This is a genomic window from Streptomyces solicavernae (genome assembly GCF_029968095.1).
Lineage (GTDB): Bacteria > Actinomycetota > Actinomycetes > Streptomycetales > Streptomycetaceae > Streptomyces > Streptomyces solicavernae.
On record NZ_JASCIR010000007.1, the window covers coordinates 56240 to 169214 of the forward strand.

Annotated in this window: 103 protein-coding genes, 7 tRNA genes and 4 pseudogenes (2 of these 114 cut by a window edge); 26 read left to right on the top strand and 88 right to left on the bottom strand. The window is 71.6% G+C overall.

The features are described from left to right. A protein-coding gene (locus QIS99_RS10960; protein ID WP_282512886.1) for a type I glutamate--ammonia ligase crosses the window boundary here: on the top strand, nucleotides 1-39 show its end. 1317 nt of this gene lie to the left of the window's left edge; only the last 39 of its 1356 coding nucleotides appear in the window; the start codon falls outside the window, past its left edge; its stop codon occupies nucleotides 37-39. Then, complete coding sequence (locus QIS99_RS10965) at nucleotides 39-1178, top strand: amidohydrolase family protein (RefSeq protein WP_282512888.1); 1140 nt, start codon at nucleotides 39-41, stop codon at nucleotides 1176-1178. Before QIS99_RS10960 ends, QIS99_RS10965 begins: the two co-directional genes overlap by 1 nt. A 95-nt stretch (nucleotides 1179-1273) precedes the next feature. Here QIS99_RS10965 and QIS99_RS10970 read toward each other — a convergent pair whose 3' ends face one another. Both QIS99_RS10970 and rpe read right to left on the bottom strand, forming a co-directional pair. Continuing rightward, nucleotides 1274-2320 carry a sugar-binding transcriptional regulator gene (locus QIS99_RS10970; RefSeq protein WP_282512890.1) on the bottom strand — a complete coding sequence of 349 codons (1047 nt, stop codon included), beginning with the start codon at nucleotides 2318-2320 and terminating at the stop codon, nucleotides 1274-1276. A 357-nt stretch (nucleotides 2321-2677) separates the two neighbouring features. After that, nucleotides 2678-3364, bottom strand: coding sequence for a ribulose-phosphate 3-epimerase (gene rpe, locus QIS99_RS10975; RefSeq protein WP_282512892.1), 687 nt, complete (start codon nucleotides 3362-3364; stop codon nucleotides 2678-2680). Between the two features lie 136 nt (nucleotides 3365-3500). Between rpe and QIS99_RS10980 the strand changes: the two genes are divergently transcribed. Next, the gene (locus QIS99_RS10980) at nucleotides 3501-3836 is read left to right on the top strand and encodes a hypothetical protein (RefSeq protein WP_282512894.1); all 336 of its coding nucleotides are present in this window, start codon (nucleotides 3501-3503) and stop codon (nucleotides 3834-3836) included. Nucleotides 3837-3865: 29 nt separating this feature from the next. On the opposite strand, the gene QIS99_RS10985 is transcribed toward QIS99_RS10980, so the two are convergent. Beyond that, nucleotides 3866-5305, bottom strand: coding sequence for an RsmB/NOP family class I SAM-dependent RNA methyltransferase (locus tag QIS99_RS10985; RefSeq protein ID WP_282512896.1), 1440 nt, complete (start codon nucleotides 5303-5305; stop codon nucleotides 3866-3868). A gap of 321 nt (nucleotides 5306-5626) precedes the next feature. Next, entirely contained in the window at nucleotides 5627-6559 is a 933-nt protein-coding gene (gene fmt, locus QIS99_RS10990; protein WP_282512898.1) for a methionyl-tRNA formyltransferase, read from the bottom strand. Nucleotides 6560-6893: 334 nt separating this feature from the next. On the opposite strand from fmt, the gene QIS99_RS10995 reads away from it, so the two are divergent. Further along, entirely contained in the window at nucleotides 6894-7457 is a 564-nt protein-coding gene (locus tag QIS99_RS10995) for a hypothetical protein (RefSeq protein ID WP_282512900.1), read from the top strand. Nucleotides 7458-7699: 242 nt separating this feature from the next. Here QIS99_RS10995 and QIS99_RS11000 read toward each other — a convergent pair whose 3' ends face one another. From QIS99_RS11000 to pyrR, 14 genes are all read right to left on the bottom strand, one after another. Continuing rightward, nucleotides 7700-9859 carry a primosomal protein N' gene (locus QIS99_RS11000; protein ID WP_282512901.1) on the bottom strand — a complete coding sequence of 720 codons (2160 nt, stop codon included), beginning with the start codon at nucleotides 9857-9859 and terminating at the stop codon, nucleotides 7700-7702. Between the two features lie 212 nt (nucleotides 9860-10071). Beyond that, a complete protein-coding gene (gene metK, locus QIS99_RS11005) occupies nucleotides 10072-11280 on the bottom strand; it encodes a methionine adenosyltransferase (protein ID WP_282512902.1) in 1209 nt (402 codons plus the stop codon). 234 nt (nucleotides 11281-11514) lie between these two features. Then, nucleotides 11515-12750 carry a bifunctional phosphopantothenoylcysteine decarboxylase/phosphopantothenate--cysteine ligase CoaBC gene (gene coaBC, locus QIS99_RS11010; RefSeq protein WP_282512903.1) on the bottom strand — a complete coding sequence of 412 codons (1236 nt, stop codon included), beginning with the start codon at nucleotides 12748-12750 and terminating at the stop codon, nucleotides 11515-11517. Between the two features lie 92 nt (nucleotides 12751-12842). Next, the gene (gene rpoZ / locus QIS99_RS11015; RefSeq protein WP_005319902.1) at nucleotides 12843-13115 is read right to left on the bottom strand and encodes a DNA-directed RNA polymerase subunit omega; all 273 of its coding nucleotides are present in this window, start codon (nucleotides 13113-13115) and stop codon (nucleotides 12843-12845) included. A 42-nt stretch (nucleotides 13116-13157) separates the two neighbouring features. Beyond that, entirely contained in the window at nucleotides 13158-13751 is a 594-nt protein-coding gene (gmk, locus tag QIS99_RS11020; protein ID WP_282512905.1) for a guanylate kinase, read from the bottom strand. A gap of 38 nt (nucleotides 13752-13789) precedes the next feature. Beyond that, the gene (locus tag QIS99_RS11025) at nucleotides 13790-14113 is read right to left on the bottom strand and encodes an integration host factor (protein ID WP_282512907.1); all 324 of its coding nucleotides are present in this window, start codon (nucleotides 14111-14113) and stop codon (nucleotides 13790-13792) included. Between the two features lie 305 nt (nucleotides 14114-14418). Continuing rightward, entirely contained in the window at nucleotides 14419-15258 is an 840-nt protein-coding gene (gene pyrF, locus QIS99_RS11030) for an orotidine-5'-phosphate decarboxylase (protein ID WP_282512909.1), read from the bottom strand. Beyond that, complete coding sequence (locus tag QIS99_RS11035) at nucleotides 15255-16358, bottom strand: quinone-dependent dihydroorotate dehydrogenase (protein WP_282512911.1); 1104 nt, start codon at nucleotides 16356-16358, stop codon at nucleotides 15255-15257. The genes pyrF and QIS99_RS11035 overlap by 4 nt, the downstream gene beginning before the upstream one ends. 83 nt (nucleotides 16359-16441) lie before the next feature. Continuing rightward, entirely contained in the window at nucleotides 16442-19750 is a 3309-nt protein-coding gene (gene carB, locus QIS99_RS11040) for a carbamoyl-phosphate synthase large subunit (RefSeq protein ID WP_282512913.1), read from the bottom strand. Beyond that, entirely contained in the window at nucleotides 19743-20927 is a 1185-nt protein-coding gene (carA, locus tag QIS99_RS11045; protein WP_282512915.1) for a glutamine-hydrolyzing carbamoyl-phosphate synthase small subunit, read from the bottom strand. Before carA ends, carB begins: the two co-directional genes overlap by 8 nt. Further along, nucleotides 20924-21553, bottom strand: coding sequence for a PH-like domain-containing protein (locus QIS99_RS11050; protein ID WP_282512917.1), 630 nt, complete (start codon nucleotides 21551-21553; stop codon nucleotides 20924-20926). Before QIS99_RS11050 ends, carA begins: the two co-directional genes overlap by 4 nt. Then, the gene (locus tag QIS99_RS11055; protein ID WP_282512918.1) at nucleotides 21550-22836 is read right to left on the bottom strand and encodes a dihydroorotase; all 1287 of its coding nucleotides are present in this window, start codon (nucleotides 22834-22836) and stop codon (nucleotides 21550-21552) included. Before QIS99_RS11055 ends, QIS99_RS11050 begins: the two co-directional genes overlap by 4 nt. Nucleotides 22837-22838: 2 nt before the next feature. Beyond that, complete coding sequence (locus tag QIS99_RS11060; RefSeq protein WP_282512920.1) at nucleotides 22839-23822, bottom strand: aspartate carbamoyltransferase catalytic subunit; 984 nt, start codon at nucleotides 23820-23822, stop codon at nucleotides 22839-22841. A 109-nt stretch (nucleotides 23823-23931) separates the two neighbouring features. Then, nucleotides 23932-24522 (bottom strand): bifunctional pyr operon transcriptional regulator/uracil phosphoribosyltransferase PyrR, encoded by a 591-nt coding sequence (gene pyrR, locus QIS99_RS11065; protein ID WP_282512922.1) that lies wholly within the window; start codon nucleotides 24520-24522, stop codon nucleotides 23932-23934. Between the two features lie 217 nt (nucleotides 24523-24739). On the opposite strand from pyrR, the gene bldD reads away from it, so the two are divergent. Next, on the top strand, nucleotides 24740-25240 hold the full coding sequence (gene bldD, locus QIS99_RS11070; RefSeq protein WP_282512924.1) for a transcriptional regulator BldD: 501 nt from the start codon (nucleotides 24740-24742) through the stop codon (nucleotides 25238-25240). A 180-nt stretch (nucleotides 25241-25420) separates the two neighbouring features. On the opposite strand, the gene nusB is transcribed toward bldD, so the two are convergent. The 14 genes from nusB to rpsD all read right to left on the bottom strand — a co-directional run bounded on the left by nusB (nucleotide 25421) and on the right by rpsD (nucleotide 39502). Further along, on the bottom strand, nucleotides 25421-25855 hold the full coding sequence (gene nusB, locus QIS99_RS11075) for a transcription antitermination factor NusB (protein ID WP_282512926.1): 435 nt from the start codon (nucleotides 25853-25855) through the stop codon (nucleotides 25421-25423). 2 nt (nucleotides 25856-25857) lie between these two features. Beyond that, nucleotides 25858-26424 carry an elongation factor P gene (gene efp / locus QIS99_RS11080; RefSeq protein ID WP_282512928.1) on the bottom strand — a complete coding sequence of 189 codons (567 nt, stop codon included), beginning with the start codon at nucleotides 26422-26424 and terminating at the stop codon, nucleotides 25858-25860. Nucleotides 26425-26473: 49 nt separating this feature from the next. Beyond that, nucleotides 26474-27580 carry an aminopeptidase P family protein gene (locus QIS99_RS11085; RefSeq protein ID WP_282512930.1) on the bottom strand — a complete coding sequence of 369 codons (1107 nt, stop codon included), beginning with the start codon at nucleotides 27578-27580 and terminating at the stop codon, nucleotides 26474-26476. Nucleotides 27581-27670: 90 nt separating this feature from the next. Next, the gene (locus tag QIS99_RS11090; RefSeq protein WP_282512932.1) at nucleotides 27671-28756 is read right to left on the bottom strand and encodes an AAA family ATPase; all 1086 of its coding nucleotides are present in this window, start codon (nucleotides 28754-28756) and stop codon (nucleotides 27671-27673) included. A gap of 233 nt (nucleotides 28757-28989) precedes the next feature. After that, nucleotides 28990-30075, bottom strand: coding sequence for a 3-dehydroquinate synthase (gene aroB / locus QIS99_RS11095; protein ID WP_282512934.1), 1086 nt, complete (start codon nucleotides 30073-30075; stop codon nucleotides 28990-28992). Next, nucleotides 30072-30587 (bottom strand): shikimate kinase, encoded by a 516-nt coding sequence (locus QIS99_RS11100; RefSeq protein WP_282512937.1) that lies wholly within the window; start codon nucleotides 30585-30587, stop codon nucleotides 30072-30074. Before QIS99_RS11100 ends, aroB begins: the two co-directional genes overlap by 4 nt. Then, complete coding sequence (aroC, locus tag QIS99_RS11105; RefSeq protein WP_282512939.1) at nucleotides 30584-31768, bottom strand: chorismate synthase; 1185 nt, start codon at nucleotides 31766-31768, stop codon at nucleotides 30584-30586. The genes QIS99_RS11100 and aroC overlap by 4 nt, the downstream gene beginning before the upstream one ends. Before the next feature lie 137 nt (nucleotides 31769-31905). Then, nucleotides 31906-32748: a shikimate dehydrogenase gene (locus QIS99_RS11110; protein WP_282512941.1), complete on the bottom strand. Its 843-nt coding sequence runs from the start codon at nucleotides 32746-32748 to the stop codon at nucleotides 31906-31908. Beyond that, nucleotides 32729-34534, bottom strand: a complete 1806-nt coding sequence (gene mltG / locus QIS99_RS11115) for an endolytic transglycosylase MltG (protein ID WP_282512943.1) — start codon at nucleotides 34532-34534, stop codon at nucleotides 32729-32731. The genes QIS99_RS11110 and mltG overlap by 20 nt, the downstream gene beginning before the upstream one ends. A gap of 125 nt (nucleotides 34535-34659) precedes the next feature. Then, the gene (ruvX, locus tag QIS99_RS11120) at nucleotides 34660-35136 is read right to left on the bottom strand and encodes a Holliday junction resolvase RuvX (protein ID WP_282512945.1); all 477 of its coding nucleotides are present in this window, start codon (nucleotides 35134-35136) and stop codon (nucleotides 34660-34662) included. After that, entirely contained in the window at nucleotides 35136-37820 is a 2685-nt protein-coding gene (alaS, locus tag QIS99_RS11125; protein WP_282512948.1) for an alanine--tRNA ligase, read from the bottom strand. Before alaS ends, ruvX begins: the two co-directional genes overlap by 1 nt. After that, a complete protein-coding gene (locus tag QIS99_RS11130) occupies nucleotides 37820-38176 on the bottom strand; it encodes a DUF6167 family protein (protein ID WP_282512950.1) in 357 nt (118 codons plus the stop codon). The genes alaS and QIS99_RS11130 overlap by 1 nt, the downstream gene beginning before the upstream one ends. A gap of 8 nt (nucleotides 38177-38184) precedes the next feature. Beyond that, a complete protein-coding gene (locus QIS99_RS11135) occupies nucleotides 38185-38649 on the bottom strand; it encodes a DUF948 domain-containing protein (protein WP_282512952.1) in 465 nt (154 codons plus the stop codon). A 238-nt stretch (nucleotides 38650-38887) separates the two neighbouring features. Beyond that, entirely contained in the window at nucleotides 38888-39502 is a 615-nt protein-coding gene (rpsD, locus tag QIS99_RS11140; protein ID WP_282512954.1) for a 30S ribosomal protein S4, read from the bottom strand. Between the two features lie 191 nt (nucleotides 39503-39693). On the opposite strand from rpsD, the gene QIS99_RS11145 reads away from it, so the two are divergent. After that, nucleotides 39694-40404 (top strand): DUF2470 domain-containing protein, encoded by a 711-nt coding sequence (locus QIS99_RS11145; RefSeq protein ID WP_282512956.1) that lies wholly within the window; start codon nucleotides 39694-39696, stop codon nucleotides 40402-40404. Nucleotides 40405-40655: 251 nt separating this feature from the next. Here the strand turns inward: QIS99_RS11145 and QIS99_RS11150 are convergent. The 4 genes and pseudogenes from QIS99_RS11150 to QIS99_RS11165 all read right to left on the bottom strand — a co-directional run. Next, nucleotides 40656-42002: pseudogene (locus tag QIS99_RS11150) on the bottom strand (replication-associated recombination protein A); the annotation flags it as partial. A 68-nt stretch (nucleotides 42003-42070) separates the two neighbouring features. Continuing rightward, nucleotides 42071-42700, bottom strand: a complete 630-nt coding sequence (locus QIS99_RS11155; protein WP_282512961.1) for a vitamin K epoxide reductase family protein — start codon at nucleotides 42698-42700, stop codon at nucleotides 42071-42073. A gap of 368 nt (nucleotides 42701-43068) precedes the next feature. After that, a complete protein-coding gene (gene hisS, locus QIS99_RS11160; protein WP_282512963.1) occupies nucleotides 43069-44331 on the bottom strand; it encodes a histidine--tRNA ligase in 1263 nt (420 codons plus the stop codon). Nucleotides 44332-44344: 13 nt separating this feature from the next. After that, complete coding sequence (locus tag QIS99_RS11165; protein ID WP_282512965.1) at nucleotides 44345-45058, bottom strand: MBL fold metallo-hydrolase; 714 nt, start codon at nucleotides 45056-45058, stop codon at nucleotides 44345-44347. A 225-nt stretch (nucleotides 45059-45283) separates the two neighbouring features. On the opposite strand from QIS99_RS11165, the gene QIS99_RS11170 reads away from it, so the two are divergent. Together QIS99_RS11170 and QIS99_RS11175 are read left to right on the top strand one after the other, a co-directional pair. Next, nucleotides 45284-46126, top strand: coding sequence for a peptidylprolyl isomerase (locus QIS99_RS11170; protein WP_282512968.1), 843 nt, complete (start codon nucleotides 45284-45286; stop codon nucleotides 46124-46126). Nucleotides 46127-46280: 154 nt separating this feature from the next. Then, nucleotides 46281-47513, top strand: a complete 1233-nt coding sequence (locus QIS99_RS11175; RefSeq protein WP_282512971.1) for a DUF349 domain-containing protein — start codon at nucleotides 46281-46283, stop codon at nucleotides 47511-47513. A 121-nt stretch (nucleotides 47514-47634) separates the two neighbouring features. Here QIS99_RS11175 and QIS99_RS11180 read toward each other — a convergent pair whose 3' ends face one another. The 15 genes and pseudogenes from QIS99_RS11180 to pgsA form a co-directional block, all read right to left on the bottom strand. Beyond that, the gene (locus QIS99_RS11180; RefSeq protein ID WP_282512973.1) at nucleotides 47635-50190 is read right to left on the bottom strand and encodes a RelA/SpoT family protein; all 2556 of its coding nucleotides are present in this window, start codon (nucleotides 50188-50190) and stop codon (nucleotides 47635-47637) included. A gap of 221 nt (nucleotides 50191-50411) precedes the next feature. After that, complete coding sequence (locus QIS99_RS11185) at nucleotides 50412-50951, bottom strand: adenine phosphoribosyltransferase (RefSeq protein ID WP_282512975.1); 540 nt, start codon at nucleotides 50949-50951, stop codon at nucleotides 50412-50414. Then, the gene (secF, locus tag QIS99_RS11190; protein ID WP_282512978.1) at nucleotides 50948-52090 is read right to left on the bottom strand and encodes a protein translocase subunit SecF; all 1143 of its coding nucleotides are present in this window, start codon (nucleotides 52088-52090) and stop codon (nucleotides 50948-50950) included. The genes QIS99_RS11185 and secF overlap by 4 nt, the downstream gene beginning before the upstream one ends. A 1-nt stretch (nucleotide 52091) precedes the next feature. Next, nucleotides 52092-53885, bottom strand: coding sequence for a protein translocase subunit SecD (gene secD / locus QIS99_RS11195; RefSeq protein WP_282512980.1), 1794 nt, complete (start codon nucleotides 53883-53885; stop codon nucleotides 52092-52094). 144 nt (nucleotides 53886-54029) lie between these two features. Continuing rightward, a complete protein-coding gene (gene yajC, locus QIS99_RS11200; protein ID WP_282512982.1) occupies nucleotides 54030-54578 on the bottom strand; it encodes a preprotein translocase subunit YajC in 549 nt (182 codons plus the stop codon). A 165-nt stretch (nucleotides 54579-54743) separates the two neighbouring features. Continuing rightward, nucleotides 54744-55826, bottom strand: coding sequence for a Holliday junction branch migration DNA helicase RuvB (gene ruvB / locus QIS99_RS11205; protein ID WP_282512984.1), 1083 nt, complete (start codon nucleotides 55824-55826; stop codon nucleotides 54744-54746). Between the two features lie 144 nt (nucleotides 55827-55970). Further along, nucleotides 55971-56582, bottom strand: a complete 612-nt coding sequence (gene ruvA, locus QIS99_RS11210) for a Holliday junction branch migration protein RuvA (RefSeq protein WP_282512986.1) — start codon at nucleotides 56580-56582, stop codon at nucleotides 55971-55973. Next, nucleotides 56579-57133: a crossover junction endodeoxyribonuclease RuvC gene (ruvC, locus tag QIS99_RS11215; RefSeq protein WP_282512988.1), complete on the bottom strand. Its 555-nt coding sequence runs from the start codon at nucleotides 57131-57133 to the stop codon at nucleotides 56579-56581. The genes ruvA and ruvC overlap by 4 nt, the downstream gene beginning before the upstream one ends. A 139-nt stretch (nucleotides 57134-57272) precedes the next feature. Then, nucleotides 57273-58025, bottom strand: coding sequence for a YebC/PmpR family DNA-binding transcriptional regulator (locus QIS99_RS11220; protein WP_282512990.1), 753 nt, complete (start codon nucleotides 58023-58025; stop codon nucleotides 57273-57275). A 48-nt stretch (nucleotides 58026-58073) separates the two neighbouring features. Then, the gene (gene pdxT, locus QIS99_RS11225; protein ID WP_282512992.1) at nucleotides 58074-58673 is read right to left on the bottom strand and encodes a pyridoxal 5'-phosphate synthase glutaminase subunit PdxT; all 600 of its coding nucleotides are present in this window, start codon (nucleotides 58671-58673) and stop codon (nucleotides 58074-58076) included. 5 nt (nucleotides 58674-58678) lie between these two features. Beyond that, nucleotides 58679-59602, bottom strand: coding sequence for a pyridoxal 5'-phosphate synthase lyase subunit PdxS (pdxS, locus tag QIS99_RS11230; RefSeq protein ID WP_282512995.1), 924 nt, complete (start codon nucleotides 59600-59602; stop codon nucleotides 58679-58681). Nucleotides 59603-59744: 142 nt separating this feature from the next. Then, complete coding sequence (locus QIS99_RS11235; RefSeq protein ID WP_282512997.1) at nucleotides 59745-60290, bottom strand: LemA family protein; 546 nt, start codon at nucleotides 60288-60290, stop codon at nucleotides 59745-59747. 388 nt (nucleotides 60291-60678) lie between these two features. Beyond that, nucleotides 60679-61839 carry a glycosyltransferase family 4 protein gene (locus QIS99_RS11240; RefSeq protein WP_282512999.1) on the bottom strand — a complete coding sequence of 387 codons (1161 nt, stop codon included), beginning with the start codon at nucleotides 61837-61839 and terminating at the stop codon, nucleotides 60679-60681. Further along, on the bottom strand, nucleotides 61836-62771 hold the full coding sequence (locus QIS99_RS11245; protein ID WP_282513001.1) for a phosphatidylinositol mannoside acyltransferase: 936 nt from the start codon (nucleotides 62769-62771) through the stop codon (nucleotides 61836-61838). The genes QIS99_RS11240 and QIS99_RS11245 overlap by 4 nt, the downstream gene beginning before the upstream one ends. 230 nt (nucleotides 62772-63001) lie before the next feature. Beyond that, a pseudogene (gene pgsA, locus QIS99_RS11250) lies at nucleotides 63002-63646 on the bottom strand (phosphatidylinositol phosphate synthase); the annotation flags it as partial. A 372-nt stretch (nucleotides 63647-64018) separates the two neighbouring features. On the opposite strand from pgsA, the gene QIS99_RS11255 reads away from it, so the two are divergent. Together QIS99_RS11255 and QIS99_RS11260 are read left to right on the top strand one after the other, a co-directional pair. Beyond that, the gene (locus QIS99_RS11255; RefSeq protein ID WP_282513003.1) at nucleotides 64019-66223 is read left to right on the top strand and encodes an elongation factor G-like protein EF-G2; all 2205 of its coding nucleotides are present in this window, start codon (nucleotides 64019-64021) and stop codon (nucleotides 66221-66223) included. 254 nt (nucleotides 66224-66477) lie between these two features. Beyond that, the gene (locus QIS99_RS11260) at nucleotides 66478-68142 is read left to right on the top strand and encodes a hypothetical protein (RefSeq protein ID WP_282513005.1); all 1665 of its coding nucleotides are present in this window, start codon (nucleotides 66478-66480) and stop codon (nucleotides 68140-68142) included. A gap of 181 nt (nucleotides 68143-68323) precedes the next feature. Here QIS99_RS11260 and QIS99_RS11265 read toward each other — a convergent pair whose 3' ends face one another. The 4 genes from QIS99_RS11265 to QIS99_RS11280 form a co-directional block, all read right to left on the bottom strand. Then, nucleotides 68324-68884, bottom strand: a complete 561-nt coding sequence (locus QIS99_RS11265) for an HIT family protein (protein WP_282513007.1) — start codon at nucleotides 68882-68884, stop codon at nucleotides 68324-68326. Nucleotides 68885-69052: 168 nt separating this feature from the next. Beyond that, nucleotides 69053-71029: a threonine--tRNA ligase gene (thrS, locus tag QIS99_RS11270; protein ID WP_282513009.1), complete on the bottom strand. Its 1977-nt coding sequence runs from the start codon at nucleotides 71027-71029 to the stop codon at nucleotides 69053-69055. A gap of 370 nt (nucleotides 71030-71399) precedes the next feature. Beyond that, on the bottom strand, nucleotides 71400-72563 hold the full coding sequence (locus tag QIS99_RS11275; protein ID WP_408909532.1) for a hypothetical protein: 1164 nt from the start codon (nucleotides 72561-72563) through the stop codon (nucleotides 71400-71402). Beyond that, on the bottom strand, nucleotides 72560-73126 hold the full coding sequence (locus tag QIS99_RS11280; RefSeq protein ID WP_282513013.1) for a DUF4365 domain-containing protein: 567 nt from the start codon (nucleotides 73124-73126) through the stop codon (nucleotides 72560-72562). Before QIS99_RS11280 ends, QIS99_RS11275 begins: the two co-directional genes overlap by 4 nt. Before the next feature lie 279 nt (nucleotides 73127-73405). Here QIS99_RS11280 and QIS99_RS11285 point away from each other — a divergent pair, with 279 nt between their 5' ends. Beyond that, entirely contained in the window at nucleotides 73406-74131 is a 726-nt protein-coding gene (locus QIS99_RS11285) for a 3'-5' exonuclease (RefSeq protein ID WP_282513015.1), read from the top strand. A gap of 112 nt (nucleotides 74132-74243) precedes the next feature. Here the strand turns inward: QIS99_RS11285 and QIS99_RS11290 are convergent. Both QIS99_RS11290 and QIS99_RS11295 read right to left on the bottom strand, forming a co-directional pair. Further along, nucleotides 74244-74315, bottom strand: a tRNA-Val gene (locus QIS99_RS11290). 86 nt (nucleotides 74316-74401) lie between these two features. Further along, nucleotides 74402-74848 carry an SRPBCC family protein gene (locus QIS99_RS11295; protein ID WP_282513017.1) on the bottom strand — a complete coding sequence of 149 codons (447 nt, stop codon included), beginning with the start codon at nucleotides 74846-74848 and terminating at the stop codon, nucleotides 74402-74404. A 92-nt stretch (nucleotides 74849-74940) separates the two neighbouring features. On the opposite strand from QIS99_RS11295, the gene QIS99_RS11300 reads away from it, so the two are divergent. Further along, nucleotides 74941-77415: an SCO7613 C-terminal domain-containing membrane protein gene (locus QIS99_RS11300; protein WP_282513019.1), complete on the top strand. Its 2475-nt coding sequence runs from the start codon at nucleotides 74941-74943 to the stop codon at nucleotides 77413-77415. A gap of 69 nt (nucleotides 77416-77484) precedes the next feature. Here QIS99_RS11300 and QIS99_RS11305 read toward each other — a convergent pair. Continuing rightward, nucleotides 77485-77556: transfer RNA gene (locus QIS99_RS11305), tRNA-Val, on the bottom strand. Nucleotides 77557-77653: 97 nt separating this feature from the next. After that, complete coding sequence (locus tag QIS99_RS11310; RefSeq protein ID WP_282513021.1) at nucleotides 77654-78112, bottom strand: TIGR02611 family protein; 459 nt, start codon at nucleotides 78110-78112, stop codon at nucleotides 77654-77656. A 190-nt stretch (nucleotides 78113-78302) separates the two neighbouring features. Between QIS99_RS11310 and QIS99_RS11315 the strand changes: the two genes are divergently transcribed. Together QIS99_RS11315 and QIS99_RS11320 are read left to right on the top strand one after the other, a co-directional pair. Next, nucleotides 78303-78716, top strand: coding sequence for an SsgA family sporulation/cell division regulator (locus QIS99_RS11315; protein ID WP_003959770.1), 414 nt, complete (start codon nucleotides 78303-78305; stop codon nucleotides 78714-78716). Nucleotides 78717-78954: 238 nt separating this feature from the next. Beyond that, a complete protein-coding gene (locus QIS99_RS11320) occupies nucleotides 78955-79515 on the top strand; it encodes a CGNR zinc finger domain-containing protein (protein ID WP_282513025.1) in 561 nt (186 codons plus the stop codon). Between the two features lie 52 nt (nucleotides 79516-79567). Here QIS99_RS11320 and QIS99_RS11325 read toward each other — a convergent pair whose 3' ends face one another. Further along, on the bottom strand, nucleotides 79568-79720 hold the full coding sequence (locus QIS99_RS11325; RefSeq protein ID WP_282513026.1) for a hypothetical protein: 153 nt from the start codon (nucleotides 79718-79720) through the stop codon (nucleotides 79568-79570). 98 nt (nucleotides 79721-79818) lie between these two features. Continuing rightward, nucleotides 79819-80247 carry a hypothetical protein gene (locus QIS99_RS11330; protein WP_282513180.1) on the bottom strand — a complete coding sequence of 143 codons (429 nt, stop codon included), beginning with the start codon at nucleotides 80245-80247 and terminating at the stop codon, nucleotides 79819-79821. Between the two features lie 205 nt (nucleotides 80248-80452). Here QIS99_RS11330 and QIS99_RS11335 point away from each other — a divergent pair, with 205 nt between their 5' ends. Then, nucleotides 80453-81007 carry a DsbA family protein gene (locus QIS99_RS11335; RefSeq protein WP_282513027.1) on the top strand — a complete coding sequence of 185 codons (555 nt, stop codon included), beginning with the start codon at nucleotides 80453-80455 and terminating at the stop codon, nucleotides 81005-81007. A gap of 24 nt (nucleotides 81008-81031) precedes the next feature. On the opposite strand, the gene QIS99_RS11340 is transcribed toward QIS99_RS11335, so the two are convergent. The 3 genes from QIS99_RS11340 to QIS99_RS11350 form a co-directional block, all read right to left on the bottom strand. Next, nucleotides 81032-81859: a GNAT family N-acetyltransferase gene (locus QIS99_RS11340; protein WP_282513028.1), complete on the bottom strand. Its 828-nt coding sequence runs from the start codon at nucleotides 81857-81859 to the stop codon at nucleotides 81032-81034. A gap of 61 nt (nucleotides 81860-81920) precedes the next feature. Continuing rightward, nucleotides 81921-82742: an aminotransferase class IV gene (locus tag QIS99_RS11345; RefSeq protein ID WP_282513029.1), complete on the bottom strand. Its 822-nt coding sequence runs from the start codon at nucleotides 82740-82742 to the stop codon at nucleotides 81921-81923. Continuing rightward, nucleotides 82739-83764: a chorismate-binding protein gene (locus tag QIS99_RS11350; RefSeq protein WP_282513181.1), complete on the bottom strand. Its 1026-nt coding sequence runs from the start codon at nucleotides 83762-83764 to the stop codon at nucleotides 82739-82741. The genes QIS99_RS11345 and QIS99_RS11350 overlap by 4 nt, the downstream gene beginning before the upstream one ends. Nucleotides 83765-83939: 175 nt before the next feature. Here QIS99_RS11350 and QIS99_RS11355 point away from each other — a divergent pair. The 5 genes from QIS99_RS11355 to QIS99_RS11375 all read left to right on the top strand — a co-directional run bounded on the left by QIS99_RS11355 (nucleotide 83940) and on the right by QIS99_RS11375 (nucleotide 84409). Then, nucleotides 83940-84012: transfer RNA gene (locus QIS99_RS11355), tRNA-Gly, on the top strand. Between the two features lie 37 nt (nucleotides 84013-84049). Further along, nucleotides 84050-84123 (top strand) — tRNA-Cys (locus tag QIS99_RS11360). 1 nt (nucleotide 84124) lies between these two features. Beyond that, a tRNA-Val gene (locus QIS99_RS11365) sits at nucleotides 84125-84196 on the top strand. A gap of 34 nt (nucleotides 84197-84230) precedes the next feature. Continuing rightward, a tRNA-Val gene (locus QIS99_RS11370) sits at nucleotides 84231-84302 on the top strand. A gap of 35 nt (nucleotides 84303-84337) precedes the next feature. Beyond that, nucleotides 84338-84409, top strand: a tRNA-Val gene (locus QIS99_RS11375). A 130-nt stretch (nucleotides 84410-84539) separates the two neighbouring features. Here the strand turns inward: QIS99_RS11375 and QIS99_RS11380 are convergent. The 4 genes from QIS99_RS11380 to QIS99_RS11395 form a co-directional block, all read right to left on the bottom strand. Beyond that, entirely contained in the window at nucleotides 84540-84845 is a 306-nt protein-coding gene (locus tag QIS99_RS11380; protein WP_282513030.1) for a TFIIB-type zinc ribbon-containing protein, read from the bottom strand. Nucleotides 84846-84915: 70 nt separating this feature from the next. Continuing rightward, nucleotides 84916-85872: a phosphotransferase family protein gene (locus QIS99_RS11385; protein ID WP_282513032.1), complete on the bottom strand. Its 957-nt coding sequence runs from the start codon at nucleotides 85870-85872 to the stop codon at nucleotides 84916-84918. Nucleotides 85873-86159: 287 nt separating this feature from the next. After that, nucleotides 86160-86366: a hypothetical protein gene (locus QIS99_RS11390; protein ID WP_282513034.1), complete on the bottom strand. Its 207-nt coding sequence runs from the start codon at nucleotides 86364-86366 to the stop codon at nucleotides 86160-86162. Nucleotides 86367-86601: 235 nt separating this feature from the next. Next, nucleotides 86602-86841 (bottom strand): hypothetical protein, encoded by a 240-nt coding sequence (locus tag QIS99_RS11395; protein ID WP_282513036.1) that lies wholly within the window; start codon nucleotides 86839-86841, stop codon nucleotides 86602-86604. A 217-nt stretch (nucleotides 86842-87058) separates the two neighbouring features. Here QIS99_RS11395 and QIS99_RS11400 point away from each other — a divergent pair, with 217 nt between their 5' ends. Beyond that, nucleotides 87059-88405: a serine/threonine-protein kinase gene (locus QIS99_RS11400; RefSeq protein ID WP_282513038.1), complete on the top strand. Its 1347-nt coding sequence runs from the start codon at nucleotides 87059-87061 to the stop codon at nucleotides 88403-88405. Here QIS99_RS11400 and QIS99_RS32420 read toward each other — a convergent pair. The 11 genes and pseudogenes from QIS99_RS32420 to QIS99_RS11460 form a co-directional block, all read right to left on the bottom strand. Continuing rightward, nucleotides 88402-88906, bottom strand: a pseudogene (locus QIS99_RS32420) (YxiG-like protein). The gene QIS99_RS11400 and the pseudogene QIS99_RS32420 sit on opposite strands and share 4 nt — an antisense overlap. Before the next feature lie 24 nt (nucleotides 88907-88930). Continuing rightward, nucleotides 88931-89749, bottom strand: coding sequence for a TrmH family RNA methyltransferase (locus tag QIS99_RS11415; RefSeq protein ID WP_282513044.1), 819 nt, complete (start codon nucleotides 89747-89749; stop codon nucleotides 88931-88933). Between the two features lie 63 nt (nucleotides 89750-89812). Then, complete coding sequence (gene cobA / locus QIS99_RS11420) at nucleotides 89813-91054, bottom strand: uroporphyrinogen-III C-methyltransferase (RefSeq protein ID WP_282513046.1); 1242 nt, start codon at nucleotides 91052-91054, stop codon at nucleotides 89813-89815. 181 nt (nucleotides 91055-91235) lie between these two features. Continuing rightward, a complete protein-coding gene (cobT, locus tag QIS99_RS11425; protein ID WP_282513048.1) occupies nucleotides 91236-95090 on the bottom strand; it encodes a nicotinate-nucleotide--dimethylbenzimidazole phosphoribosyltransferase in 3855 nt (1284 codons plus the stop codon). Between the two features lie 376 nt (nucleotides 95091-95466). Next, nucleotides 95467-96684: a precorrin-6y C5,15-methyltransferase (decarboxylating) subunit CbiE gene (gene cbiE, locus QIS99_RS11430; RefSeq protein WP_282513050.1), complete on the bottom strand. Its 1218-nt coding sequence runs from the start codon at nucleotides 96682-96684 to the stop codon at nucleotides 95467-95469. 133 nt (nucleotides 96685-96817) lie between these two features. Then, a complete protein-coding gene (locus QIS99_RS11435; RefSeq protein ID WP_282513052.1) occupies nucleotides 96818-97465 on the bottom strand; it encodes a GNAT family N-acetyltransferase in 648 nt (215 codons plus the stop codon). A gap of 166 nt (nucleotides 97466-97631) precedes the next feature. Beyond that, nucleotides 97632-98474, bottom strand: coding sequence for a MetQ/NlpA family ABC transporter substrate-binding protein (locus QIS99_RS11440; RefSeq protein ID WP_282513054.1), 843 nt, complete (start codon nucleotides 98472-98474; stop codon nucleotides 97632-97634). Between the two features lie 38 nt (nucleotides 98475-98512). Continuing rightward, nucleotides 98513-99340: a MetQ/NlpA family ABC transporter substrate-binding protein gene (locus tag QIS99_RS11445; RefSeq protein WP_282513056.1), complete on the bottom strand. Its 828-nt coding sequence runs from the start codon at nucleotides 99338-99340 to the stop codon at nucleotides 98513-98515. Nucleotides 99341-99439: 99 nt separating this feature from the next. Continuing rightward, on the bottom strand, nucleotides 99440-100201 hold the full coding sequence (locus QIS99_RS11450) for a methionine ABC transporter permease (protein WP_282513058.1): 762 nt from the start codon (nucleotides 100199-100201) through the stop codon (nucleotides 99440-99442). After that, a complete protein-coding gene (locus tag QIS99_RS11455; protein WP_282513060.1) occupies nucleotides 100198-101262 on the bottom strand; it encodes a methionine ABC transporter ATP-binding protein in 1065 nt (354 codons plus the stop codon). The genes QIS99_RS11450 and QIS99_RS11455 overlap by 4 nt, the downstream gene beginning before the upstream one ends. Before the next feature lie 403 nt (nucleotides 101263-101665). Beyond that, complete coding sequence (locus tag QIS99_RS11460) at nucleotides 101666-102313, bottom strand: HAD-IA family hydrolase (RefSeq protein ID WP_282513062.1); 648 nt, start codon at nucleotides 102311-102313, stop codon at nucleotides 101666-101668. A 130-nt stretch (nucleotides 102314-102443) separates the two neighbouring features. Here QIS99_RS11460 and QIS99_RS11465 point away from each other — a divergent pair, with 130 nt between their 5' ends. Together QIS99_RS11465 and QIS99_RS11470 are read left to right on the top strand one after the other, a co-directional pair. Beyond that, the gene (locus QIS99_RS11465; protein WP_282513064.1) at nucleotides 102444-102803 is read left to right on the top strand and encodes a hypothetical protein; all 360 of its coding nucleotides are present in this window, start codon (nucleotides 102444-102446) and stop codon (nucleotides 102801-102803) included. A 1-nt stretch (nucleotide 102804) separates the two neighbouring features. Further along, nucleotides 102805-103221, top strand: coding sequence for a hypothetical protein (locus QIS99_RS11470; RefSeq protein ID WP_282513182.1), 417 nt, complete (start codon nucleotides 102805-102807; stop codon nucleotides 103219-103221). A 48-nt stretch (nucleotides 103222-103269) separates the two neighbouring features. Here the strand turns inward: QIS99_RS11470 and QIS99_RS11475 are convergent, their stop codons facing one another. The 4 genes and pseudogenes from QIS99_RS11475 to QIS99_RS11485 all read right to left on the bottom strand — a co-directional run bounded on the left by QIS99_RS11475 (nucleotide 103270) and on the right by QIS99_RS11485 (nucleotide 105759). Then, the gene (locus tag QIS99_RS11475) at nucleotides 103270-103776 is read right to left on the bottom strand and encodes a GNAT family N-acetyltransferase (RefSeq protein WP_282513066.1); all 507 of its coding nucleotides are present in this window, start codon (nucleotides 103774-103776) and stop codon (nucleotides 103270-103272) included. Nucleotides 103777-103825: 49 nt separating this feature from the next. Continuing rightward, nucleotides 103826-103963: pseudogene (locus QIS99_RS32425) on the bottom strand (sigma-70 family RNA polymerase sigma factor); the annotation flags it as partial. Between the two features lie 6 nt (nucleotides 103964-103969). Further along, the gene (locus tag QIS99_RS11480) at nucleotides 103970-104452 is read right to left on the bottom strand and encodes an RNA polymerase sigma factor (protein WP_282513183.1); all 483 of its coding nucleotides are present in this window, start codon (nucleotides 104450-104452) and stop codon (nucleotides 103970-103972) included. A 101-nt stretch (nucleotides 104453-104553) separates the two neighbouring features. Further along, nucleotides 104554-105759: a glycerophosphodiester phosphodiesterase gene (locus tag QIS99_RS11485; RefSeq protein ID WP_282513068.1), complete on the bottom strand. Its 1206-nt coding sequence runs from the start codon at nucleotides 105757-105759 to the stop codon at nucleotides 104554-104556. Nucleotides 105760-105903: 144 nt separating this feature from the next. Between QIS99_RS11485 and QIS99_RS11490 the strand changes: the two genes are divergently transcribed. Further along, entirely contained in the window at nucleotides 105904-106665 is a 762-nt protein-coding gene (locus tag QIS99_RS11490) for a lysophospholipid acyltransferase family protein (protein ID WP_408909527.1), read from the top strand. Nucleotides 106666-106729: 64 nt separating this feature from the next. On the opposite strand, the gene QIS99_RS11495 is transcribed toward QIS99_RS11490, so the two are convergent. The 3 genes from QIS99_RS11495 to argH all read right to left on the bottom strand — a co-directional run bounded on the left by QIS99_RS11495 (nucleotide 106730) and on the right by argH (nucleotide 110426). Further along, nucleotides 106730-108274, bottom strand: coding sequence for an MFS transporter (locus QIS99_RS11495; RefSeq protein ID WP_282513070.1), 1545 nt, complete (start codon nucleotides 108272-108274; stop codon nucleotides 106730-106732). Continuing rightward, entirely contained in the window at nucleotides 108271-108822 is a 552-nt protein-coding gene (locus tag QIS99_RS11500) for a TetR/AcrR family transcriptional regulator (RefSeq protein ID WP_282513072.1), read from the bottom strand. Before QIS99_RS11500 ends, QIS99_RS11495 begins: the two co-directional genes overlap by 4 nt. A gap of 173 nt (nucleotides 108823-108995) precedes the next feature. Then, complete coding sequence (argH, locus tag QIS99_RS11505) at nucleotides 108996-110426, bottom strand: argininosuccinate lyase (protein ID WP_282513074.1); 1431 nt, start codon at nucleotides 110424-110426, stop codon at nucleotides 108996-108998. 189 nt (nucleotides 110427-110615) lie between these two features. Here argH and QIS99_RS11510 point away from each other — a divergent pair, with 189 nt between their 5' ends. Next, a complete protein-coding gene (locus tag QIS99_RS11510; RefSeq protein ID WP_282513076.1) occupies nucleotides 110616-111200 on the top strand; it encodes a pyridoxamine 5'-phosphate oxidase family protein in 585 nt (194 codons plus the stop codon). Nucleotides 111201-111281: 81 nt separating this feature from the next. Further along, nucleotides 111282-112244 (top strand): bile acid:sodium symporter family protein, encoded by a 963-nt coding sequence (locus QIS99_RS11515; protein ID WP_282513078.1) that lies wholly within the window; start codon nucleotides 111282-111284, stop codon nucleotides 112242-112244. Between the two features lie 94 nt (nucleotides 112245-112338). Here the strand turns inward: QIS99_RS11515 and QIS99_RS11520 are convergent, their stop codons facing one another. Together QIS99_RS11520 and QIS99_RS11525 are read right to left on the bottom strand one after the other, a co-directional pair. After that, a complete protein-coding gene (locus QIS99_RS11520; RefSeq protein WP_282513080.1) occupies nucleotides 112339-112884 on the bottom strand; it encodes an arginine repressor in 546 nt (181 codons plus the stop codon). A gap of 7 nt (nucleotides 112885-112891) precedes the next feature. Further along, nucleotides 112892-112975, bottom strand: partial view of an acetylornithine transaminase gene (locus QIS99_RS11525; protein ID WP_282513082.1) — the 3' end only. It continues 1134 nt past the right edge of the window; only the last 84 of its 1218 coding nucleotides appear in the window; its start codon lies off the right edge, out of view — the gene reads right to left on this strand; the stop codon is at nucleotides 112892-112894.

Sequence of the window (112975 nt, forward strand, 5' to 3'; positions counted from 1 at the left end):
CCGGAGGAGCTGGTGGCCGAGACGAGGGAGCGCTACTGATGGCTGCGCCCGGGCCCGGCCCGCTGCTCGTCGACCACCACTGTCACGGCGTGCTGCGCTCCCCCGCCGGCCGGGGAGTCTTCGAGTCCCTGCTGACCGAGTCCGACGTCCCCGCCGCGCCGGGCACGACGTTCTTCGACACCCAACTCGGTTTCGCCGTACGGCGGTTGTGCCCGCCGCTGCTCGGGCTTGCGAAGCACTGCTCACCGCGGGACTACCTCGCCCGGCGTCAGGAGCTCGGCGTGCGGGAGGTCGGCGGGCGGCTGTTGCGGGCCGCGGGGATCGGGGAGTTCCTGGTCGACACGGGCCTGCCGGGCGACCTCACGGAACCGGCGGAGCTGGCGGAGCTCGGCGGCGGCACGGCCCGCGAGATCGTCCGCCTGGAGACGCTGGCCGAGCGGGTGGCGGACACCGCCGACGAACCCGAGGCCTTTCTCGCCGCCCTGGACACGGCGATCCGTACGGCGTCGGCCACGGCCGCGGGCTTCAAGTCGATCGCCGCGTACCGGCACGGCCTGCGCCTGGACCCCGCGGAGCCCGCCCGCGAGGAGGCGCTGCGGGCTGCCGCGGCCTGGCTCGACGGGCGCCGCCCCGGCACCCGCCTCGCCGACCCGACGCTGCACCGCCTGCTGATCTGGTCCGCCGCCCGCACCGGGCTGCCGCTCCAGCTGCACACCGGCTTCGGCGACCCCGACCTGCGCCTCCAGGACGCCGACCCGCTGCTCCTGAGCGACCTGCTGCACGCCCTGCGCCCCACCGGCTGCGCGGTCGTCCTGCTGCACGGCTACCCGTACCACCGCTTGGCCGGCTACCTCGCGCACGTCCACCCGCACGTCCACGCGGACGTCGGCCTCTCCCTCACGCACACCGGCACGCGCGCGTCCGCCGTGCTCGCCGAGCTGCTTGAGCTCACCCCGTTCGGCAAGCTGCTGTTCTCGACGGACGCCTACGGCCTGCCCGAGCTGTACGTGGTCGGCGCCCACCTCTTCCGCACGGCCCTCGCCGAGCTGACCTCGGGCTGGGTGGCGGCGGGGGCCTGGTCGCGCCCGGACGCGGACCGGGTGGCGCGGCTGATCGGCGCGGACAACGCCCGGCGCGTGTACGGCTCGCACGGTGCGGGTGCCGTGCGAGCCGGTTGAGCGGTCGTACGGGGCCGCCGGAGCCCTCGTACGTACGGGAACCGGAGCCCTCGTACGTACGGGAAAAGGTTCCTGCTGCCGACCTCGCCCCGGCCTCAGGCGCCGTCGGGGTCGGCCCGGTCCAGGGCGGGGCGCGGGGCCGGGCCCGCCTCCAGGAGCTGGTCGGCGGCCGCGGTGTCGGTGACCAGGCTGGTCACCAGGCCGGAGCGGAGCACCGCGTCGATCGCCGCGGCCTTGCGCTGCCCGCCCGCGATCGCCACGACCTCGGGGATACGGCGCAGCCGGTCGGCCTCGACGGTGATGCAGCGCTCGCCCAGGTCACGCCCGACGCGGCGGCCCTCGGCGTCGAAGAGGTGCGCGGACATCTCGGCGGCGACGCCGAGCGAGGCGTAGTGCGCGCGCTCCTCGTCGCTGAGCATGTCGTGCACCGTCGAGATGCCCGGCTCCCAGGAGCCGATGGACACCGCGGCGACGGTGACCTTGTCGAAGTACTCGAAGGCGCGGGCGATCCCCGTCTGGTTGCGCAGCGCGGCGGCGGTCGCCGAGTCGGGCAGCAGCATCGGCGCGTAGATCGGGTGCGCCTCGCCGCCGGAGACCTGCGCGGCCCGCCGGACGGCCTCGACGCTGCCTCGCTCGGCGGTGCCGGCGTCGTACACACCGGTCAGCTGCACGACGGTGCACGGCGGCAGCTGGTGGAGCGCGGCCGCCATGTGGATGGTGGACCTGCCCCAGGCGAGGCCGAGCACATCGCCCTCGGTGACCAGCTCGCCGAGCAGGTCGGCGGCGACCTCGCCGAGGTTCTCCGGGTCGGGCGACTCCTCGACGGCCTGCGCCGGGGACTCCACGACGACCGCGTGGCGCAGGCCGTACCGGGCCCGCAGCCGGTCGGAGCGCTCGGCGTCCAACTCGGCGGGTACGCGGATCTCGATCCGTACGAGATCCCGCTCAAGGGCGGTCTCCAGGACCCTCGCGACCTTGAAGCGGCTGACGCCGAACTCCTCCGCGATCTGGATCTTGGACTTGCCCTCAAGGTAGAAGCGGCGGGCCATGGCCGCCGCCTGCACCAGCTCAGCGGGTCCCATCCGCAGGGCCGGCCTCCCCGCTGACATGCCAGTCACGGCGCTCTCCTCACTGCTGTTCACCAGCTCTGCCGCGTGCGGTCCCGTCGGTCACGGGCCGCCGCACTCGGACTTCTGCTCACATGCTGTCGTTCCACACGGCTGCGTTCGACACGGCTACGTGCTGCACTGCTGTGTTGCTCTGCGTTGCTGTGTTGCTCTGCATTGCTGCGTTGCTCTGCGTTGCTGTGTTGCTCTGCGTTGCTGCGTTCACAAGTTCACTCATCGGCTTCCGCTCATCCTTGCAGATGCGGCGACACTTGATCAGTCCCGCGGGTTCCCGTTCATCTGCCGGTGGCACACAGGTCGCCGAGTCGGTCACTCGTGGTGGGTCGGTGGCGGTCGGTGGCGGTCGGTGGTGGGTCAGGGGTCAGGGGTCGGTCAGTGGGCGCAGGCCCAGGCCGCGGACGCGGTCACGTCCTCCGCCCTGGCCCGCAGGGCACGCACGGCGGCGGCCGGGTCGTCCTTGCCGTAGACGGCGGAGCCGGCCACGAACACGTCGGCGCCCGCCTCCGCGCACCGCTCGATCGTCGACTCCGCGACGCCGCCGTCGACCTGCAGCCACAGTTCGAGGCCGTGCTTGGAGATCAGCTCACGGGTACGACGGATCTTCGGCAGCATGATGTCGAGGAAGGCCTGGCCGCCGAAGCCGGGCTCCACGGTCATGATCAGCAGCATGTCGAGCTCGGGCAGCAGATCCTCGTACGGCTCGATCGGCGTCGCCGGCTTCAGGGCCATGGAGGCGCGGGCGCCCTTGGCCCGGATCTCCCGCGCCAGCCGCACGGGCGCGGCGGCGGCCTCGGCGTGGAAGGTCACCGACCCGGCCCCGGCCTCCACGTACTGCGGGGCCCACCGGTCCGGGTCCTCGATCATCAGGTGGCAGTCCAGCGGCGTGCTCGCGGCCTTGCTCAGGGACTCCACGATGGGAACACCCAGCGTCAGATTCGGCACGAAGTGGTTGTCCATCACGTCGACGTGGAGCCAGTCGGCGCCGCGGACGGCCTCGGCCTCGTCGGCGAGACGCGCGAAATCGGCGGACAGGATGCTGGGATTGATCTGAACTGCCATGCCCCAAGCCTGCCATGCCCAGCGCGGATTGCTGTCGGTGTACCGCTCACGTACCCGCCTCGGGGCACCGGCGCGGGCTCCGGGCAGCCTCGCTTGTAGGCTCGGCGGTCCCCCTGTTCGTGAGGTGAGTTGACTGATGCTGTTCGAATTCCTGCTGGTTGCGGTGGTAGCCCTGCTGATTCTCGTGGCGGGAGGTGTGGTCCTGGCCGTCGTCCTCGGCAAGCGCAAGAGGCAGCAGCCGTACGCAGCCCCCGGCCAGGCCGCCCCGTATCCCCCCCAAGGGCAGGCGCCGTACCCGGCGCAGGGGCAGGCTCCATACCAGGCGCAGGGGCAGGCTCCGTACCCGGCGCAGCCCGGCCAGGCTCCCGGTCCGCACCCGCCGCAGGCCCCGAACCCGTACCCGCCCCAGGCCCCGAACCCGCCCCAGGCCCCGAACCCTTACGGTCAACAGCCGCCACAGCCGGGCCAGTAGACCCGGGCAAGGCGTTCAGGAAGCGTCCCTCAAGCCGTACGCCGCAGCAGCGCCAGGTACATCGCGTCCGTGCCGTGCAGGTGCGGCCAGAGCTGGATGTCGGGGCCGTCACCGAGGGCCGGTACGCCGGGCAACAGCGGGCGGGCGTCGATGAGTTCGGCGCCGCCCTGCCGCTTCAGGACGTCGTCGACCACGGCGCGGGTCTCCGCCAGGTGCGGCGAGCAGGTCGCGTAGCCGACGACACCGCCGATGCGTACCGCCTTCAACGCCTCCTGGAGCAGGGCGCGTTGGAGCGGGGCGAAGCCGTCCAGGTCCTCGGGGCGGCGGCGCCAGCGGGCCTCCGGGCGGCGGCGGAGCGCGCCGAGTCCGGTGCAGGGCACGTCCATGAGCACGCGGTCGAAGGAACCGGGCAGCCACGGCGGCCGGGTGCCGTCGGCGGCCATCACCTGGTACGGGCCGGGGTTGCCCGCAAGCGCCCGCTCGACCAGCTTCGCCCGGTGCGGCTGCTTCTCTGAGGCGAGCAGCGTCGCGCCCCGCTGGGAGGCCAGCCCCGCCAGCATCGCGGCCTTGCCGCCGGGTCCGGCGCAGCCGTCCAGCCAGCGCTCATCGGCGCCTTCGAGGGGCGCGTTGGCGAGCGCGAGCGCCACCAGCTGGCTGCCCTCGTCCTGCACACCGGCCCGCCCCTCCCGCACCGGGTCGAGCGCACCGGGCTCCCCGCCCTCGGTGAGCCGCACCGCGTACGGCGACCAGCGGCCGGGCAGCGCGGACTCCTCGCCGAGCCCGTCGAGCAGTTCGTCGGCGCCGATCCGGCCGGGCCGCGCGACCAGCGTGACCTCGGGCCGCTCGTTGTCGGCGTCGAGCAGGTCCTCGATCCCGGCGCGGCCGCCGCCCAGCGAGTCCCACAGTGCGGAGACGACCCAGCGCGGGTGCGAGTGCACAACCGCCAGGTGGTCCTCGGGGTCCTCGTCGTAGGGCGGCGCGACTCGCTCAAGCCAGCCGTCCAGGTCGTCGGCGGCGATCTTCCGCAGGACGGCGTTCACGAACTTCGCCCGCCCGTCGCCGAGCACGACCCGGGCCAGCTCGACGCTCGCGGACACGGCGGCGTGGGTGGGGATCCGGGTGCCGAGCAGCTGGTGCGCGCCCAGGCTCAGGACGTCCAGAACGGGCGGGTCGACCTCGCGCAGCGGCCGGTCGACGCAGGCCGCGATGATCGCGTCGTACGTGCCCTGGCGGCGCAGCGTCCCGTACACCAGCTCGGTCGCGAGTGCCGCGTCCCGCCCGTCGAAGTTCTCCGGCCCTTCCTTCTCCCGCGCCTTGCGCAGCAGCGGCGGCAGCACGAGATTCGCGTAGGCATCCCGCTCGTCCACCGCCCGCAGCGCCTCGAAGGCGAGGATCCGCACGGGGTCCTTCTGGGGACGCCGGTACGGCTTGGCGGGCTTGCGGGGACGACGACGGTGCTGCTCGTTCACGAAAAGGTGCTCCGGATCCTGGAATGGGTGCGGTTCCAGCGTAAGTGACGCGCTCGGATCACCCCGGGGCACCTGTACGAGGTCAGCGCATCAGCCCGTCCGGCGTCTGAGGACGAGGCCGCAGGCCGACGAATCAGCCCGTCCGGCGCTTGAGGACGAGGCCGCAGGCCGACGAATCAGCCCATCCGGCGCTTGAGGACGAGGCCGCAGGCCGATTCGACGCCGGCCCACTCGACTCCGACGTCAGGAAGAGGTGCAGGGACCTGCGGGGCAATCCCCGCGGCGAGCCCCGTACGACGGTGCGGATCCGTGGCCCGCGACCTACTCCCCCAGCCCCTCGCCGGAGGCGATCCGTACACCGCGAGCCCAGTCCGCCGCCCGCATCGGCTTCTTCCCCTGCGGCTGGACCCACAGCAGCTCGACGGCGTGCGAACCCGTACCCACGTACACATGGTGCTTGCCCGCGTCCAGCGCGCCCGGCCCCAGATCCGTACGGTCCGCGGCGGGCTGCACCGACACCAGCTTCAGGCGCTCCCCGCGGAACGTCGTCCACGCACCCGGCGCGGGCGTGCAGCCGCGCACCACCCGGTCGACCCGCATCGCGGGCGCGGACCAGTCGATCTCCGCGTCCTCGACCGTGATCTTCGGCGCGAGGGTGATCCCGTCGGCGGGCTGCGGCACGGCCTTGAGGGTGCCGTCCTCGATGCCGTCCATGGTCGCCGCGAGCAGCCCCGCCCCCGCGAACGCGAGCCGAGTCAGCAGGTCGCCGCTGGTGTCGGTGGCCCGTACCTGCTCGGTGACCGTGCCGTAGACCGGACCGGCGTCGAGCCCCTCCTCGATCAGGAAGGTGGAAGCACCGGTGATCTCGTCCCCCGCGAGCACCGAGTGCTGCACGGGCGCCGCGCCCCGCCAGGCGGGCAGCAGCGAGAAGTGCAGGTTGACCCAGCCCTGCGCGGGCACGTCGAGCGCGACCCGCGGCAGCAGCGCCCCGTACGCGACGACCGGGCAGCAGTCGGGGCCGATCTCCCGCAGCCGCGCGAGGAAGTCCTCGTCGCGCGGCTTGCGCGGCTTCAGCACCTCGATCCCGGCCTCCTCGGCGCGCTGCGCGACCGGGCTGGCGATCAGCCGCCGCCCGCGCCCTGCAGGCGCATCGGGGCGGGTGACGACCGCGGCGACCTCGTGCCGGCCGGAGGCGATCAGGGCGTCCAGGGCGGGAACGGCGACCTCGGGGGTGCCTGCGAAGACCAGCTTCATCGGTGGGCGACTGCCTCTCGGGCGGGGTACATGACGAGCGCACCAGTCTATGGGCTGCTCAAGTCCTGCCGCCCGGCGGCGACCTGGGACCTCGCGCGAAGCGGCTCCCGGCGAGGACTCAGGGGACTCAGGGGACTTAGGGAACTCAGGGGACTCAGGGGACTCAGGGGCGTACGCCCGGCCGCGCGCCCCGCGCATATGCGCATACGCCCCCACACCGTGACCACATCGACGGGTGGCGCGTTGGTCAAGAAAGAGTTGACCACTTCGCGTCGATCACCCGGGCCGCACATGCGGCCCGATCCTTTTCAACGCCGGTTCGAGAGGCTTGTTCATGGCCGACCACGCAACCCACGACGCCCAGGCACGGGCCAGCCTGCACCTGCTGGTGCGGGACATCGAGCGGGTCCGCAGGCAGGTGGACGCGCTGCGCACCCTCACCGCCCAGCTGGGGAACGTCTACCGTCCGCGCCGGTCCGGACCCTCCACGGGCTTTGTCGTGTACGGGCGGGCGCCCGCGCCCACCGTCCGTCTCGCCCAGGAACTGCGGGACAGCGTCGAGACCCTGGTCACGGCGGCCGTGGACTTCGACCGTTCCCTCGGCTTCTCCTGGGACGCGGTGGGTTCGGCGCTCGGCGTCACCAAGCAGGCGGTGCACCGCAGGTACGGCGCGCGGCGCGCCACCGCCCAGGCCGCGGCCGAGGCGGAGCGCGCGACGGACCCGGCGTCCCCAGCGGCCTCGGCGTCCGGCCGTACGGTGACGGCGCCGCCGTCGGGCCCGCTGCCGCAGGTGCCCGCGGCCCGTTCGATGCCGACGCAGCCGACCGCCGGGAGCCCGAGCCTGCGCGACCGCGACGAGGCCCGGCCGGGAGCGTTCCCCGGCCCGCGCAACGGCTGACGCCACGGCCGAAGCGACGCCGAAAGGCCGTACAACCGCTGACGCCACGGCCGAAGCGACGCCGAAAGGCCGTACAACCGCTGACGCCACGGCCGCCTCCGCGCGAGCCCCCGTGCAGCAGTCACGCCGACGCTGCTGCAAGGGGCTCGCGCCCCCTCCGTGCCCCCGCCGCCCTGCACGCGGCGGGGGCATCTGCCTGCGTCAGCCGTACGAGCCGACAGCGACGCGCAGCCGTGCGCCCCTCACCCGATGTCCGGCGGATCCACCCGGATCCACACCGTCTCCCCCTCCCCGCGCCCCGACTTCGCGAGCCGGGCCGCCTGGGCCGACTTGAGGGCGGCGGCGAGAGCCGCGCCGGATCCGGGCGGTACGCGGATCAGGGCCCGCTCCCACTGCTCGCCGGGCGGCGGACCACCGGGACGCCGGGGTCGGCCCGCGTCCGTCACGGGCAGCGGCACCGGCCCCAACACCTCGGCGTCCGGCGGGAGTTGAGCCGTTCGCAGGAACTCCTCGACCGCCCCGAACCGCCCCGACACCGCAGCCATCCGCGACACCGGCGGAAAGCCCAACTCGGCCCGCTCGGCCAGCTCGCGCACCGCGTGCCCGGTCGGGTCCCAGCGCACCAGGGCCTGCACGGGCCGCAGCGTCGGCTCGGCCACCACGACGACCGTGCCGCCCGCCGCCTGCGGCCGTACGAGCGCGGACGCGCCGACCCAGCGCCGCAGCGCCTCCTCGCCCGCACGCAGGTCGGGCCGGCCGAGCATGGCCCAGCCGTCGAGCAGCAGCGCCGCCGCGTAACCGCCTTCGGCGACCGGTTCGGCGCCCGGCGTCGACACGACGAGCGCGGGTGCGGCGGGCACGGTGTCGAGCACCTGGTCCCGCCCCGAGGTACGCACCGGCACCGCGGGGAAGGCCCGCCCCAGCTCCTCGGCCGTGCGCCGCGCGCCCACGATCTGCGCGCGCAGCCGGAAGCCGCCGCAGGCCGCGCAGTGCCAGTCGTTCTCGTCCCGGCCGCACCAGCCGCAGTGCAGCGGCCCGGCGTCCCGCGCCTCAAGCGGCCCCGCACAGTGCCGGCAGCGGGCCGGTTCGCGGCAGCGCTCACAGGCGAGCCGCGGTACGTACCCCCGTCTCGGCACCTGTACGAGCACCGGCCCGTGCTTGAGCCCTTCCCGCACGGCCTGCCAGGCGAGCGTGGGCAGGCGGGCGGCGCGCGCGGCCTCGTCCCGCGCCAGGTCCCCGTCCCCGACCGTACGCACCAGGGGCGCCGTGGTCCGTACCTGCTCGCGGTCCGCGGCGAGCGGCAGCGCCCAGCCGCTCTCGACCAGCTGGGCGGCCTCGACCGTGCAGCTCCAACTGCCGAGCAGGAAGCCGCACTTCTCGTGGGCGGCGCGCAGCAGCAGGACGTCCCGGGTGTGCGGCTGCGGGGCGTGCTGCTCGCTGTGGCTGCCGTCCCCGTCGTCCCAGATGGCGACCAGGCCCAGGTCCTGCACGGGCGCGAACATGGCGGCCCGGGTGCCGACGACGGCCCGCACGGACCCGCGCCGCACGGCCAGCCACTCTCGGTACCGCTTCTGAGGCCCGGCGTCGGCGGTCAGCAGGGCATGCCGTCCGGCGCCGAGCAGGGCGGTGAGGGCGGCGTCGACGCGGGCGGCGACCCGCCCGTCGGGCACGACGACCAGGGCGCCGCGCCCGGACGACAGGGTGGCGGCGACGGCACGGGCCAGCTCCTCGGCCCACTCGGGCCCGGGCAGCGCGTTCCACACGGCACGGGGCGCGTCGCCGTCGGCCAGCGCGCTCAGGAAGGCGGGCCCTGTCCCGTACCGCACCCAGCTGCCCGGCTCCGGGCGGGGCGGCGGCGGCAGCGGCTCCGGCGAGGGCTTCTGCTCGGCCTTGCCGTTGCGCGGCGGGATGGCCAGCTGCAGGACGTCGGCGAGGCTGCCCGCGTACCGATCGGCCACCGCCCGTGCGAGGCCGAGCAGCTCGGGGCTCAGCACCCGCTCGGGAGACACCACTTGGGCGAGCGCGGCGAGCGGCCCGCCGTAGTCCGACCCGGCAAGCCGCTCGACGATGAACCCGCTGATCAGCCCGCCGCCCTCACGCCTGCCCCCGTGCACACTCCCCCGCCCGGCCCCGAACCGCACCCGCACCCGCACGCCCGGCTGCGCGTCCGCGTCCAGCTCCTCGGGCACGGCGTAGTCGAAGTACCGGTCGAGGTGCAGCACGCCCTTGTCCACCAGGACCCGCGCGACCGGCAGCTCCCCGGCGAGCGCGGCTCCCCGCCACGTCCGCGGCTTGGCCCGCGGCACCTTGGCCTTGCGCACACTCTCCCGAATGAGCGCAAGCTGCTCAGGCACCGCGTCCCCCGCGCCACCCTGCCCCGACGACTCATCCTGGCTGCTCACAGCCAAAGTCCTATCAGAACCCACTGACACCCGAACCGCCCGAGTTCTCCACGGCGACGGGATGTGACCCGCGAGAGGCACGAGAGAACGAGAAGCACTGGAGAACGAGAGGCACGGGAGAACGAGAGGCACGGGAGAACGAGAGGCACGGGAGAACACCGAGGCCCGGCTCCCCCGCAGGGGAACCGGGCCTCACAGGAGCAACCGGGGACCTACAGCCCCACAGCCTTGCGCAGCGCGTCCACGCGGTCCGTCTTCTCCCAGGTGAAGTCGGGCAGTGCGCGGCCGAAGTGGCCGTACGCCGCGGTCTGCGAGTAGATCGGGCGGAGCAGGTCGAGGTCGCGGATGATCGCGGCCGGGCGGAGGTCGAAGACCGCCTGGATGGCCTGCTCGATCTTCTCCACGTCGACCGTGGCGGTGCCGAAGGTCTCCACGAAGAGGCCGACGGGCTCGGCCTTGCCGATCGCGTACGCGACCTGGACCTCGCAGCGGGCGGCGAGGCCCGCGGCGACGACGTTCTTGGCGACCCAGCGCATCGCGTACGCGGCGGAGCGGTCGACCTTGGACGGGTCCTTGCCGGAGAAGGCGCCGCCGCCGTGGCGGGCCATGCCGCCGTACGTGTCGATGATGATCTTGCGGCCGGTCAGGCCGGCGTCGCCCATCGGGCCGCCGATCTCGAAGCGGCCGGTCGGGTTGACCAGCAGGCGGTAGTCGTCGGTGTCCAGCTTGATGCCGTCCTCGACGAGCGCCTTCAGCTCGGGCTCGACGACGAACTCGCGGATGTCGGGCGCGAGCAGCGAGTCCAGGTCGATGTCGCTGGCGTGCTGCGAGGAGACGACCACGGTGTCGAGGCGGACGGCCTTGTCGCCGTCGTACTCGATGGTGACCTGGGTCTTGCCGTCCGGGCGCAGGTACGGGATGGTGCCGTTCTTGCGGACCTCGGAGAGGCGCTTGGACAGGCGGTGCGCCAGGTGGACCGGGAGCGGCATCAGCTCGGGCGTCTCGTCCGAGGCGTACCCGAACATCAGGCCCTGGTCGCCCGCGCCCTGCTTGTCCAGCTCGTCCTCATCGCCTTCGACGCGCGTCTCGTAGGCGGTGTCGACGCCCTGCGCGATGTCGGGCGACTGGGCGCCGATGGAGACCGAGACGCCGCAGGAGGCGCCGTCGAAGCCCTTCTTGGACGAGTCGTAGCCGATCTCCAGGATCTTCTCGCGGACCAGCTGGGCGATCGGCGCGTACGCCTTGGTCGTGACCTCGCCGGCCACGTGCACCTGGCCGGTGGTGATCAACGTCTCCACGGCGACCCGGGACGTCGGGTCCTCGCGCAGAAGCGCGTCGAGAATGGTGTCGCTGATCTGGTCAGCGATCTTGTCGGGGTGACCCTCGGTCACGGACTCCGAGGTGAACAGACGACGGGACACAACGCTCCCTGGGGTTGCAGCGGCTGCTGGCTGATCATTGACGGACCTGCCGGGAGCTGCGCCCGGCGGTGGTCCGCCACCAGTTTATCGGTCACCTCCGGCCGCTGGACCACGCGTCTCGCTTTGTGGGAGTCCAGTGACCTGCGGCACTGCATTCTGCGGTACGACGATAGGTCTCCACCAGGGGGCCTGTGCCCGAATTCCCAGGGTTTGGTCCCTCTGGTAGAGCGAACGTCACAATTCTTTCGCGGCCCGGCCGAGCCGCGGGGCGACGAGATCCCAGACGGTGTCCGCGAGGGCTTCCTTGGGTCCGTGGGGTACGGGCGTCTCGCTGCCGTCGGCGCCGAGGACGACGGCTTCGTTCTCCTCGGCGCCGAAGGTCTTGCGTTCGCCGACCTCGTTGACGACGAGCAGGTCGCAGCCCTTGCGCTCCAGCTTGGCCCGGCCGTTGGCGAGGACGTCGTCGGTCTCGGCGGCGAAGCCCACGATCACCTGGTCCGCGCGCGCCCGGTCTCCGGCGATCTCGGCGAGGATGTCGGGGTTGCGGACGAGCGCGATCGGTTCGGGCTCCTGGCCGTCCTTCTTCTTGATCTTCCCGGCGGCGTACGTCGCGGGCCGGAAGTCGGCCACGGCCGCGGCCATGACCACGGCGTCGGCGTCCGGCGCGGCCTTGAGCACGGCCTCGCGCAGCTGTACGGCGGTGCCGACGTGCACGACGTCCACCCCGGCCGGGTCGGGCAGCGCCGCGTTGGCGGCGATCAGCGTGACCCGCGCACCCCTTGCGGCCGCGGTGCGGGCGAGGGCGTACCCCTGCTTGCCGGAGGAGCGGTTGCCCAAGTACCGCACGGGGTCGAGGGGTTCACGGGTGCCGCCGGCGCTGACGACGACGTGGCGGCCGGCGAGGTCGGCCTCGGCGGCACCCCGGGCGAGGCCGTGCCTTGTCAAGACGTGGCGGCAGACCTCGTAGATCTCGCCGGGGTCGGGCAGGCGGCCCTTGCCGGTGTCGACGCCGGTGAGGCGGCCGACGGCGGGCTCGATGACGACGGCGCCACGGCGGCGCAGCGTGGCGACGTTCTCCTGCGTGGCCGGGTGTTCCCACATCTCGGTGTGCATGGCGGGCGCGAAGACGACCGGGCAGCGGGCGGTGAGCAGGGTGTTGGTGAGCAGGTCGTCGGCGAGGCCGTGGGCGGCCTTGGCGAGCATGTCCGCGGTGGCGGGGGCGACGACGACGAGGTCGGCCTGCTGCCCGATGCGGACGTGCGGGACCTCGTGGACGTCGGACCAGACCTCGGTGGCGGCGGGGTGCCCGGAGAGCGCGGACCAGGTGGCGGCGCCGACGAAGTGCAGGGCGGACTCGGTCGGCACGACCCGTACGTCGTGGCCCGACTCGGTCAGCCGGCGCAGCAGCTCGCAGGCCTTGTACGCGGCGATGCCTCCGCTGACCCCCAGGACGACCTTCGGCTTGTCCACTGCCCACTCCCCATTCGCGATGCGGTTCGTACCCATGACACACCACAGGCCCGGCAGTCGCGCTGCCGGGCCTGTACTGGAACTTCTGCGCCTTACTGAGCCGGGCCCTCGATGGCCTCGGAGGTCAGCAGACCCGCGTTGATCTCACGCAGGGCGATCGAGAGCGGCTTCTCGTGGACGTGGGTGTCCACCAGCGGACCGACGTACTCAAGGAGGCCCTCGCCGAGCTGCGAGTAGTACGCGTTGATCTGGCGGGCGCGCTTGGCCGCGTAGATCACGAGGCTGTACTTCGAGTCGGTGGCCTCAAGGAGCTCGTCGATCGGCGGGTTGATGATGCCCTCGGGCGCGGTGATGGAAGAGGACACGCTCTACCTTCCGAAGAATCGAAAAGATCAGACAGTGTCTGATCAGACAACGTTCATCAAGGCTAGCAGCTCGCGGGCCACGTCCTTGACGGAGGTATTGACCAGGGTCGTATCGAACTCCGACTCGGCGGCGAGCTCGACGCGCGCGGCCGTCAGCCTGCGTTCGATGACCTCGGGTGCCTCCGTGCCCCGGCCGGTGAGCCGGCGGACCAGCTCTTCCCAGCTGGGCGGGGCGAGGAAGACGAGCTGGGCCTCGGGCATCGACTCGCGGACGAGTCGGGCGCCCTGCAGGTCGATCTCCAGGAGGACGGGTTCGCCGGCTTCGAGGCGTTCGAGGACGGCGGCGCGCGGGGTGCCGTAGCGGTTTCCCGCGAACTCGGCCCATTCGAGGAGTTCGCCGTTGGCGATCAGCTTGTCCATCTCTTCGTCGGTGACGAAGAAGTACTGCACGCCGTGCTTCTCCCCGGGGCGCGGCTTGCGGGTCGTGGCGGACACCGAGAGCCAGACCTCGGGGTGTTCCTTGCGCATATGAGCGACGACCGTGCTCTTGCCGACCCCCGAGGGGCCGGAGAGCACGGTCAGTCGCGGACGTGATTCCGGGGGTACGGGGGTCGCGCCCCGGGATGTTGCAGCCATGCAGCGATTATCCAGGTTCTCAGGACTGCCTGAGACCGTCAGGCAGCGGTGCTGCCGAACTCACGCTCCAGGGATGCGATCTGGTTGGTGCCGAGGCCGCGCACACGGCGGCTCTCGGAGATGCCGAGACGCTCCATGATCTGCTTGGCGCGGACCTTGCCCACGCCGGGGAGCGACTCCAGGAGGGCGGAGACCTTCATCTTGCCGATGACGTCGTTCTCCTGGCCCTGCTTGATGACCTCGTGGAGGGAGGCGCCGGAGTGCTTGAGTCGATTCTTCACCTCGGCCCGCTCCCGGCGAGCCGCGGCGGCCTTTTCGAGCGCGGCTGCGCGCTGTTCAGGGGTAAGGGGCGGAAGAGCCACGCCTACGTCACCTCGGTTGTCGAACTGTCGGATACGGACCGGTGAGGAACCTAGTCGCCCCACACCAGGGGAGCAACGAGCGTTGCTCGTGTGCTCTCGACGGAGACTAGCGGCCAGGACCGCCGGAGTCAGCGAGAACAGCGGAAAAGTCCTGGTCAGCCTCCGCTGAACTATACATTTCCGGCAATTTGCCCCGGATTTGAGGTCGGCGGCGGCCGGTACTCGCACCGAGGGCGGGCTCGTGGCGTACGAGCCCGCCCTGCGGTGAAGATCCGCAGCCTTGTGCGCACCCTTGTCCGCAGCCGTTATCCGACGGCCGCGCGCACCTCGTCGGCGAAGCGCTGGGCCGCATCGTGCAGGGCGCCCGCGTCCGGTCCGTGCTTCAGCACGCCGCGGCTGACGTTCGGCACGACGTTGCGCACGGCCGCGCCGAACACCGACGGCAGGTCCGCCGGGGTCGCGCCCTGCGCCCCGATGCCGGGGGCGAGCAGCGGGCCGTTGATGGCGAGGTCGTACGAGGACAGGTCGCCGAGGGTCGCGCCGACGACCGCGCCGAAGGAGCCGAGCGGTTCGGCGCCCGCGTTGTCCTCGGCGAGGTGGGCCAGCATGGTCGCGCCGACGTTGCGCCCGTCGGCCCGCATCGCGTGCTGGACCTCGGCGCCCTCCGGGTTGGAGGTGAGGGCGAGCACGAAGAGGCCGGCGCCGTTCTCCCGCGCGAGGTCCACGGCGGGCTTGAGGGAGCCGTAGCCGAGGTACGGGGAGACGGTCAGGGCGTCCGAGAACAGCGGGGAGTCCTTGCGCAGGAAGGTCTCCGCGTACGCCGCCATGGTGGAGCCGATGTCGCCGCGCTTGGCGTCCATGACGACCAGGCCGCCGGCCGCGCGGACGTCGGCCACGGTCCGCTCCAGGACGGCGATGCCGCGCGAGCCGAAGCGCTCGAAGAACGCCGACTGCGGCTTGAACACGGCGACGCTCCCGCCGAGCGCTTCGACGACGGTGCGGGAGAACCGCTCCAGGCCGTCGACCGAGTCGGGCAGGCCCCAGGAGTCGAGGAGCGCGGCGTGCGGGTCGATGCCGACGCAGAGCGGGCCGCGCTCGTCCATGGCGCGGCGGAGGCGGGCACCGAAGGGGTCGGGAACCGTCATGCGTGGGCCTTCCTCACGTCGGCGCCGACGGCGTCGGCGAGCGTGGCGTACGGGCTGGTGTTCAGGCGGGCCGCGAGCCCCTTGTGCATGGCGCGCATCCAGAACGGGCCCTCGTAGATGAAGGCGCTGTAGCCCTGGACGAGGGTGGCGCCGGCGAGGATGCGCTGCCAGGCGTCCTCGGCGTTCTCGATGCCGCCGACCCCGACGAGCGTGATGCGGTCGCCCACGCGCGCGTAGAGGCGGCGCAGGACTTCGAGGGAGCGCTCTTTCAGGGGCGCGCCCGACAGTCCGCCGGTCTCCTGGACCAGGGCGGGGTCGGAGGCCAGGCCCTCGCGCGCGATGGTGGTGTTGGTGGCGATGATCCCGTCGAGGCCGAGCTCCACGGCCAGATCGGCGACGGCGTCGACGTCCTCGTCCGCCAGGTCCGGGGCGATCTTGACGAGCAGCGGGACGCGGCGGCCGGTCACCGTGCGGTCTGCGGCCTCGCGTACGGCCGTCAGGAGCGGGCGCAGGGACTCGGTGGCCTGGAGGTTGCGCAGGCCGGGGGTGTTGGGCGAGGAGACGTTCACGACCAGGTAGTCCGCGTGCCGGGCCAGTCGCTCGGTGGACTGCACATAGTCGGCGGCGGCCTCCTCCTCGGGGACGACCTTGGTCTTGCCGATGTTCACGCCGACGACCGGCTTGAAGACCGGCACGCGCGCGTGGAGGCGTTCCGCGACGGCGGCCGAGCCGTCGTTGTTGAAGCCCATGCGGTTGATCAGGGCGCGGTCCGGGACCAGGCGGAAGAGGCGCTTCCTGGGGTTGCCGGGCTGCGGCTCACCGGTGACGGTGCCGATCTCGACGTGGTCGAAGCCGAGCATCGCCATGCCGTCGATCGCGACGGCGTTCTTGTCGAAGCCGGCGGCGAGGCCGAAGGGCCCGTGCATGCGCAGGCCGAGTGCCTCGGTGCGCAGCGCCTTGAAGCGCGGGGCCAGGGCGGCGGCCACGAACGTACGGAGCACCGGGACGCGGGCGGCGAGCCGGATCCAGCGGAAGGCCAGGTGGTGGGCCTGCTCCGGGTCCATCCGCTTGAAGACCAGGTTGAAGAAGAACTTGTACATGGAGGGTGTCCTCGGGGAACTCATGAAGCTCGTCCAGCTCACGAAGAGGGGGACACCGTTTCCGGTGTCCCCCTCCCCGTTCGCTAGTCGCGGGCCGCGGTCAGGTGTTCGGCGTGTTCCTGGAGTGAACGCACGCCCACGTCACCGTGGTTGAGCGCGTCGATGCCCTGGACGGCGGCGGCGAGCGCCTGCACCGTCGTCAGGCAGGGCACGCTGCGGGCCACGGCCGCCGTACGGATGTCGTAGCCGTCGAGGCGGCCGCCGGTGCCGTACGGGGTGTTGACGATGAGGTCGACCGCGCCGTCGTGGATGAGCTGGACGATGGTCTTCTCGCCGTTCGGGCCCTCGCCCTCGGACTGCTTGCGGACGACGGTGGCGTTGATGCCGTTGCGCTTCAGCACCTCGGCCGTGCCCGACGTGGCCATCAACTCGAAGCCGTGGGCGACGAGTTCACGCGCCGGGAAGATCATCGAGCGCTTGTCGCGGTTGGCGACCGAGATGAACGCGCGGCCCTTGGTGGGCAGCGGCCCGTACGCACCGGCCTGCGACTTGGCGTACGCCGTGCCGAAGACCGAGTCGATGCCCATGACCTCGCCGGTGGAGCGCATCTCCGGGCCGAGGACCGTGTCGACGCCGCGGCCGTGGATGTCGCGGAAGCGGGACCACGGCATGACGGCCTCCTTGACGGAGATCGGCGCGTCCATGGGGAGCGTGCCGCCGTCGCCCTCGGCCGGGAGCAGGCCCTCGGCGCGCAGCTCGGCGATGGTGGCGCCGAGCGAGATGCGCGCGGCGGCCTTCGCGAGCGGCACCGCGGTGGCCTTCGAGGTGAAGGGCACGGTGCGCGAGGCGCGCGGGTTGGCCTCCAGGACGTAGAGGATGTCCCCGGCCATCGCGAACTGGATGTTGATCAGTCCGCGTACGCCGACGCCCTTGGCGATGCCCTCGGTCGAGGCCCGCAGCCGCTTGATGTCGAAGCCGCCGAGGGTGATCGGGGGCAGCGCGCACGCCGAGTCGCCGGAGTGGATACCGGCCTCCTCGATGTGCTCCATGACGCCGCCGAGGTAGAGCTCGGTGCCGTCGTACAGCGCGTCCACGTCGATCTCGATGGCGTCGTCGAGGAACTTGTCGACGAGGACCGGCCGCGAGGGGCTGATCTCGGTCGACTCCTCGATGTACGCCGAGAGGCGGGCCTCGTCGTACACGATCTCCATGCCCCGGCCGCCGAGGACGTACGACGGGCGGACGAGGACCGGGTAGCCGATCTCGTCGGCGATCGTCTTCGCCTCCGCGAACGTGGTGGCGGTGCCGTGCTTCGGGGCCGGGAGGCCGGCCTCGGCGAGGACCTGGCCGAAGGCGCCGCGGTCCTCGGCGGCGTGGATGGCCTCGGGCGAGGTGCCGACCACCGGGACGCCGTTGTCCTTCAGGGCCTGCGAGAGGCCCAGCGGGGTCTGGCCGCCGAGCTGCACGACGACACCGGCGAGCGGGCCGGCCTGCTGCTCGGCGTGCACGATCTCCAGGACGTCTTCGAGGGTGAGCGGCTCGAAGTAGAGGCGGTCGGACGTGTCGTAGTCCGTCGAGACCGTCTCCGGGTTGCAGTTGACCATCACGGTCTCGTAGCCCGCGTCGCTGAGCGCGAAGGAGGCGTGGACGCAGGAGTAGTCGAACTCGATGCCCTGGCCGATGCGGTTCGGGCCGGAGCCCAGGATGATCACGGCGGGCTTCTCGCGCTGGGCGACCTCGGTCTCCTCGTCGTACGAGGAGTAGAAGTACGGGGTCTTCGCGGCGAACTCGGCGGCGCAGGTGTCGACCGTCTTGTAGACCGGGCGGACGCCGAGCGCGTGCCGGACCTCGCGGACGACGTCCTCGCGCAGGCCGCGGATCTCGGCGATCTGGTGGTCGGAGAAGCCGTGCCGCTTGGCCTCGGCGAGGAGGTCCGCGTCGAGGCGTTCCACGGAGGCCAGCTCGTCCGCGACCTCCTTGATCAGGAAGAGCTGGTCCACGAACCAGGGGTCGATCTTGGTGTACTCGAAGACCTCCTCCTGCGTGGCGCCGGCGCGGATGGCCTCCATCACGAGGTTGATGCGGCCGTCCGTCGGACGGACGGCCGCGCGCAGCAGCTCCGCCTTGTCGCCGGTGTCGCCGACGAAGGTGAACTGCGAGCCCTTCTTCTCCAGGGAGCGCAGCGCCTTCTGAAAGGCCTCGGTGAAGTTGCGGCCGATGGCCATGGCCTCGCCGACCGACTTCATGGTGGTGGTGAGGGTGGAGTCGGCCTGCGGGAACTTCTCGAACGCGAATCGCGGGGCCTTGACGACGACATAGTCGAGGGTCGGCTCGAAGGAGGCCGGGGTCTTCTCGGTGATGTCGTTGGGGATCTCGTCCAGCGTGTAGCCGACGGCCAGCTTCGCGGCGATCTTCGCGATCGGGAAGCCGGTGGCCTTGGACGCCAGGGCGCTCGACCGGGACACCCGCGGGTTCATCTCGATGACGATCACGCGACCGTCCTCGGGGTTGATCGCGAACTGGATGTTGCAGCCGCCGGTGTCGACGCCGACCTCGCGGATGATCGCGATACCGACGTCACGCAGGCGCTGGTACTCGCGGTCGGTGAGCGTCATGGCGGGCGCGACGGTGATCGAGTCGCCGGTGTGCACGCCCATCGGGTCGAAGTTCTCGATGGAGCAGACGACCACGACGTTGTCGTTCTTGTCGCGCATCAGCTCCAGCTCGTACTCCTTCCAGCCGAGGATGGACTCCTCCAGGAGGACCTCGGTGGTCGGGGAGAGCGTGAGGCCCTGGCCGGCGATGCGGCGCAGCTCCTCCTCGTCGTGCGCGAAGCCGGAGCCGGCGCCGCCCATGGTGAAGGAGGGGCGGACGACGACGGGGTAGCCGCCGAGCTCCTCGACGCCCTTCATGACGTCGTCCATGGAGTGGCAGATGTACGAGCGGGCGGACTCGCCGTGGCCGATCTTCTTGCGGACCTCCTCGACGACATCCTTGAAGAGGTCGCGGTCCTCGCCCTTGTTGATCGCCTCGACGTTGGCGCCGATCAGTTCGACGCCGTACTTCTCCAGGACGCCCTGCTCGTGCATGGAGATCGCGGTGTTGAGCGCGGTCTGGCCGCCGAGGGTGGGCAGCAGCGCGTCGGGGCGCTCCTTGGCGATGATCTTCTCGACGAACTCGGGGGTGATCGGCTCGACGTACGTGGCGTCGGCGATCTCCGGGTCGGTCATGATCGTCGCCGGGTTGGAGTTGACCAGGATCACCCGCAGGCCCTCGGCCTTGAGGATGCGGCAGGCCTGGGTGCCGGAGTAGTCGAACTCGGCGGCCTGGCCGATGACGATCGGGCCGGAGCCGATGACCAGGACGGACTGGATATCGGTGCGCTTAGGCACGCTCGGCCTCCATCAGCGATACGAAACGGTCGAACAGGTAGGCGGCGTCGTGCGGACCGGCCGCCGCCTCGGGGTGGTACTGGACGGAGAACGCCGGCTGGTCGAGGAGCTGCAGTCCTTCGACGACCTGGTCGTTCAGGCAGACGTGGGAGACCTCGGCGCGCCCGTAAGGCGTGTCGGAGACCTTGTCGAGGGGCGCGTCGACGGCGAAGCCGTGGTTGTGCGCGGTGACCTCGACCTTGCCGGTGGTGCGGTCCTGCACCGGCTGGTTGATGCCGCGGTGGCCGTACTTCAGCTTGTACGTGCCGAAGCCGAGCGCGCGGCCCAGGATCTGGTTGCCGAAGCAGATACCGAAGAGCGGCGTCTTGCGCTCAAGGACCGCCTGCATGACCGAGACGGGGTGCTCGGCGGTGGCCGGGTCGCCGGGGCCGTTGGAGAAGAACACGCCGTCGGGGTTGACGGCGTACACGTCCTCGGCCGTGGCCGTGGCGGGCAGCACGTGCACCTCGATGCCGCGCTCGGCCATGCGGTGCGGGGTCATGCCCTTGATGCCGAGGTCCACGGCGGCGACGGTGAACTTCGCCGTGCCGACCGGGACGGCTTCGCCGTCGGGGCCGATCGCGGGGACGACGTACGTCTCCTTGGTGGCGACCTCGGCGGAGAGGTCCGCGCCCTTCATCTCGGCGGCCTGGCGGACCTCGGCGAGCATGGTGCCCTCGTCCGGGAGCGCGTTGCCGGAGAAGATGCCGACGCGCATGGCGCCGCGCTCCCGCAGGTGCCGGGTGAGCGCGCGGGTGTCGACGCCGGAGATGCCGACGACGCCCTGCCCTCGCAGCTCCTCGTCGAGGGAGCGCTGCGCCCGCCAGTTGGAGTGCACGCGGGCGGGGTCGCGGACGACATAGCCCGACACCCAGATCCGCCCGGACTCGGGGTCCTCGTCGTTGACGCCGGTGTTGCCGACGTGCGGGGCGGTCATCACGACAACCTGGCGGTGGTACGACGGGTCGGTCAGGGTCTCCTGGTAGCCGGTCATGCCGGTGGAGAACACGGCCTCGCCGAAGGTCTCCCCCACGGCCCCGTAGGCGCGGCCGCGGAAGATGCGGCCGTCCTCCAGGACGAGTACGGCGGGAGGCGCCCCCATCCTCTTCGAGGAGATCCCCTGGTGCGAGGTCGTCATCGTGCGGCGCCTTCCGTCGTGTTGTCGGTGGTGGTGCTTGTGGTGGTGCTGGTGGTGGTGCTCGTGGTGGTGCTGCCGGGCTTGCCGGTCGTCATGGAGTTGATGGCCTCGACCCAGGCCGTGTGCTCGGCGGCGTGGTCGGAGCGGAAGCCGGAGTCGAGCAGCTTCTCGCCGTGCGCCCAGGTCACGACCAGCAGGCCGCCCTCGGCGAGGACCTTGCCCGCGATGCCCTTGTCGAGCCGGGCCTCGCGCAGCTGCTCCGCCGGGACGAAGAAGTCGGCGGCCCCGGGGCGTACGACACTCAGTCCCGCGTCCGTCAGGGTGAGCTCGACCCGGCTGCGGGTGCCGAGCCCGTGCGCCACGATCCGGTCGAGCCACTGCCCGGCGGTCGTGGAGCCGTGGTACCGGCCGCTCAGCTCAAGTCTGGCGGGACCGGGCCCGGTCGGCAGCGCGGGCAGCTCGGGCAGGTCGCCCTGGAGCGTGCCGCGCCACTTCCAGCCCTGGCGCATCAGCCAGTAGACGAGCGCCACGAAGAGCGCGAGTCCGACGAGCCAGCCGATGCGCGCGGCCCAGTCCGTCACTTCCGCCGACTTCTGTTCGGCGGCGAAAATCCAAGGTGTGCTCACGCCAGCTTCCCGTCGATGACCGTGGCCCGGCCCCGCAGGAAGGTGTGGGTGACACGACCCGGCAGCTCGCGGCCCTCGTAGGGGGTGTTGCGGCTGCGGGAGGCGAAGCCCGCGGGGTCCACCGCTCCACGGTATGCCGGATCGACCAGGGTGAGGTTGGCGGGCTCGCCAGCCGAGACGGGGCGGCCGTGCCCGTCGAGGCGGCCGATCTTCGCCGGGTTGGCGGACATCCGCTCGGCGACGCCCGCCCAGTCGAGCAGCCCGGTGTCGACCATCGTCTGCTGGACCACGGAGAGCGCGGTCTCCAGGCCGACCATGCCCATGGCGGCGGCGGCCCACTCGCAGTCCTTGTCCTCGCGCGGGTGCGGGGCGTGGTCGGTGGCGACGATGTCGATGGTGCCGTCGGCCAGCGCCTCGCGCAGCGCCATGACGTCCTTCTCCGTACGCAGCGGCGGGTTGACCTTGTAGACCGGGTTGTACGTACGCACCAGCTCGTCGGTGAGGAGCAGGTGGTGCGGGGTGACCTCGGCGGTGACGTCGATGCCGCGGGACTTGGCCCAGCGCACGATCTCGACGGAACCGGCGGTCGACAGGTGGCAGATGTGCACCCGGGAGCCGACGTGCTCGGCGAGCAGCACGTCCCGCGCGATGACCGACTCCTCGGCGACGGCCGGCCAGCCGCCGAGGCCCAGCTCGGCGGAGACGGTGCCCTCGTTCATCTGGGCGCCCTCGGTGAGCCGGGGCTCCTGGGCGTGCTGCGCGACGACGCCGTCGAAGGCCTTCACGTACTCCAGGGCGCGCCGCATCATCACGGCGTCGTCGACGCACTTGCCGTCGTCGGAGAAGACCATGACGCCCGCGGCCGAGTCGTGCATGGCGCCCAGCTCGGCGAGCTGCTTGCCCTCAAGTCCGACGGTGACGGCGCCGACCGGCTGCACGTCGCAGTAGCCGGACTCGCGGCCGAGCCGCCAGACCTGCTCGACGACGCCCGCGGTGTCGGCGACGGGGAAGGTGTTGGCCATGGCGTGCACGGCGGTCCAGCCACCGCGCGCGGCGGCCTTCGTGCCGGTCAGGACGGTCTCGGAGTCCTCGCGGCCGGGCTCGCGCAGATGCGTGTGCAGGTCGACGAGGCCCGGCAGGAGCACCTGGCCGTCGGCCTCGATCACCTGGGCTCCCTCGGCGGACAGACCGTTGCCGACCGCCTCGATCGTCTCGCCGTCGATGAGGACGTCCTGCGCCTCGCCACCGAGGACCTTGGCACCACGGATCAGGATCTTGCTCATGATTACTTGCTCTCCTCGGTACGGGCGGCGGGGCTGCCTGCGGGTTCGTTGCCGCCGAGCAGCAGATAGAGGACGGCCATACGGGTGTGCACGCCGTTGGCCACCTGCTCGATGGCCGTGCAGCGCTCGGAGTCCGCGACCTCGGCGGTGATCTCCATGCCGCGGACCATCGGGCCCGGGTGCATCACGATGGCGTGCTCCGGCATCTTCGCCATCCGGTCGCTGTCGAGCCCGTACCGCCGCGCGTATTCGCGCTCGGTCGGGAAGAACGCGGCGTTCATCCGCTCCCGCTGCACCCGCAGCATCATCACGGCGTCGGACTTGGCGAGCACCTGGTCGAGGCTGTACGACACCTCGCAGGGCCAGCTCTCCACGCCGACGGGCACCAGGGTGGGCGGTGCGACGAGGGTGACCTCGGCTCCGAGCGTGTGCAGCAGGTCGACGTTGGAGCGGGCGACCCGGCTGTGCAGGACGTCGCCGACGACGGTGATCCGCTTGCCGCCGAGGTCCTGGCCGAGCCCGGCGTCCGGCCCGATGAGGCGGCGCCGCATGGTGAACGCGTCGAGCAGCGCCTGCGTGGGGTGCTGGTGGGTGCCGTCACCGGCGTTGATCACGGCGGCGTCGATCCACCCGGATGTCGCCAGGTTGTACGGGGCACCGGAGGCGCCGTGCCGGATGACCACGGCGTCGACGCCCATGGCCTCCAGGGTCTGCGCGGTGTCCTTCAGGGACTCGCCCTTGGAGACCGACGACCCCTTGGCGGCGAAGTTGATGACGTCCGCGGAGAGCCGCTTCTCGGCGGCCTCGAAGGAGATCCGGGTGCGCGTCGAGTCCTCGAAGAAGAGGTTCACGACGGTACGTCCGCGCAGGGCGGGCAGTTTCTTGATCGGCCGGTCCGCGACGCGGGCCATCTCCTCGGCGGTGTCGAGGATCAGGACGGCGTCGTCGCGGGAGAGGTCGGCGGCCGAGATGAGGTGACGCATCATCGGGCAGGCTCCAGAGGGGAGTTCAGAACTTTCAGAGCTTTTCAGAACTTTTCAGACATGAGGGCGCGCAGTTGCGCACACCGGACGCACGCGGGTGGGTCCGGGGCGGCTACTGCTCGCCGACCGGGGCGGCCTGCTTCTCCCCGAGCAGCACGGTGTCGCGACCGTCCTCCTCGGCGAGCTGGACCTTGACCGTCTCCCGCAGCGACGTGGGGAGGTTCTTGCCGACGTAGTCGGCGCGGATGGGCAGCTCGCGATGGCCGCGGTCGACCAGGACGGCGAGCTGCACGGCACGCGGCCGCCCGATGTCGTTCAGGGCGTCGAGCGCGGCGCGGATGGTGCGGCCGGAGAACAGCACGTCGTCGACGAGGACGACGAGGCGGCCGTCGATGCCGTCGGCGGGGATCTCCGTACGGGCGAGCGCGCGCGGCGGGTGCATCCGCAGGTCGTCGCGGTACATGGTGATGTCGAGGGAGCCGACCGGGATCTCCCGGCCGGTGATCTCCGCGAGCTTGGCGGCGAGCCGCTGGCCGAGGAATACGCCGCGGGTCGGAATGCCGAGAAGCACCACGTCGTCGGCGCCCTTGGCGCGTTCGACGATTTCGTGGGCGATACGGGTCAGAACCCGCGCGATGTCGGGGCCTTCGAGAACCGGCCGCGCGACTTCGGAACCGCTGCCGGAACCGTTCTTGGTGTCCATACTGAAACGGACCTCCTTCTCCGCCTCACGGGACGGACCTTAAAGGACGTCTAGATTGCGCCAGTCAGCTTAGCAGCAGCGGCAACACCGCAGTTCACGGGCCCCCGAAGGCCGGTACGGACCGTTCAGCTTGACGCAGACAAGTAACGCTGCGTAATCTCACAGTGAGTCACAGGCACGCGGTCGAGGCCGCAGAATGCAGCGTCCGGGGAGCTATATGTCCAGCGAATACGCCAAACAGCTCGGGGCCAAGCTCCGGGCCATCCGCACCCAGCAGGGCCTTTCCCTCCACGGTGTCGAGGAGAAGTCCCAGGGACGCTGGAAGGCCGTCGTGGTCGGTTCGTACGAGCGCGGCGACCGTGCCGTGACCGTGCAGCGCCTCGCCGAGCTGGCGGACTTCTACGGCGTCCCCGTACAGGAGCTGCTCCCGGGCACGACCCCCGGCGGCGCCGCCGAGCCCCCGCCGAAGCTCGTCCTCGACCTGGAGCGTCTGGCCCACGTCCCGCAGGAGAAGGCCGGCCCGCTGCAGCGTTACGCGGCGACGATCCAGTCCCAGCGCGGCGACTACAACGGCAAGGTCCTCTCGATCCGTCAGGACGACCTGCGCACCCTCGCGGTGATCTACGACCAGTCCCCCTCGGTCCTCACCGAGCAGCTGATCAGCTGGGGCGTCCTGGACGCGGACGCGCGCCGCGCGGTCACCCACGAAGAGGCCTGAGCCGCTTCAGGCCTGAGCAGAAACGTACCGCCGGGCCGTCGGGAGAGCGATCTTCCCGACGGCCCGGCGGCTTTTTCGTACCCAGGGCGCACGACTCCCCGGTACCCAGGGCGCACGACGAGGGGCCCGCAGCGCGTAGGCGCCGCGGGCCCCTCGTCATGAGGACCGTCGGAGTCCCGCTCAGGCCTCGTCCCTGCGCAGGGAGGGCTTGAGGTCCTTCAGGCGGCCGAGCAGTCCGTTGACGAACGCCGGCGACTCATCGGTGGAGAACTCCTTGGCGAGCTGCACCGCCTCGTCGAGGACGACGGCGTCGGGCGTCCCGTCCTCCCAGATCAGCTCGTAGGCGCCGAGGCGCAGCAGGTTCCGGTCCACGACCGGCATGCGGTCGAGGGTCCAGTCCACCGCGTACTGCGCGATGAGCTCGTCGATCCGGGCGGCGTTCTCCGCGTACCCCTCGACCAGCTGCATGGTGAACTCGCTGACCGGCGGCTGGCGGGTGTCGCTGCGCGAGTGGCGCACCCAGTCCGCCAGCACGGTCAGAACGTCGGTGCCGCGCTGGTCTGCCTCGAAGAGGATCTGGAAGGCACGCTTGCGGGCCGTGTTACGGGCGGCCACGGTTAGCTGTTCACCCGGCCGAGGTAGCTGCTGTCGCGGGTGTCGACCTTGATCTTCTCGCCGGTGGTGATGAAGAGCGGCACGTTGATCTGGTGGCCGGTCTCCAGGGTGGCGGGCTTGGTGCCGCCGGTGGAGCGGTCGCCCTGGACGCCCGGCTCGGTCTCCTTGATGACGAGCTCGACGGCGGCCGGCAGCTCGACGTAGAGCACCTCGCCCTCGTGCTGCGCGACGGTGGCGGTGAAGCCCTCGATCAGGAAGTTGGCGGCGTCGCCGACGGCCTTCTTCTCGACGTGCAGCTGGTCGTACGTCTGCATGTCCATGAAGACGAAGTAGTCGCCGTCCATGTACGAGAACTGCATGTCACGCTTGTCGACGGTGGCCGTCTCGACCTTGGTGCCGGCGTTGAACGTCTTGTCGACGATCTTGCCGGAGAGCACGTTCTTGAGCTTGGTGCGCACAAATGCCGGGCCCTTGCCGGGCTTGACGTGCTGGAACTCGACGACGGACCAGAGCTGGCCCCCGTCGAGCTTGAGCACCATGCCGTTCTTGAGGTCGTTCGTGGAAGCCACGGTTGCGGAATCTCCTGGACTGGACTGGTGGGACCGAGGGCCGTGCGCGCTAGAGCGCGAGCAGCTCCTTGGTCGTGATGGTGAGTAGCTCGGGTCCGCCATCCGCCTCGGGGCGGACGACGAGCGTGTCATCGATCCGGACACCGCCCCGGCCCGGAAGGTGGACCCCCGGTTCGACGGTGACCGGCACACAAGCGTCCAGTTTACCCATGGCTCCGGGGGCCAACTGCGGGTCCTCGTCGATTTCGAGCCCCACCCCGTGGCCGATGACCGGCGGCAGCCCGTCCGTGTACCCGGCGGCGTCCAGTACGGAGCGGGCCGCATGGTCGACCTCGCGGTACTCCGCACCGGGCACCAGCGCCTCGCGGCCGGCCCGCTGCGCGGCGAAGACCAGGTCGTACAGCTCGATCTGCCAGTCGGCCGGGGTGGTGCCGATGACGAAGGTGCGGCCGATCTCGCTGCGGTAGCCACGGTAGGCGGCGCCGAGGCAGACGGAGAGGAAGTCGCCCTCCTCCACGCGCCGGTCGGTGGGCCGGTGCGTGCCGCGCCCCGAGTTGACGCCGGTGCCGACCGAGGTGGGGAAGGCCGGCCCGTCGGCGCCGTGGTCGACGAGCCGCCGCTCCAGTTCGAGGGCGAGATGACGCTCCGTACGCCCTACGAGGATGGATTCGAGGAGTTCACCGAGGGCCTGGTCGGCGATCTCGGCGGCGATGCGGAGGCAGGAGATCTCCTCCTCGTCCTTGATGAGCCGCAGCTGTTCGACGGCGCAGCCGAGGTCGGCGAGGCGCAGCCGGGGCGCGACGGAGTTCAGGGCGCGGTGCCGGACGACGGTCAGGTGGTGTTCCTCCACGGCGAGGGAGTCGGCGCCCTGTCCGGCGGCGAGGTCGGCGGCGGCGACGGCGGTGTCGCCGCCGGCCGTCGGCAACACGTGGACCTGCAGTGCGTCGTCGGGCCTGCCCTCGTCGGGCTCGCCGGTCGGGTGGCTGCGGCACAGCAGGAGATCGGCGCGCGGCCCGAGCAGCAGGGCTGCGCCGCGGGGTGCCGCCCCTGCCAGGTAGCGGACGTTGGCGGGGCGGGAGACGACGGCGGCCGCGCTGCCGCCTGCCGTGCACTGATCCCTCAGGCGCGCTCTGCGGGCGGCGTACACCTCGGACATAGGTCGAGCGTACGAGCGGACGGGCGATCCGTCCTGGTCAGCGCGTCCGACCGGGCGGCTCCTGCTGGCACCGGGTGTCTCGGTGCCCGGTCACCACTGGGGCGGGCTGGCGATGGCGCGGGCGAGGACGTCGTCCAGGACGCGGGCCGTGGTGGGGACGTCGTAGCCGGAGTTGTCGATGATCGGCAGGCCGGAGCCGTACCAGCCGGCCATGCGGCCGTGGATGCGGGCCACTTCCTCGTCGGTGAGGCGGCGGTTGCCGCTGCGCTGGGCGTTGCGCTCCAGGACGATCTCCAGGCCGGGCAACAGCACCACGGGGAGCAGACCGGGCCCTACGTGCCGTTTCCAGCCGCCGAGTCCTACGACGGGGCGGTCCGGGAAGACGGCGTCGTCGAGTATGCAGGAGATGCCGTTGGCCAGGAAGTTGCGGGCGGCGAAGCCGCAGGTGCGGCGGGCCAGGCGGTACTGCGCCTCGGAGTGGTCGTTCCAGCCGGTCTGGGGGTCGGCGAAGCCGGAGCGCACCCATTCGCGGACGTCGTCGAGGCTGATGTGGGCGGTGGGCACGCGGCGGTGCTCCGCCCAGTACTTGGCCACAGAGGTCTTGCCCGCGCCTGCCGGGCCGATGAGCAGGACGGCGAGGGTGGTCGCGCCGGTGTCGCCCTGCGTGGCGTCGGGCGGCGGGCTGGGCACGGCGACGGGGCCGCCGGGCGGGAGCTGGATGTGGCCGGTGGTGTTCTCCGCGCCGGGCTGCGGCTGCGCCTGTCCGGGCTGTCCGGACTGTCCCGGCTGTCCCGGCTGTCCCGGCTGAGGCTGCGGGGGCTGAGGCTGCGGGGGCTGGTAGCCGGGGCCGGGCTGCGGTGGCGGTGGCGGGGCCGCGGGTGCACCGGGTCCGGGGGCGCCGGGCGGGGGTGCGGCGGGTGCGGGTGCGGGCGGAGGCGGGGGCTGAGGCGGACCCGGTGCCGGCGGGGGGTGCGGGGCGCCCTGCTGCGGAGCCCCCTGCTGTTGGGTGCCCTGCTGCGGAGCCCCCTGCTGCGGGGCGGGCCCGGCTGGACCGGGGTGGCCCGCAGGGCCCGGATGACCCGCGGGTCCCGGGTGGTGTGCGGCCGGGGACCAGCCGGTGGCCGGTCCTTGCCCCGGCTGGTGGGGCGGCAGCGGATTCCCCACTGCGTGCTGCATCCGGTGCCACTCCGTCTCGTACAGGCAACTGGCGCTGGTCGGGCGGGCGTCGGGCGGACGTGTTGCGGCGCCCGGGCCTTACCGCACGGTACCTTCCCCGGCCGCCGTTGTGTGAACGGCCGGGGAGAGCCACAAGTGCCCGACGGGCCGGGCGATTTCGGACGGAACGCGGTCAGCCGGACACTTCGCCGTACGTCGAGACCGCGCCCGGTCGTACGAAGGGGCCTCCTCGGTCAGGCCGAGACTTCGCCGTACGCGGCGAGGAGGACCGACGGGTCGGGGCCTTCCAGGACGGTGGGCTTGCCGAGGGCGTCGAGGACGATGAAGCGCAGCAGGTCGCCGCGGGACTTCTTGTCGATCTTCATGTTCTCGACGAGCTTCGGCCACTGGTCGCCCCGGTACGTCAGGGGCAGGCCCACCGCTTCCAGGACCGTGCGGTGCCGGTCGGCCGTCGCGTCGTCCAACCGCCCGGCCAGGCGGCCGAGTTCGGCGGCGAACATCATGCCGACCGAGACGGCGGCACCGTGCCGCCACTTGTACCGCTCGTTCTTCTCGATGGCGTGCCCGAGCGTGTGCCCGTAGTTCAGGATCTCGCGGAGACCGGCCTCCTTGAGGTCGCTGGAGACCACCTCGGCCTTGACCTTGATGGACCGCACGATCAGCTCGGCGGTGTGCGGCCCCGCCGGGGTGCGCGCGCCCTCGGGGTCGGCCTCGATCAGGTCGAGGATCACCGGGTCGGAGATGAAGCCGGCCTTGATGACCTCGGCGAGCCCGGACACGTAGTCGTGCACGCCGAGCGAGTCGAGCGCCGCCAGATCGCAGAGCACACCGGCGGGCGGGTGGAAGGCGCCCACGAGGTTCTTGCCCTCGGCGGTGTTGATCCCGGTCTTGCCGCCGACCGCCGCGTCCACCATCGCCAGCACCGTCGTCGGCACGGCCACCCAGCGCACCCCGCGCAGCCAGGTCGCCGCGACGAACCCGGCCAGGTCGGTCGTGGCACCGCCGCCGACGCCGACGACGACGTCACTGCGCGTGAAACCGGACTGCCCGAGCGCCTTCCAGCAGTACGCGGCGACTTCGGCGGTCTTCGCCTCCTCCGCGTTGGGCACCTGGATGGCGATGGCCTCGTAGCCCTGCCCGGCCAGGTCCCCACGCAGCGCCTCACCGGTCTCGGCCAGCGCCTCGGGGTGGATGACGGCGACCCGCTTGGCCTGCGTACCGATCAACCCGCCCAGTTCCCCGAGGAGTTGACGGCCCACAAGGACCTCGTACGGGTCGGCTCCGCCGACGGGAATGCGCGTCACCTGCTGCTCGCTCATGCTTCCTTCCACTCCAGTGCGTCGAGGACCGCCGCGGCGACCTCTTCGGGGCTGCGGCCGTCGGTGGGTACGACGACGCGCGCGGCGTCGGTGTACAGGTGGCGGCGGGCCTCCATCAGCTCGCGCCACTGCTTGCGCGGGTTGACCGCGAGCAGCGGGCGGGCGGCGTTCAGGCCGGTGCGCTTGACCGCCTCCTCGACGTCCATCGACAGATAGACGACGGTGTGCCCGGCGAGCAGTTCGCGCGTACCGGCGTCGAGGATGGCGCCGCCGCCGAGGGCGAGCACGCCGGGGTGCTCGGTGACGGCGGTGCGCACGGCCCGGCGCTCAAGCTCCCGGAAGGCCGGCTCGCCGTCGTCGACGAAGATCTCGGCGATCTGGCGGCCCTCGGCCGCGACGATGTCGGCGTCGGTGTCCCGGAACGTGGTGCCGAGCCGCTCGGCGAGCAGCTCGCCCACGGTGGTCTTACCGACCCCCATCGGGCCGATGAGGACGATCCGCGGGCCGGTCACCGGATGTGCAGGTTGTCGAGGTACGACTGGACGTTGCGGCGGGTCTCGGCCACGCTGTCGCCGCCGAACTTCTCCGCGACCGCGTCCGCGAGGACCAGCGCCACCATGGCCTCGGCGACGATCCCGGCAGCCGGGACCGCGCACACGTCGGAGCGCTGGTGGTGCGCCTTGGCCGCCTCCCCGGTCGTCACGTCGATCGTGGCGAGCGCGCGCGGGACGGTAGCGATCGGCTTCATCGCCGCCCGTACGCGCAGGAGTTCACCCGTCGTCAGACCGCCCTCGGTACCCCCCGCACGGCCGGTGGAACGCTTCACTCCGTCCTCGGTCGCGACGATCTCGTCATGCGCCTTCGACCCCGGCACCCGCGCCAGATCGAAGCCGTCACCGACCTCCACACCCTTGATCGCCTGGATACCCATGAGCGCGGCCGCGAGCCGGGCGTCGAGCCGCCGGTCCCAGTGCACATGCGAGCCGAGCCCGACCGGCACCCCGTACGCGAGCACCTCGACCACACCGCCCAGGGTGTCGCCGTCCTTGTGGGCCTGGTCGATCTCGGCCACCATCGCCTTCGACGCGTCGGCGTCCAGGCAGCGCACCGGGTCGGCGTCCAGCTTCTCCACGTCGGAGGGCTTGGGGTAGACGCCGTACGGCGCCTTCGCGGCGGCGAGCTCGACGACATGGCTGACGATCTCGATGCCCGTCGTCTCCTTGAGGTACGACCGGGCGACCGTGCCCAGCGCGACGCGCGCCGCGGTCTCACGGGCGGAGGCGCGCTCCAGGACCGGCCGGGCCTCCTCGAAGCCGTACTTCTGCATGCCCGCCAGGTCCGCGTGACCGGGACGGGGGCGGGTCAGCGGGGCGTTGCGGGCGAGTTCGGCCAGCTCGTCGGGATCCACCGGATCCGCGGCCATGACCTTCTCCCACTTCGGCCACTCCGTGTTGCCGACCATCACGGCGACCGGCGAGCCCATCGTCAGGCCGTGCCGCACCCCGCCCAGGAACGTGACCTCGTCCCGCTCGAACTTCATGCGCGCACCACGGCCGTACCCGAGGCGCCGCCGGGCCAGCGCGTCCGCCACCATCTCCGTGGTGATCGGCACGCCGGCGGGCAGACCCTCCAGCGTCGCGACGAGTGCGGGGCCGTGGGACTCCCCCGCGGTCAGCCAACGCAACCTGCTCAACGGTGCTCCTCATGCTCGCGCCTGGTATCTGGCGACGGCGCGACCGGGTGCGCGGCCCTGGCCCGCCTGCCTAGATCCTCCCACGTCCGGGGAAGAGCCCCGGCCGCCGGTCCAGCAGGCGGACGCGGTGGCGGACATCAGTGCCCGGCGAGCGCCCGCTCCCCCGCCCGCCGCATCGCGTCGAGCGGCGCGGGCGAGCGGCCCGTCATCTGCTCGACCTGCAGCACGGCCTGGTGCACCAGCAGGTCGAGGCCGCTGACCACGGCGCCGCCGAACATCGACCAGCGCGCGGCCAGCTCGGTGGGCCACGGCTCGTACAGCACGTCGAACAGCGTGCCGGGCCGTTCCGGAACCGCCTTGGACAGCTCGTCCGTGGTGCCGGCCGGCGTCGTGGCGATCACCAGCGGCGCGTCGAACGCCGCCGCGGCGTCGTCCCACGCGGCCGTCCGCACCGTCACGCCCAGCCGCTCGCCCCACTCCTTCATTTCGACGGCACGCGCCTCGCTCCGTACGTACGCGACGATCTCGCCCGCGCAGATCCGCGACAGCGCAGCCACAGCCGACGACGCCGTCGCCCCCGCGCCCAGGATCGCGGCCGACTCGACCTCCTCGATGCCCCGCTCACGCAATGCGGCCACCATCCCGGGGACATCCGTGTTGTCCCCGGTCCGACGCCCGTCCGGGCCGAACACCACCGTGTTCACCGCCTCGACCGACGCGGCCGTCTCACTGATCCCGTCCAGCAGCGGAATCACCGCACGCTTCAACGGCATGGTCAGAGACAGCCCCGCCCACTCCGCGCCGAGCCCCGCGAGGAAACCGGGCAGCCCCGCCTCGTCCACCTCGAAACGCCCGTACTCCCAGCCGTCCAGGCCGAGTTCGTCGTACGCCGCGCCATGCAGCACCGGCGACAGGGAGTGGGCGATCGGCGAACCGAGAACCGCCGCCCGGCGTCGAACCTCAGCCGCTGGTGTTTGCATTGAACTTTTCCTTCAGCTTCAGGAACTCGTCGTGCGTCTTGGCGAACTCGGTCTTGCTCATGCCGTCGGTGGCCACGAAGTACAGCCAGCCGTCCGAGGTCGGCTTGAGTGCGGCACCGAGTGCTTCGTGTCCGGGGTTGCCGATGGGGCCGGGGGGCAGCCCCTTGCGCGTGTAGGTGTTGTACGGATCCTTGTTGCTCTTGATCTCGTCTTCACTGATGTGGATCTCGCTCTGGCCCATCAAGTAGTTGAAGGTCGAGTCGAACTGGAGCAGTTGGTAGGTCTCCGTGTTGCCCGGGTCGAGACGGTTGTAGACGACCTCGGCCATCTTCCGGAAGTCGGAGTGGGTCTTGCCTTCGGCCTGGGTCAGGCTCGCCACCGTGACCAGCTGCAGCGGGTTGTCGAGCTTGAATTCCTCGGCCTTGCCCTCGATGTTGTAGTTCTCGTACTCCCTGCTGGCCTTGGCGACCATCTTCTTCAGTACGTCGCCGGGCTTCTGCCCCTTGGCCACCGGGTAGCTCGCCGGGTAGAGGAAGCCCTCCAGGGGGTCCTTGACGTCGCTGGTGATGTTCTCGCTGGCCCAGGCGGGCAGTCCGAGCTTCTTCCAGTTCTTCTTCGCGTACTTCTCGGTGGTGCCCTTGTCGACTTCGAGGCGCTTGTCGATCTGCTCGTAGACCCAGGCGTTGCGGCGGCCCTCGGCGATGATGAGGTTGTTGCGGCTCTTCGGGTCGAGCATCGCCTCGACGGCGGCCTTCGCCGACATCTTCTTGTTCAGCGAGTAGACGCCGGCCTGGATGGTGAGGCCCTTGGGGTGCTGGCCCTGGGCGCTGACGAACGCCTCGGCGCTCTTGACGACTCCGGCCTGCTCCAGCTTGTTGCCGATGGCATAGCCGCCGGCGCCCTTGGGGATGTCGACGGTGACCTTTTCGCTGGTTCCGTTGCCGGAGTAGTCGCCGCCGCTGCCGTAAGTGTCCTGGTAGAACTGGTATCCGAAGTAGCCGACGCCGCTGATGCCGCTCGCGAAGATCAGGCTGAGCACGAGGCAGGCGCAGCCGCTGCGCTTCTTCTTGCCGCCTTTTCCGCGCCGCTCCTTGCGACCGCCGCGGCGCGAGGCTCGGGGGTGGTCCTCGTCGTTGTCGTCATCGTCATCGTCGTCGTCGCGGCCCGCGAAGAAGGCGTGCTCACGGTCGTTGGGGCCCGGGTCCCAGTCGGTGTGTTCCTCGACGGGCTCGTGCCGGTGCCCGGGCGGCTGCGGCGGCGGAAAGGCCTCGGGGCTGTCGTACGGGTCGGGGCGCTCGGCTCCGTACGCGGCGGTCTGGCCCGCGTACGGATCGGCGTACGGGTCGTAGCCCGTCTGCTGTCCGGTGTCCCAGCCGCCGTTGAAGTCGTGCTGCGGGTAACCGGGTTGGGGCGAGGCGTCCTGCGGATAGCCGGGCTGAGGGGGGCCGTCGTGCGCGTAGCCGGACTGTACGGAGTTGTCCTGCGGATAGCCGGACTGCGGAGCGTTGTCCTGCGGATAGCCGGACTGCGGAGCGTTGTCCTGCGGATAGCCGGACTGCGGAGCGTTGTCCTGCGGGTAGGCGGTCTGCTGTCCGCCGTAGTGCGCTTCGGGTGACTGCTGCGGGTAGTGCTGCGACTGGCCGCCGTACGGAAGACCCTGGCCGGCGGCGGCCTGCTGCCCTTCCCATCCCTGGTCCCCGTTGGGCCCCACATGCCCGAAGGGCAGAGAGGCAGGGTCATCGGGATGCCACGGTTGCGAGCCGGGGCCCCGGCCATACTCAGTCATCGATCCCCTACGAGCCGCGAGGCGGCGGCCGTCGGATCGTGTCCTCCGGCCGGCCGGTCTTCCTCTTTGCTGTGCGGCGGCTGTTCGAACGCCGCCGCATCGCGCGGAACGTTACCGTATCGCGATCAGATGACCACTTCGACGCCCTCACCCGGAGCTTCACCTGACGCCCGTTCGGACTCCAGTGCCTGCTGGAGGATGATCACGGCAGCCGCCTGATCGATGACGGACCTGCCCTTTTTGGACTTCACGCCCGAGGCACGCAGCCCCTGACTGGCCGTCACTGTGGTCATCCTCTCGTCCACCAGTCGCACCGGTACGGGTGCGATGCCGCGGGCGAGCTCCTGTGCGAAGCCGCGCACCTTGGCCGCGGCCGGGCCCTCGCCTCCACTGAGGGAGCGCGGGAGCCCGACGACTACCTCGATCGGCTCGTACTCGTCGACGATCGCCTTCAGTCGCCGGTGGGCGGCCGGGACGTCACGCCCCGGCACGGTCTCCACCGGGGTGGCGAGGATCCCGTCGGGGTCGCACGAGGCGACCCCGATCCGGGCGTCCCCGACGTCGATCGCGATACGGCGACCGCGACGGATCTCCGCGCTCATTACGCGGTCTCGGCCACGAGGCGCTCGACGGCCGCGATCGCGTCGCCGATGGCCTGCGGGTTCTGGCCGCCGCCCTGGGCGACGTCCGGCTTGCCGCCACCGCCGCCGCCGAGGGTCTTGGCCGCCGTACGGACCAGGTCGCCGGCCTTGAGGCCGCGCTCGCGGGCCGCCTCGTTGGTGGCGATGACCGTGAGCGGGCGGCCGTTGACGGTGGTGAACAGGGCGACGACCGCCGGGCGGTCGCCCGCCCCTGACAATTGATTCAGGCGGGCGCGTACGTCGAGGACCAGCTTGCGCAGGTCGTCGGCGCCGGTGCCGTCCGGCACCTGTCCGGTGGCGAGCGCGACACCGCGTACGTCCTTCGCGCCCTGGGCGAGACCGGCGGCAGCCTGCAGGACCTTCTCCGCGCGGAACTTCTCGATCTCCTTCTCGGCGTCCTTCAGCTTGCCGAGCATGGTGGAGATCTTCTCCGGCAGCTCCTCGGGACGGCCCTTGACCAGCTCCTGGAGCTGGGCGACGACCGTGTGCTCACGGGCGAGGAAGTTGTACGCGTCGACGCCGACGAGGGCCTCGATGCGGCGCACACCCGAGCCGATGGAGGACTCGCCGAGGAGCTTCACCAGGCCCAGCTGGGCGGTGTTGTGGACGTGCGTGCCGCCGCACAGCTCCTTGGAGAAGTCGCCGATGGTGACGACGCGGACCCGCTCGCCGTACTTCTCGCCGAACTCGGCGATGGCGCCCTGCTTCTTGGCCTCGTCGATGCCCATGACCTCGGCGTGCACATCGAGTTCGCGGGCCAGCACCTCGTTGATCTTCTGCTCGACGTCCGTGAGGACGGTGCCGGGCACGGCGTTGGGCGAGCCGAAGTCGAAGCGGAAGCGGCCGGGCGAGTTCTCCGAGCCCGCCTGGGCGGCGGTCGGGCCGAGCGCGTCGCGCAGCGCCTGGTGCGTGAGGTGGGTGGCGCTGTGCGCGCGGGCGATGGCGCGGCGCCGCTTCACGTCGATCGTGGCGTAACCGGAGGAGCCGACGGTGACCTCGCCGACCTGCACGGAGCCCTTGTGCACGGAGACTCCGGGCACCGGCTGCTGCACGTCCCGGATGTCGATGACGGCGCCGGTGTCGAGCTTGATGCGGCCGGTGTCGGCGAGCTGGCCACCGCCCTCGGCGTAGAACGGGGTGCGGTCGAGGACGACCTCGATCTCGTCCCCCTCCACGGCGGCCGGCGAGGACACACCGTCGACGAGCAGGCCGACGACCGTCGACTCGCCCTCGGTGGCCGAGTAGCCCGTGAAGTCGGTGGCGCCGGAGTTGTCGGCGATCTCGCGGTACGCGGACAGGTCGGCGTGGCCGGTCTTCTTGGCCTTGGCGTCGGCCTTGGCGCGCTCCCGCTGTTCCTTCATCAGGCGCCGGAAGCCCGACTCGTCCACGGTCAGGCCCTGTTCGGCGGCCATCTCCAGGGTGAGGTCGATCGGGAAGCCCCAGGTGTCGTGGAGCAGGAACGCCTTGTCGCCGGGGAGGACCGTGTGGCCGGCGGCCTTGGTCTCGGTGACGGCGGTGTCGAGGATGTTGGTGCCGCCCTTGAGGGCCTTGAGGAAGGCAGCCTCTTCGGCGAGGGCCACGGTCTCGATCCGCTGGGCCTCGGTGACGAGCTCGGGATACTGCTGGCCCATCGTGCCGACGACGGCGTCGACGAGGTCCTTGACGACCGGGCCGGTGGCGCCGAGCAGGCGCATGTTGCGGATGGCGCGGCGCATGATGCGGCGCAGCACGTACCCGCGGCCCTCGTTGCCGGGGGTGACGCCGTCGCCGATGAGCATCACGGACGTACGGATGTGGTCGGAGACGACACGGAGCGAGACGTCCGACTCGGCGGCGGCGCCGTAGGCCACGCCGGTCAGCTCGGTGGCCTTGTCGATGACGACACGGGAGGTGTCGATCTCGTACATGTTCTGCACGCCCTGCAGGATCATCGCGAGGCGCTCAAGGCCGAGGCCGGTGTCGATGTTCTTGCTGGGCAGCTCGCCGAGGATCTCGAAGTCCTCCTTCGAGGTGCCCGCGCCGCGCTCGTACTGCATGAAGACCAGGTTCCAGATCTCCACGTACCGCTCGTCGTTGACGGCCGGGCCGCCCTCGACGCCGAACTCGGGGCCGCGGTCGTAGTTGATCTCGGAGCAGGGGCCGCAGGGGCCGGGGACGCCCATGGACCAGTAGTTGTCCTTCTTGCCGAGGCGCTGGATGCGCTCGGCGGGGACGCCCACCTTCTCGCGCCAGATGGTCTCGGCCTCGTCGTCGTCGAGGTAGACCGTCACCCACAGGCGCTCGGGGTCGAGGCCGTAACCACCGTCCGCGACGGAGCTGGTGAGCAGCTCCCAGGCGAACTTGATGGCGCCTTCCTTGAAGTAGTCGCCGAAGGAGAAGTTGCCGCACATCTGGAAGAACGTGCCGTGCCGCGTGGTCTTGCCGACCTCTTCGATGTCGGGGGTGCGCACGCACTTCTGCACGCTGGTCGCGCGGTCGAAGGGCGGCTTGACCTCGCCGAGGAAGTACGGCTTGAAGGGCACCATGCCCGCGGGGACGAGGAGCAGCGTGGGGTCGTCGGCGATCAGCGACGCCGACGGCACGACGGTGTGCCCACGCTCTTCGAAGAAGCGCAGCCAGCGGCGGCGGATTTCAGCCGACTCCATCAGTGGTCCTCATTCCGGTTGTACGAGTACTTCGTGTGGTTCTGGTTGGGGTGCACGTGCTTCTGGTGCGCGGCGTTGTGGTTCTCGATCGCCACGATCCGTGCCTGCGGCGGGAGTTCGGGGAGGTCCGGGGCGTTCAGGCCCAGGGCGTCGTCCAGTTCGGCCTCGCGCTGGACCATGCCGTCGCGGACGTCGAGCGCGAAGTCCTTGAGGCGGTGACCGGCGTCGATCGCCTTGTTCGCGGCCTGCGCCGCGAGGCTTTCGGGGGTCAACTGCTTGAGTTTGCGGTTGACCTTGGTGGTGGCCCACACACCGGCGGCTGCGCCCGCGGTGAACCAGAACGTACGGCGGAACATCGGCGGCCTCAGTCCTTCTTGTTCCGGTTGCCCCAGTGGCTGCCCTTGCCGCGGCGGGACGAGGGCACCGTGCGGCCCACGATCACGGTACGTCTGGAGTTCTGGGCGGGCATGTCATTTACCTCGGCGTCCTTGCGGCCGAGGGCCCGGCGCACTCCGTACCCGAAGGCGGCGACCTTGACGAGGGGGCCGCCGAATGTCGAGGCGACGGTGGTCGACAGAGCCGAGGCGTTGGACGTGACTTCCTGGACGTCCGTCGCGATGGCGTCGACGCGGTCCAGCTGGGTCTGCGCGGAGCGGACCGTCGTGGACGCGTCGGCGAGCAGCGGGACGGCCTGTTCGGTCACGTCCGCGACGAGTTTGGTGGTCGCCTTGAGCGTCTGGGCCAGCCTCACCAGGGCGACGGCGAGGAAGGAGACCAGGATCGCCCAGAACACGGCCACGAGGATGCCGGCCACCTCTCCACCGGTCACTGCGCACCGCTCCCTTGCGTGGTCTTGCGTGGGGTTCAGAAAGTCTGCGTGGGGTACGAAAAGTCGTCGTCCGAAGTCGTCGTCCGACCTTATCGCGCCGGGCGGCGGGCTCCGTACGCCTGTGGATAACTCCCGGCGGCGCCGCTCGCGGGCCGTACACGCGAAGGCCCGCCGCCCCTCCGCCGGGAAGGGCGGGGATGCGGCGGGCCGTGCGCGCTGGGTCGCTACGCCTGCTGGATCAGCGGGCGTAGTACTCGACGACGAGCTGCTCGTCGCAGATGACCGGGATCTCCTTGCGGTTCGGGTCGCGGTCCAGGCGGAAGGCCAGGGCCTTCAGGTTCACCTGGAGGTAGCGCGGGGTCTCGCCCTCGGTGTCGTAGCCACCCTCGCGAGCAACCTGGAAGGGGTGCTTGGCGCGGGAGCGCTCGCGCACGGTCACGACGTCGTCGGGGCGGACGCGGAAGGACGGCTTGTCGACCTTCTTGCCGTTGACCTCGATGTGGCCGTGGACGACCATCTGGCGGGCCTGGTAGATGGTGCGGGCGATGCCCGAACGCAGGACCAGGGCGTCGAGGCGACGCTCAAGCTCGATGACCAGGGCCTCACCGGTCTTGCCCTGGGTCTTGGCGGCACGCTCGTAGGCGCGGACGAGCTGCCGCTCGGACACGTCGTACTGCGCGCGCAGACGCTGCTTCTCAAGCAGACGGACCTTGTAGTCCGAGTTCTGCTTGCGGCCACGGCCGTGCTCGCCCGGCGGGTACGGGCGGGCCTCGAAGTACTTGACGGCCTTCGGCGTCAGCGCGATACCGAGCGCACGGGACTTCTTGACCTTGGGACGCGACTGGTTAGGCACGTTCTCCAGACCTCCGAAATAGGTTAGGTTAGGCTCACCTTACTAAGGGAGATCGCATGTCTTGCCGTGGGAACACCAGTCACGTCACGGACAGCACAGAGAAAACCGACGCCGACTCAAGGGGCATCGATATGACGGAGGTCCGATCAGATCGTGGTCAGCCGCGTCCCAGCGGGCTTGAAACCATCCGGATGCCGTCAGCAGCCGAACGCACACGAACTCTCGTACAGAGTACATGCTCCGGAGTGCTGCTTTCCCCGGGGGTGCACGGGGCCCTGCCCGACCACCTGGTCGCGGACGAGCGCACGGTCGGCCCGGACGGCGAGGTCTACCTGGTCTTCCCCGCCGACTCCCCCGTCGTACGGGCCGCGACGCACGCCCAGGACGACGAGCTGCCCGCCGTCCTGGAGATCACGGACGTCGCCCCGGTCTCCGTCCCCCACCGTATCCGGGGCCGGGCCTGGATCTCCGGCTGGCTGACCCGGGCGCCGGGCCTGGCCGAGCCGGGTCGGATGGCGCTGCGTCTGGAGGTCGGCGAGACCTCGGTGGACGACCTGTGGGGCGCGGAGAGCGTGGAGCCGGAGGAGTTCGCGCGCGCGGTCGCCGACCCGCTGGCCCCGTACGAGGCGGAGTTGCTGCAGCATCTGCACGCCGCCCACGAGGACCAGGTCCAGCTGCTGACCGCGCTGCTCGGCCGGCGCTCGGCGGTGCCCGGGCGGGCGGTGCCGGTGGCGCTCGACCGGTACGGGCTGCGGGTGCGGTTCGTCGGTGAGCGGGACGGATATGCGGGTGAGCGGGGCGGCGCGACGTTCGACGCGCGCTTCGACTTTCCCGAGCCGGTGCGGGACGTGGTGGGGCTGCGGCGTGCGATGCACCGGCTGTTCGAGGCCGCGGCGCACTGAACTGCTTGTCTCCGGTGGCTGGTTGGGGCACATGGCGAGCTTGTCCGGCAGCGCTGTCTTCGTCGGCGCGGTGGCCGTGAGCCGCTGTTCCGCCTTGCTGCCGGTCCGGCGCCGCGCGTACTCGCGGGCTACTGCCTGTCGGACTGGGACGCGGTCCGGGGCTGTGGCTGGGGCTGTGGCTGGGGCTCGGGCTTGTCGGCTGTCGGCTGGGGCTCCGGGGCGGGTTTCGGGGCCGGTCTCTCGGGGCGGGTCTCGCCGCGCAGGCGTTCGCGGACCCGGTCGGCCACGTCCGCGTACCTCGCCTCGGCGCCGTACCGCGTCGGCTGGTAGTAGCGCTTGCCGTGGATGGCGTCCGGGGCGTACTGCTGGGGCGCGATGCCGCCCGGGACGTCGTGCGGATATACGTACCCCTGGGCGTGGCCGAGTTTGGCCGCTCCCTTGTAGTGGCCGTCGCGCAGGTGCGGGGGGACGGGGCCGGCCAGGCCCTTCCGTACGTCTTCGAGGGCGGCGCCGATCGCCGTCGTCGCGGCGTTGGACTTCGGGGCGAGGGCCAGGGCGATGGTGGCGTGGCTCAGGGTGAGGGCCGCCTCCGGGAAGCCGATCATGGCGACGGCCTGGGCCGCGGCGACGGCGGTGGGCAGGGCCGTGGGGTCGGCGAGGCCGATGTCCTCGGACGCGGAGATCATCAGGCGCCGGGCGATGAATCTGGGGTCCTCGCCCGCCTCGATCATGCGGGCCAGATAGTGCAGCGCGGCGTCCACGTCCGAGCCGCGGATGGACTTGATGAGGGCGCTCGCCACGTCGTAGTGCTGGTCGCCGTCCCGGTCGTACTTCACTGCCGCCCGGTCGACGGACTCCTCAAGGGTCTGGAGCGTGATCTCCTTCTCGCCCTTGGAGAGGGCGGAGCCGGCGCCGGCTTCCAGGGCGGTCAGGGCGCGGCGGGCGTCGCCACCGGCGATCCGCAGCACATGCGCCTCGGCGTCGGCGGGCAGCGTGACCGCGGAGCCGAGTCCGCGCTCCTCGTCTATGGCGCGGTGCAGGAGTCCGCGCAGGTCGTCGTCCGTGAGCGGTTCGAGCGTGAGGAGGAGGGAGCGGGACAGGAGCGGGGAGATCACCGAGAAGTACGGGTTCTCCGTCGTCGCGGCGATGAGTGTGACCCAGCGGTTCTCCACGGCGGGCAGCAGGGAGTCCTGCTGGGCCTTGCTGAAGCGGTGGATCTCGTCGAGGAAGAGGACGGTCTCCTTGCCGAAGCCGCCGGTGGCACGGCGGGCGCCGTCGATCACGGCCCGTACTTCCTTGACCCCTGCGGTGATCGCGGAGAGCTCCACGAAGCGCTTGTTGGTGGCCTTCGACACGACGTACGCGAGGGTCGTCTTGCCGGTGCCGGGCGGGCCCCAGAGGATCACCGACGAGGGTCCGGCCGGGCCGCCGCCGCCCTCGCCGACGAGCCGCCGAAGCGGCGAGCCGGGCTTCAACAGGTGCTGCTGGCCCACGACTTCGTCGAGCGTGCGCGGGCGCATGCGCACGGCCAGGGGGCTGCTCGCCGGGTCCTTCTCCTGGCGTTCTTCGGCTGCGGCGGTAAAGAGGTCTGGCTCCACGTCCACGACCCTATGTCACCCCACTGACAATGCTCCCCGCGCAGCCGTCGACCGCAGGAAACCCCAGGTCAGCTGGTCCAGAAGTCCCACCAGCGGGTCAGGATCAGCATGCCGATGACGCCGATGTGCAGCACCGGCAGGACCCAGGTGAACTCGTCGAAGAAGCTCCGCAGGGCGCGCGGGGCGGGCAGCATCCCGTGCCGCACGTTGTGCCCGGTCACGTACCAGAACATGAGGATCGTGGCGACCCAGGCGAGGCAGCACCACAGGCACAGGGCGTTGATGTTGTACAGCGACTGGTACATGAGCCAGGTGCAGAAGCCGACGCCGAACAGCATCCCGGCGTTCAGCGTCAGCCAGTACCAGCGCGGGAAGCGCGCCCGGGCCAGCAGGCTCATGCCGACGCACACGACGATCCCGTAGGTCACGAGCCCCAGGATCGGGTTCGGGAAGCCGAAGACCGCCGCCTGGTCGCTCTCCATGATCGAGCCGCAGGACACGACAGGGTTGAGGCTGCAGGCGGGCGTGAAGGTCGGGTCTTCCGCGAGCTTGATCTTGTCCAGCGTGATGATCCAGGCGGCCAGCAGGCCCGCAGCGCCCGTGATCACCAGCAACAGCGCCAACGCCCGGCTGCCGCCGACGGACCGTGGAGCCTCCGCCTGCTCCCGACCGTCCGGGCCGCCGTCCTTCGCAGACATGGTTTCGCTCATCACGCCGTTTCCGTCGCTAGTGGTGGGGGCTGTGCAGGGCCAGGCGCCGCAGCGGCCCACGGGCACGCACATTGTGCCGCACATAGCTGTGGGTCCACCGTTCGATGGACATAAGGACGACCGTACGGAAGGGCCGTGCGGAAGGGCCGTACGGAAGGGGCGTACGGAAGGGGCGTACGGAAGGGGCGTACGGAAGGGGCGTACGGAAGGGCCGTACAGAAGCCGGCCGCCACCGCGCGCGAGAGCGATTCGCCACCGCGCGGGACGCCGACGCCGCTCCAGCACAGGAGCCGCACGCCGACACGGCGAGGCCCCCGGGCGCGGTGCCGCGCCCGGGGGCCTCAACTCCCTGCGTACTAGCCGAGCCTGGCCTTCAGCGCCTCGGCGATCGCGTCCACCGCGACCGCCTCCTGCTCGCCCGACTCCATGTCCTTGAGCTGGACCAGGCCCTCGGCCAGGTCACGCTCGCCGGCCACCAGCGCGTACCGCGCGCCGCTGCGGTTGGCGTTCTTCATCGCGCCCTTGAGGCCCTTGCCGCCGTAGCTGAAGTCGGCCGCGACGCCCGCCTTGCGGAGCTCGGTGACGACGCCGAAGAGCACCCGGCGGGCCTCCTCGCCGAGCGGCACCGCGAACACGCTGGTGGCGGCGGGCAGTTCGAGTTCCACGCCCTCCGCCTCCAGGGCGAGGACCGTACGGTCGACGCCGAGCGCCCAGCCGACGGACGGCAGCGAGGGGCCGCCGATCATCTCGGAGAGGCCGTCGTAGCGGCCGCCGCCGCCCACCGCGGACTGCGAGCCGAGGCCGTCGTGGACGAACTCGAAGGTCGTACGCGTGTAGTAGTCCAGACCGCGGACCAGCTTCTCGTCGTCCTCGAAGGCGACGCCCGCCGCGGTGATCAGCGCGCGCACCTCCTCGTGGTACGTCTTGCACCCGTCGCAGAGGTAGTCACGCAGGACCGGCGCGCCCACCAGCTGCTTCTGCACGTCGGCCCGCTTGTCGTCGAGGACGCGCAGCGGGTTGATCTCGGCGCGGCGCAGCGTCTCCTCGTCGAGGTCGAGGCCGCGCAGGAAGTCCTGCAGGGCCGTGCGGTAGACGGGACGGCACTCCTTGTCGCCCAGGGAGTTGAGCAGGATGCGGAAGTTCCGCAGCCCGAGCGCGCGGTACGCCTGGTCGGCCAGGATGATCAACTCGGCGTCCAGGGCCGGGTCCTCGGAGCCGATCGCCTCGGCGCCGACCTGCGAGAAGTGCCTGTACCGGCCCTTCTGCGGGCGCTCGTAGCGGTAGTACGAGCCCGAGTACCAGAGCTTGACCGGGAGGTTGCCCGCCTTGTGCAGGTTGGCCTCCAGGGCCGCGCGCAGCACGGACGCGGTGCCCTCGGGGCGCAGCGCGAGCTGGTCGCCGCCCTTGGTCTCGAAGGCGTACATCTCCTTGGTGACGATGTCCGTGGACTCGCCGACGCCGCGCGCGAACAGCTCGACGTTCTCGAAGCCGGGCGTCTCGATGTAGCCGTAGCCGGAGTTCTTCAGCGGCGCGGAGATGGCCTCGCGCACGGCGAGGTACTTGGCGCTGTCCGGCGGGATCAGGTCGTACGTGCCCTTGGGGGCCTGAAAGGTGCTCACGGGAAAACTCTCGTCACATTCCTCGTCGCGGAGCCTGCTGCTGCGGGGCTCCCTGGCCTGCGGCCACCTGGCGCAGATACGGGTTGGTGGCGCGCTCCTGGCCGATGGTCGTCTGGGGACCGTGTCCGGACAGGACCACGGTCGAGTCGTCGAGCGGCAGGCAGACGCGGCCCAGCGACTCAAGCATGTCGTCCATGTCACCGCCGGGCAGGTCGGTGCGTCCGATGGAGCCGGCGAAGAGCAGATCGCCCGAGAAGAAGACGGACGGGATGTCCGCGCTCTCCGGCATCCGGAACGTCACCGACCCCTTCGTATGGCCGGGAGCATGGGCGACGGAGAAGTCGAGCCCGGCGAGCTGCAGCCGCGCGCCGTCGGTCAGGTCCTGCACGTCGTCCGGCTCCCCCACGGTCAGCTCGCCCATCAGCGGCATGCCGATGGAGCGGCCGATGCCCTTCTCGGGGTCGCTCATCATGTACCGGTCCTCGGGGTGGATCCAGGCGGGAACGTCGTGCGCTCCGCAGACCGGGACGACCGAGGCGACATGGTCGATGTGGCCATGGGTGAGGACGACCGCGACGGGCTTGAGCCGATGCTTCTTGAGCGCTTCCTCGACGCCTTCGGCGGCCTGGTGGCCGGGGTCGATGATCACGCACTCCTCGCCTGCGGCGGGGGCGACCAGGTAACAGTTGGTCCCCCAGGCCCCGGCGGGGAACCCGGCAATCAGCACGTTCGTCCTTAAGGATGGTCCGACGGGAAAGTGCGGCGGCTCACCGGCCGCGGCGGGCGGCGACACCGGATCGCAATACCCGCAGCCTACCGGCGCTGCTCGGCGCACAGCCAACCCATATACGGTACGGGGCAAGCTCAGGCGGTCAGGACCGATCAGAGACGTACTGAGCGACGCACTCAGAGACGTACGACGTACTTAAGAGACGTACAAGGAGAAGACCCGGTGGTCAGCAGCGATCAGCGGCGGCGTCAGCTCGCCCGGGAGAAGTTCGCCCGCCAGCAGGCACGGCGGGAGTCCGCGCGGCGCAAGGCGAAGCGCCGCAACGCGATCATCGCCACCTCACTCGTGGTGGTGCTCGCGGCGAGCGGCGGCGCGGTGGCTGCGGGCGCGTTCACGGGCGACGGCGGCAAGGAGAAGACCGACGCGGCGGCCGAGCCGTCGCCCAGCCCGTCGGTCAAGGACCCCTGCGACAAGCCGGCGCCGGGCAAGGTCAAGGAGATGAGCTTCGAGAAGGAGCCGAAACTCACCATCGACAAGTCCGCCGACTACACCATGAGTCTGGCCACGACCTGCGGTGACATCGACATCGACCTGAAGGCCGCGGCGGCCCCGCACACCGTGAACTCGTTCAACTTCCTGGTGAACAAGGGGTACTTGGACCACACCAAGTGCCACCGCCTCACCAACCAGGGCATCTACGTCCTGCAGTGCGGCGACCCGACCGGCACCGGAACGGGCACTCCCGGCTACAAGATCCCGGACGAGAACCTGAAGGACAAGAGCCTGAAGGACAACGTCTACCCGGCGGGCACGGTCGCGATGGCGAACCAGTACAACCCGCAGGACGGCAAGGGCCGGGACAGCGGCGGCAGCCAGTTCTTCCTCGTCTACCGGGACAGCCAGCTGCCGCCCGACTACACGCCGTTCGGCACGGTCTCGAAGTCCGGCATGAAGGTCCTGAAGAAGATCGCCGACGCGGGCGCCACGCAGCCCGACCCGACCACGGGCAACACGGCCCCGAACGCCACCGTGGTCATCGACAAGGCGACCGTCAGGAAGTCTTGACCGGCAGGGCAAGTTCGGTGCTGCTGGATGCGGACAGCCGCCCTGCTCGTCGCCTATGTTGGCGTTGTGCAGGGCGCCGTGTGCGGCTGCCCTGAAGAAACTGTGGACGATGCCCCGGGCAACCCCCGCGCAGGCATCATGTGGAGGAGGCGCTGTGAGCAGCGACCCGTGGGGCCGCGTCGACGAGGCGGGGACCGTGTACGTGCGTACGGCCGACGGAGGCGAGCGAGTCGTCGGTTCGTGGCAGGCAGGCTCTCCCGACGAGGCACTTGCCTACTTCAAGCGCAAGTACGACGGCCTGGTCGTGGAGATCGGCCTTCTCGAACGCCGGGTGCAGACCACGGACCTGTCGGCCAAGGACGCGACGACCGCCATCGAGCACCTGCGCGAGCAGATCACCGACGCGCACGCGGTGGGTGACCTGGACGCCCTGGCCAAGCGGCTCGACAAGCTGGTGGAGAGCGTCGAGGCCCGCCGCGAGGAGCGCAAGGTCGAGAAGGCCAAGCAGGCGGACGAGGCCAGGCACGCCAAGGAGTCCCTGGTCGTCGAGGCCGAGGAGCTGGCCCAGAGCGAGCAGTGGCGGGCGGCGGGCGAGCGGCTGCGCTCGCTCGTGGACACCTGGAAGGGCCTGCCGCGTCTCGACCGCAAGTCCGACGACGAACTCTGGCACCGCTTCTCGCACGCGCGCTCCGCCTTCTCCAAGCGCCGCAAGGCCCACTTCGCCGCGCTCGACGCGCAGCGCGAGGAGGCCCGCAAGGCGAAGGAGCGGCTGGTCTCGGAGGCCGAGGCGCTGTCGAACTCCAGGGAGTGGGGCCCGACGGCCGCGCGGTACCGCGATCTGATGGCCGAGTGGAAGGCCGTGGGCCGCGCCCAGCGCGAGCACGAGGACGACCTGTGGAACCGTTTCCGCGGCGCCCAGGACATCTTCTTCACGGCCCGCAGCGAGATCTTCGCCGAGCGGGACGCGGAGCAGGCGGAGAACCTGAAGCTCAAGGAGGCGCTGGCCGACGAGGCCGAGCAGCTGCTCCCGATCACCGACCTGAAGGCGGCCCGCGCCGCGTTCCGCGGGATCAACGAGCGCTGGGAGGCCATCGGCCACGTCCCGCGTGACGCCCGCCCGAAGGTCGAGGGCCGGATGCACACCGTGGAGCGGGCGCTGCAGGACTCCGAGGAAGCGGAGTGGCGGCGTACGAACCCGGAGGCACGCGCGCGTGCCGAGGGGCTCACGGGCCAGCTGCAGGCCGCGGTCGACAAGCTGACCGGCCAGATCGAGACCGCTCGCGCGCAGGGCAACAACGCTCGCGCCGACAAGCTCAAGAAGGAGCTCGACGGCCGTCAGGCGCTGCTCGACCAGGCCCTGAAGGGGCTGCACGAGTTCGGCGGCTGACGCCTTTCTCGTACGTACGTCAAGGGGCTCCCGTACTTCGTGTGCGGGAGCCCCTTCTTCGTGCACGGGAGCCCCTTTTTGCGTACGGCTGTGCGGTTCCGTCTTGCGTACGACTCCGTGGCTACGGTCTGCGCGCCGACGTCACGCGGTACACGTCGTAGACGCCCTCGACTCCCCTGACCGCCTTGAGCACGTGGCCCAGGTGCTTGGGGTCGCCCATCTCGAAGGTGAAGCGGGAGGTGGCGACGCGGTCGCGGGAGGTCTGGACGGCTGCCGACAGGATGTTGACGTGCTGGTCGGAGAGGACGCGGGTGACGTCCGAGAGCAGCCGGGAGCGGTCCAGCGCCTCGACCTGGATGGCGACCAGGAACACCGAGGACTGGGTGGGCGCCCACTCGACCTCCAGGATCCGCTCGGGCTGCTGCGACAGCGAGTCGACGTTGACGCAGTCCGCGCGGTGCACGGAGACGCCGCTGCCGCGGGTGACGAAGCCGATGATCGGGTCGCCCGGCACCGGGGTGCAGCAGCGGGCGAGCTTGACCCACACGTCCTCGACACCCTTGACCATGACGCCCGGGTCGGCGTTCGCACGGCGCTTGCTGCGGCCGCGCACCGGGGTGGCCGTCTCGGCGATGTCCTCGCCGGCCGCCTCCTCGCCGCCGAGGGCCTGGACCAGCTTCTGCACCACGTTCTGCGCGGAGACATGGCCCTCGCCGATCGCCGCGTACAGCGAGGAGATGTCGGGGTAGCGCATTTCGTGCGCCATCGTGACGAGGGAGTCGCCGGTGAGGATGCGCTGGATCGGCAGGTTCTGCTTGCGCATCGCGCGGACGATGGCGTCCTTGCCCTGTTCAATGGCCTCGTCGCGCCGCTCCTTGGAGAACCAGGCGCGGATCTTGTTGCGCGCCCGCGGGGACTTGACGAAGCCGAGCCAGTCACGGGACGGCCCTGCCCCGGCGGCCTTGGAGGTGAAGACCTCCACCAAGTCGCCGTTGTCCAGGGTGGATTCGAGCGGTACGAGACGGCCGTTGACCCGGGCTCCTATGGTGCGGTGGCCCACCTCGGTGTGCACCGCGTACGCGAAGTCGACGGGGGTCGCGCCCGCCGGGAGCGCTATGACGTCGCCCTTCGGCGTGAAGACGAACACCTCGTTGCGCGAGAGGTCGAAGCGCAGGGACTCCAGGAACTCGCCGGGGTCCTCGGTCTCCTTCTGCCAGTCGAGGAGTTGGCGCAGCCACGCCATGTCGTTGAGGTGGTCGTCCTTGCCGCCGCCCTTGGGGGCGTCCGAGCGGACCTTGGAGGCTCCGGCGACGGCCTCCTGCTTGTACTTCCAGTGCGCCGCGATGCCGTACTCGGCGCGGCGGTGCATGTCGAACGTGCGGATCTGCAGCTCGACGGGCTTGCCGTTGGGGCCGATGACCGTGGTGTGCAGCGACTGGTACATGTTGAACTTGGGCATCGCGATGTAGTCCTTGAACCGGCCGGGGACCGGGTTCCATCGCGCGTGCACCGTGCCGAGGGCGGCGTAGCAGTCCCGCACCGTGTCGACCAGGACACGGATCCCCACCAGGTCGTAGATCTCCGCGAAGTCACGGCCGCGGACGATCATCTTCTGGTAGACGCTGTAGTAGTGCTTCGGGCGGCCGGTCACGGTGGCCTTGATGCGGGCGGCGCGCAGGTCGGCCTGGACCTCGTCGGTCACTATGGCCAGGTACTCGTCGCGCTTGGGGGCCCGCTCGGCGACGAGGCGGACGATTTCGTCGTACATCTTGGGGTAGAGGATCGCGAACGCGAGGTCCTCCAGCTCCCACTTGATGGTGTTCATGCCCAGTCGGTGCGCCAACGGGGCGTAGATCTCCAGGGTTTCGCGGGCCTTCTTCTCCTGCTTCTCGCGCTTGAGATACCGCATCGTGCGCATGTTGTGCAGGCGGTCGGCGAGCTTGATGACCAGGACGCGCGGGTCCTTGGCCATGGCGACGACCATCTTGCGGACCGTCTCGGCCTGCGCGGCTTCGCCGAACTTGACCTTGTCCAGCTTGGTGACGCCGTCGACGAGCAGCGCGACCTGGTCGCCGAAGTCCCGGCGCAGGGTGTCCAGGCCGTACTCGGTGTCCTCCACGGTGTCGTGCAGCAGGCCCGCCATCAGCGTGGCCGGGTCCATGCCGAGCTCGGCGAGGATCGTCGTCACGGCGAGCGGATGCGTGATGTACGGGTCGCCGCTCTTGCGCTTCTGGCCGCGGTGCCAGCGCTCGGCGACCTGGTAGGCCCGCTCGATCTGGCGCAGCGTCGACGTCTCGATCTTCGGGTCGTTGCTCCGCACGATCCGAAGGAGCGGCTCAAGCACCGGGTTGTACGGGTTCGAGCGCTGCACGCCGAGGCGGGCGAGGCGGGCCCGCACGCGGTTGGAGGAGGCGGAGCGCGACTGGTTCGACCCTGCCGGGCGCATCGCCGGGGCCTGGCTCGCCGGGCCCTTGGCGGGCGGGTGCGCGGGCGCCTTCGCGGGCGGCGCGGGCTTGGGCGCCGGGCGGGGCTTTTCGGCCACCGGGTCGGACTTCGGCTTGGGTGCCTGCTTCTTCTCGCTCGCGGCGGGCATGGCAGCGGGCGCCGCGGCCGATTCGGCCGGCTGGTCGGGCTCGGGCTGCGCGGCGGCGAGTGGCTGACGGGCCTCGTCTGGCAAGAGTGCTCCTCATGCAGGGTCCGGCCCCCCGATCAGGTCCGGACTGCCATGGTATCGATCCTCGCGCTCCGGCTCGTGCCCACTGTGGATAACCTCCTGCGCGAGGGTGGCCTCCCCGAGGCCGCGGGCATGCGAAGGGCGGGCGACCGGACTGTTCCCGGTGCCCGCCCTTGGCTCGATCGTGCCGATCAGACGGCGATCAGCAGCTGATCCGCGCGTGCTCAGACGGTGAGCAGCGCCTCCAGCGGGGCGCCCTGGAGCGCGGGCTCCAGGCGGGCCCGGCCACCGAGGAAGCCGAGCTCCATCAGGACCGCCAGGCCGGCGACCTCGGCGCCCGCGCGGCGGATCAGCTGCAGCGAGGCCTCGGCGGTGCCGCCGGTGGCCAGGACGTCGTCGATGACCAGGACGCGGTCGCCCGTGGACAGGTCCTCGGCGTGCACCTCGATCTCGGCGCTGCCGTACTCCAGCTCGTACGACTGGGCCAGGGTCGCTCCGGGGAGCTTGCCCGCCTTGCGTACGGGGATGAAGCCCACGCCCGCGCGGACCGCGACCGGGGCCGCGAGGATGAATCCGCGCGCCTCCAGGCCGACGATCTTCGTCGCGCCCTGCTCGACGCAGAGGTCGGCGAGGGCGCCGGTGAGCGCCGAGAACGCCGTCGGGTCGGCGAGCAGCGGGGTGATGTCCTTGAACATCACGCCGGGTTTCGGGTAGTCCGGGACGTCCCGGATGCGGCTGAGCAGCAGTTCCTTGACGTCGGTCATCGGCGCTTCCCAGAGGGTCGGCCGCGTCCGCGGTTGCGGGACTGCGGCTGGGTGCGGCGCTGGCCGACCACGCCCGGGGCCGCGCCCGCGGTGGCGCCTGCGGTGGCGTCCACCGGGTCCGGCTCGCGGGGCTCCTCGTCCTGGCCCGCCGCCTCCGCTTCGCTCTTGGCGGCGGCCTGCGCGCGCTTGGCGAGCACCCGCTTCGTCAGCGCCTTCATCTGCGGCTCGCGCTCCTTGAGGTCGGCGACGAGCGGCGTGGCGATGAAGATCGAGGAGTACGCACCGGCGGCGAGGCCGACGAACAGCGACAGCGAGATGTCGTTCAGCATGCCGGCGCCGAGGACGCCGCCACCGATGAACAGCAGGCCCGCCACCGGCAGGAGCGCGACCACCGTGGTGTTGATGGAGCGCACCAGCGTGCTGTTGATGGAGAGGTTGGCGACCTCGCTGTAGGTCTGCTTCGTCTGCTTGGTGATCCCCTTCGACTGTTCCTTCAGGGAGTCGAAGACGACGACCGTGTCGTACAGCGAGTACCCGAGGATGGTCAGCAGACCGATCACCGTGCCCGGGGTGACCTCGAAGCCCACCAGGGCGTACACGCCGACGGTGATGGTGATGTCGTGGATCAGGGCGATCAGGGCGGCGACGGCCATCCGCCACTCGAAGGCGATCGCCAGGTAGATGACGCAGAGCACCATGAACACGCCGAGGCCCATCCAGGCCTTGTTGGCGATCTGCGCGCCCCAACTGGGCCCGACCAGTTCGGCGTTGATGTCGTTCGCCGGGACGCTCAGGTCCTCGGACAGCACTTCCTTGATCTGGTCGGACTTGGCGGTGTCCACGCCGCTGACCTGGATCCGGAGGCCGCCGTTGCCGAGCTTCTGGACGATGGACTGGTGGCCGGAGGCGTCTTCGGCCGCTTCCCGGGCCTGCGAGACGGAGGCCTCGGTCTTGGGCGTCGTGAAGACGGCGCCGCCCTTGAACTCGATGCCCAGGTTCAGTCCCTGCACCGCCAGGGCCACGATGGCCGTGATGGTGATCAGGATCGAGATGCCGTAGTAGACCTTCCGCTTGCCGATGAAGTCGTAGCCGACTTCGCCGCGGTAGAGCCGGGCGCCGAGGTTGCCGAGCTTCGACATCTCACGCCTCCTTCGGGTCGACGGAGCCGGGCACACGACGGGTGCGCGAGCGGCGCAGCGGGGGTTTGGCGCCGAGGCGCTTCGGGTCGAGTCCGGACCACGGGTGGCCGTTCGCGAAGAACTTGCGGCGGGCGAGCAGCGTCATCAGCGGCTTGGTGAAGAGGAACACCACGACGATGTCGAGCAGCGTGGTCAGGCCGAGCGTGAACGCGAAGCCCTGCACCTTGCCGACGGTGACGATGAACAGCACGGCGGCGGCCAGGAACGACACGAAGTCGGACACCAGGATGGTGCGCCGGGCACGCGGCCAGGCCCGCTCGACTGCGGGGCGCAGACTGCGGCCCTCACGGACCTCGTCCCGGGCCCGCTCGAAGTACACGATGAACGAGTCGGCGGTGATGCCGATGGCGACGATCGCACCGCAGACCGCCGGCAGGTTCAGCGCGAACCCGATGGCCGGCCCGAGCAGTGACATCAGCGTGTACGTGAGGATGCCGGAGGCGAGAAGGCTGAGCAGGGCGATCAGGGACAGGCCGCGGTAGTAGACCACGAGGTAGACGACGACCAGGGCGAGGCCGATGGCGCCGGCGATCAGTCCGGCCTGCAGCTGCTCACCGCCGAGGGCGGCGGTCACCGAGGTGACGCTCTGCTCCTCGAAGCTCAGCGGGAGCGCGCCGTACGACAGGATGTTCGCCAGGTCCTGCGCGGACTCCTGGGTGAAGCTGCCGGAGATCTCGGCGCTCTTGCTCAGGGTCTCGCTGACGCTGGGGGCGGAGACGACCTCGCCGTCGAGCACGATGCCGAACTGGTTCTGCGGCGACTGCTGCGTCTTCAGCTGGGTCGTGATCTTCGAGAACTTGTCCGCGCCCTTGCTGTTGAACTTCATCGTGACGATCCACTGGCCGCGGTCGTTGATGACCGCCGCGGCCTCGTCGACGTCCTTGCCGTCGACTTCGGCCGGACCGAGGATGTACTTCTCCCACTGGCCGATGGCGTTCTTGCCGCAACCGACCATGGGCTCAGTGGGCGCGACGCCCTGTGCGGCCTGGACCCGCTCGTCCTTCTTGGTGCAGTCGAGCGCGGTGAACTGCTCCTGCAGCTTCTTCGTGGCCTCGTCCGGCTTGGGCGTCTCGGTGGCGGAGGGCTTGTCCGTGGCGGAGGGCTTCTCGTCGCCCTTGCCCTGGTCGCCCTTGTCGTTCGCCGAGGAGGACGGGGTGGGGTCGGCCTTCAGGCCGTCGGTGACGGCGCGGCCCTGCGTGGTGGGGCTCGCGGTGGGCGTGGCGCTCTCGTCGCCGTTGCCGGCCTTCGGCTTGTCCTTGCCGGAGTCAGAGGCGCCGGGGTCCGATGCGCCGGGGGACGGGCTGGACGAGGGGTCCGGGGTGGGCTTGCCCGCGCTCATCGTGAGGACCGGGCGGAAGTAGAGCTGAGCGGTCGTGCCGACCTGCTCGCGGGCCTGCTTCTCGTTGGTGCCCTTGGGGATGTTGACGATGATGTTGCGATCGCCCTGGGTCTGGACCTCCGCCTCGGAGACGCCCAGGCCGTTGACACGGCGCTCGATGATGCCGACCGCGGTGTTCATGTTGGTCTTGTTGATCGCGTTCGGCTTGCCGGGCTGGTTCTTGGCCGCGAGCGTGATGCTCGTACCGCCGGCGAGGTCGATGCCCAGGCGCGGAGTGGTGTGACCGGAGAAGAACATCCCCCCGGTCAGCGCCACCATGGCGATCAGGATCAGCGCGAGGGCCCTGCCCGGCTTGCCCTGGCCGCTCGGCCTCCGGCCCTTCTTCGGTGCTGCCACCTTGTCGTTTCTCCCTGTCCAACCGCCCGGAACCCGAACACACGCCGTGGGCGGCCATGAAGTGGTGGGGGGTGAAACCGGACGAAGCCGGCACGCCCGAAGGACCGCGGGGCGTTCGGGGCGCTCCGCGGTCCTCGGCCGTGACTACTTCGCGTCGGCCTCGCCGTCGGTCTTCTTCGGCGCGTCCTCGTCCTTCTTCGGCGCGTCCTCGTCCGTGTCGGCGGCCTTGTCGGCGTCGGCCTGGGCAGCCTTGCCGGCGTCGGCCTCGGCGGTCTTGTCGGCGTCGGTGTCCTTCTTGGCGAAGTCCACGGGCGAGTCGCCGGCGGCGGCGGGCGCGGCGTCCTCAGCGTTCTCGGTCAGGGAGGAGGCGTCGTCCGGCACGACGGGGGTGTCCGACTTCAGGTCCTGTTCGGCGCCGTGGACGATGCGGTTGTACTCCTCGTCGTCGAGGACGGCGCCGATCGCGTTCTTGGCGTAGATCGCGTGGACTCCGGGCGCCACCTCCAGGGTGGCGGTGTCGTCGGTGACCTCCTTGACGACGGCGTACATGCCACCGATCGTGCGGACGCCGGTGCCGGGCTGCATCTCATTGCGCATCGTCGCCGCCGCCTGCTGCTTCTTCTTGGCGGAGCGCGTCATCAGGAACATGGCCCCGATGAGCACGATGAACGGGAGGAAGGTCACGATATCCACGGGACGTAATTTTCCTTCGCGCGACCGCGCGTTGAGCGGCCTGTCTATTGGGGGTGGGCACGCCGCCCGGGAGGGGCGGCATCGGCGGAGTCTAAGCGAGCCCGCGCCTAAGGAACAACGCTCAGCATGGCACTGGGGTTCCTGGCCCCGCGACCATCCGCGCCGTCAGGTGCTGAACAGGTCCCCTTGCCCCGTTCCTCCCGTTCCGCCGCCCTGTGGGGGCGTGAGTCCGAGGTGGGCCCAGGCCGCGGGGGTGGCGACGCGGCCCCTGGGCGTACGGGCGAGAAGTCCCTCTCTTACGAGGAAGGGCTCGGCGACCTCTTCCACGGTCTCACGCTCCTCCCCCACCGCGACAGACAGGGTGGAGAGGCCGACGGGGCCGCCGCCGAACAGCTTGAGCAGGGCTTCGAGGACCGCGCGGTCCAGGCGGTCGAGTCCACGGCCGTCCACCTCGTACACCTTCAGGGCGGCGGCGGCGATCTCGCGGGTGACGGTGCCGTCCGCCTTGACCTGGGCGTAGTCCCGTACGCGGCGCAGCAGGCGGTTGGCGATGCGGGGCGTGCCACGGGAGCGGCCCGCGATCTCGCCCGCGCCGTCGGCCTCGATCGTGACGTCGAGGAGTTCGGCGGAGCGGCTGATGACGCGCTCCAGCTCGGCGGGGCCGTAGAACTCCATGTGCGCGGTGAAGCCGAAGCGGTCGCGCAGGGGCGGGGGCAGCAGTCCCGCGCGGGTGGTGGCGCCGACGAGGGTGAAGGGCGGGAGTTCGAGGGGGATGGCGGTGGCGCCGGGGCCCTTGCCGACGATGACGTCGACGCGGAAGTCCTCCATTGCCATGTAGAGCATCTCTTCGGCGGGCCGTGACATGCGGTGGATCTCGTCGAGGAAGAGGACCTCGCCCTCCTGCAGCGAGGAGAGGATCGCGGCGAGGTCGCCCGCGTGCTGGATCGCGGGGCCGCTGGTGATGCGGATCGGGGCGTCCATCTCGGCCGCGATGATCATGGAGAGCGTGGTCTTGCCGAGGCCGGGGGCACCGGAGAGCAGGACGTGGTCGGCCGTGGCGCCGCGCTGGCGGGCGGCCCTGAGGACGAGGTCGAGCTGCTCGCGGACCCGCTCCTGGCCGACGAACTCGGACAGGGACTTGGGGCGCAGGGCCGCCTCGACGGCCTGGTCCTCGCCGTCCGCGGCGGCCCCGACGAGGCGGCCGTCGGTGTCGGCGGCGGTGTCGGTCGGTGTGGAGTCCCAGTTCACGGTGGCGGCCTCGGGGTTGTGGGTGCGGTCGTGTGCGGTACGGGGGCGGGGCGGTGCCCGCTTCCGGTGGCGCCTGCTTTCCGGTGCTTTCCGGTGCTTTCCGGCGGCGCTCGCTTTCCGGCGGCGCCGGTCAGCGGGCCTCGGTCAGCGGGCGCGGTTGAGGGTCTGCAGGGCGGCCTTCAGGAGCTGGGCCACCTGTGGGGTGCCCTCGGCGGCCTCGGCCTGCGGGGCGACGGCGGCGACCGCTTCGTCGGCCTCGCGCGTTGCGTACCCGAGGCCGATCAGGGCGGCGTGCAGCTGGTCGCGCCAGCCGGCGGTGACGGCGGTGCCGATGGCGGGGCCGCCGGTGCCGAGGGGTTCGCCGAGTCTGTCCTTCAGTTCGAGGAGGAGCTTCTGGGCGCCCTTCTTGCCGATGCCGGGGACGGCGGTGAGCGCCTTCTCGTCCCCGGTGGAGACGGCCGTGCGCAGCGCGTCCGGGCTGTGTACGGCGAGCATGGCCTGGGCCAGGCGCGGGCCGACCCCGCTGGCGGTCTGCAGCAGCTCGAAGGTCTGGCGCTCGTCGTCGTCGGCGAAGCCGTAGAGGGTCAGCGAGTCCTCGCGCACGACCAACGACGTGGCCAGCTTGGCCTGTTGGCCCACGCGCAGGCCGGACAGGGTGGTGGGGGTGCACTGGACGGCCATGCCGATGCCGCCGACCTCGACCACCGCCGAGTCGGGGGCGAGTCCGGCCACGGGTCCGCTGACGAAGGCGATCATGGCGTTCGGCCTTTCGATGCGTGCTTTGATGCGTGCAGGGCGGCCTGTTGCTGCACTGCCTGCTGGAGTCGGTTCTTGGCGGGGGCGCGCCAGATGTGGCAGATCGCGAGGGCCAGGGCGTCCGCGGCGTCGGCCGGCTTGGGCGGGGCGGCGAGCCGCAGCAGTCTGGTGACCATGGCGCCGACCTGGGCCTTGTCCGCGCGTCCGCTGCCGGTGACGGCGGCCTTGACCTCGCTGGGCGTGTGCAGGGCGACCGGGATGCCGCGGCGCGAGGCGCAGAGCATGGCTACGGCACTGGCCTGGGCGGTGCCCATGACCGTACGGACGTTGTGCTGGCTGAACACCCGCTCCACGGCGACGCATTCGGGCCGGTGCTCGTCGAGCCACTGCTCGATGCCCTGCTCGATGGCGACGAGCCGCTGCCCCAACTCGGCGTCGGTGGGCGTGCGGACGACGCCGACGCCGCGCATCGTGAGGGGGCGGCCCGCGACGCCCTCGACGACGCCCACACCGCAGCGGGTCAGCCCTGGGTCCACACCGAGCACACGCACGCCACCCCTCCTTCGCTCATCTGTTTGTGCAGGCTATCGGCTGCCACTGACAACGGGTGCAAAGGGAAGGGCCGACGGGCGTGTGTCCCGTCGGCCCTTGCCGTGCAGCGGAGTTCGCCGTGCGGCGCGCAGTGCACGGTCAGGCGTCGACCTTCTCCATGATCTCGTCGGGGACGTCGAAGTTGGCGAAGACGTTCTGGACGTCGTCGCTGTCCTCAAGGGCGTCGATGAGCTTGAACATCTTCCGCGCGCCCTCCTCGTCCAGCTCGATCTGCATGGTGGGCAGGAAGCTGGCCTCGGCCGAGTCGTAGTCGATGCCCGCGTCGACCAGGGCGGTGCGGACCGCGACCAGGTCGGTGGCCTCGCTGACGACCTCGAACTTCTCGCCGAGGTCGTTGACCTCGTCGGCGCCCGCTTCCAGGACGGCACCGAGGACGTCGTCCTCGTCGAGCTCGCCCTTGTTGACGATCACGACGCCCTTGCGGTTGAAGAGGTACGCGACCGAGCCCGGGTCCCCCATCGAGCCGCCGTTGCGGGTCATCGCGACGCGGACGTCGGACGCCGCGCGGTTGCGGTTGTCGGTGAGGCACTCGATGTAGACGGCCACGCCGTTGGGGCCGTAGCCCTCGTACATGATCGTCTCGTAGTCGGCGCCGCCGGCCTCAAGGCCGCCGCCGCGCTTGACCGCGGAGTCGATGTTCTTGTTCGGGACCGACTGCTTCTTGGCCTTCTGGATGGCGTCGTAGAGGGTCGGGTTGCCCTCGATGTCGACGCCGCCCATTCGCGCGGCGACCTCGATGTTCTTGATCAGCTTCGCGAAGAGCTTGCCGCGCTTGGCATCGATCACGGCCTTCTTGTGCTTCGTCGTGGCCCATTTAGAGTGGCCGGACATCTGCCTGTCTCCTTCGCGTAACCAATCTCTGTACGAACGACAGAGATCCTACCGGGACCCTGCCGGGTGCTTCTCCCGCACCATCTCCACGAACAGCTCGTGAACGCGGTGGTCACCGGTGAGCTCCGGGTGGAACGACGTGGCGAGGGCGCCGCCCTGGCGTACGGCGACGATGTGGCCGTCGTGCTCGGCGAGCACCTCGGCGGCGGCGCCGACCGACTCGACCCAGGGGGCGCGGATGAAGACGCCCTCCACGCCGCCGATCCCGGACACCTCGACGGTCGCCTCGAAGGACTCGTTCTGTCGCCCGAAGGCGTTACGGCGCACGATCATGTCGATGCCGCCGAACGTCTCCTGGCCGGAGCGCGGGTCGAGGATCTTGTCGGCGAGCATGATCAGACCGGCGCAGCTGCCGTAGACCGGCATGCCGTTCCTGATCCGCTCGCGCAGTGGCTCCGCGAGGCCGAAGAGGTCGGCCAGCTTGGAGATCGTGGTCGATTCGCCGCCGGGGATGACGAGCCCGTCGACCTCGGCCAGTTCTTCGGGGCGCCGCACCGGCCTGGCCACGGCGTCCGCCGCGGCCAGGGCGATGAGGTGCTCCCGTACGTCGCCCTGGAGGGCCAGGACGCCGATCACAGGGGTGTTCATGGGTGTTACCAGCCGCGCTTCGCGTAACGCTCGGTCTCGGGGAGCTCGTCGCAGTTGATGCCGACCATGGCCTCGCCCAGGTTGCGGGAGGCGTCGGCGATGATCTTCGGGTCGTCGTAGAAGGTGGTGGCCTTCACGATGGCGGCGGCGCGCTTGGCCGGGTCGCCGGACTTGAAGATTCCGGAGCCGACGAAGACACCCTCGGCGCCGAGCTGACGCATCAGGGCGGCGTCGGCCGGGGTGGCCACGCCACCGGCGGAGAACAGCACGACCGGCAGCTTGCCGAGCTCGGCGACCTCCTTGACCAGCTCGTACGGGGCGCGCAGCTCCTTGGCGGCGGCGTACAGCTCGTTGTTGTCGTAGCCGCGCAGGCGGGCGATCTCGTTCTTGATCTGGCGCATGTGGCGGACGGCCTCGACGACGTTGCCGGTACCGGCCTCGCCCTTCGAGCGGATCATGGCCGCGCCCTCGGCGATGCGGCGCAGGGCCTCCCCCAGGTTGGTGGCGCCACAGACGAAGGGGGTGGTGAAGGCGAACTTGTCGCTGTGGTTGACCTCGTCGGCCGGGGTCAGTACCTCGGACTCGTCGATGTAGTCCACGCCGAGGGACTGCAGGACCTGGGCCTCGACGAAGTGACCGATGCGGGACTTGGCCATGACCGGGATGGAGACGGCCTCGATGATGCCCTCGATCATGTCCGGGTCGGACATCCGGGCCACGCCGCCGTCCTTGCGGATGTCGGCCGGCACCCGCTCCAGGGCCATGACGGCGACGGCGCCCGCGTCCTCGGCGATCTTCGCCTGCTCCGGGGTGACCACGTCCATGATCACGCCGCCCTTGAGCTGCTCGGCCATGCCGCGCTTGACGCGCGCGGTGCCGGTCGCGGGGGTTTCGGTGGCCTGGGTGCTGGTGGTGGGCGTGCTGGACACGGATGACCTCACTGGCGGGAAGGGGAATCTTGCTGCTCAGCAGCCAACCGTCCGCTTCAGGCCACAACAAGGGCCAATGGTGAGGCGGTGGCTCATTTTTCCCGCAGCCCGACAAAGGGCCAGGGTTCGCCGCACGGGCGTCCTACGAGGCGGCCCGGTCCGCGAGCGCCGTCGGCGGTTCGTCGTCCATCTCGAAGGCCATCGGGAACGGCGCGTGCCCGGCGAGCCGGAACCACCTCACCTTGCGGTGTCTGCGCAGGGCGCGGGCCGCGCGTACGGCGTCGTTGTGGAAGCGGCGGGCCATGGGGACCCTGCGGACGGCCTGGCCGAGTTCGTTCGCCGCGTCCTCGCCGCCCGGGGCCTCGCGTACGACGTCCATCTGGCCGGGTTCCGCGAAGATCGCCCGCAGGGCCTGGGAGAGCTCGCTCTCGGCGACCTCGCGGTGTTCCTCCTCGGCCTGCCGGGCCGCGTGCGCCGCTTCGTAGAGCACGATCGACGCGGCCGGGTCGAGCACGCCCGACGTGGCGAGTTCCTGCGCGACCGAGGCGCGGCGCAGCAACTGCGCGTCGAGGGCGGCGCGGGCTGCGTCGATGCGCGCGTGCAGCCGGTCGAGGCGGCCCGCCGTCCAGCTCAAGTAGAGGCCGATCGCGAAGAGCGCTACCGCGATCCAGATCAAGGTGGAGGTCACGGGCGGAAGGCTACCCGTGGGCGGGCCGGGCCCCGCAGCCGCGACGGCGGTCAGCACTGCCACAGGAACGCCGCCTTCCTGCACGCGCGCAGGCGAAGACGTGGCCGTGGCCACCGCCACCGAAGTCGGCGGCGGTGCGGTGGTCCTGACTCTCTTTCGAGCGAGGCGGTGAGCATCAGGGCACGGCGGCACGGCGGCACGCTGCGCAGTCGGGCGTCTCGGTGCCCTGGAGCCACTCCGGTGCGCGGCACCGCGGAGTCGGAGGCGGTCCGGCCGCCATGGATCAGCTGCATGCCTGAAGGCTAGGACGGGCCACTGACAACGCCGGTCCGGCAGCCGCCCGGCGCCCAAGTGCGGGCCCGGGCAGGCCCCCGGAAGGCGCCCGGCCTCAGTCCCGCGCCAGCCCGAACCGCGCCCGCAGCCCGGTGCGTTCGTCGGTGTCGACCGATGCCGCGCCGTCCGTCACCGTCTCGTACACCGCGAGGATGTCCGCCCCGACCGTGGACCAGTCGAAGCGGCGGACGTGGGCGCTGCCGCGCCGGCGCAGTCCGTCCCGGCGCGCGGGGTCGCCGAGGAGGCGCACGGCGGCGTCCGCGAGCGCGTCGGCGTCCTCGTTGGCGAACAGCTCGCCCGCCGCGCCCTGGTCGAGGACCTGGGCGAACGCGTCGAGGTCGGAGGCGAGCACGGGCGCGGCCGCGGAGAGGGCCTCGACGAGGATGATCCCGAAGCTCTCGCCGCCGGTGTTGGGCGCCACGTACACGTCGACGCTGCGCAGCAGGCGGGCCTTGTCCTCGTCGCTGACCATGCCGAGGAACTCCACGCGCGAGCGCATGTCGAGCGGCAGCGTCGCGACGGCCTCCTCCTCGTCACCGCGCCCGGCGACGAGCAGGCGGGTCTGCGGGCGCTCCTCCAGGATCCTGGGCAGCGCCTTCATCAGCACCGGAAGCCCCTTGCGCGGCTCGTCGATGCGCCCGATGAACCCGATGGTCCCGCCCTGCCACTCGGGCTTCGGCTCGGCCTTCGCGAAGAAGTCGACGTCGACGCCGTTGGGGATCACGACCGCGTCGCCGCCCAGGTGCTCGACCAGGGTCCGGCGCGCGTACTCGCTGACCGCGATGCGCGCGCTGATCTTCTCCAGGGCGGGCTGCAGGATCGGGTACGCGGCGATCATCGCGCGTGAGCGGGGGTTCGACGTGTGGAACGTCGCGACGATCGGCCCCTGCGCGGCCCAGCAGGTGAGCAGGCCGAGCGAGGGGGAGGCCGGTTCGTGGATGTGGATGACGTCGAAGGTGCCGTCGTGCAGCCAGCGCCGCACACGCGCGGCGGACAGAAAGCCGAAGTTGAGGCGCGCCACGGAGCCGTTGTACGGAACCGGAACGGCGCGCCCCGCGGAGACCACGTACGGCGGAAGCGGAGTGTCGTCGTCGGCGGGTGCGAGGACGGATACCTCGTGGCCCCAGCGGATGAGGTGCTCGGCGAGGTCGCGGATGTGGAACTGGACGCCGCCCGGCACGTCCCAGGAGTACGGGCAGACGATGCCGATCCTCACTCGGTCACCTCGGACGCAGCCCCGTCGGGCGCCTTGGCGGGGTCCAGGTCGGCGAGCCACAGTCGTTGCAGCATGTGCCAGTCCTCCGGGTGGTCGGCGATACCGGTGGCGAAGGCGTCGGCCAGCGCCTGTGTCATGACAGACGTCTTCTCGTCCCGTGTGCCTGTCTCCGGTACTTCGATGGGCGGATGGACCCGGCCCTTCATGACGGCGCTCTCGTCGTACCAGAGGGTGACGGGGAGCAGCAGTGCGCCGGTCTGCTGGGCGAGCATCGCGGGGCCGGCCGGCATGCGCGTGGTCTCACCGAAGAACTTCACCTCGACGCCGGACGCGGACAGGTCCCGGTCGGCGACCAGACAGACCAGGCCTCCCGCGCGGAGCCTGCGCGCGAGTGTGCCGAAGGCCGAGCCGCCGGTGTGCGGCAGGACCTCCATGCCGAGGCTGCCGCGGTAGGCCACGAAGCGGTCGTACAGCGTCTCGGGCTTGAGCCGTTCCTGGACGGTGGTGAACGGCGTCTCCAGCTTGGTGGTGACCCAGGCGCCCGCGAGGTCCCAGTTGGCGAGGTGCGGAAGGGCGAGGATCACGCCCTTGTCGGAGGCGAGGCCGTCCGTCAGGTAGTGCACGTCCTTGGGCGCGAAACCGTTCGCCATACGGTCCTTGCTCCAGGCCGGCAGCCGGAAGGACTCCATCCAGTAGCGCATGTACGAGCGCATGCCCGCCTTGGAGAGGGCGGCGAGGCGCTCGGGGCTCGCATCCGGCACCACGCGCGCGTAGTTGGCCTCCAGCCGCTGGACACCCTTGCCGCGGCGCTTCCACGCGAGGTCGGCGATGCCGCGCCCGAGGCGGACGGCGACGGGCTCGGGGAGCTTCTTCACCGCGGACCAGCCGAGCCCGTACAGGGCGTCGGTGAGTTTCTCCTGTGCCTTGCTCATGACGTGGCCTCGCTCCCCCGCGCCTCGCTGCCGCTCGGCTCTGCTTCTTCTGTGCCGGTTTTCGTCCTGGCCGCCACTTCTTCTGTGCCGGTTTTCGTCCTGGCCGCCACTTCTTCTGTGCCGGTTTTCGTCCCGGCCGCCACTTCTTCTGTGCCGGTTTTCGTCCCGGCCGTCACTTCTTCTGTGCCGGTCTTCGTCCCCGCCGCCACGTCCTCTGTGCCGGTTTTGGTCTCCGTCGCCGTGGCCGCGTCCGCTTCCGCGGATTCCCGTCGTACGGTCACCACCCGCTGGCCGAGGGTCACGGCGCTGCCGACGGCGACGATCCACAGGGCGATCGGCAGCAGGACGTCGATACCGGGCACCCCGAAGGCGTGCAGTCCGGCGAGACCGGCCGCGACCAGCGAGATGACGAGCCGCTCGGCCCGCTCGATCAGACCGTTCACCGCGACAGGCAGCCCGATCGACTCCCCGCGCGCCTTCGTGTACGAGACCACCTGGCCGCTGGCCAGGCAGAAGATGGACACCGCGCACATCATGTCGCTGTCGCCACGGCCCGCGTACCAGAGCGCGAAGCCGCCGAAGATCGCGCCGTCCGCGACCCGGTCGAGCGTGGAGTCCAGGAAGGCACCCCAGCGGCTGGAGATGCCCGCCTGCCGGGCCATGTTTCCGTCGACCAGGTCCGAGAACACGAACAGCGTGATGACGATCGTGCCCCAGAAGAACTCGCCCCGGGGGAAGAAGACCAGCGCACCCGCCACGACACCCGCGGTGCCGATCAGCGTGACCGCGTCCGGGCTGACTCCCCGGCGGAGCAGAAACGCGGCGAACGGTGTGAGGACACGCGTGAAGAACGCACGCGCGTACTTGTTCAGCATGGCCTTGAAGCCTTCCCAACGGGAGTGGCGGGCCGCGCGGCCCCTGCGGCCACCGGCGGCCCCATCGTAGCCACGGACCCTGTCGGTCCACCTCGTGAGCCCCTTCGGTCCCCGTACGCGTCCCCGTGCACGTCCCCGTACGCGTCCCCGTGCGCGTCCCCGTACGCGTCCCCGTACGCGTCCCCGTACGCGTCTCCAGGTGCGTCTCCGGGCACGCGCGATCGCGTACGACGTATGGACGCGCCGTGAAGCGAGTGGAAAGCTCGAAGGCACCGCGGGCGTCATCGGAGCCGCCGGCACACGCGGTCCCACGCGCGTCCGCGCCCTCTCCCCTCACCGTGCGAGAAATCGGGAGCCTTCGGGAGGCACAGCATGGGCGACAAGGCAAGTGCACATACCGGGGCCGCCGGCAGGGCGCCCACGGCCGACCACCCCCGTTCCGTACGGAACGTGGTGCTGGTCGGCCACAGCGGTTCCGGCAAGACGACTCTGGTGGAGGCCCTCGCGCTGACCGCGGGGGTGATGAACCGGGCGGGCCGCGTGGAGGACGGCGGCACCGTCTCCGACTACGACGAGATCGAGCACCGACAGCAGCGCTCGATCCAGCTGTCCCTGGTCCCGGTGGAGTGGGGCGGCGTCAAGATCAATCTGCTCGACACCCCCGGATACGCCGATTTCGTCGGCGAGTTGAGGGCCGGTCTGCGCGCCGCGGACGCGGCCCTCTTCGTCGTCTCGGCCGCCGAGGGCACGGAGGGCGTCACCGGCGCCACCCGCATGGTGTGGGACGAGTGCGCGGCAGTGGGCATGCCACGGGCAATCGTCGTCACGCACCTGGAGGCGGCACGCGCCGACTTCGACGCGATGACCGGCAGCTGCGCGGCGACCTTCGGCGGGGACGACCCGGACGCCGTGATCCCGCTGTATCTGCCGCAGTACGGGGAGGAGGGCCCGGACGGGCACGCTCCGGTGACCGGTCTGGTCGGACTGCTGTCGCAGCGGGTCTTCGACTACGCGTCGGGCGAGCGCAAGGAGCTGGATCCGGACGGCGAACAGGAGGCGCGGATCGCTCAGGCCCGTAGCAGGCTCATCGAGGGGATCATCGCGGAGAGCGAGGACGAGACCCTCATGGACCGCTACCTGGGCGGCGAGACCATCGACTACAAGACGCTGGTGGAGGATCTGGAGCGCGCGGTGGCGCGCGGCGTCTTCCACCCGGTGCTCGCCGCGGCGCCGGCCGCCGACGGCGCGCGGCAGGGCCTCGGCACGGTCGAGCTCCTGGAGCTGATCACGGGCGGTTTCCCGACGCCCCTGGAGCGGGACACACCGGCCGTCACGACTCCGGACGGCACCGCGCGTGCGGCGCTTTCCTGCGACCCGCAGGGCCCGCTCGCCGCCGAGGTCGTGAAGACGTCGTCCGACCCCTATGTGGGACGGATCTCGCTGGTACGGGTCTTCTCCGGCACGCTGCGCGCGGACGACACGGTGCATGTCTCGGGGCACGGTCTGGCCGACCGCGGCCACGAGGACCACGACGTCGACGAGCGCGTCGGCGCCCTCTCCTCGCCGTTCGGCAAACAGCAGCGCACCCTGTCGCAGTGCATCGCGGGCGACCTCGCCTGCGTGGCGAAACTGAACCGCGCGGAGACCGGGGACACCTTGTCCGCCAAGGACGACCCGCTCCTCATGGAGCCGTGGAGCATGCCGGACCCGCTGCTTCCGCTGGCGATCAGGGCGCACAGCAAACCCGACGAGGACAAGCTGTCGCAGGGCCTGGCCCGCCTGGTCGCCGAGGATCCGACGATGCGCCTGGAGCAGAACCAGGACACCCACCAGGTGGTCCTGTGGTGCCTGGGCGAGGCGCACCAGGACGTGGCCCTCGAACGGCTCCGCAGCCGCTACGGCGTCCAGGTCGACGTCGTGCCGCACCGCGTCGCCCTGCGCGAGACGTTCGGCGCGAAGGCCGCGGGCCGCGGCCGCCACGTCAAACAGTCCGGCGGGCACGGGCAGTTCGCGATCTGCGAGATCGAGGTGGAGCCGTTGCCCGGCGGCAGCGGCGTGGAGTTCGTCGACAAGGTCGTCGGCGGCGCCGTGCCGCGGCAGTTCATCGCGTCCGTGGAGAAGGGCGTGCGGGCGCAGGCGGCGCGCGGGATCGGCCCAAGCCCGCTGGTCGACGTGCGCGTCACACTCCTGGACGGCAAGGCACACTCCGTCGACTCGTCCGACGCCGCGTTCCAGACGGCCGGCGCGCTCGCCCTGCGCGAGGCCGCGGCGGACGCGCCGATCCATGTCCTCGAACCCGTCGCTGAGGTGAGCGTGCTCGTCGGCGACGCGTACGTCGGCTCCGTGATGAGCGATCTGTCGGGGCGGCGGGGCCGGGTCGTCGGCACCGAGCAGTCGCCCGGCGGCCGCACACTCGTACGGGCCGAGGTGCCGGAGATCGAGATCGGCCGGTACGCGGTTGATCTGCGCTCGCTGGCTCATGGAACGGGCCGTTTCAGCCGTAGTTACGTCCGGCACGAACCGATGCCCGCCCCGCTGGCGGCGAAGCTGCGTGAGGCGGCCGACCAGGACGCCTGACCGCCCCGACCCGGTCCGTCGCCGCGATCCGGCAGGGCACGGCGGCGGACGGCCGGCGCGCCGCGGCCGGGCGCCGGTGGGCCTGCCGCCCGTCCCCACCCGTGCCGGGACGGGCGGCATTCGGCCGCCCGATGACGGATGTCAGTGCGCCCCGATACATTGAAGATCTGCTGGGCAGTGCGGTCAACGGCCGTACGGGGTAGGGAAGTCGGGAAGGGCCGCAGAGCAGCTGCGGTGCGGCGAGGGGGCTTGTAGTGGCGGACGACATCGGTTCGGCCTTCGATTTCACGCCGGGGGCGCAGGTGCCGCTCTCGGGTGCCGCGGGCGAGACGGCGGCGACGCACGCCCTGGCGTCGGCGGCGTACCGCGACAGCGATGTCGACGAGATACTCAAAGCGAACAACGAATGGCACAAGTCCGAGGTGAAGAAGGGCAAGTTGTCGCTCTTCAAGCCTGACCTCGGTGAGGCCTTCGCACGCGCGGTGCAGGTGCGGATGCTCGGCGGCGCCCGCAAGCCGCTGATCCAGTCCTTCGGCATCGAGCCGCAGTCCGTGGTCGAGCACTGTCTGGCGGCCACCCGCATCCGCAAGGAGCGGGACACCCGGCTCACCGCGGTGACCGTGCTGTTCGGGGTCCTGTTCCTGCCCGGCATGCTGCTGTGGCTGCTGGTCTTCCAGCTCAAGAAGAGCCTGGGCGAAGGCAAGGACAAGAAGAAGACCGCGTTCGGTACGGCCCTCCTGGTCGCCGCCTGCGCGGTGGCCGTGATCTTCCTGGTCAAGCTGCCGTTCACGGGCTTCCTCAGCCTCTATCTGCGGGCGATGGTGATCGCCCCGGTGATCGGCTGGCTGCTCGCCAAGCAGATCTGCGAGCGTACGGCCAAGGACCTGCGCGGCCGCTGGGAGAGTCTGCTCTCCGGTGGCGGCATCGGCGCCAAGATCCCCGAGGCGGTGCCGGGTTCGCCCGGCGAGACGGCGGCGGAGCGGCTGCGCCAGGGCCTGGCCCGGCTCACCGCCGAGCAGCAGTCCAACTCCGTGTTCTACGCCGGGCCCAAGGGCATCCTCGGCATGGGAACCCGTTGGGGCAGCTGGCAGTTGGCGGAGGAACTGGTCCCGCGCGCGGGGTCCTCGGAGATCCACCCGTTCCGCAGCTGGGACGTGGTGCGGGCGATCCACGACCAGCTGCGCATGCTGGAGCGCGGCCCGCTGCACACCGGCGGTTTCCCGACCCCGTCGATACGCCACTGGATCGTCTCCCCGGTCGCCGAGGGCGCCACGGAGGTGGCGCGCCCCTCCGGCACGGACGTGGAGGCCTTCCAGGTCAAGCCGCACGAGATACAGCGGATCTGCAACGAGCAGCAGTTCGGCAGCGGCGACCGGCACTATCTCGGTGTCCAGTTCCGGCTCTGGGACGGCCAGTTGGTGATCACGATGCTGATCACGGTCACCGTGCTGCACGAGACGCTGCGCATCGAGGTCACGGGTCACGCGCTCGGCCCGGTGCACTCCCTGTTCACGACGAAGCCGAAGGCGAAGACCAAGGAGGTCTCCAAGACCGTCAAGTTCTGGGAGACGCGGGAGGTGAAGCTGCCGCTGATAGAGGCCGATGACGTGGTGCGGCTCGCGGCCCGCGCGCCGTTCACCTGGTTCCCGCCGATCCTGGACTTCCTCGGCGGCAAGCTGGCCCTGCCGGAGCCGTTCGGCCTGCGGCACGCCTGGGCCGACAAGCCGTGGCGGCACCGCTTCATGGCGGACGACGCCCTGCGCGCGGCCACGCCGGTGCTGCGGGTGGTGCACGCCTCGGCGATGCGGGTCCTGGAGGAGAACGGCGTGGACACGGAGCGCTTCGGCACCCGCTCGCTGTTCCTCAGCAACCTGGTCCAGGACGCGGCCCCGACGAAGGCGGACGTCTACGACGCGTAGGGCCCGTAGCACGAGCCCACCCGTCAGGTACGAAGTGGGGGCTCGCGCCACCCGGAAACAGCCACCGGAACAAGCCACCGGAACAAGCCGGAAAAGCCGCCGGAAAAAGCCCCGGAAATGCATCGTGGTGCTCACGTAGGCGAGGACGTGAGCACCACGGAGGCAGGCAGCAGCCGGAGGGTCAGACGCGAGGCCAGGCGTCGGCGAGCATCTTGCGGGTGTCGCCCAGGAGTTGGGGCAGCACCTTGGTGTGGCCGACGACCGGCATGAAGTTCGTGTCGCCGCCCCAGCGGGGCACGATGTGCTGGTGCAGATGCGCGGCGATCCCGGCGCCGGCGACGGTGCCCTGGTTCATGCCGATGTTGAAGCCGTGCGCGCCGGAGGCGGTGCGCAGCGCGACCATCGCCTGCTTGGTGAACTCACCCAGCTCGACGGTCTCGGCGGAGGACAGCTCGGTGTAGTCCGCGACGTGCCGGTAGGGCACGACCATCAGGTGTCCGCCGTTGTACGGGTACAGGTTGAGCACCGCGAACACGTGGTTACCGCGTGCGACGATCAGGCCGTCCTCGTCGGACATCTCGGGGATCGAGCAGAACGGACAGCCGTCCCCGGCCCCCGGGCCGGTCGGCTTGTTCTCGCCCTGGATGTACGCCATCCGGTGGGGCGTCCACAGGCGCTGGAACGCGTCCTGCGTCCCCACTCCGTTCTGCTGCTCCGGGTCACTCGTCATGGTGTGCAGCATATGGCGTGGCCAGGGCCCGATGCGTCGCCGGGTTCGGGGAGCGGCAAAGCCCGAGGCCCCGGAGCGCTGCTGCCGCGCTCCAGGGCCTCGTACACAGGTCGCCTGGGACAGGCCGCCCGGCACAGGCCGCCCGGCACAGGCCGCCCGGCACAGGTCACCTGCGGGGCGTCAGACCTGCGCCCGCTCCTCGACGACCTTCGCGATCTTCGCGATGGCCTCGGCGACGGGGATGCCGTTCTCCTGCGAGCCGTCGCGGTAGCGGAAGGAGACGGCGCCGGCGGCCATGTCCTCGTCGCCCGCGATGACCATGAACGGCACCTTGGACTTCTGGGCGTTGCGGATCTTCTTCTGCATCCGGTCCGAGGACGAGTCCACCTCGACCCGAAGCCCCTGCTTCTTCGCCTGGGCGGCGAACTCCTGCAGGTACTCGACGTGCGCGTCCCCGATCGGGATGCCCGTCGCCTGGACCGGCGCGAGCCACGCCGGGAAGGCGCCCGCGTAGTGCTCAAGGAGCACGGCGAAGAAGCGCTCGATGGAGCCGAAGAGCGCGCGGTGGATCATGACCGGGCGCTGCTTGGTGCCGTCCGGGCCGGTGTACTCCAGGTTGAAGCGCTCCGGCAGGTTGAAGTCGAGCTGCACGGTCGACATCTGCCAGGTCCGGCCGATCGCGTCCTTGGCCTGGACGGAGATCTTCGGGCCGTAGAACGCGGCGCCGCCCGGGTCCGGGACCAACGGCAGGCCCTGCTTCTCGGCGACCTGGGCAAGGACCTCGGTGGCCTCGTCCCAGGCCTCGTCCGAGCCGACGTACTTCTCCGGGTCCTTGGTGGACAGCTCCAGGTAGAAGTCGTTCAGGCCGTAGTCGCGGAGCAGGCCGAGGACGAAAGTGAGCGTCTTGTCGAGCTCGTCCGCCATCTGCTCGCGGGTGCAGTAGATGTGCGCGTCGTCCTGCGTGAAGCCGCGGGCGCGGGTCAGGCCGTGCACGACACCGGACTTCTCGTACCGGTAGACCGTCCCGAACTCGAAGAGGCGCAGCGGCAGTTCACGGTACGAACGCCCGCGCGCGTCGAAGATCAGGTTGTGCATCGGGCAGTTCATGGGCTTGAGGTAGTAGTCCACGCCCTCGTCGAGCTGCATGGGCGGGTACATGCCGTCGGCGTACCAGTCCAGGTGGCCCGAGGTCTCGAAGAGCTTCCCCTTGGTGGCGTGCGGGGTGTAGACGAACTCGTACCCCTCCTCCTCGTGCCGGCGGCGCGAGTAGTCCTCCATCACGCGGCGGACGATGCCGCCCTTGGGGTGGAAGACCGCGAGGCCGGAGCCGATCTGCTCGGGGATCGAGAACAGGTCCAGCTCGTTGCCGAGGCGGCGGTGGTCGCGCTTCTCGGCCTCGGCGAGGAACTCCAGGTGCGCCTTCAGCTCGTCCTTGGACGGCCAGGCGGTGCCGTAGATGCGCTGCAGCATCGGGTTCTTCTCGCTGCCGCGCCAGTACGCAGCGGCGTTCCGCATCAGCTTGAACGCGGGGATGTTGCGGGTGGTCGGCAGGTGCGGGCCGCGGCAGAGGTCCTTCCAGCACAGCTCGCCGGACTTCGGGTCGAGGTTGTCGTAGATGGTCAGCTCGCCGCCGCCCACCTCGACGTCCGCGCCGTCGTCGTGCGAGGCGGAGCCCTTGATGCCGATGAGTTCCAGCTTGTACGGCTCGCCGGCGAGCTCCTCGCGGGCGTCGTCGTCGGAGACGACGCGGCGGGAGAACCGCTGGCCGCGCTTCTGGATCTCCTGCATCTTCTTCTCGATGCGCTTGAGGTCCTCGGGCGTGAAGGGCTCGGCGACGTCGAAGTCGTAGTAGAAGCCGTCCTTGACCGGCGGGCCGATGCCCAGCTTGGCCTCGGGGAAGAGCTCCTGCACGGCCTGCGCCATCACGTGCGCGGTGGAGTGCCGCAGGATGCCCAGGCCGTCCTCGGAGGAGATCTCGACGGGCTCGACCTCCTCGCCGTCCTGCACGGCGTACGCCAGGTCCTTCAGCTCGCCGCCCACGCGCGCGGCGACGACGGTGCGCTCACCGGGGAAGAGATCGGCGGCCGTAGTGCCCGTCGTCACCACGCGCTCTTCCCGCTCGGAATCGCGTTGGATGATCACACGGACGTCTGACACCGGTCTCTCCTGCCTGAAGGTGGATGCGCCGCGAACTTGTTGCGGCAGCGCAAGAGGAATCGTACCGAGCCGACGGAGCCGTTCGCGAAACGGATACGGGGTGGCCTTCCGTGACACGACCCGCGCCGTCGGCTCGGGCACCGTCAATCGCCCTTTGGGCTAGGGCCTGTCCGGCGGATCTCCGCGGGTCCACGACGCCTGGCACGCACTCTCGCCGCACGCCCGAATCACCCAAGTACGTCCAGTACGAGGGCGATCCGGGCGCACGCCGAGAGCACGCACCAGACGCCGCGGCCTATTCCGCGAAGATCCGCCGGACAGGCCCTAGTCCTCAAGCGCCGGACAGGCTGGATTTTCGCCCCCGCTCGCCTCAGTCCCCCAGCAGCGACTTCAGCATCCGGTCCCGCTCCGCCTCGTCCACCTGGACGGGCACCACCTCCGAGGTGTCGGTCAGCCTGCGGAAGCCGCCGCGGCTCTCCAGCCTGCCCCGCACCCGCACCGGCAGGCCGACCAGATGGGCGTGGCCCGCGATCCGGTACGCCTCCTCGTCGAGGGTCATCCGGACATGCGGGACGTCCGCGCCCGTGATCACCCGCAGCCGTACGGTGCCGCTCCCCCGCGGTCCGGCCCGGCGCAGCCGTACGACGGTCCCGGTGATCCGGACCGGCACGGAGGGCTCGGCCCGGCGGTAGCGGGCGGAGGCCTCACGCAGCACCGGCAGGTCGCCGGGCGAGAACTCGACGGGCTCGGGCCGGGCCGCGCACCCCTCGGGCACCCCGGCGGCGGGCGCCCACGCGAGGTCGACGCAGGCCCCTTCCGTACCGCGTACGAGCGTCACCAGGGCCTCGGTCAGCTCGTGGCTGACGCCTGCCTCGACGGCGGTGTCGAAGGCCTCCATGCCGCCCGTGGCGCGGCGGTAGTCGACGGCCTCGCGGGCCGCCGACAGCGCGTGGTGCAGCCGCACCGCCAGGGCCCGGCCGGTTGCGGCGGGCACGAACGCGGTGAGACGCCGGCCGCCGTGCGCGGGCCCCACCAGGACGCTCGTGAGCGAGGCGGCGGCGGCCCTGCGGTGCCGTGCCCCGTAGTACCCGGCCCGGTCGCGCACGGCGAGGGCGCCGGCGAGCAGCACCTGCCGTACGGAGTTCCGCAGCTGCTCCTCCACACCCCAGGCGGCGGTGCCGGCCGGACCCGGCGGTACGTCCCGGGTCCAGGTCAGCTCGTCGCTGGGCACCGCGAGGCCGACGAGCACCGCGCGTGCGGACGGGGCGGCGCTGCGGGCGAGGGCGAGCAGGGCCTCGCCCAGCAGGTCGTCGCTGTCGGGGAAGGCCCGGCTCTCGGGGACCAGGAGGCTGGTGCCACAGGTGCCGTCGGGCGGGGTCCAGCGGGCGTACCGGCCGGTCGCTCCGCCGCGCCGCCGCCAGCCGTGCCGGTCGAGGAGGGCGCCGAGGACGCCGGGGTCCACGCGCGCGGCGTCCGGGTCCGGCATGGCGCCGCGTACCAAGCGTGGGGGTTCGTCGATCGGGCGGTGCATCAGGGTCTCCCTCCCGTCCCGACGCGCGTCATGATCTCGCAGAGGGCCCGGTCGTCGAAGATCCGCGAGGTCGGGATCCGCACCGTGGTCCGGTGCCGCCCCCGCACGGGGTGCCCGGCCAGGTTGGTCCAGTAGCAGCAGTGCCTGAGGTCGAGCCGGTCGTGCCCGGCGCGCAGCCAGTCGTCGCGGGAGCGCGGCACGATCATCACGACCAGGATCTTGTGCACCGAGACCGGGGTGCGGGCCAGCTTCTCCAGGTGCGGGTTGTCGAGCGTGAAGGAGAAGAACGGGCCGGAAGGGCTCGGGGCCAGCTGGTAGGTGCACTTGAGCTGCACCTTGATGGTGACTTCGTCGTCGACCGTGTGCCCGGGGGCGCTGTGGCTGACGTGCCAGTCGATGCCGTTGTCCGGAAAGGGCTGCGAGAGCGAACACCCCGCCGCTGCCGCCACGGCGTGCAGATAGCCCACCTGCAGGGTCTCCATGCAGGCGGTGGTGGCGAGCGTGCCGCGCAGCGGTGCGATCCGCTCGGGCAGCAGCCCACCCTGTTCGGGCTGCGCGAGCGCCATGGCGAACAGGCCTTCCGGTACGGGGATTTGTCGAGAGGCATCGGGGCGCGTACGCCGCGTACGCCGGAGCGGAGTGCGCGTCACACACCCCCGGACCGTCCAACTCACCGGCCCGTCACCTGTGTTGTCACCGCTGCGCGTATCGGGCAAACAGCCCGGGTATCACGAGTTCGGGCAGGCAAGGCGGGGCGCGCGAACCCGAGGCGCCACCGGTGACGAGCGGACGGCGGGCGGGCCGGGCCGGGGAACTGCCCTGCGGACCCAGGGAGTTGCATCGCCATGACGTGTTGGTACGAGGGACCACTTGCCGCATTCGACACCGAGACCACGGGCGTGGACGTGGAGAACGACCGCATCGTGTCGGCCGCGATCGTCGTCCAGGACACCCCGGGAGGCCGGGCACGGGCGACCCGCTGGCTGGTCGACCCGGGCGTTCCGATACCCGAAGAGGCCACCGGGATACACGGCCTGACGGAGGACCATCTGCACCGCAACGGCCGCTGGCCCGCGCCGGTGATGGAGGAGCTGGGCCGGGAGCTGGCCGATCTGACCGCGGCGGGGCGGCCGTTGGTGGTGATGAACGCGCCGTTCGACCTGACGCTCCTGGACCGCGAACTGCGCCGCCACCGCGCGTCGTCGCTCTCGCACTACCTGGGGAGCCGCCCGCTGTGCGTCCTCGACCCGCGGGTCCTGGACAAGCACCTGGACCGCTACCGCAAGGGCCGCCGCACCCTGACCGACCTCTGCGCCCAGTACGAGGTGGAGCTGGCGGACGCCCACGACGCGGCGGCCGACGCGCTCGCCTCCCTGGAGGTGGTACGCGCGGTGGGGCGCCGTTTCGCGGCCCGGCTCGAACGCCTTTCGGCGGCCGAGCTGCACGCCCTGCAGGCGGTGTGGCACGCGGCCCAGGCGCGCGGCCTGCAGGCGTGGTTCACGCGCAACGGCACCCCGGAGGCGGTCGATCCGGCGTGGCCGCTGCGCCCGGAACTCCCGGCCGCGGCCTGAGAGTCGTACGACAGCGAGATGGCCGACGCGCACAACGGGATGGCCGGCGCGCACAAAAAGACCGGCGTGCACAAAAAGACCGGCCCGTCAGCGACGGACCGGTCTTTCCCGGTGGGCGATACTGGGTTCGAACCAGTGACCTCTTCGGTGTGAACGAAGCGCTCTCCCACTGAGCTAATCGCCCGGGAACGCACTGAACCATACAGGTCCGGGCGCCCCTCCTCCAAACCGTATCCGGAGCCCGGCACTCCCCTCCCCGGGCGCCCGCCGTCAGGTCGTACCGAGATGCCCGATCAGTCCGCGCCGCCCCGAGCGCATCATCAACGCGTGGTTGAGCAGGAACACCGGCCGCCCCGGCACGGCGAACTTCCGCATCAGCGGCCGTCGTACGTCGACCTCCTGCTCGTACAGCACGCGCGTGCCGCCCCCGGCCGGGGTGAGCGTCCAGCGGGCCCAGCCGTCCAGGTCGCCGCTCATGCCGACCTCCAGGACTCCGGCGGCGGGGTCGTGGCGCCGCTCGTGGAGGGTGACGTTCAGGTCGTACGGCAGCGCGGAGCGGAAGCGGGCGCGGCCGCTGCGCTCGTCGACCTGGACGACCTCGCGGACCTGCCGCCACCACAGCGGGTACTCCTCGGCGTTCTCCAGCACGGCGAAGACCGCCTCGGCGCGCGCGGGCACGTTCCAGACGCTGCGGAAGCGGTAGTGGCACCAGTCCATGCCCCGAGTCTGCGGGACGGCGGGCGGGTACTCAGCCGGAACTGAGTACCCGCACCCATGTCGGCCGTCGTGACGCGGACCACACTGCAGCCATGAGCACCTTTCCGCCACCGGCCGAAGAGCTGCGCATCCTGGACCACGAGCTGGGCCAACTGGAGGCGCGCCGCACCCAGTTGCTGACCCGCCGGGCCTGGCTCGTCTCGGTCCTGGCACAGCAGCAGCCGGCCCGGCCTCCGTTGCCGGCCCGGCCTCCCGCACCGGCCGGGCCGCCCACCGCGCCCCCGCCGCCGGGAACCGCACCCCGTCCGGCGGCGGCCGCGCCGCAGGCCTGGGGGCCGCGCCCGCACGCCGAGTCGTCGCCGCCGAGCGTCCAGAACGTCCTGTTGGTACTCGGCGGCCTCCTGCTGACCGTCGCCGCGCTGGCGTTCACCCTGGTCAGCTGGGGAAGCATGGGCATCGGCGGGCGCTCGGTCGTGCTCGGCGCGGTCACCCTGGCCGCGCTCGGCGTGCCGGTCCTGCTGCAGCGCCGCGGGCTCGCCGCGACGGCCGAGGCGGTCGCTGCGCTCGGCCTGGTCCTGACGGTCCTCGACGCGTACGCGCTGCACCGCGTCGCCGTGCCGGACGCGGACGGCGCCGCCTACACGGCGGTCGCCTCGGCCGTGCTCGCCGCCGTCTGGACCGGGTACGGACTGCTCCTGCCGAAGCTGCACGCGCCGCTGCCGGCCGCCGTCGTCGCGGCTCAACTCCCGTTGTTCTTCGGCGCGATCGCGGCCGAGGCGGACGCCCACGCGCTGACGGTCGCGCTGCTCGCCACCGTCGCCGCGGACACGGCCCTCGCCCTGCTGGTCAAGCGGATGCCGGTCCGCTGCACGGCCGGCGGGGCCGCCGCGCTCCTCGGCGTGAGCGCCCTGGCGACGGCGACCACGCTGACCTGGACCGCATCCGACCCCGCCGAGGCCGCGCGGGCGGGCGTGCTGCTGCTGTTCGCCGCCGCGATCGCCCTGGGCGCGGCCCTGCGCACCCCGCACGCCCGCCTGTCCACCGCCTGCGCCGCGGTCGCCGGTCTCGCGACGGTCCTCGCGGCCGGCGGCTTCCTGCGCACGGCCGTCCCCGAGGAGTGGACGGCCTTGGCCCATCTCGCCTGCGGCATCGCCCTGTTGACCGCCGTACGCAGCAAGCTTCCGCAGGCCGTACGGCGCGGCCTGGCCGGCGCCGCGGCCGCGCCGCTGGCCGTCGCCCTGCTGTGGGCCGTGCCGGCCGCCCTCCTCTCCGTCGCGGGCCTTGCGACCTGGACGGAGCGGACGTGGACGGGCACGCCGGCCCGCGTCTACCCGGACGGCCCGACGGCCGACGGCGCGGCGGTCCCGGTGACGCTGCTGGCGCTCGCCGCCACCGCCTGGGCCGCGCACCGCCTGACCCGGGCCGACGACGCCCGGCGCGCCTGGAGCACCACGGCCGCCTGCGCCGCCCCGGCCCTGCTCTGGTCCGCGCTCAGCACGCTGCCGCTGGCCCTCGGACTCCCGTACGCGGCCGCCCTCGGCACGCACACCGTCCTCGCCGTGGCGTCCCTGGCCGCGGCCACGGCACTGGCCCGCGCCGCGCGCCCGCGCCTCGCGTGGGTCCTCCTCGCCTGCGGTCTCGCGTCGGCGGCGGGTGCGGCGCTGCTGTCCCTCGCCACGGAGCCGGCGACGTTCGCGGTGCTCGGGGTGGTGCTGGCCGGCTGTGCCGCGGCCGCGGTGCTGCACGCGGACGACACCCGCCGGTCGGTCCTCGCCTGCGTCGCGACGCTCTGGGCCACGGGCCTGTCCGTCGCCGCTCCGGCCGCGCTCGGCCTGCCGCCGCACCGCGTCGCCCTCGCGGTCCTCGTCGTGCCCGTCGCGACCGCGCTGCTCGCGGCCCGCCTGCGCGCGCTCCACGTCGCCGTACCGCTGGAGATCTCGGGCGCCGGTGCCGCGGGCCTCGCCGTCGTCCTGTCCGGCCGGCACACCCCGAGCCTGGCCCTGACCCTCGCCCTGGCCGGCGTGATCGCCGCGGCGACGGCCCTGCGCCCGGACCGCCGCCCGGTGTCGTACGCCGCCGGGGCCCTGTTCGCCGCGGCGTGCTGGGTGCGCCTGGCCGCCTGGGACGTCACGGCTCCGGAGCCGTACACGCTGCCGGTCACGGTCCCGGCCCTCGCCCTCGGCTTCCTGCGCCGCCGCCGCGCCCCGGAGGCGTCCTCGTGGACCGCGTACGGGCCGGGCCTGGCCGCCACGCTGCTGCCGAGCCTCATCGCCGCCTGGTCCGACCCGCACTGGCTGCGCCCGCTGCTCCTCGGCCTCGCCGCTCTGACGCTCACCCTGCTCGGCGCCCACCACCGGCTGCAGGCCCCGCTGGTCCTCGGCGGCACGGTGCTCGCCCTGGTCGCGGCGCACGAGCTCGCGCCGTACGTCGTCCAGGTGGTCGGGGCGCTTCCCCGCTGGCTGCCGCCGGCCCTGGCCGGACTGCTGCTCCTCGCCGTCGGCGCCACGTACGAACAGCGGCTGCGCGACGCCCGGCGGCTGCGGGACGTCCTGGGGCGCATGCACTGACGGGCCGCCGCCGGAGGCGGGAACGACGAAGGTCCGTGAGACGAGATGTCTCACGGACCTTCGGCCGGGTGGGCGATACTGGGTTCGAACCAGTGACCTCTTCGGTGTGAACGAAGCGCTCTCCCACTGAGCTAATCGCCCGGGCGCACGGAGAACATTACCGCACTTCAGACGGGCCTTGGACCACGCCTGCGAGCAGCAGCCCCACGCGTCGGCGGCTCCTCGGCCACTCGCCCGGTCACGCGTCGATCTTCCAGGGCATGACGATGCCGAACTCCCAGACGTAGATCCCGAGCAGGACGCCGACGATCACCAGGCCGATGGACGTCAGGATGATGTTCCGCCGCCGCACCTTGGGGTCGAGCGCCCGCTGCGCCGCCTCCGTCACCTTGCGCTTCGTCCAGCGCAGGACCAGCTGCGCCCAGACGAACTCCGTCGCCCAGATGGCCATGCCGCAGAAGATCACGACCCAGCCGGGCCCCGGCAACGGCAGCATGATGATGCCCGCGACCACCACGGCCAGGCCCACGATGAACACGCCGACCTGCCAGCTGATGTGCAGCGCCCGGCGCCTCTTGATGAAATGCGGCGCCTTGGACCCGAGCCCCTGCTCTTCCTGTTCGCCCTGCTCGCCCTGTCCGGCGGGCGGCGCGGCGGCCGGCTCCACCTCGTGGCGCTCGTCACTCCCCGTATTCATACCGCCAGACACTACCGGACGGAAACGCATCACCGGAATGGACGTATGAACGAACGGCCCGACGGCTGTACGAGCTACCGAAAGCCGCTCAAATCCCTCAGAGGGGTTTACAACGGCACCGTAGGTGGCATGTCGATTTCGCCGACGTGCGAATCCCCGAGCGCACACTGAGCGAAAGGCCCTGGCGCTTATGAACACCACGGTCAGCTGCGAGCTGCACCTGCGCCTCGTTGTGTCGAGCGAGTCCTCACTCCCTGTACCCGCAGGACTGCGGTATGACACGGCCGATCCCTACGCCGTGCACGCCACCTTCCACACCGGAGCCGAAGAGACGGTCGAGTGGGTGTTCGCCCGCGACCTTCTCGCGGAGGGCCTGCACCGGCCCACGGGCACCGGCGACGTCCGTGTCTGGCCGTCCCGCAGTCACGGCCAGGGCGTCGTCTGCATCGCCCTGAGCTCCCCGGAGGGCGAGGCTCTGCTTGAGGCCCCGGCGCGGGCCCTGGAGTCCTTCCTGAAGCGGACGGACGCCGCGGTGCCACCCGGCACCGAACACCGCCACTTCGACCTCGACACGGAGCTCTCCCACATCCTCGCCGAGAGCTGACGAGGTTCCACGAGGCCCTACGAGGTCCTACGAGGCCCTGCGAGGCCCTACAAGGAAAGCAGCCCGCAGCCGTCCGACTCGGGGAGACGGCGCGGGCCCGGACAACCGAATACGGCAGTTCCCGGCGCCGTCGCCGTGGGTTCGCCCACTGCGACGGCGCTGAGTTGTTCGAGTCGAGCCAGTAGCATCGGCCAGCATCAGCGGGCGGGCGCCCGACCCCAAGGCCAGGGAGCGATTCGTGCTGATCACCCACGACTCCCGGTGTGCACTCGACGCGGTGTGCGCACTGGTGAACTCCGCGCCGGAGGACGACACCCCCGACGGACTCGCGGACGTCGCGGCCCTCGACGCGTTCGTACGGACCCACGCCATCAGCGACGTCGGACGGCTGACCGAGGACGATCTGGCGGCGGTCCGGGGCGTGCGCGGCCGGTTCGCCGAGGTGTTCGCCGCGGCCGACCCGCGCGCGGCCGCCAGGACCATCAACGACCTGGTCGCCGCGGCCGGCACCACCCCGAGGCTCACCGACCACGACGGCTACGACTGGCACGTGCACTACTTCGCGCCCGGCGCTTCCGTCGCCGACCACCTCGCCGCCGACGGCGGGATGGCGCTGGCCTTCTTCATCGTCGCCGGGGAGCAGGAGCGGCTGCGCCGCTGCGAGGCGCCGGACTGCCAGCACGCCTTCGTCGACCTGTCCCGCAACCGGTCCCGGCGCTACTGCGACAGCCGGACCTGCGGCAACCGTCTGCACGTGGCCGCGTACCGGGCCCGGCGCAAGGAGGCCGCGGCGGGCTGACCGGCCACGGGCGGCGGCGGGGATGCACGGACGGGATGCACAAGGAAGGCATTCACAAGAAGTAGAGGTCGTGCATCGCCGCCGCCAGGAGCAGACAGCCGATCACCCCGAGGAAGATCATCAGGGGCGGCTGGGAGAGCGCGAAGAGGCAGCCTCGCGGCTCGGACGTGGGTGCGGGGGCCTGGCCCCGGGGTGTTTCCTGCATCTCGCGGCGATGATGGCGCAGGGCTCCGCGAGGGCGGGCTCAACACGCCCGGCACGGGCGGGAGTTCGCCGGATCACGTGGTCTTTTCCCGGCGGCTCTCAGATGCCGTGCTTCTTCAGAATCGCTTCGATGTCCGAGAAGTCGTCCGCGGGTGCGGCCTCGGGCTGCTTCTCCTTGCGCTTGGGTGCGGGCGCCGTCGTCGTACGGCCCGCGCCGAGGGAGGCCGCGGAGGCCTGCGGGGCGACGGCGTCCTGCTGCGTGGTGCGCGCGGCTCTGCGCCGCTCCACGGTGCGGGTCGTCATGAACAGCGCCCAGGCGAGCCCGAGCAGTCCGAGGCCGATCCAGGTGCTCGGCTTGAAGACCAGGCCGGAGACCCACTCGACGGCCCCGGTCAGGACCAGGCCGATGGGGACGAGCGAGTACGCCGCGATGCGGGTCGCGGTCAGGAATCGCTTGCGGTACGCGGTGATCGCGGCGATGCCCAGGCCTGCCGCGGAGACGGCGGAGCAGATGGTCTCGGCAAGCATCCGGTCCTCCAGCGGGGCCTCGGGGTCACGTCCTCCCTCCATCGTGCACCGGCAAGGGTCCCCGGGGCCACGATCCGGCCGGACCTCAGGGAGATCTCCGGGTCCGTCTCCTCCGAAGGTCGGGGTCAGGTGGGGGTCAGGTCCGGGTCAGGTCCGGGCCAGGTCCGGGTTGGGGGCCTTGCGGCACTCCTGTGAGACTGTCCCCATGAGCGACTCCTCTCCCCTCGAAACTCCCCTCGAAAACCCCCTCGACACGGCCGTCGAACCCGCCGCCCGCCCCGTCCTCGACGTCTGGTGCGAGCTCCAGTGCCCCGACTGCCGCACCGCCCTCGACGACGTCCGCGCCCTGCGCGCCCGCTACGGAGACCGGCTGGAACTGCGCCTTCGGCACTTCCCGCTGGAGAAGCACAAGCACGCCTTCGCCGCCGCCCAGGCCGCCGAGGAGGCCACGGAGCAGGGCCAGGCCTGGCCGTACGTGGAGGCGGTGCTGGCCCGCGTCGACGAGTTCGACCGCAAGGGCGAGGCGCTGCTTCTGGACGTGGCCCGCGAAATCGGCCTGGACGCCGAGGAGTTGGACACCGCGCTGATCGACGGCCGGCACATCCTGATCGTCGACGCCGACCAGGCCGAGGGCAAGGCGATCGGCGTCACCGGCACCCCGACGTACGTCATCGGCGGCGAACGGCTCGACGGCGGCAAGAGCCAGGAGGGGCTGCGGGAGCGGATCGAGGGGATCGTCGACCGCCTGCTCGCCGACTGAAGCCGAGGCGCCAGAGCAGCGGCGTCAGAGCAGAGGTTTGTAGAGGTAGTACGAGAGCGGCTGGTAGCCCAGCGACTCGTACAGGCGCAGGGCCGGGGTGTTGCCCGCGAAGACGTTCAGGCCGATGGTGCCCGCGCCCCCGTCGGCCGCCTCGCGCTCGGCGAGGAGCATCAGGGAGCGGCCGTGCCCGTGCCCGCGGTGCCGCTCGTCCACCTCGACGTCGAAGACGAACGCGCCGTCGTCCTGCAGCGCCAGCCACAGCGTGCCGACGTCCGTGCCCTCGTGCGCGAGCACGCGCAGGAGCATGCCGGGCGTGGCCGGGCCGTCCGGCAGGAGGCGGGCGTGGTCGTGGTCCGACTTGGCGCGGGCCTGGTCCTCGGGGACGCCGCGCTCGATCCAGGTCTGCGCGTAGGAGGCCTTGGCGTCGGCCAGCCAGGGCACGTACTCGGCGTCGGACATCGGCCGTGCCACGGTGCCCGGCGGGAGCGCGGGCGGGCCGGAGGCGGGGAGCGGCTTGGCCATGCGGCGGTTGCGCTCCACGTACCCGAGGGCCGTGGCGAGGCCGAGGGCCGCCGGGGCGGCCGACGGGACCGCCGCCTCGACGCGGGTGCAGCCCCAGCCGCGCAGCACCTCCTCGGCGGCGAGCGCGGCGACCGTGCCGCGCCCGCGGCGGCGGTCCGGCTCGTCGATCGCGAGGTGGCGGACGTGACCCACGGTGGGGCCGAAGACGGGGTGCGTGGCGAGTTCGACGGTGCCCACGGGGCGGCTGTTCACGCACACTTGGTAGGTGCGTGAACGCACTCCGTCCGTATCGCGCTGGATCGGCCCGGTCGGCCGCAGGGTGGTGGTCATCACGGGGTTTCTACCCGCTGCCGGGCTCTTCGTCATCCGAATTCGGACGAGCCGGGGACGCTCACGGGTCCAGGTCGGCGCCCGCCCGCTCGTCGAAGATCCGCATGGCCTTGGCGGTCACCGGGCCCTGGGCTCCCGGGAGTTGACGGTGGTCGACACGGTGGACGGCCTGGACGTCGCGGAGCGTGGACGTCAGGAACACCTCGTCGGCGCGGTCGAGGACGTCGAGCGGCAGGTCGGTCTCGCGGGCGCCGGTCCACTCGACGGCCAGGGCGCGGGTGATCCCGGCGAGGCAGCCGGAGGCGACCGGAGGGGTGTGGATCTCGCCGTCGAGCACGACGAAGACGTTGGATCCGGTGCCCTCGCAGAGCTGCCCCACGGTGTTCGCGAACAGCGCCTCGCCGGCGCCATCTTCGTGCGCCCGCGCCAGGGCGACCACGTTCTCCGCGTACGAGGTGGTCTTCAGGCCGGTGAGCGCGCCGCGTTCGTTGCGGGTCCAGGGCACGGTGACCACCGCGGTGCTGTCCGGGCGGCGGACGGTCTCGCCGACCGCGACGACCAGGGTCTGGCCCTCGTCGCCCCGGTCGGAGCCGAGCGGGGCGAGGCCGCCGGTGTACGTGATGCGGAGTCGGCCGAGCGGCATCGGGTTGGCCGCGAGCACGGCGGCGCAGGCGCGGCGCACCTCGTCGAGGTCGGGCTCGGGCAGGCCGAGTCCGCGGGCGGAGCGGGCGAGGCGGTCGAGGTGGCGGGTGAGCGCGAAGGCCTGCCCGTCCATGGCCTTGAGGGTCTCGAACACCCCGTCGCCCACGGTCATGCCGTGGTCGAGGACCGACACCCGCGCAGTGTCGAGCTCCTGCAGCTCGCCGTTGAGCCAGATCTTCACGTGAGGCTTCCTCCCAGTGCGTCGTACGTTCCCGACGCTACCGCGAGCAGTCGCGCCGCCTTGAGCTCGGTCTCCCGCCACTCGCGCTCGGGGTCGGAGCCCCAGGTGATGCCGGCGCCGGTGCCGAAGCGGAGCACGCCGTCGGCGCGGTCGGCCCAGAAGGTGCGGATGCCGACGGCCAGTTCGCCGGTGCCGCGGTCGGCGTCGACCCAGCCGATGCCGCCGCAGTACGGGCCGCGGGGCGCGGTCTCCAGGGCGTCGATGATCCGCAGTGCGCTGGACTTGGGGGCGCCGGTGACGGAGCCGGGCGGGAAGGTCGCGGCCAGCAGCTCCGGCCAGCCGGCGCCTTCGGCGATCTCGCCGCGGACCGTGGAGACCAGGTGGACGAGGCCGGGGTGCTTCTCGACGACGCAGAGTTCGGGCACGGTCACGGAGCCGGTGCGGCAGACGCGGCCCAGGTCGTTGCGGACCAGGTCGACGATCATCACGTTCTCGGCGTGGTCCTTGTCGAGCAGGTCGGCCTCGGTCTTCCCGGTGCCCTTGATCGGCCCGGACTCGACGATGTTGCCGTGCCTGCGCAGGAAGAGTTCGGGCGAGGCGGTGGCGATCTCCACGCCGTGCCCGGGTATTCGGATCGTGCCCGCGTACGGGGCGGGGTTGCCGCGGGCGAGCAGGGCGGTGAGGGCGTCCACGTCGGCGTCCGGCGGAAGTGGCGCGGAGAGCACGCGGCAGAGGTTGGCCTGGTAGACCTCGCCGGCCGCGATGTGTTCGCGGATGCGGCGGACGCCCGCCGTGTACGCGGCGCGGTCGAGCGATGTCGTCCAGTCGCCGGCGGCCGGACCGTGCCAGCGGCCGGGTACGGGCAGGGGCACGGGTTCCTCGCGTACGCGGCCGAAGCGGGCACACACGAGGCGGCCTTCGAAGTCCGCGGTCACGGCCCAGAAGCCGGCGGAGTCGAGAGCCGTGGGGTCGCCGGTGACATCGCGCAGGTCGGTGGCCACCAGGCTGCCGAAACGTGCCATCGGGGAGAACGTCGACGAGGGGTTGTGCACGGCGCAGAGTCTATGGCGGCGTGCCCCGGACCGCCCCGGCGCAGGTGGCAGCGCAGCACGCTGCGGAAACGCATTTTTGTACCTGGCCCGGAATCCGCTAGAGTTCAACACGTCGCCGGGACGCGCCAAGCGCCCCGGAGAACAAGCGGACGTAGCTCAGTTGGTAGAGCGCAACCTTGCCAAGGTTGAGGTCGCCAGTTCGAACCTGGTCGTCCGCTCAGGATGTGGGGGATCTTCCCGAGCTCCCACGCTCCTGGTGGAGTGGCCGAGAGGCGAGGCAACGGCCTGCAAAGCCGTCTACACGGGTTCAAATCCCGTCTCCACCTCCAAGGACGATTAGCTCAGCGGGAGAGCGCTTCCCTGACACGGAAGAGGTCACTGGTTCAATCCCAGTATCGTCCACTGCCCAAGCACTCCGGTACACTGCACGGGCTCCGCGCGATTAGCTCAGCGGGAGAGCGCTTCCCTGACACGGAAGAGGTCACTGGTTCAATCCCAGTATCGCGCACGCAACACCCACGACCTGCGGGTTCGTGGTCCCGAGGACGATTAGCTCAGCGGGAGAGCGCTTCCCTGACACGGAAGAGGTCACTGGTTCAATCCCAGTATCGTCCACGCGTATTTGAAGCCCCCGACCTGCGGTCGGGGGCTTCGTCGTGCTGGTACTTCGTGCTGGTACTTCGTGCTGGTACGCCGATGCGACGGAGCGGTGGGTCCGGGCGTTGTGCCCGGACCCACCCGAGCGTCAGGACGAGAACAGCATCCGGCCGAAGCTCTGGTGCCGGTAGTGGCCGTGGTGGCCGTGGCCCGGCTGCGGGGCGCCCCAGGCCGGCGGCTGCGCGGCGGGGTAGGCCTGCGGGGCGGGCGCGGGAGCCGGGGCGGCCGGGGGTGCGGCGGGCGGCGCCTGCTGGGCCCACTGCGACTCCAGGCGGGTCAGGGCCTCCAGCTCGCCGTAGTCGAGGAAGATCCCCCGGCAGCCGTTGCACTGCTCGATCTGGACGCCGTTGCGGTTGTACGTCTGCATGGGTGCGCGGCACTTGGGACACTGCATCGTCGGCTCAACTCCTCGCCGGTCGGGACTGCTTCACCGGGGCCGGTGCCCGGTTGCCTTGGTGGGAACCCTACTTGGCGGCCCCGGCGGGCAACTCCGGCGGGACGGCGGCCATCCGGTCGCAGGCGTCCAGGAGGGCCAGCTCCGCCTCGTCGAGCTCGCGGCGGGCGGCGGTCGCCTTGGCCACGGCGAGGGCGGCGGTCTGGACGGTGAGAGCGCGCGCGGGGACGTCCAGCACGGGCCAGGGGTCGGCGTCGGACGGGACGGCCGGGCCGTGCGCTGCCCCGTAGGCGCCGATGAAACGCAGCCAGTCGTCCGGGGCGAGCAGCCCTGCCGCGTACCAGGCGGCCGGGCGGGCCAGGTCCCAGGCCGGGTTGCCGAGGCCCAGGTCGTCGACGTCTATCAGGTGCCAGGGGCCGTGCGGGGCCGGGTGCCGGACGAGCTGGCCGAGGTGCAGGTCGCCGTGGCACAGGTGCGGCGGACCGGGCGGGGCGGACTCGGCGCGGGCCCAGGGCGGCAGGGCCGACCAGGCGCCCTCGACGACGGCGGCGACGGCCTCGGGCGGTCGGGTGCGGCGCATCCGGTCCACGGCCAGGGCGGCCTTGTGCGGTCCGCGCATCTCGGGCAGGGGGCCGGGCAGCGCCTCGACCGGGGTGGCGTGCAGTCGGGCCAGGAGGGCGCCGGCCGCCTCCCAGGGCGCGTCCTGCGGGGCCTCCGGGTCGACGGGGGTGCCGTGCGGCCAGCACGTGACGGGGCGCCCGTCGAGTTCGGCGGCCGGGAGGTCCAGCGGGGCGAGCAGCACTGAGGCCAGGGCGGGGTGCGCGGCGACGGCCAGGCGGGCGGCGAGCCCTTCGCGGTCGGCGTCCGGGGCGTGGGCCTTGGCGACGGTGCCGCCGTGGCGTACGACGGTGCCGTCGGCGCGGTCGGCGAGGACCGCGGGGCGGGCGGGGCAGGCGCACTCCGCGTACGGGCCGTGGGCCGCCGCCCTGGCCGTGGCGGTCAGCTCCCGTATGACGGAAGTGGTCACGGATCCCCCTGTGTGGTGCGCCTGGTCGGCGCGCGGTCGAGCGTGCACGCCGGGCTGCGAGCCTACGCCGCCCTACGGGCCGGTCGTCCAGGTCCCCGGGCAGGTCCTCGGACAAGTCCCCGGGCAGGCCCCCGGGCAGGTTCCCGGGCAAGTCCCCGGGCAGGTAAATGCCCGCGCAGCTCCCCAGCTGCGCGGGCATTCGGTGCCGTCCGCCGCACCCCCGTCCCCACGGGGTTTCCTGGCCTGATGTCCCCGCCCGGACCGCTCTTCCGGGCCTGGGGTGCCGCTCAGCGCCCCAGCATCGCGCCCACGGACGACGCTTGTACGACCACCGCTTCCCAGCCGCCGAAGGCGACTACGAGCAGGGCCGCCAGGGGAAGCACCATGGCCGCCGCCACCAAGGGGTGGCGGGTGCCGGACCGGCGGCCGCCGAACGCGGCGTACGCCCTGCGTCCCTGCGTGCGGACGACTGTCCGCGCTGCCGTGTCCGCCATGGTCCCTCTCCTGTCGTCTCTGGCAGCGGCGGGTGCTTGACCTCGGGGGACGAGTGCTGCACCCGCCGCTTGACCTCAAATCTAGGGGCGGGCGCGGGCCCGGGCGTCATGCCCTCGTACCGATTGCCGGGCCTCCCGCAGGATGACTCCGGGCGGTGTTTCGTACTCCCCTGGGTGGAGATGGTGCCCCTGGGACCCAGGGTCTTCCCCGAGGGGCGGCCTCCCGGTTCGGTTCTCAGCCGGTCGTCTCGGAGGTGTCCTCGCGCGGGACGGGGTGTTCGACGAGGGCCAGGACGCGGGCCGCCATGAAGCGGGCCGTGCGCACGGCGGTGCCGTTGCGCGTGACTTCGCTCACTTCCACCACTCCCCTGCGGACACTGGTCTCCACCCGGCGCCCGGCCCGGCTCGCCACCACCTCGTACGTCCGTGTCGTGTCGCCGGCGTCGACCACTATCTCGACTCGGTCACCCTTCATGGCGTCAATCCCCCTTGTGCGACGGTGCGTTGATGCCCGCCGGGCGCGCGTGGGCGCCGGCGGCCAACTCTCCTGACCACGCTCCGAGTTTCCCATCCGGCACTGACAATCGGCCGGGCCGTGAAGGCGCGGCCTCTGAGCGCGCGCGGGCGCGGAAACGTAAGCTGTGGCACGTCAATTGGTCAGGGCAACGGGCGACGAGGCGGCAGGGATTCGGATGGCGATGATGCGGCTCCGGCGCGAGGATCCGCGTGTCGTCGGCTCGTTCCGGCTGCACCGGCGGCTCGGCGCGGGCGGCATGGGCGTCGTCTACCTCGGCTCCGACCGGCGCGGGCAGCGGGTCGCCCTGAAGGTCATCCGGCCCGATCTGGCCGAGGACCAGGAGTTCCGCTCGCGGTTCGCGCGTGAGGTGTCCGCCGCGCGCCGGATCAGAGGCGGCTGTACGGCCCGGCTGGTCGCCGCGGACCTGGAGGCGGACCGGCCGTGGTTCGCGACCCAGTACGTCCCCGGGCCCTCGCTGCACGACAAGGTGGCCGAGGACGGGCCGTTGACCGCCGCCGAGGTGGCCGCCGTGGGCTCCGCGCTCTCGGAGGGCCTGGTCGCGGTGCACGAGGCGGGCGTCGTCCACCGGGACCTCAAGCCGTCCAACATCCTGCTGTCCCCGAAAGGCCCACGGATCATCGACTTCGGCATCGCGTGGGCGACGGGCGCCTCGACGCTCACGCACGTCGGTACGGCCGTCGGCTCGCCCGGCTTCCTCGCGCCCGAGCAGGTGCGCGGGGCGGCGGTGACCCCGGCGACGGACGTGTTCTCGCTCGGCGCGACGCTCGCGTACGCGGCGATGGGTGACTCGCCGTTCGGGCACGGGAGTTCCGAGGTGATGCTGTACCGCGTGGTGCACGAGGAGGCGCAGCTCGTCGGGGTGCCGGACGCGCTGGCTCCGCTGGTGCGGGCGTGTCTGGCGAAGGACCCGGAGGAACGGCCGAGCACGCTGCAACTGTCGCTGCGGCTCAAGGAGATCGCGGCCCGCGAGGCGCAGGGGCTCGGTGCGGTGGACGCCCGTCCGGCCGCGCCGCGGCGCACCGCCGACCGTCCGGGCGAGCGGCCCACGGAGCGTTCCTCGGGCCGGCTCGCCGAGCCGCGCCCGGACCGCGCCGCCGACCACGCCGCGCAGCGCACCCGGCGGGCGCCCACCACTCCCCCGCCGTCCCGGACGAACGGCACGGGCCGGCGCACGTCGCCCTCTCGCACGGGCGCGCGTTCCGGCAGCAGGCCCGCGCCACGCAGCAACGGCGGGCGTACGGCCCCACCGCGCGCGACGGGTACCGGGCGCCGCGGCCCCGCCAACCCGCGGCTGCTGCGGCAGCGGCTGATCGTGTTCGTGGTCGTGACGCTGCTGGTCGCCCTGGGCATCGCGGCGGCACAGGGCTGCCAAGGGCCCGCGCAGGGGTTGCCGCGGATCTCCCTGCAGGACGGGCCGGGCGTACGGGACGGCGTCGCGCAGCGGGTGGAGCCCGGAGCCGCCCCGGCGGAGCGTGCCGCGGCCGTGGACTCCGGACGCTAGCCCGTCCTCCTGACCTTCGCGGGACGCTGGTCCGTCACGAACGGGCCGTCTTCGACCGGGACTTCGGTCACCTGCAGCTGCGAGAAGAGCAGCGTGATCCGGTGGGCGTCGGTCTCGATGCACACCTCGTGGAAGTCGATCCCCAGCGCCTGCGACCAGCGGCGCGCGGCCTCCGGCTCGGGAAGCAGGCGCGCACCGGGGTACAGGCTGTGGCAGTTCACGCCCCAGACGTATCCGTCGAGGTCAGCGGCGCTTTCGTGGTCGGTGAGGCGGTCGTCCGGGGAGACGGCCCAGGTCTCAGGTGTCACCGTCGAGTTGCAGTGGACCTCGACGCAGTAGCGGAACAGGTAGCGCAGGTAGGCCGGTTCGATGCCGGTTGCGGGGGTCGGCGGTGGCGTGGACGACGACCTCGTAGTCGCGCAGGTAGGTGGTGTAGCCGTGGTGCACGACGGCATGGTCGAAGGTGTCGTCGAGCAGCCGCTCCAGGACTGCGGTGTCCACGCTGCGCTCCCCTCCCCAGGGGCCTCAGTTCTCGGGTCGGCCCGTCGTCACCGCGTAGAACGCGACCGCCGCCGCCGCGCCGACGTTGAGGGAGTCGACGTCGTGGGCCATCGGGATGCGGACCCATTCGTCGGCCGCGATCAGGGCCTGCCGGGAGAGGCCGTCGCCCTCCGCGCCGAGCATCAGGGCCACCCGGTCCAGGCGGTGCGGAGCCAGGTCGTCGAGGGTCGAGGCCTTCTCGTCCGGGGTGAGGGCGAGCAGTTTGAAGCCCGCCTCGCGGACCTGCTCCAGGCTCTTCGGCCAGGCGTCGAGGCGTGCGTACGGGACGGAGAAGACCGCGCCCATGGACACCTTGACGGAGCGGCGGTACAGCGGGTCGGCGCAGTCCGGGGAGAGCAGGACCGCGTCGATGCCGAGGGCGGCGGCGCTGCGGAAGATCGCGCCGATGTTGGTGTGGTCGTTGACCGCCTCCATGACGGCCACCCGCCGGGTGCCGGCGAGGAGTTCGGCGGCGGTCGGCAGCGGCTTGCGCTGCATCGAGGCGAGGGCGCCGCGGTGCACGTGGTAGCCGGTGACGCGCTCGGCGAGGTCCGGGCTGACCGCGTACACGGGCGCCGGGACCTCGTCGATGACGTCGCGCATCACATCGACCCACTTGGACGAGAGCAGCATGGAGCGCATCTCGTAACCGGCGTGCCGGGCGCGCCTGATGACCTTCTCGCCCTCGGCGATGAACAGGCCCTCGACGGGTTCGCGCCGGCGGCGCAGCTCCACGTCGGTCAGGCCGATGTAGTCGCTCAGGCGCGGGTCGTCGGGGTCGTCGACGGTGATGAGATCAGCCACAGGGTGATACTGCCTTGTCCAAGGGGTGGTGCCAACGGCTCGGGAGAAGAGAGTTACCCGAGGTTACACATCGGGCGTGTGCGGCGCCGCGAGGTGCGCTCCGACGCCGACGACCTCGCCGATCACGATGACCGCGGGCGGCCGCACGTCCTCGGCCCTGACCGTCTCGCCGACCGTGGCCAGGGTGGCGTCGACGCGGCGCTGGGTCGCGGTCGTGCCCTCCTGGACGAGGGCGACGGGGGTCTCGGGGGCACGGCCGTGCGCGACCAGGGCCTCGGCGATCTTGCCGATCTTGTCGACGCCCATGAGGACGACGAGGGTGCCGCGCAGCCGGGCGAGCGCCGCCCAGTCGACGAGGGAGCGCTCGTCGTCGGGCGCCACATGCCCGCTGACCACGGTGAACTCGTGCGCGACGCCGCGGTGCGTGACCGGGATGCCCGCCGCGCCCGGCACGCTGATGGAGCTGGAGATGCCGGGCACGACCGTGCAGGCGATGCCCACCTCGGCGAGCGCCTGCGCCTCCTCCATGCCCCGCCCGAAGACGAACGGGTCGCCGCCCTTCAGACGTACGACGGACTTGCCGGCCTTGGCGTGCTCGATCAGCGCGTTGTTGATCGCCTCCTGCGCCATGAACCGGCCGTACGGGATCTTCGCCGCGTCGATCACCTCGACGTGCGGCGGGAGTTCGCTCAGCAGGTCGCGCGGGCCGAGCCGGTCGGCGATGACCACGTCGGCCTGGGCGAGGAGGCGGCGGCCGCGGACCGTGATCAGGTCCGGGTCGCCGGGGCCGCCGCCGACGAGGGCGACGCTCGCGGCCTGCGGGCGGTGGTGCGGGGCGACGAGCGTGCCGTCGCGCAGGCCCTCGACGACCGTGTCGCGGACGGCGGCGGTGCGGCGCGGGTCCGGGGAGTCGCCGAGCACGGCGACGGTGACGCCGTCGGAGTGGCCGGTTGCCGGGGTCCAGGCGGTCGCCGCGGCGGCGTCGTCGGAGCGTACGCACCAGACGCGGTTCGCCTCGCCCTCGGCGGAGGCGGCCTCGTTGGCGGCGTGGTCGCTGGTCGCGATGAGCGCGTACCAGGTGTCGGCGAGGTCGCCGGGCGCGTAGGGGCGGCGATGCCAAGTGATCTCGCCAGTGTCGGCCATCGCCTCGACCGAGGGGGTCGCGGAGGGCGACACGAGGTGGACGTCGGCGCCCGCAGCGATCAGGGCCGGGAGGCGGCGCTGGGCGACCTGACCGCCGCCGAGTACGACCACGCGGCGGCCGGAGAGGCGGAGTCCTACGGGGTAGGCGGGGTGTGCAGGCATGTGCTGTGCGGCTCCTCAGGCGGAGGGCGTGCGCCGCTGCGGCGGTGGAGCGGCACGGGTCTGACGTGGGGACACGGGTCTGACGTGGGGATTCGTGGTGCGGGTACAGGGTACGGCGTGCGGCGGCGGGGAGGTTTGCGGTCCTCCCCGCCGCTGTCCGGGACGCCGCCCGGGCGAGCCCCTACTTCTCCGTGACGCCCGCCGAGTCGAACGTCGCCACCTCGTGCATCGCGCGGGCCGCCGACTGGACGACCGGGAGCGCGAGCAGGGCGCCGGTGCCCTCGCCGAGGCGCAGGTCGAGGTCGACGAGCGGGCGCAGGCCCAGCTTGTTGAGCGCCGCCACGTGGCCGGGCTCGGCGCTGCGGTGACCGGCGATGCAGGCGGCGAGGACCTCGGGGGCGATGGCGCGGGCGACCAGGGCGGCCGCACCGGCGCTCACGCCGTCCAGGATCACCGGGGTGCGCAGCGAGGCGCCGCCCAGCAACAGCCCGACCATGGCGGCGTGTTCGAGCCCGCCGATGGCCGCGAGGACGCCGATCGGGTCGGCCGGATCGGGCTTGTGCAGCTCCAGGGCCCGGCGTACGACATCGGTCTTACGGGCCAGGGTCTCGTCGTTGACTCCGGTGCCGCGGCCGGTCACCTCGGCCGGGTCGGCGCCCGTGAACACCGAGATCAGGGCGGCGGACGCGGTGGTGTTGGCGATGCCCATCTCGCCGGTGAGCAGCGCCTTGTTACCGGCGGCCACGAGGTCGCGGGCGGTGTCGATGCCGACCTCGACGGCCTCCTTGACCTCCTCGCGGGTGAGGGCGGGCCCGGTCGTCATGTCGGCCGTGCCCGCGCGGACCTTGCGGGGCAGCAGGCCGGGCGTCGCGGGCAGATCGGAGGCCACGCCCACGTCGACGATGCAGACCTCGGCGCCGACCTGGTTGGCGAACGCGTTGCAGACCGCGCCGCCGCCGAGGAAGTTGGCGACCATCTGGCCGGTGACCTCCTGCGGCCAGGGGGTGACGCCCTGGGCGTGCACGCCGTGGTCGCCCGCGAAGATCGCCACCACGGCGGGCTCCGGGATCGGCGGCGGGCACATCCGGGAGAGCCCGGACAGCTGCGCGGAGATGATCTCCAGCATGCCGAGCGCGCCCGCGGGCTTCGTCATCCGCTTCTGCCGCTCCCACGCCTCGCCGAGCGCCTTGGCGTCGAGCGGGCGGATGTTGGCGACGGTCTCGGCGAGCAGGTCGTGCGGCTCCTCGCCGGGCAGGGCGCGGCGGCCGTACGTCTCCTCGTGCACGACCCACGACAGCGGGCGGCGCTTGGACCAGCCGGCCTGCATCAGTTCGGGCTCGTCCGGGAACTCGTCGACGTATCCGACGCACAAGTACGCGACGACTTCGAGGTGTTCGGGAAGGCCGAGCGTACGGACCATCTCGCGCTCGTCGAAGAAGCTGACCCAGCCGACGCCGAGCCCTTCGGCGCGGGCCGCGAGCCACAGGTTCTCGACGGCGAGCGCGGAGGAATACGGCGCCATCTGCGGCTGGGTGTGCCGGCCGAGGGTGTGGCGGCCGCCGCGGGTGGGGTCGGCGGTGACGACGATGTTCACCGGGGTGTCGAGGATGGCCTCGATCTTCAGTTCCTTGAACTGCTTCGCGCGGCCCTTGGGCAGCGACTTGGCGTACGCCTCGCGCTGGCGCGTGGCCAGTTCGTGCATCGTCTGCCGGGTCTCGGCGGAGCGGATGACGACGAAGTCCCAGGGCTGGGAGTGGCCGACGGACGGCGCGGTGTGGGCCGCCTCCAGGACGCGGAGCAGCACCTCGTGCGGGATCGGGTCACTGCGGAAGCCGTTGCGGATGTCACGGCGCTCGCGCATCACGCGCAGCACGGCCTCGCGCTCGGCGTCGTCGTAGCCGGGGGCGGGGGCTCCGGCGGGGGCTTCGACGGGGGCTTCGACGGGGGCTTCGACGGGGGCCTCGGGGGTCTTTTCGGCCGGGATCTGGTCGGCCTGGGCCTGTGGCTCGGGGGTGGTTGCCGCTGCCGGGGCTTCGAGGGCTTCCAGGGCTTCCAGGGCTTCGGCGGCAGTGGGCTGTTCGGCAGCTTCGGGCGCCTCGGGTTCACCGCGGTGCTCGGGCTGCTCGGGCTGCTCGGGCTGCTCGGGCTGCTCGGGCGCTCCGGTCCCGGCCGTGACCTCGGCCGCGTCCTCGGGCGCCGGGGCCTTCTCGGCCTCGTGGGCGTCCACGGGCTGCTGGGCTTCCACGGGCTGCTGGGGCGCTTCGACCGGCTCGGGCTGCTCGGCCTGCTCGGCCCGCTCGGCCTGCGGGTCTGTTTCGGTTGCGGGCGTGGGGGCCTGCGGCTCGGGGGTCTCGGCCGCAGGGGTCGCGGCCGCGGGGGTCTCGGCGGGCACGGCCTCGGGCTGCGGCTCGGCGGTGGGCTGCGTCTCGGCTGCGGGCTGCGTCTCGGCTGCGGGCTCGTCGGCCTCGGTGACCTCGACGAGTTCGTTGATGTCCGTGGCCTCGACCGCTTCGGCCTGCTGTTCAGGCGCGGGAGCCTGCTCGGGCTGCGGGCCGACGGCGACGGGCTCGGGCTGCGCCTCGGGTACGCGTACGGGCACGGGCTGCGGCTCGGCTGCCGCGTCTGGGGCGGCCTCGGCCTGCACGGGGCCAGGCTCGGACTGTTCGGCTGCGGGCTGCTCGGGGGTGGGCTGCTCGGGGGTGGGCTCGGTCTTGATCTCTGGCTCGGCTTCCGCTTCGTGCACGTGCTGGGGGGTGGCGGCCGCGTCCGGCTCCGCGTTCTCGCCGTCGCGGGGGGCGGGGACCGGGGCTGCTGTCTCCGGGTTCCCGTCGGCAGGCGCCGCGTCCCCGACCGGGGCTGCCGCCTCCGCCGGTGCCGCCTCCTCGACGGGCGCCTCCTCGACGGGCAGCTCCTCCTGAGGGATGCGCAGCGGCTGAGGCGGGGTCGGGGCGAGGTGCGGGGTGGACGGGATCGAGCCCTCCACCGGGACGAACTCGCCGACCGGCTGCCGCGTCTCAACAGGCAGCTCTCCAGGACCTGTTGACGCTTCAGGGACGACCGTTTCTGCACCGGGAACGGGTGCGGCGCCCTCCGGCCCCGGCTGCGGCGGCTCCGGCGGCTGCGGGGACCACGGCACCGCGCCCTGGAGCGGGACCTCACCGAGCTGCGGCGACTGCGGCACGCCGTTCTCGGCGCGGGGCACGTCCAGGTACTCGGGACCCGCGAGCGTCTGCCCGGAGTCCGGTGCGGCCTGCACCTGGACCGGGTGCGGCGGGGTCGCGGTGGCCGGGCCGCGGTCGGCGAGGGAGCGGACCGGGCTCACGGTGGCGGGGGTCGGCGGGCCCATGTGCAGCGGGCGGCGGCCGTTGCCGTGGGACTGCGCCGCCGCGGACGGCTGCCCGCCACCGTGCGTACCGCCGTGCTGCGGCGCCGGGGCGCCGGACTGTCGTACGTCGGCGACGTTCACCGAACCGCTGTCGCGGCCGGACATCTCATGTGCGCCGGGCACATGGGCCACGGCCTCCTGCGGCACGGCCTGGTACTGCTCGGCCGCCGCGGGCTGCTGCTCGTACGCCTGCTGAGCCCCGTACGCCACGGCCGGCGCCGCGACACCCTGCGCGGGCGGCGCCTGCGCACCCGTCACGACGGGGGCCTGCTCGTACGAGATCGACTCGACCGGAACCGGCTCCACCGGGGCCGGTCCCACGGGAACCGACTCGACCGGAACCGACTCGACCGGCGCCGACTCGGCTGCCACCGCGCCCTGTTCGTACCCCGCGCCCTCCGGCCCGTATCCCGGCTGGATCGGCTGACCGGGCTGGATCGGCTGGCCCTCGGTCCAGGCGCCCTGGGGGCCCGGCTGCCCCTCGGTCCAGGCGCCCTGCGGGCCCGGCATGAAGAGCAGGTCGTCGTCCTCGGCGGGGGCGGCGGCGGGGTCGAGGTAGGTGTACGCGCCGGGTGCGGGAACGCCCGGCTGGTCCACCGTGCCTGCGTCCTCCGGCAGTCCCTCGCCCGGAACCTGGCCGGTGTCGGTCATGCGTACCCCTCGCCCATCGGTCGTTCTCCTTCGGCCGGCTCGCCCGTGACGGCGGCAACCGCCCATGGACAAGAACGAGCGTGCGCGCCGCGCGGCACGGAACGGCCGCGTGCCACCCTCGGCGTGCTGACGCCTCAGGCATTCTCGCGGTCGGACCACCGCCGTGTCGCCAAGATCCGCCACGGCCCGCTGTGGACTACGCCACGTCGCGCGTCCTCCGATCCACGCCGTACCGCACACACCTCAAACCGGGCACGTGTACCGGACATTGACGTACGAACCGACGAACGTCCGGGAGCAGTACAGCGATCGGCCAGCCTACCGCGCGCGGCGGGGCCGTACGGTCACGGGGCGCGATACCACCCGGTCACTCTCGTCAGCGGGGCGACTCGCCGCGGGCTTCCGACTCTCCGCAGATCAGGAAGGCGACCGCGCGTTCGCGTTCCGTCCAGGCACGCGTATCGAGTTCGACGCTCTGCAGCAGCGCGCACTCCACCGCGTAGCCGTGCTCGGTGAGGTCACGGCCGATCAGCTCGGCCTCGTCACGGGTGGCGGCGTGCGTGACGATCCGGGCGGGTCTGCGGTCGGCGACGGCGGAGACCACGGCCGCGCCACCGCCCCCGACGCGGACGACGTCGGGTTCGGGCAGGTCCTCCAGTACGTGCGGGGCGGAGCCGCGCAGGACCTGGAGCTCGGCGCCGAAGCGGCGGGCGGCCCGGTCGGTGCGGGCGCAGGCGGTGATGTCCCTGTCGACGGCGATGACGGCGGCGCCGAACCGGGCGGCCTCGACGGCGAAGGCGCCGCTGCCGCAGCCGATGTCCCAGACGAGGTCGCCCACGCGCGGTCCCAGGCGGGCGAGTTGGGCCGCGCGGAGCCGGTCGTTCTCGCCCTCGCCCAGGCGCTCCTGCCCGTACGAGGAGGCCGGCAGGGCCCAGCCGCGGGGGCGGGCGGACGGGTCGCGGCCGGCGATCCAGGCCTGGTCCTGGCCGGCGGGTCCGCCGATGACGATGACGACGTTGGGGTCGCGCCAGGCGACGTCGGCGGCCTTGTCGGAGGTGAGCACGGAGACACGCTCGCGGTCGGTGCCGAGCTCCTCGCAGACCACGAAGGTGCGGTGCACCCCCTGCAGGAGCAGGGCGAGTTCGGCGGGTCCGGCGCCCGGCGAGGTGAGGACGGCAACCTTGGTGTGGGCGCGGCACACATTGACCGCGCGGCGCAGGGTGCGGCTCTGGGCAACAACGATCTGGGCGTCGTCCCAGGGCATGCCGGCGCGGGCGAAGGCCTGGGCGACGGAGGAGACGGCGGGCACGACCTCGACCTCCAGGCCGTGTTCGGGGGCGCGCAGGGTGCGTACGACGCCGAAGAAGCCGGGGTCGCCGTCGGCGAGGACGACGGCGGTGCCGCGGTGGCCGGCGATGCGGCGGGCGGCGAGGGAGACGCTGCCGAGCCGGATGCGTTCGGCGCCCGCGGGGACCTCGGGCAGTGCCAGGTGGTGGGCGGCGCCCGCCACCAGGGTCGCGGCGCCGAGTGCGGCGCGCGCCGCGTCCGTCAGGGGCGAGCCGTCCCAGCCGATCACCGTGACCCGGTCGGCCATCGTCGTCAGTCTCCTGGGGGTTCTCGCAGATCGTCAGTGGGGCCGCCGGTCGTGAAGGGACGGGGCGGGCTTGGTGAGCGTACCTGGTGGGGCCGGGGAGGGTCGGGCCGGTGGAGGCAGAGCTGCGAGCGGTTCAGTTCCACTCGGAGAACGCGGTGTAACCGGCGGCCTCGGCCAGCTGGTCGGCGATGCCGTCGACGTCCTCGGGCAGCAGGCTCCAGACGATCAGGTCGGTGCGGGTGTCGCTCAAGGCGCCGTTCTCGTCTCTCGTACGCGCTATGCAGGCGCCCCGCAGGATGCCCTCGCTGATGCAGCCGACCTTCTGGGCGACCTGCTGGGACGCGACGTTGTCGGCGGCGGTGCGCAGTTCGAGGCGTTCGAAGCCCTGGTCGCGGAAGAGCCACTGGGTGACGGCGAGCGCGGCCTCGGAGGCGTATCCCTCGCCGCGGGCCCAGGGGGCGACGACGTACGCGATCTCGCAGGAGCGGACGCGCCAGTCGGTGTGCTGCAGGTGCACCATGCCGACGAGGCGCTGGGTGAGGAACTCGGTGACGGCGAAGACGATGCCGCGGCCCTCGGTGCGCTCGGCGGGGGCGAGGCGGGTGACCCAGGCGCGGGCGTCGGCCTCGGTGTAGGGGTGGGGGGCGGTGGTCCAGGCGACGACGTGCTCGTCGTTCATCATCTCGGTGAGGCCGTCGATGTCGGCTTCCTCGAACGGGCGCAGCACGAGGCGTTCCGTGCTGATGGAGATGTCCGGGAACATCGAGTTGGCCGTCGTCATCGTGCCGCTCCGTCACTGCTGGTCTGCTGCCAAACCCTGCTGGTCTGCCGCCGATCCCGGCTGCCGAAGTGCCCAGCATGCAGCATGCACCCACCGAACTGCACCACGGGGTCCGCACCTTGGCAGGTGCGGACCCCGTGCTAGGCCCTGTCTTCGTGAGGGTCGGTCAGTCGCCGGTGACCGGCAGGACCGAGCCCTGGTACTTCTCCTCGATGAACTTCTTCACCTCGGGCGAAGTGAGCAGTTTCGCGAGCTTCTTGACCCGCGGGTCGTCCTCGTCCCCCTTCCGGACGGCGAGGACGTTGTTGTACGGGTTGTCCTTGACGGACTCCAGGAGGATGGCGTCCTTCCTGGGGCTGAGCCCGGCGTCGAGCGCGTAGTTGTTGTTGACGATCGCCGCGTCGACGTCCTTCAACGAGCGCGGCAGCTGGGCCGGTTCCATCTCCTTGAAGCGGAGCCGCCTGGGGTTCTTCGCGATGTCCTCGGGGGTCGCGTCGGCGCCCGTGCCCTTCTTGAGCTCGATCAGGCCCTCGGAGGCGAGGAGTTCGAGCGCCCGGCCCTCGTTGGTGATGTCGTTGGGCAGGGCGACGGTGGCGCCCTTCTTCAGGTCGCCGGGCTCCTCGGCCTTCTCCGAGTAGAGGCCCATGGGCGGCAGGTACACCTCGGTGACCGCGCTCAGGGTGGTGCCCTTGGACTGGTTGAAGTCGTCCAGGTAGGGCTTGTGCTGGTACAGGTTGGCGCCGAGGGTGCCGTCCTGGAGCGCGGTGTTCGGCAGGACGTAGTCCGTGAACTCCTTGATCTCCAGGTCGAGTCCGGCCTTCTTCGCCAGCTTCTGCTGTACGTACGTGAGGACTTCGCCGGCCGGGGTCGGGGTGGCGCCGACGACGAGCGGGCCGCCCTTGTCGTCGGCGCCGGAGCCCGGTCCGCCCGCGCCGCAGGCCGTCAGGCCGAGCACGAGGGCTGCGGCGCCGGCGGCGGCTGCGGGCAGGGTGCGGGTGCGGGTGCGCATGACGGTTCCGTGCTCTCTGCTGAGAACTCAGTCAGGACTCAGAAGGAGGGCAGGACGGAGCCGGCGTACTTGTCCTCGATGAACTTCTTGACCTCGGGCGAGGTGAGCAGCTTGGCGAGCTTCTTCACGCGCGGGTCGTCCTCGGAGCCTTCCTTCACGGCGAGGACGTTGTTGTAGTCGTTGCCCTTGGTGGTCTCCAGGAACAGCGCGTCCTTGGCCGGCTTGAGGTCGGCGCCGATGGCGTAGTTGCCGTTGATGACCGCGGCGTCGACGTCCTGGAGGGAGCGCGGGGTCTGGGCGGCCTCGACCTCCTTGAACTGGAGGTCCTTCGGGTTCTTCGCGATGTCCTGCAGGGTCGCGGTGGCCTCGGAGCCCTTCTTCAGGGTGATGAGGTCGTTGGCGGCGAGGAAGCGCAGGGCGCGGCTCTCGTTGTCGGCGTCGTTGGGGAGGGCGATGGTGGCGCCCTTCTTCAGGTCGTCGGCCTTCTTGAGCTTCTCGGAGTAGAGGCCGAGCGGCTCCAGGTGGACGGTGGCGACGGACGTGAGGTGGGTGCCGTTCTTCTTGTTGAAGTCCTCAAGGTACGGCTGGGTCTGGAAGTAGTTGGCGGTGACGGAGCCGTCCTCGGTGGCCTGGTTCGGCTGGACGTAGTCCGTGAACTCCTTGACCTCCAGCTTGAGGTCTTCCTTCGCGGCCAGGTTGTCCTTGATGTAGTTCAGGATCTCGGCGTGCGGCACGGGGGTCGCGGCGACGACCAGCGGGTCGGAGGCCTTGGCCTTCTCGCCCTCGCCGCCGCCGCAGGCGGTCAGTCCGAGGGTGAGGGCGCCGGTGGCGAGGACAGCTGCGGTGATCTTGGTGGTGTTACGCACGAAAAGTGCCTTTCTCCATGGGTGGTGCACCCCGCCGGGGTGGGACGGGGAGGCAGGGGGACGGGCAGGCAAGGGGCGGGAAGGCAGGGGTGAGCGGGTTCAGCCGGTCTTGGCGTCGGCGGTCGCGGTCGCCTCGGCGGGGACCGGGCCGCGCGTCAGCAGACCGGTCAGGGCGCGGAAGCGGAGCGGTTCGCCGCCCTTGCCCGCACGGCGGTGCAGGACCCGGGCGCCGCTGTCACCGGCGAACTGGATGACCGAGATGACGACGGCGAGCACCGCGACGGTGATCCACATCAGGCTGGACTCGAACCGCTGGTAGCCGTAGCGGATGGCGATGTCGCCGAGACCGCCCGCGCCGACCGTGCCGGCCATCGCGGAGTAGCCGATCAGCGCGACGATCGTGGTGGTGGTCGCCGAGATCAGCGAGGGCAGCGACTCGGGCACGAGGACCTTGCGTACGACGGTCCAGGTGTTGCCGCCCATCGACTGCACGGCCTCGACGAGCCCGTGGTCGACTTCGCGTACCGCCGTCTCGACCAGGCGCGCGAAGAACGGGATGGCGCCCACGGCGAGCGGCACGATCGCGGCCTCGACGCCGATGGTGGTGCCGACGACGGCGCGCGTGAAGCCCATCAGGGCGACCATCAGGATGATGAAGGGCATCGAGCGGGCGACGTTCACGACCTGCCCGATGACCTTGTTCACGAGGGTGTTCTGCAGCAGTCCGCCCTTGTCCGTGAGGACGAGCAGCACACCGAGCGGCAGTCCGCCGACGACGGCGATGAGCGTGGACCAGCCCACCATGTAGAAGGTGTCGAGACAGGCCTGCACCAGCAGGGGCTGCATCTGAGACCAGGTCACTTGGCGACACCTTCCTTCACGAGCTGCGGCTCACCCGAGCTGAGGTCCGCACGTCCTGCCACGTCTGCCACGTCGACCTGGAGCCCCTGCTCGCGCAGGAAGCCGATGGGGACGACGTTCTCCTCGAAGCGGCCGGGCAGTTCGATCCGCATCCGGCCGACCTGGCGCCCGCCGACGGTGTCCATCGCGGCGCCCAGGATCGAGATGTCGATGTTGTACGTACGGGAGAGCTGCGAGATGACCGGCTCGGTGGTCGTCTCCCCGTGGAAGGTGAGGTCGACGACGGTGCGGTCGTCGCCGGAGGCCTCGCCGCTGACCGGGAAGAGCGCGGCGGCGAGCTCGGAGCCGGGGGTGGCGAGGAGTTCGCCGACGGTGCCGGACTCGACGATCTGCCCGCGCTCCATCAGGGCGGCCGAGTCGCAGACGGTCTTGACGACGTCCATCTCGTGCGTGATGAGCAGGACGGTCAGGCCGAGCTGCTGGTTGAGGTCGCGAAGGAGCGTCAGGATCGAGCGGGTCGTCTCCGGGTCGAGGGCGCTGGTGGCCTCGTCGGAGAGCAGCACCTTCGGGTCGCCGGCCAGGGCGCGGGCGATGCCGACGCGCTGCTTCTGGCCGCCGGAGAGCTGGGCCGGGTAGCTCTTGGCCTTGTCGGTGAGGCCGACGAGGTCGAGGAGTTCGAGGGCCTTGCGGGAGCGCTCGCGGCCGCTGATGCCGAGGATCTCCAGGGGGAGTTCGACGTTGTCCTGCACGGTCCGCGAGGACAGCAGGTTGAAGTGCTGGAAGACCATGCCGATGCGGCTGCGGGCCCGGCGCAGTTCCTTGCCCGCGCGCTGGCCGCGTCCGGCGAGCGCGGTGAGGTCGACGCCGTCGACCGTCACGGTGCCGGAGGTGGGGCGTTCGAGGAGGTTGACGCAGCGGATCAGCGAGGACTTGCCGGCGCCGGACTGGCCGATGACGCCGTACACCTCCCCCTCGCGCACGTGCAGATCGACGCCGTCGAGTGCGGTTACTTCACGACCGCGTGAGCGGTAGACCTTGGTCAGGCCGGAAGTGGTGATCACTGGGGTTTCCGTCACTGTCGAGTGCGGGCGCGGGGTGCGCGCCGGGCACGGGGCATTCTTCTTCGGAAGTCTTCACAAGCCGGGCACGGTTCTCGTACGGGGCACGAGGCACGGGGGAACCGGAAGCAACGCGGGTGCGGGGCGGGGCTCGTTCCGCTCGGGGATGGTGCGCGGACACGGCTCACGGGCTCGCTTCGGGGCGCGAGGCGGGGGTGCGGGGGCCCTCAGATGGCGCACATTCGACACATACAACGAGCACCGGGCGTTGCGTTCGCCTCGGTCGCAGGGCTGCGGTAGCTCGTCGTGGTCATGCGGACCAGTAAAGCAGACAGGCGTACGAGCCGATCAGCGCCGTCCGAATAGCGGAACGCGCCAGACCGCTGTCCGGACGGTCCGCGCGGGCTCAGCCGACGGTGACGATCTCGACGCCACCCTCGATGGCCTGCGCGGACACCGCCGAGAGGTCGGGTACGACGGCGTCGGCGGAGAGCTCGTCGGCGGTGTGTGTTGTGGTCAACGCCACGGTCGTCATGCCGGCGGCGCGGCCCGACCGGAGCCCCGCGGGCGCGTCCTCGAAGACCACGCAGCGGGCCGGGTCGACGCCCAGCTTCGCGGCGGCGAGCAGGAAGGGCTCGGGGTCGGGCTTGCCGCGGGTGATGTCGTCGGCGGCGACAAGCGCGGGGAAGTCGACGCCGACCTCGCGCAGCCGGGCCTCGGCGAGGGGGCGGGTGGCGGAGGTGACGACGGCCCAGCACTCGCGCGGCAGCGAGGAGAGGAGTTCCTTGGTGCCGGGAAGCAGGACGACGCCACCGGCCACATCCTCGACCTCCAGCTGCTCGATCCGCTGCAGGGCGCCCGGTATCCGCTCCTCGGGCAGCAGCTCGGCGATGATCTCGACGGCGGGGCGGCCGTGCAGCTCGACCCGCTCGAAGTCCTCGGCGGCGATCCCGTACTCCTCGGCCCAGCGGCGCCAGCAGCGGTGGACGGACTCCATGGAGGAGATCAGCGTGCCGTCGTTGTCGAAAAGGAGGGCCTCGGCCTGGATCTTCATGCCGTCGAGCGTAAGCGGAAGGGACGCATCCGGATGCAGGGCCCCCGGCCCTCCGGGCGGGACCCCGGCCCTCCGGGCGGGACCCCGGGCCGGGCGCGGGGGGACTTTCGCCCCGTATTAGGGTCTCGGCATGCTCTCTGCCCTGACGGTCGCGACCGCCGTGGCCGCCCTGCTGCTCGGCGCGTGGTGCGGCTTCGCGGCCTACCGCGACCAGCCCACCAAGGACTGGCACTTCATCGGCATGGCCGTGGTGACGCTGCTCGCCGTGGTCCAACTCGTCGTGGGTGTCGTGCAGTTGGCGCGCGGCCAGGAGCCGGAGCAGGGCACGGTGATCTTCGTGGCCTATCTGCTCGGTTCGGCCGCGTGCGTCCCGGCGGCGGGTTTCCTCTCGCTCGCCGAGCGCACCCGCTGGGGTTCGATCACGGTCGCGGCGGCCGGTGTGGTCCTCGCGGTCCTTCAGGTACGGCTCTACGACATCTGGGGTGGCTGAGATGGCCGGCGAACGCACACGGCTGATCAAGGGCCCGGGCCTGCTGCTCGTCTGGCTGTACGGCGTGATGGTGGTCGGCGCGCTGTCGCGCTCGGTCTACCAGATCTCCACGGAGTTCGACCGTGCCCCGCTCGCGTACGCGCTGTCGCTCCTTGCCGCGCTGGTCTACGCGTTCATCACGTACACCCTGGTGCGCGGCGGTGAGACGGCCCGGCGGGCGGCGCTCGCGTGCTGTGCGGCGGAGCTGGTGGGTGTGGTGGTCGTCGGCGCCTGGACGCTTGCGGAGCCCTCGGCCTTCCCGGACGCCACGGTGTGGTCGGACTTCGGGATGGGCTATCTGTTCATCCCGGTGCTGCTGCCGGTGACGGCGCTGTTCTGGCTGCGCAGGGCTCGTACGGAGGCGAAGACCGCGGCCTGAGCTGCCGAGGGCACCGGCCCCCTCGGCAGCTCACGTGCTCCGCGCGCGTCAGGCGCTGGTGGCGTACGCGGCGGGGTCGGCGGCGTCCTTGGCGAGGGTCACCAGGGTGAGGCGGTCGTTGACCTGCCGGGTGCCGACGGGGGCGTAGCCGTGCTTGCGGTACAACTGCAGGTTGTTCTCGCTGCGGTGACCGGAGAACAGCTGGAAGCTCTTGACGGCGCCCGCGAGGGCGAGGCGCTCCTCGATCGCGAGCAGCAGCCGGCCGCCGAGGCCGTGGCGCTGCATCCGCGGGTGCACGATCAGCTTGTCGATCCGGGCCGTGCCGTCGGCGTCGACCCCGCCGCGTACCGAGGCGACGACCTCCGCGCCGAGCCGGGCCACGAGGACGCAGCCCGCGTCCAGTTCGGCCCGCAGCGAGTCGAGCGGCTGGGTCAGCGGCTCGATCGAGTAGTCGCCGTACAGCTCGGCCTCGCTCTGGTAGCAGAGGTACTGCAGTTTCAGAATCTGCTCGGCGTCCTGAGTCTCCGCCGCTGAGATGGTCACGCTCATGCCCATGTGCGCACGCCTCCCGCTCACCTGTCCGCCGGTTGCCGTTGTTCGCACCTTTCCCCAACAGTCCGGGTGCCGCAACCTCCGCGAGCATTCTGCGCAGCCATCCCAGGCACAGGGAACGCTCCAGCCCCAAACTGCCTTGTGAGATACCCAACTTCCCTGGGATTTCTCGGTACGAGGGACGCTCCGGGCCCCTTCACTCTCCCTCGCACTCCGCCGCGGCAAGCACCTGCCGCAGCCGCTCCAGACACCGGGCCCGTTCCGGGCCCACGCTGCCCTGAGAGATGCCCAGCTCTGTCGCGATCTCTCCGTACGTGAGGTCTCTCGGCGAGAGCACGGCGCTCAGCAGGCCGGCGCAGCTCCGGGGCAGCCGTCGCACGGCGTTCCACAGGAGGCGGTGGCGTTCGGCTCGGAGCAGGAACTGTTCGGGCCAGTTGTCGGCGGGCGTCGCCGGCTCACCTCGGTACGCCCGCTCCCGCAGCGCACCCCACTCCGCCCTGCACACTTCCGCGTGCACTGCGTCGCGCAGCCAGCCCTCCGGGTCCGCCGGTGGACCGATCCGGCCGATGTGCTCCAAGAGCCTCAGCCATACAGCCTGTTCCAGGTCCCCGGGGTCCACGCCGATGGCCGGCGCCTCCGCGGCCGCTTCGGCAGTCAGCAGGGGGCGGAGGGTGGCCATCAGGTGTTCCGCGGTCGGGGTGATCACGCCGCTCGTGACGTCACCGTCCCGGCACCGGGTTGCCGGGACGGTGCACGCTCACCTCAAAGGACCGTGTCCGCCTACTCGTTGACGAAGTCCGCCGCCGCCAGCAACGCCGTGTCCGGGTTGTCCGAGAAGATTCCGTCGATGCCGGTGGCGAAGTACGTCTTGAGGGCGCCGAAGACGTCGCCGTAGGCGTGGGGGTCCGTGCCCTTGCGGTAGTCCACGGGGAGGAAGGTGTTCTCGTTGCGCATCGTGTAGGGGTGCAGGAGCAGGTTCTCCGCGTGGGCGTCGCGGACCAGGGTCGTGGGCTCGGTGAGGCGGCCCTCCGCGTCGCGCGGGATGACCAGGTCGAGCGTGGGGCCGATGCCCTGGGCGTACGAGGCGATCCACTTCAGGCCCTCGGGCTTGACCAGGTCGGCGACGGTGCGCGGGTCGCCGGACTCCACGAAGTCCCAGGGGCGGCTGGACGCGCGGGAGAGGAGCACGACGCGCGGCCCGTCGATGAGCCTGCTCATGCGCTCCATGCTGCTCGGCTCGAAGGACTGGACGAAGTTCGGGGAGTGCTCCCGGTGCCGCCCGTACGCGCGGAGCAGCTTGGCGAGGGGCTCCTCCAGGCCGAGGCCGAGCTTCCGGAAGTACGTGGGGTGCTTGGTCTCGATGTGCAGCCACACCGGGCGGCCCCGCTTCTGGCCTTCCTTCTCGGCCCAGCGCAGCACCTCTTCGAGGGTGGGCACCTCCCAGCGGCCGTCGTAGACCGTGTTCTCCTGACGGTGCTGCGGGATGCGCTCCTCGGCGCGCAGCGTCTTCAGCTCGGCGAGCGTGAAGTCCTCGGTGAACCAGCCGGTCAGGGACTTCCCGTCGACGGACTTCGTGGTCTTGCGGTCCGCGAACTCGGGGTGGGCCGCGACGTCCGTCGTCCCGGTGATGTCGTTCTCGTGACGGCATACGAGATGCCCGTCCCTGGTCGGCACCAGGTCCTGCTCGATGACGTGCGCGCCCATGTCGAGGGCGAGTTGGTACGAGCCGAGCGTGTGCTCGGGCCGGTAGCCGCTGGCGCCGCGGTGCGCGACGACCGTCGGGACCGGCAGCGAGTCGACGCCGCGGCCGCCCGAGCCGCCCCTGCCGTCGTCGGCTCTCGCCGTGCCGGACAGGCCGAGGGCCGCCCCGCCCGCGCCGAGCACCGCGGCGCCGAGCAGGGAGCGCCGGCCGGGGCCGCCCGTGCCCGGCTGCCGCCCCGCCGCCGTGTCCCGCTGCTCCTGCCGGCCCTGCTTGCCGTGGCTCATATGCGCTCCTCGCGCTAGTCGTGTGCACGCATCCGTCGGACTGACGGGCAGATGTTAGGGCCCGTCAGATGACGGAAGGGAGCCCCTAGCACCAAGCAACGGCCAACGGAGAGCCAACAGAGATCAACAGTGTGTGTCCAGTCCATGAGCCCGGTGTGCAATCCGGACGTGTCCGCGAGTATCGTCCTCACCTGCACAGTCGCCCTTGCAAGACCCTTGACACCGGAGGAACCGTTGTCCCGCTTCGCGTTCATCAAGGCAGTGCTCGGTCCGGTCATGCGCCTGATGTTCCGGCCACGGGTGGAGGGTGCGGAGAACATTCCGGGCGACGGCCCCGTGATCCTCGCGGGCAACCACCTGACGTTCATCGACTCGATGATCCTGCCGCTGGTCTGCGACCGGCAGGTGTTCTTCATCGGCAAGGACGAGTACGTCACGGGCAAGAGCCTCAAGGGCCGCCTGATGGCGTGGTTCTTCACCGGCGTCGGGATGATCCCGGTGGACCGGGACGGCGGCCGCGGCGGCGTCGCGGCGCTGATGACCGGCCGGCGCGTCCTGGAGCAGGGCCGGGTCTTCGGCATCTACCCGGAGGGCACCCGCTCCCCCGACGGCCGCCTCTACCGCGGCCGTACCGGCATCGCCCGCCTGACCCTGATGACCGGCGCGCCGGTGGTGCCGTTCGCGATGATCGGCACGGACAAGCTGCAGCCGGGCGGCGCGGGCCTGCCGCGACCGGGCCGGGTCACGGTCCGGTTCGGCGAGGCGATGGAGTTCTCCCGGTACGACGGGATGGACCGTGACCGGTACGTCCTGCGGGCGGTGACGGACTCCGTCATGGCCGAGGTGATGGCCCTGTCCGGGCAGGAGTACGTCGACATGTACGCCACCAAGGCGAAGGCGGCGTGAGCCACTTGGGCGATCGGCCGGCACCCGGCACCGTGCCCAGGTCGATCGCCCTTCGGGCTCGCCCTCAGTCGCCGGACGGGCTCGATTCGAGCCGCTGCCCCTTCAGGGCGAACCACGCCCCCACCGCCGTAAGGAACAGCACCACCGCAGCAACCCCGGCCGCCGCCTCGAACCCGGCCGTGAACGACGCCTGAGCCGACTCAAGCAGCTGCGCGCCCTGCTCGGCGGGCAGCTGCTTCGCCACCTCGGCGGCCCCGCCGAGCGAGTCCTGAGCCGCCGTCACGGCCTCGCCGGGAACCCCCTCCGGGACGGTGAAGCCGCGGTAGATGCCGGTCACGACCGAGCCGAGCAGGGCGATGCCGAGGGCCGAGCCCAGTTCGTACGCCGTCTCGGAGACCGCTGAGGCCGCGCCCGCCTGTTCCTTGGGGACGCTGGAGAGGATGACGTCCGCGGTCACCGTGAACGCGAGTCCCGCGCCCATGCCGCCGAGGAGCAGCGCGGTGCACATCAGGACCACCGGGGTGTCCGCGTCGAGCGCGGTGCACGCGGCGAGCGCGAGGCCGAGCGCGGCCAGGCCGCCGGACACCGTGCCCCGGACCGAGGCCCGCCGGGCGACGAACCCCGCGACGAGACCGGTGGCGACCGCGCCGAGGGCGGCGGGAAGTTCGATGAGCCCGGCGCCCAACGGCGAGCGCATCTGCACCAGTTGCAGGAACTGGGACAGGAAGAACACCAGGCCGGCGAGGCCGAGGATGGTCAGCAGGTCGGCGAGGACCGCGCCAAAGAAGCCGCGGTGCCGGAACAGCCGCATGTCGAGCAGCGGCGACTTGAGGGTCAACTGCCGCCTGGCGAACCAGACCAGACCGGCGACGCCCGCCACCGCGGCCACCGCGATGTCCCAGCGGAATCCGTGCACGGCCGCCTCCTTCACGGCGTACACCACCGCGACCATGCCGACGAGCGACAGCGCGACGCTGAGCAGGTCCCACGGGCCCGGGGCCGGGTCGCGCGACTCGGGGAGCAGCTTGACGCCGACGAGCACGAGGACCGCCATCACCGGCAGGTTGATGAGGAAGACCGAGCCCCACCAGAAGTGGCTGAGCAGCGCGCCGCCGACGAGCGGCCCGACCGCCGCGCCCGCCGAGGCGGCGGCGCCCCAGATGCCGATGGCGACGGAGCGTTCCTTGGGGTCGTGGAAGATGTTGCGAATCAGCGCGAGGGTCGACGGCATCAGCGTCGCGCCCGCCACACCGAGCAGCGCGCGGGCCAGGATCATCATCTCGGGGCTGGTGGCGTACGCGTTCAGGACGGACACCGTGCCGAACGCGACCGCGCCCGTGAGCAGCAGCTTCTTGCGGCCGATGCGGTCGCCGAGGCTGCCCATGGAGACGAGCAGGCCGGCGATCACGAACGAGTAGACGTCTCCGATCCACAGCAGCTGGGTGCCGGAGGGCCTGAGGTCCTCGCTGAGGAACGGGGTGGCGAGGCCGAGTACGGTCGCGTCCACCGCGACGAGCAGCACGGCCAGGACGAGCACGGCGAGCGCGAGCCAGCGGCCCGGGTGGCGCCCTTCCTGTTCCGTCGTCGGATGCTGCGCTGTGCTGGTCATTTCTCCACGCTCCGGCGGGCGCCGCCGAGCAGCAGCTCGACGATCATGTACTGGAAGTCCTTGGCCGCGACCCGTCCTTCGTGGATCGCCCAGGCCCCGGAGCCCACGAGTCCGTAGAGGGCTTCGGTGAGCCAGGCCGGGGTGAGGTCGATGCGGAACTCGCCGGTCTCCTGGCCGCGCTGGAAGAGCGCGGCGATCCGGCCGTCGAGCCGGGCCCAGCCCGGGTGCATCTGCTCGCCCTCGAAGAGCTGGTTCTCGGAGACGAGGAAGGCCAGGAAGCCGGAGCTGGGTTCGATCTCGGCGACGAGCCGGCGCAGGGCGCCCTCGGCCCCGCCCTCGTCGAGACGCGCGGCTTCGAGGGCCGACTCCAGCTGCCGGATGCCGAGCTCTTCCAGGGCGCGTACGAGCGCGTCCCGGCCGGCGAAGTGCCGGTGCAGGGTGGCCCGGCTGATGCCGGCGGCCCGCGCCACTTCGTCCATGGTCGCGGTGGATTTCCGGGTCAGCAGGCTCGCCGCTGTCCGCAGGAGGTGTTCACGATCGACTGCCATGAGACGACCATAGCCCAAATGAGACACTGATGTCTCATCCTGAGGGAGGAGAAAGGCCCGCCGCACGACGTACGACGGGCCTTGCCCTGGACAGCTCCCTGGACTGCTCCCTGCGCCTGTCTCTGCGCCGGTCTCTGCCCTGCGCGCCGGATCCGGGTGCCGGAGCCGGGCGCCTACTGCTGCTTGGCCGTGGCCCAGGCCTGCTGGACCGCCAGGTCGGCCTTGACCTCGGCGAGCTGGACGGCGACCGCCGAGGGCGCCGTGCCGCCGCGGCCGCTGCGGGAGGCGAGCGCACCCGGCACGTTCAGGACCGTGCGCACCTCGGGCGTCAGGTGCCCGGAGATCTTCGCGAACTGCGCGTCGGTGAGCTCGTCCAGCTCCTTGCCCTCGGCCTCGGCGACCTTGACGCACTCGCCCGCGACCTCGTGCGCGACCCGGAACGGCACACCCTGCTTGACCAGCCACTCGGCGATGTCGGTGGCGAGCGAGAAGCCGGCCGGGGCCAGCTCCTCCATGCGCTCGCGGTTGACCGTGAGGGTGGCCATCATGCCGGTGAACGCCGGGAGCAGGACCTCCAGCTGGTCGCAGGAGTCAAAGACGGGCTCCTTGTCCTCCTGCAGGTCGCGGTTGTACGCCAGCGGCAGCGCCTTGAGCGTCGCCAGCAGGCCGGTCAGGTTGCCGATGAGGCGGCCGGACTTGCCGCGCGCCAGCTCGGCGATGTCGGGGTTCTTCTTCTGCGGCATGATCGACGAGCCGGTGGAGAACGCGTCGTGCAGCGTGACGAAGGAGAACTCCTTCGTGTTCCAGACAATGATCTCCTCGGCGATCCGGGAGAGGTTCACACCGATCATCGCGGTGATGAAGGCGAACTCGGCGACGAAGTCACGCGAGGCCGTGCCGTCGATCGAGTTGCCCGCCGAGCCGTGCTCGAAGCCCAGGTCCTGCGCGACGGCCTCCGGGTCAAGGCCGAGGGAGGAACCGGCGAGCGCGCCCGAGCCGTAGGGGGAGACGGCCGTCCGCTCGTCCCACTGGCGAAGGCGCTCGGCGTCCCGGGAAAGCGACTGCACGTGCGCGAGGACGTGGTGGGCGAAGAGCACCGGCTGGGCGTGCTGGAGGTGCGTGCGGCCGGGCATGGCGACGTCCGGGTGCGCCTCGGCCAGGCCCACCAGGGCCTCCTGGAGACCGGCGATCAGGCCGCCGATGACGCGGGCGTGGTCGCGCAGGTACATCCGGAAGAGCGTGGCGACCTGGTCGTTGCGGGACCGGCCGGCGCGCAGCTTGCCGCCCAGGTCCGGGCCGAGCCGCTCCAGGAGGCCGCGCTCCAGGGCCGTGTGCACGTCCTCGTCGGCGATGGTGCCGGTGAACTCGCCGCTCGCGACGTCCTGTTCGAGCAGGTCGAGCCCGGCGATCATCCGCTCCAGCTCGTCGGCCGTCAGCAGGCCCGCCTTGTGCAGCACGCGCGCGTGGGCCCGGGAGCCCGCGATGTCGTACGGGGCGAGGCGCCAGTCGAAGTGGACGGACGCGGAGAGTTTCGCGAGGGCCTCGGCGGGCCCGTCGGCGAAACGACCGCCCCACAGCCGTACGTCACCGCTGTTGCTGCTCACTGCTCTGCTCCTCGGGGGTGGGTGATGGGCGGCACACGCTACTGCTCCGCGGAGCAGCCTGCGTATGCATGATTATGCAGTCCTCCGTATGCTTCGTCAATCTACTCACTCTCGGCCGGGATTCGTCAGCGGGAATCGCCGGCGAGAATCGTTAGACAGGTGAAGTATTTCTGGTCGATAATCGCGGCCATGGGAAAGACCTACGAGCGCATAGACGGCCGGCTCCGCGCCTTCATCGAGGCGCAGCCGGTGTTCTTCACGGCCACCGCGCCGCTCGACGCGAGCGGCACCGTCAACCTCTCCCCCAAGGGCCTCTCCGGCTCCTTCGCGGTGCTCGACGAGCAGCGCGTCGCGTATCTGGACTTCGCCGGGAGCCATGCCGAGACCGTGGCGCACCTGCGCGAGAACGGCCGCATCACCCTCATGTGGTGCGCCTTCCAGGGTCCGCCGAACATCGTCCGGGTGCACGGCCGCGGCGAGCCCGTCTTCCGCGACGACCCGCGCTTCGCCGAACTCCTGACCCACTTCCCCGGCATCGACCCGAGCCCGCACGGCCTGCGCGCGGTCATCGTCGTCACCGCCGAACACGTCCGCGACAGCTGCGGATACGGGGTGCCCTTCATGACGTACGACGAGGACCGTGACCTGCACGCCAAGCGGTTCGCGCGCGAGGACGACGCCACGCTGAGCGCGTACTTCGAGAAGCGGACCATCGCCCGGAGCATGGACGGCCTGCCGGGGGTGCCGCTGCCGCTGCCGCCCAGCACCGGCTGAGCCTTAACGGCAAACCAGCTGTACCGGCCACATATCGAGACGGGATTGCGGGCCCCGGGCGGCAGCGCGTTGCATCCTCGCGTGGAAACAGAACTGAGGAACCCCAGCACGACCGCGTCGGACGACCGCACCGCCCGGCGCGCCGTCACCGTCTTCCCGGTGCTCGTGCTCGCCGCCGGCGCGCTCGGCCTGCTGATACCCGGGACGTTCGCGGACTGGAAGGCGTCCGTGCCGTATCTGCTCGGCATCGTCATGTTCTGCATGGGCCTGACGATGACCCCGGCGGACTTCAGGGGCGTGGCCAAGCGGCCGTGGGTGGTACTGCTCGGGCTCGCCGCACAGTACCTCGTGATGCCCGGCCTCGGCTGGCTGGTCGCGCACGCGCTCTCGCTGCCGCCCCAACTCGCCGCCGGTGTCATCCTCGTGGGCTGCGCGCCCGGCGGCACCGCGTCCAACGTGGTCACCTACCTGGCTCGCGGCGACGTCGCGCTCTCCGTCTCCGTCACCAGCGTGTCGACCCTGCTCGCGCCGCTCCTGACGCCCGCCCTGACGCTGCTGCTCGCGGGCTCGTTCCTGCCCATCGACGCGGGCGCGATGACCACCGACATCCTGAAGACGGTGCTGCTCCCGGTCCTCGCGGGCCTCGCCGTACGCCTCCTCGCCGGCCGGTACGTGGACCGCGTCCTCGGCGCCCTGCCGTGGCTCTCCGCGCTCACCATCTCGGTGATCGTCGCCGTGGTCGTCGCGGGCAGCGCCGCCGCCATCAAGTCGGCCGCCGCCGTGGTCCTCCTGGCCGTGGTGCTGCACAACGGCCTCGGCCTGACGCTCGGTTACGCGGTCGGCAAGGCCGCGCGGCTCGGTCAGCCCGCCAGCCGCGCGCTCGCCTTCGAGGTCGGCCTGCAGAACTCCGGCCTCGCCGCGTCCCTGGCCACGGCCCACTTCAGCCCGCTCGCGGCCCTGCCCGCCGCGGTGTTCTCGGTCTGGCACAACGTGTCCGGCGCGGTGGTCGCCGCCTGGATGGCCCGCCGCTCGCGCAAGCAGTGACCGGTGCGCAGGGCAAGGCCTCCGCGCATTCGCCGCCTGTCGCCGGGGGCCTTTCTCGTACGTACGACTGCTCAGCTCTCGTACGTACGACTGCTCAGCGCGCGTTCTGGGCCAGGGAGAGCAGGTGGTCCGCGAGGGCCTGGCCGCCGTCGGGTTCGCGGCTGATCAGCATCAGCGTGTCGTCACCCGCGATCGTGCCGAGGATGTCCTGCAGTTCGGCCTGGTCGATGGCGGAGGCGAGGAACTGCGCGGCGCCCGGCGGGGTGCGCAGCACGACCAGGTTGGCGGAGGCCTCCGCGGAGATGAGGAGTTCGCCGGAGAGGCGGCGCATCCGCTCCTCCTTCGCGGACTCCCCGAGCGGGGCGCGCGGGGTGCGGAAGCCGCCTTCGCTGGGCACCGCGTAGATCAGGTCGCCCTCGTTGTTGCGGATCTTGACGGCGTTGAGCTCGTCCAGGTCGCGGGAGAGCGTGGCCTGTGTGACGGACAGGCCGTCGTCCGCGAGGAGTTTCGCCAACTGGCTCTGGGAGCGCACCGGTTGGCGGTTGAGGATGTCCACGATCCGGCGGTGCCGGGCGGTCCGGGTCTGCGGTACCGCGGGTCCGCCCTGGTCCTGACCGGGCTCGTTGTCGCGCAGGCTCATCGTCGTCTCATTCTCCGGATCGTCCGTCCCCGTCGGCCGCGCCCGCCGCCGTGTCGAGGATGCCGGGCAGGGCCTGGAGGAACGCTTCCGT

Bases quoted from the DNA above. Each gene is read 5' to 3' on its own strand.
- QIS99_RS11185 (WP_282512975.1), bottom strand. From the start codon at position 50,951: ATGACCGACGTCAAGGAACTGCTGCTCAGCCGCATCCGGGACGTCCCG.
- QIS99_RS11280 (WP_282513013.1), bottom strand. From the start codon at position 73,126: ATGGCGCTCGCGCAGCCCGAACAGGGTGGGCTGCTGCCCGAGCGGATC.
- pdxT (WP_282512992.1), bottom strand. From the start codon at position 58,673: ATGAACACCCCTGTGATCGGCGTCCTGGCCCTCCAGGGCGACGTACGG.
- QIS99_RS11130 (WP_282512950.1), bottom strand. From the start codon at position 38,176: ATGTTCCGCCGTACGTTCTGGTTCACCGCGGGCGCAGCCGCCGGTGTG.
- QIS99_RS11245 (WP_282513001.1), bottom strand. From the start codon at position 62,771: ATGAGCAAGGCACAGGAGAAACTCACCGACGCCCTGTACGGGCTCGGC.
- QIS99_RS11315 (WP_003959770.1), top strand. From the start codon at position 78,303: ATGAACACCACGGTCAGCTGCGAGCTGCACCTGCGCCTCGTTGTGTCG.
- QIS99_RS11335 (WP_282513027.1), top strand. From the start codon at position 80,453: ATGAGCGACTCCTCTCCCCTCGAAACTCCCCTCGAAAACCCCCTCGAC.
- QIS99_RS11155 (WP_282512961.1), bottom strand. From the start codon at position 42,700: ATGTCTGCGAAGGACGGCGGCCCGGACGGTCGGGAGCAGGCGGAGGCT.
- QIS99_RS11145 (WP_282512956.1), top strand. From the start codon at position 39,694: ATGCCGTCAGCAGCCGAACGCACACGAACTCTCGTACAGAGTACATGC.
- QIS99_RS11090 (WP_282512932.1), bottom strand. From the start codon at position 28,756: ATGCAGCACGCAGTGGGGAATCCGCTGCCGCCCCACCAGCCGGGGCAA.
- alaS (WP_282512948.1), bottom strand. From the start codon at position 37,820: ATGGAGTCGGCTGAAATCCGCCGCCGCTGGCTGCGCTTCTTCGAAGAG.
- QIS99_RS11475 (WP_282513066.1), bottom strand. From the start codon at position 103,776: ATGGGCATGAGCGTGACCATCTCAGCGGCGGAGACTCAGGACGCCGAG.
- QIS99_RS11380 (WP_282513030.1), bottom strand. From the start codon at position 84,845: ATGCAGTGTCCCAAGTGCCGCGCACCCATGCAGACGTACAACCGCAAC.
- QIS99_RS11340 (WP_282513028.1), bottom strand. From the start codon at position 81,859: ATGACCACCACCCTGCGGCCGACCGGGCCGATCCAGCGCGATACGGAC.
- QIS99_RS11465 (WP_282513064.1), top strand. From the start codon at position 102,444: ATGCTCTCTGCCCTGACGGTCGCGACCGCCGTGGCCGCCCTGCTGCTC.
- fmt (WP_282512898.1), bottom strand. From the start codon at position 6,559: ATGAAGCTGGTCTTCGCAGGCACCCCCGAGGTCGCCGTTCCCGCCCTG.
- QIS99_RS11295 (WP_282513017.1), bottom strand. From the start codon at position 74,848: ATGGACTGGTGCCACTACCGCTTCCGCAGCGTCTGGAACGTGCCCGCG.
- QIS99_RS11220 (WP_282512990.1), bottom strand. From the start codon at position 58,025: ATGTCCGGCCACTCTAAATGGGCCACGACGAAGCACAAGAAGGCCGTG.
- QIS99_RS11055 (WP_282512918.1), bottom strand. From the start codon at position 22,836: ATGAGCAAGATCCTGATCCGTGGTGCCAAGGTCCTCGGTGGCGAGGCG.
- QIS99_RS11390 (WP_282513034.1), bottom strand. From the start codon at position 86,366: ATGGCGGACACGGCAGCGCGGACAGTCGTCCGCACGCAGGGACGCAGG.
- pyrF (WP_282512909.1), bottom strand. From the start codon at position 15,258: ATGACGGTTCCCGACCCCTTCGGTGCCCGCCTCCGCCGCGCCATGGAC.
- secF (WP_282512978.1), bottom strand. From the start codon at position 52,090: ATGTCGAAGCTCGGCAACCTCGGCGCCCGGCTCTACCGCGGCGAAGTC.
- QIS99_RS10965 (WP_282512888.1), top strand. From the start codon at position 39: ATGGCTGCGCCCGGGCCCGGCCCGCTGCTCGTCGACCACCACTGTCAC.
- QIS99_RS11330 (WP_282513180.1), bottom strand. From the start codon at position 80,247: ATGCTTGCCGAGACCATCTGCTCCGCCGTCTCCGCGGCAGGCCTGGGC.
- bldD (WP_282512924.1), top strand. From the start codon at position 24,740: ATGTCCAGCGAATACGCCAAACAGCTCGGGGCCAAGCTCCGGGCCATC.
- QIS99_RS11060 (WP_282512920.1), bottom strand. From the start codon at position 23,822: ATGATGCGTCACCTCATCTCGGCCGCCGACCTCTCCCGCGACGACGCC.
- QIS99_RS11035 (WP_282512911.1), bottom strand. From the start codon at position 16,358: ATGTACAAGTTCTTCTTCAACCTGGTCTTCAAGCGGATGGACCCGGAG.
- QIS99_RS11085 (WP_282512930.1), bottom strand. From the start codon at position 27,580: ATGTCCGAGGTGTACGCCGCCCGCAGAGCGCGCCTGAGGGATCAGTGC.
- QIS99_RS11310 (WP_282513021.1), bottom strand. From the start codon at position 78,112: ATGAATACGGGGAGTGACGAGCGCCACGAGGTGGAGCCGGCCGCCGCG.
- QIS99_RS11520 (WP_282513080.1), bottom strand. From the start codon at position 112,884: ATGAGCCTGCGCGACAACGAGCCCGGTCAGGACCAGGGCGGACCCGCG.
- QIS99_RS11510 (WP_282513076.1), top strand. From the start codon at position 110,616: ATGGGAAAGACCTACGAGCGCATAGACGGCCGGCTCCGCGCCTTCATC.
- QIS99_RS11485 (WP_282513068.1), bottom strand. From the start codon at position 105,759: ATGAGCCACGGCAAGCAGGGCCGGCAGGAGCAGCGGGACACGGCGGCG.
- carA (WP_282512915.1), bottom strand. From the start codon at position 20,927: ATGACGACCTCGCACCAGGGGATCTCCTCGAAGAGGATGGGGGCGCCT.
- QIS99_RS11325 (WP_282513026.1), bottom strand. From the start codon at position 79,720: ATGCAGGAAACACCCCGGGGCCAGGCCCCCGCACCCACGTCCGAGCCG.
- QIS99_RS11110 (WP_282512941.1), bottom strand. From the start codon at position 32,748: ATGCAAACACCAGCGGCTGAGGTTCGACGCCGGGCGGCGGTTCTCGGT.
- QIS99_RS11300 (WP_282513019.1), top strand. From the start codon at position 74,941: ATGAGCACCTTTCCGCCACCGGCCGAAGAGCTGCGCATCCTGGACCAC.
- QIS99_RS11470 (WP_282513182.1), top strand. From the start codon at position 102,805: ATGGCCGGCGAACGCACACGGCTGATCAAGGGCCCGGGCCTGCTGCTC.
- QIS99_RS11440 (WP_282513054.1), bottom strand. From the start codon at position 98,474: ATGCGCACCCGCACCCGCACCCTGCCCGCAGCCGCCGCCGGCGCCGCA.
- rpe (WP_282512892.1), bottom strand. From the start codon at position 3,364: ATGGCAGTTCAGATCAATCCCAGCATCCTGTCCGCCGATTTCGCGCGT.
- cobA (WP_282513046.1), bottom strand. From the start codon at position 91,054: ATGCCTGCACACCCCGCCTACCCCGTAGGACTCCGCCTCTCCGGCCGC.
- aroB (WP_282512934.1), bottom strand. From the start codon at position 30,075: ATGAGCGAGCAGCAGGTGACGCGCATTCCCGTCGGCGGAGCCGACCCG.
- QIS99_RS10980 (WP_282512894.1), top strand. From the start codon at position 3,501: ATGCTGTTCGAATTCCTGCTGGTTGCGGTGGTAGCCCTGCTGATTCTC.
- pyrR (WP_282512922.1), bottom strand. From the start codon at position 24,522: ATGGACACCAAGAACGGTTCCGGCAGCGGTTCCGAAGTCGCGCGGCCG.
- QIS99_RS11435 (WP_282513052.1), bottom strand. From the start codon at position 97,465: ATGACGACGGCCAACTCGATGTTCCCGGACATCTCCATCAGCACGGAA.
- QIS99_RS11480 (WP_282513183.1), bottom strand. From the start codon at position 104,452: ATGGCCACCCTCCGCCCCCTGCTGACTGCCGAAGCGGCCGCGGAGGCG.
- QIS99_RS11400 (WP_282513038.1), top strand. From the start codon at position 87,059: ATGGCGATGATGCGGCTCCGGCGCGAGGATCCGCGTGTCGTCGGCTCG.
- QIS99_RS11495 (WP_282513070.1), bottom strand. From the start codon at position 108,274: ATGACCAGCACAGCGCAGCATCCGACGACGGAACAGGAAGGGCGCCAC.
- QIS99_RS11395 (WP_282513036.1), bottom strand. From the start codon at position 86,841: ATGAAGGGTGACCGAGTCGAGATAGTGGTCGACGCCGGCGACACGACA.
- QIS99_RS11460 (WP_282513062.1), bottom strand. From the start codon at position 102,313: ATGAAGATCCAGGCCGAGGCCCTCCTTTTCGACAACGACGGCACGCTG.
- cbiE (WP_282513050.1), bottom strand. From the start codon at position 96,684: ATGGCCGACCGGGTCACGGTGATCGGCTGGGACGGCTCGCCCCTGACG.
- QIS99_RS11265 (WP_282513007.1), bottom strand. From the start codon at position 68,884: ATGCTGCACACCATGACGAGTGACCCGGAGCAGCAGAACGGAGTGGGG.
- cobT (WP_282513048.1), bottom strand. From the start codon at position 95,090: ATGACCGACACCGGCCAGGTTCCGGGCGAGGGACTGCCGGAGGACGCA.
- gmk (WP_282512905.1), bottom strand. From the start codon at position 13,751: ATGGCTGCAACATCCCGGGGCGCGACCCCCGTACCCCCGGAATCACGT.
- ruvA (WP_282512986.1), bottom strand. From the start codon at position 56,582: ATGATCGCCTTCGTCAGCGGACCCGTGGCCGGACTCGCCCCCGACTCG.
- QIS99_RS11500 (WP_282513072.1), bottom strand. From the start codon at position 108,822: ATGGCAGTCGATCGTGAACACCTCCTGCGGACAGCGGCGAGCCTGCTG.
- QIS99_RS11350 (WP_282513181.1), bottom strand. From the start codon at position 83,764: ATGGCACGTTTCGGCAGCCTGGTGGCCACCGACCTGCGCGATGTCACC.
- QIS99_RS11285 (WP_282513015.1), top strand. From the start codon at position 73,406: ATGACGTGTTGGTACGAGGGACCACTTGCCGCATTCGACACCGAGACC.
- mltG (WP_282512943.1), bottom strand. From the start codon at position 34,534: ATGACTGAGTATGGCCGGGGCCCCGGCTCGCAACCGTGGCATCCCGAT.
- ruvX (WP_282512945.1), bottom strand. From the start codon at position 35,136: ATGAGCGCGGAGATCCGTCGCGGTCGCCGTATCGCGATCGACGTCGGG.
- QIS99_RS11490 (WP_408909527.1), top strand. From the start codon at position 105,904: ATGAGCCCGGTGTGCAATCCGGACGTGTCCGCGAGTATCGTCCTCACC.
- QIS99_RS10995 (WP_282512900.1), top strand. From the start codon at position 6,894: ATGGCCGACCACGCAACCCACGACGCCCAGGCACGGGCCAGCCTGCAC.
- QIS99_RS11255 (WP_282513003.1), top strand. From the start codon at position 64,019: ATGGGCGACAAGGCAAGTGCACATACCGGGGCCGCCGGCAGGGCGCCC.